Genomic DNA, 115,343 nt, shown 5'->3' on the forward strand with positions numbered 1-115,343 from the left:
GCCGATCAATGCGCGACTACGGCCGAAGGTATTAAAGTCGATGCTACTGGTTGCGAACCCGATGCTGATAAGGACGGCGTGGTGGACAGTGCCGATAAATGTGCTGCCACTGCTGAAGGTATTAAAGTTGATGCGACAGGTTGTGAACTCGATACCGATAAGGACGGCGTGGTGGACAGTGCTGATAAATGTGCTACCACTGCCGAAGGCATTAAAGTCGATGCCACAGGTTGTGAGGCTATCGCGGATGCTGATAAAGACGGCGTAGCTGATGGCAGCGATTTATGTGCGAATACGGTGGCGGGTAATACGGTCAACCAAGTAGGCTGTGCTAGAACTGAAAATGTTAACTTACAAGGTGTAAATTTTGAGAAAGGCTCTGGTCAATTGACCGCAGAATCAGCACCGATTCTAGATGCTGCCGCTGAGACCCTCAAAAAATACCCCGAGTTAAAAATTGAAGTCAGTGGTCATACCGACTCAAGTGGTGATAATACCTTAAACAAAAACTTATCACAGGCTCGGGCGGAATCCGTGAAGGCATATTTGACTGAAAAAGGTGTCACAGCCACTTTAACCGCCGTCGGCTATGGTGAAGATCAACCGATCGCTACCAATAATACAGCAGAAGGTCGTGCACAAAACCGTCGTGTTGAACTACAGATTCTGGACTAACTCCTTGAGTCAGTACGCACAACAGACTAAAAAGCGTTTCGGTCAGCATTTTTTGCATGACCGAGGCGTTATCGAACGCATGCTACGTGCTTTAAGTTTAAGCCCTACTGATCGAGTCGTGGAAATCGGCCCGGGTTCTGGGGCTTTAACTTTCCCCCTCCTTGAACGCTTAAACCATCTTGATATTGTGGAAATTGATCGAGATGTGATTAGTTGGTGGCAACAGCAAACACCCGCCCAAGGGAAACTCAGTATTCATGCACAAGATGCTTTAAAGCTGGATATCCCCCGCTTACGAGGTGCTGGCGAACCCCTGAGAGTGATCGGTAATCTGCCTTATAATATTTCTACGCCCTTGCTGTTTCATCTGTTGGAATACGGTAGCGATATTCGTGACATGCTATTTATGTTGCAAAAAGAAGTCGTTGATCGCATTACTGCTGAGCCAGATAGCAGTGACTACGGGCGCTTATCGGTAATGATGCAGTATTTTTGCGCTACCTCTTATTTAATGAAAGTCGGCCCCGGAGCTTTTAATCCCCCGCCTAAAGTAGATTCTGCTGTTGTTTATTTAAAACCGTGGGTGAGCCTACCCTATACCGCTCATCATCTAGCTACCTTTTCTCAGCTCGTTGCACAAGCCTTTTCCCAGCGGCGCAAAACCTTACGGAATACACTAAAAGGTTTAGTTAGCACCGAGCAAATGGAAAGTGTCGGTATTGATCCCAGTCGGCGCGCTGAAACGTTAGCGGTTAAAGATTTTGTGCAACTCGCTAATTTGATCTCCTGATGGCCTTCATTCCTTTAGCCCTCTATATTCACCTTCCGTGGTGTATCCGCAAATGTCCCTATTGTGATTTTAACTCCCATCAAGTTCCGAGCCAGTTGCCTGAAAAGCAGTATATACAAGCACTTTTAGAGGATCTCAGCCAAGAGCTACCTTATATTTGGGGACGGCGCTTAGAATCAATCTTTATTGGTGGCGGTACGCCGAGTTTGTTCAGTGCCGACCGTATAGATGAACTATTAGCGGGTATTCGTGCCTTGCTACCTTTTCGCCCCAATATTGAAATCACTTTAGAAGCCAATCCCGGCACTTTTGAGCAGGAAAAATTTAAAGACTTTCGGGCAGCGGGAATTAATCGGCTCTCGGTGGGGATTCAAAGTTTCCATCCAAAGCAGCTCCAAGCGCTAGGTCGCGTGCATAATCAAACCGAAGCACTCAAGGCCGCAGAACTGGCCCGCTATGCCGGTTTTGATAATTTTAATCTCGATTTAATGTTTGGCTTACCGCAGCAAACTGTAGAAGAAGCAATCGCGGACTTACAACAAGCGATAGATTTGCAGCCTACCCATTTATCCTGGTATCAACTCACCTTAGAACCAAATACTCTGTTTTATAAGCATCCACCTGCTCTACCCGATGATGATTTATTGGTCGATATGCAAATAGCTGGGCAAACCTTATTAGAGCAAGCAGCTTATACCCACTATGAAGTATCGGCTTATGCACAAGCAGATCGAACCTGCCGCCACAATCTAAATTACTGGCAATTTGGAGATTATCTAGGGATTGGCGCGGGGGCGCATGGTAAAATTACCGATGCCTTCGGGCAAGTGACTCGCCACCAAAAGCACCGACAGCCAACCCAGTATTTACAACAAGTTGCTTTAGGTCAAGCCCGTAGCGATAGCCAAATTTTAACTGCATCCGATTTGAAGTTTGAATTTATGCTCAATGCTCTGCGCTTAAAATCTGGTTTTGATTTAACCTTATTCACTGAACGCACCGGTTTAGCCCCTGAAATCTTACAAGCCCCCTTGGACTTGGCTGAGCAACGCGGCTGGTTAAGCTTCCAGCAAAATCAGGTCAAGACCACCGAATTGGGCTGGCAATTCCTTAATCAAGTGATTCAGCTATTCTTAGATGATTAAAGCGGCTTGTTGAGAGCCTCAGCTTCCTGCCAAGCTTGCTCGCGCTTAGGCATCTGCATAATCGGGTAGTAGACCAACCAAGCGACCAGCGCCATCATCCATCCCGACCCAATCACATCAGATAGATAATGCGCCCCCACTGAAATACGCGCTAAACCAACCGCATACCCCAATAATAAGCCTGCACCTAACCCCCAGAACGCCCAATGGGGACGCGCTCGCCGCCATACAAACCAGAGCGCTAAGAAGGTAAACCCAACTGAACTATGCCCACTAGGAAAAGAGCGCCCTTCATTCCCTAGTACTAATTTGCCCGGTGGAGCATAAGTATGGATGCCTCCAAAATCTTGGGTTTGTACAGGACGTGGCCGCCCCCAATTAGATTTAAATATCCCATTCACCACTAAGCCCGAACCCAAAATAAATACCAAAACAAAATAGGCGATACGGACACGAAGTCGCTGATAATGAAGGGCTTGAGGCCGCCAAAATAAAATTAGCAGGCCTAAGATGACGATACCCCAAGAAATCACCGGAATCATTGAATAAAATAAAAAGCGATATACAGGGTGGCAATCTAACAACCAACCCGCAGGACTACAGGCTGGATGATAGAAAAAATTCGAAACTTTAACATCAAACTGCCATTGTGGTATCCAAAATGGCAATAGACTCAACACCGCCAAGCCTATCCATAACCAAGCTCGTCCAACTAACTGAGTCTGTTTCATTGCGGATTTAATCCTTTAAAATTCTGCAGTCGATACACCGGATAAACCAATTGATAATCTGCATAAATCGCTGCCCTTAATTCCCCAACCTGTTCAGTGGCCTCAAAATAGTCAGCCATCTCAGCGGGTAAACGACCCGTACTGACAAATAAGAACTCCTGCCCTACCCGTCCTGTCAAACTCGTCACTAAATCGTAATGGTGGCGTAATTGATGCTCAGGATTCCAACTAACGATGTTTAAACCTGCCGGACGCGCATAATAAGTTAATTCACTCATCACGCTACGCTCTTCGGCCAGCGGTAGCGCCTGAGGGTAGTTGGCTTGTAGGGCTAAATACTGTTGACCGATTTCATCCCAACCGCGCATACGCTTATACAGATCATTTTTTGCAGTCAGCTCCACCCCTAAGCCGTGAGCCAAACTTTGATAGTGATACAGCCCCATGAACAACGCTATATTCACCATCAACCCTAGTATCAATAAACGCTGCTGTTGCCAACGCACCAACCCTGCAGCTACTAACACTGTAGCCGCCACATAACTCGGTGCTGCCCAATTTGCATTTGCCGTCCCCAACAAGGCTTGCAGTGAAATAATCAGCAAAAATGGCAGACTAAAACTCAAGAGTAGCCCAGCCTGCGGCAACTGCTGTAAGCGTTGAAACCTCAAGAATAAGCTCAGCAGGACTGGGAAAAAGACTAAACCAAACACCCCAAACTGCCCGCCGAAAAACTCAGCCAACGAGCGCCAATGTAAACCTGCTTGCTCTAAATGAGAGATCTCAGCCGTATGTTGAACCGTAGGAAAATCATGCTGCCAATTCCACCACCCATTCGGTGAAAAAATCACGGCGGCGATAAGTACTGCCACCCAAGCACGTAAGCTAATAAACACCTGCCAACGGCCACTCAATAATAAGTACACCGCAGCGGAAAGAAAAAAGATACCCATTGTATACTTGGTCAGCAGCCCTAAACCTAAAGCTACTCCTAATAAAATCCAGTCCAACCAAGCCGCTGAGTTTAAAACCCGCACAAAGGCAAACAAAGCTAAAGTCCAAAAGAAAAACAACAGCACATCGGTAGAAATCAGCAATGAAGATAAACCGACCGCAGGCAAGGTAATAAAAATTAAGCCTGCAATAAATGCGGTTTTTTCATCAAATAAGCGCCGAGTTAGGAAAAATAAAATGAAGGTCGATAAGGGATAAAAAATCAAACTGCCTGCCCGGACACAAGGCTCTGCATCACCACAAACCGCCGTAGTTGCAGCAATCACAGCAGCAATCATGGGTGGCTTTGAATAATAACCCCAAGCCAGATTCTGTGCCCAAAACCAATACTGAGCCTCATCAACATACAGCGGTAAACCATTGGTTAATACCACTCCAGCCCGATAAGCCGTCAAACCCAAGACGATACACAGCAAAACAAAAAAATAGCGCACTCTACAGCCCTAAACCCAAGCCCACAACAAAGCCGCCAGTTTAGCATTGATCATCCATAGAGGTATAAGCCGGCATTAGGTCTTGAGGAAAACTCGCTCGAACTTACCGAAGAGTTAGCATGACAAAGTGAGGAGACTGCTAGCTTAAGACTCGCTTTCGCTCTATAGTGAAACAGTTGATTTGAGTGTTATTTTCGACTTTAGGTAGAGGAGGATTCTTCTTGGGTATTCTAGATACGCTGCTAGGCAGCGACAACGGCGATGCAATCGCTCAATTAGCAAAACAAATCGGTTTAAGCGAAGAGCAAGCTCGGGCAGTCGTGAAAGAAGTGACTCCCGCTTTAACCCGTGGTATGCAGCATAACACTAAGGATGAAACGGGTGTCGAGGGGTTAATTACGGCCTTACGCACTGGAAATCATGCTCGTTATATTGAAAACCCTAGCGTTTTAGGCACAGCAGAAAATATCGACGACGGTAACTCCATTCTAGGCCACATTTTTGGTAGCAAAGAAGTGAGCCGGAGTGTGGCTGAACATGCTAGCCAAGAAACTGGGGTTGCCAGTTCACTCATTAAAAAAGCCCTACCCATTATCGCCACAATGGTGATGGCCTCCTTAGGGAAATCGCTATTTGGTGGCACGGCCTCCGCCAGTACAAATACTGAGCAGACTCAGCCTTCTAGTGGTATTTTAAGCTCTTTGCTTGATTCTGATCGTGATGGTTCAATTATTGATGATGTGCTAGGCATGGCCTTTAAAATGGCTTTCCGCTAAGCTAATCCAGCCCTTATTCCTCGCTGAATAGGGGCTAGCTCTGTTTCTCGCTGCGCTATCCTATCGTCAAGGAGGTTGCCTACTATGGCTTACACTACTCTCCAACTTGAGTTTAACAATCATATCGCCCACTTAATCCTCAATCGACCGACAGCCTTGAATAGTATGAATCGGGCATTCTGGCAGGAGTTACCCGCTGCGATTCAGGAGGTCGAGCAGGCAGATGATCTGCGAGTTTTGGTCATTTCATCAACTGGCAAACATTTCAGTGCAGGGATGGATTTAGAGGTTTTCAGCCAGCCTGACCCACGAATGTTTGGCGGTGAACCGAGTCGCCGCGCTGAGTTTATGCGTCGCTTGGTTTTAGAGTTACAAGCCTGCTTTACGGCTTTAGAAGACTTACGGATTCCAGTGTTAGCTGCCATCCAAGGTGGCTGTATTGGTGGTGCTTTAGATTTAGTCGCAGCTTGTGATAGCCGCTACTGTACCGAAGACGCTTTTTTTACCATCAAAGAAACCGAGTTGGGTATCACCGCTGATTTAGGTAGTTTGCAACGCCTACCAAAATGGATTAGCCCCGGTTTAGTCCGTGAACTGGCCTATACGGCTCGTCATCTATCAGCGACCGAAGCCGCAGCCTGTGGCCTAGTCAATCGGGTATTTACTGATCAAACCGCCTTAGTGGCAGGTGTTATGGAACTTGCTGCCCAGATTGCGAAGCATTCACCCTTGGCCGTAGCAGGTAGCAAAGCTATGCTCAATTATGCGCGTGACCATAGTGTGGCAGAAAGCCTGCACTATATGGCGACTTGGCAAGCAGGTATGTTCCAAGCGGCCGATTTAATGGAAAGCATCCAAGCCAAACAAGCTAAACGGGCTACTCAATACGCAGCCTTGCATCAACAAACCCCGATTATGACCAAAAGCACTGACTAGCGATGGATGTTGCAACATTTTTAACTGCGTTCACCGGATTATTTGTGATCATTGACCCGATTGGAACCGCTTTAATCTTTAATTCGATGGTGCCAGCCAATGATACCCGCTATATCAATACAATGGCGATCAAAGCAACCTTGATTAGTGCCATCTTATTGGTTGGCTTTGGTTTATACGGTGAGCCATTCCTACAGCATTTAGGGATTAATATTAACTCAGTCCGCATTGCAGGGGGCTTGCTGTTGTTTTACACAGCCTTTGGCATGATTACCCATGAGGTGGCAACCCCGACCGAATCCAAGAAGACCGATATTTCAGTTTATCCCTTGTCGATCCCCCTGATTGCAGGCCCCGGCGCACTGACTTTAGTCATTCTATTATTTGCCCAAGCCTCTAGTGTGACGAGTGATCTTGCCGTGTTTGCAGCAATTATCAGCGTATTATTGCTCAATATGCTGTTCATGATGCTGTCTAAGCATTTACAAAGAATCATTGGTCACACGGGGGATGAGATTTTGCGCCGCTTTTTAGGGGTAATTTTAGCTGCCTTAGCCGTACAGTTTGTCTATGATGGGATTAAAAATCTAAGCAGTAGTTTCTAAAATTTAAACACACACCAACGGAGTTTCCTATGACCCAGCCCACTCATCCTCATTATCCGCATCTATTCACTCCGTTAGATTTAGGCTTTACTCAGTTAAAAAATCGCGTATTGATGGGCTCTATGCATTTAGGCTTAGAAGAATTACCTGATGGTTTTGAACGCATGGCAACCTTTTATGCAGAGCGCGCCCGTGCCAATGTAGCCTTAATCGTCACCGGAGGGATCGGCCCGAATCCTGAAGGTGCGGTGCAAGCCCATGCTGCGGTCTTAAATAAGCCCGAGCAAGTGCCACAGCATCAGATTGTGACCCAAGCAGTCCATGCTGCAGGTGGTAAAATCTGCATGCAAATCCTGCATACCGGACGCTATGCTTATAATCCCAAACTCGTCGCGCCTTCTGCTTTGCAAGCACCGATTAATCGCTTTGTACCGCATGAACTCACGGTGGCTGAAATCGAAGCACAACTAGACGATTTCGTGAATTGTGCGGCGCTTGCACAACAAGCGAATTATGATGGGGTAGAAATCATGGGTTCAGAAGGTTATTTGCTGAATGAATTCATTGCTCAGCGTACCAACCATCGAACTGATGCATGGGGCGGGGCTTATGAAAATCGGATACGTTTTCCCGTTGAGGTGGTACATCGAGTCCGTGAAAAAGTCGGCACTCATTTTATTATTATCTTCCGCCTATCCATGCTTGATTTAGTCGAACAAGGCAGTACCTTAGATGAAATTATTCAACTAGGGCAAGCGGTTGAACAAGCAGGCGCAACCCTGATTAATACAGGCATTGGCTGGCATGAGGCACGTATTCCGACGATTGCCACCAAAGTCCCACGTGCTGCTTTTACCTGGGCCACGCATAAAGTGCGGCAAGCGCTCAAACTACCGGTTATTACGTCTAATCGGATTAATATGCCCGAAGTGGCTGAAGCTGTGTTGGCTCGAGGTGATGCCGACATGGTATCAATGGCACGCCCCTTTTTGGCTGACCCTGAATTCATCCTCAAAGCTGAGCAAAACCGGACGGCTGAGATTAATACCTGTATCGCCTGTAACCAAGCCTGCCTAGATCATATTTTTGTGGGTAAACCGGCCACTTGCTTAGTCAATCCACGAGCTGGCCACGAACAAGATTTGGTGATTGAACCGACCCAACAACCAAAAAAACTAGCGGTAGTCGGGGCGGGTCCTGCAGGTTTAGCCTTTGCTGTCACGGCGGCGCAACGCGGTCATCAGGTAACTTTATACGAGGCACAAGCCGAAATCGGTGGCCAATTTAATCTAGCCAAGCAAATTCCGGGCAAGCAGGAGTTTTATGAAACACTACGCTATTTTAAGCACCAACTAGCCAAACAGGCGGTTCAAGTACGGCTAGGTGAATTCGTTACCCCGGCTGAATTAGAGGCCAGTGATGCGGATGAAATCATCTTAGCCACGGGTATTACCCCCAGAATTCCGGTGATACCGGGTATTGAGCACCCTAAAGTCCAGCTTTATACCGAGGTGATTAAAGGTGCTCAAGTCGGTCAGCGCGTCGCTTTAATTGGAGCTGGAGGGATTGGTTTCGATGTTGCAGAGTTTTTAACTCATGAACAGGATGATAGCAGTGCCGATATTGCAAGCTTTATGCAGAAATGGGGGGTAGATATGAGTATGCAACGCCCAGGTTGTGTACATGCCGAAGCGCCAAGCTCGCCTAGTGAACGTACCATTTATTTACTGCAACGTAAAACGACCAAAGTCGGCGATGGTTTAGGTAAAACCACTGGCTGGATTCATCGAGCTGATTTAAAGCGTAAAGGTGTGCACATGCTAGCGGGCTGTGAGTATCAGAAGATTGATGACGAGGGTTTACATCTGAGGATTAACGGGCAGCCGCAAGTTTTAGCAGTTGACAGCATCATCCTCTGTGCAGGCCAAGAGCCGCGTCGTGACTTGCAAGCGGGGCTAACTAAACCGACCCATTTAATTGGTGGCGCTGATGTTGCAACTGAGTTAGATGCCAAACGTGCTATTGATCAAGGCACTCGGTTAGCCGCAAAAATCTAATGCAGAAAACGATTTAAAATCCGTATAACATCTAAGACTAGATAGAATCATCCCGATTTTAGATACGTTTCTCGGCTGAGTTTATTTAGATACTCCTCAATTTAGCGGGGAGTATCGTGCATAAATATCAGCTCGGATGAAAGCCTAAGAATCAACAGTTGTGGGTTTTGAACTATATGCCTATTCGTACTCTGATAGTTGGAAATTCGGGTTCGGGAAAGTGATCTGGTTCAGCAACCCCGGACACCCCAAGAAGTGAGTACACTAGACTCGACACTTGAGGTGAAAGATGAAACCCAGCAAACCAACCACCAAGCCCTACACCCGCCGTTCCGAGAGCTACAAAGCGGAAGCCCTGAAACAAACCGTTTTCGAGTACATCGAAACCGACTACAATCGGGTTCGATTACACTCTGCCAACGACTACCAAAGTCCGGTAGCTTTTGAAGCAGCTATTTACCAGAAACTCGCTTCTTGAGGTGTCCATTTTTGATGGGGTAGATCAGTGCGCTTTCCATGCTGCTAAATCCCGAATGGTGTTCGTATTGCGAGGCTTGTGATATTACCAAAAAAATCTATGGTTTTTTTCGATCTTGCATCGCGTTAAACTCGCTTTCTTTTTCATTGGTGGATGCTATGACTGCTCCAGTACCTGCTCAGCCGTTAACCACGCCACAGGATAAACTGCCTGTGCGTGAAATTCCTTATAACTATACGTCTTTTTCTGATCGGGAAATTGTGCTTCGTCTGCTAGGGCAGCGTGCTTTGGATATTCTCAAGCAGCTAAGAAATGAGCGGGCAACCGGTATTTCTTCACACATGTTGCTGGAAATGTTAGGGGATTTGTGGGTAGTGAATCGCAACCCCTATATCCAAGACGATTTGCTGGATAATGCTAAGCGTTTCGCTTCCTTATTAGACACTTTGCGGGAGCGCTTGGAGCGTATTCAAAGCCGAGCGAATAATAACGCACTGACTTTAGAGCTGATGCAGATTACCAGCAAAGTCATTGATAATTTTGAAAAAGATTTTGCTAAACAGGCGGCTTTACGTGAACAAGCCCGCAAGAAGTTTGCCGCCTTCACCCGTAAGGATAATATCCAGTTTGATGGCTTAGCCCGCGTCTCTCATGTCACCGATGCAACCGACTGGCGGGTAGAGCTGCCTTTTGTGGTACTCACTCCAGATACTGAGGCAGAAATGGCAGCCTTAGTTCAGGCGAGTATTGAACTCGGTTTGACAGTGATTCCACGGGGTGGTGGTACCGGCTATACCGGTGGTGCAGTGCCGCTAGATGCCTTAAGTGCTGTGATTAACACTGAAAAACTAGAGTTCTTAGGCGAAGTTGAATGGCGGACTAATCTTCCGGGGGTGAGTGCCACTGTTCCGGTGGTGCGCACGGGGGCAGGTGTGGTCACACGCCGTGTCTCGGATTTAGCGGGTAAACATAAATTAGTGTTTGCAGTTGACCCCACTTCGCAAGATGCTTCCACCATCGGTGGCAATATTGCGATGAATGCTGGCGGCAAAAAGGCCGTATTATGGGGTACAACTCTCGATAATCTGTTGTCTTGGCGGATGGTCACCCCAGAGGCTGAATGGCTTGAAGTCACACGCCTGAATCATAATCTGGGGAAGATTCATGATCAGCCGGAGGTCAGTTTTTCTGTTCAATATTTCGCAGCGGATGGCAAAACCAAAAAAGGCGAACCGAAAGTTTTAAGTTTCCCCGGGCGTTATTTCCGCAAAGAAGGCTTAGGCAAGGACGTTACTAATAAGTTTTTGGGGGGCTTGCCGGGGGTACAGAAAGAAGGCTGTGATGGTTTAATCACGTCGTCAGAGTTTATTCTGCATCGGATGCCCGACCAGATTCGCACCGTTTGTTTGGAATTTTATGGCACAGATTTGCATGAAGCGGTGCCTGCGATTGTTGAGATCAAAGATTATGTTGATAGCCTGAATAATGTACTGCTGTCTGGGCTTGAGCATCTCGATGAGCGCTATGTAAAAGCGGTTAAATATACGCCCAAAGGTGCACGCGGTAGCTTACCGAAAATGGTACTCCTAGCTGATATTGTCAGTGACAATGAAGAGGCTGTTGCGCGCACAGCAGCAGAAATGGTGCGCCTAGCCAATGCTCGTAATGCCGAGGGGTTTATTGCCATTAGCCCAGAAGCCCGCCGCCAATTTTGGGCCGATCGCTCACGCACGGCGGCGATTGCTGCTCATACCAATGCGTTCAAAATCAATGAAGATGTAGTGATTCCACTGCATAATCTTGCCGAATATACCGAAGGTATTGAGCGCATCAATGTGCGGCAGTCTATGCAAAATAAGCTGAAAATGATTGATGCGGTCATTGCTTATTTGCAGGGTGATTTGCTGGAGCTGCGTCATGTACCTGATTATGAAGCGAGTGCTGAACGCTCGGCGATGGTGGATGCCAAGCGTATCCATGCTCAAGATTATTTGCTGAAAGTCAAAGCACGCTGGGAAACTTTATTAGCTCATTTTGACCAACCCGCTGCCAATTGGCCGGACTTATTAGACGATACGGCACATGCCGCGTTGCGCCCGACTGATCGAATTATTGATCTATTATTGCGGCGTGATTTGCGCATTTCTTATCGGGCTGAAGTGGAGCGTTCTTTAAAAGAAATGTTCGTCGGGCGTGAGCTTAATCCCTTGCGTGAGTCGCTGGATAAAATTCATGCCCGCTATCGTTCGGGGCGTTTATTTGTGGCTCTGCACATGCATGCGGGTGATGGCAATGTGCATACCAATATTCCAGTCATGTCCAATGATTATGAAATGCTGCATGAAGCAGAAAAAGTTGTCGATGAAATCATGATCTTGGCACGGCGCTTAGAGGGGGTTATTTCTGGCGAACATGGGATTGGGATTACCAAATACCAATACCTTGATCAGCGTGAAGTGGATGAGTTTGTCAGTTATAAGCAGCAAGTTGACCCGAAGGGGCATTTTAATAAGGGCAAGTTAATGCCCGGCTCAGGTTTGCAGAATGCCTACACGCCCTCTTTACGCTTAGTGGAGCGTGAAGCTTTATTACTTGAGCATAATGAATTAGGGGCGCTGAATAAGGATATTAAGGATTGCTTGCGTTGTGGTAAATGTAAACCAGTTTGTAATACCCATATTCCACGTGCCAATTTACTTTATTCACCGCGTAATAAAATTCTTGCAACGGGCTTAATGATTGAAGCTTTTTTGTATGAAGAGCAAACGCGGCGAGGTATTTCGATTCGGCATTTCGATGAAATGAATGATGTGGCGGATCATTGCACGATTTGCCATAAATGCTTTAATCCTTGCCCGGTGAATATTGATTTCGGTGAGGTGAGCATTCGGATGCGCAGCATTTTGCGTGATCAGGGTAAGAAGAAAACGAGCCCGGTGACTTGGGCTTCGATGCAGTTTTTGAATCTCAAAGATCCGATGAAAATTAATCTCCTGCGGATTGGGATGATTGAGCTTGGGTTTAAAACTCAGCGGCTAGCTTATAAACTTGCCAAGAATACGGGGCTGCTTAAAACCAATCAGCGCCCAGCGGGAACAACAGGCAAGCCTGCGATTAAAGAGCAGGTCATTCAGTTTGTGAAAAAACCCCTGCCCGCTGGCTTACCTCACAAAACTACTCGTGCTTTGTTGGGTTTGGAAGATAGTAAAATTGTGCCTATCTTGCGCGACCCACAAAAAGAGGGAGGGGATGCGGTATTCTATTTCCCCGGTTGCGGTTCTGAGCGCTTATTTAGCCAAGTCGGTTTGGCTACTTTAGCTATGTTGTATGAAGTGGGGTCGACGACGGTTTTGCCACCCGGTTATTTGTGTTGTGGCTATCCACAAAATGCGAGCGGTGATTTACATAAAGGTACTGAGATTTCGACAGAAAATCGCGTGCTTTTCCATCGGGTAGCGGGTGCACTCAAATATCTCAATATCCAGACGGTGATTGTCTCGTGTGGCACCTGTATGGATCAGCTCCTCAAATATCAATTTGAGCGCATTTTCCCCGGCTGTCGCTTGTTGGATATTCATGAGTATTTGTTAGAAAAGGGTCTCAAGTTGGATGGTGTGCAGGGGGTGCAGTATTTGTATCATGATCCCTGCCATACACCGATGAAAACCTATGCTCCCCTTAAAGTCGCCAGTGAGTTAGTCGGCAAGCCCGTCGTGCTGACAGAGCGCTGCTGTGGTGAGGCGGGTACATTTGCAGTGAGCCGCCCGGATATTGCAAGCCAACTGCGTTTCCGTAAAGAGGAAAGTTTGCGGGCGGGTATCAAAGAACTCACCGGCGAAACCAGTGCTAAACAAGGTAATGTAAAATTACTGACCTCGTGTCCAGCTTGCCAACAAGGTTTATCCCGTTATGCGGATGATACGGGTTTGGAGACAGATTATATTGTCGTGGAAATGGCGAATCATTTACTCGGCGAAAAATGGCAGCAAACCTTCATTGAACAGGCTACGCATGGCGGAATTGAGAAGGTTCTGTTGTAAAACTTAACAACTTAGAGGCTGATGCTCGGCCTCTAAGTTGGGGTAGGGATTGGTTATCGAGTTTTGAGGTGTCCATTTTTATTGGGGTAGATCAAATTGCTTAGACTAAACCTCTGTTATCATCACCGCGAATCTTTCCGCCGTCACCACCTTCGGTACGAGCCGCCCGCTTTTCCCCGGTAACATCAGCACAATGGCGCGCTTGTGTTCATCGCCGTAGCTGACGTGCAGCGGTTTGTCATTGCCGTAGAAATACAGACGGTCAAACGGGGTGTGTTGCACGATCCATTGCGCGACTTCCAGCATATTTTCGTCGGGGACGATGAAATCACAGGCTGCGCCCTTACGCTCACAAATCAGATTGCCACGGGTATTCACTTCATGGGAGGCGTGTTGATCACGTTTCGGATCAATTCTACCGGGAATATGTTTAGCAAGTTCGGGGGAACAGAAGCCGTAGGTCAGAGTAATACCTCCAAAATAGTCCATAACCGGATCAATGATTTGCGTCGCTAGTGTAGCAAGGGCGTTATAAGTATCAGGCTGTTTGGGCAGGTTGGGCAAACCGGTTTTGGCTTGGGTTTCACCACATTCGATGAAGTCGCGGAAGGTGTGGTATTGACCGCAGGGGTCATTCAACGCAGGGGTGTGTTGCGAGGGTTGCAGTTCAAAGCCCACGACTGCCAAACGTAAACGCTGCAAGGTGGCATCGAATTGTTCGGGGGGCATTCCGTAACCGTCTAAGGCAAACTCAGGGTGGGTTGCCAACACCTGGTCAAAGGCGAGTTGTTCGGTGTAGTGCGGGAAATCGGGGGTGAGGAAACGCGCCTTCCGGTACAGGTAAGGCGGGGTGTAGGTATCGCCGTATTTGTAATACTCGAAACGCTGGTTGACTAGGCTGATTTTGATACGCTCCAGCAAGCGTGGCAGGGGCGATTCTTCAAAGTCATCGTATTTCATTAACGATAATTTGCCGGATTCGGCATGGATTTTCAGCAAATCGGCAGAAGTCACGTCACCGAAAACGAAGGTGGCGCAACCGATGTAGACCCGTAAAATCGGCGGCAATGCCACGACTTGCGCGGTGTGGAAGGTGAACGCGCCTTCTTCATCGAGATAGCCATAGCCTTGCGCGGCGGCTTGTTGGCACATTTGGCGCAGCAACGCGGGGTTGCCCGCTGAGAATAACAGGCGTTCGCCGTCGGTTTGGGCGTGTTGGTAGTTTTGGAAGAAAGCTTTGACATCACGTTTGAGGCTTTCCGGCAAATGGCGGTAGATACGTTGCTGGTCGAAACGGCGCATCGCAAAGTACACCGTGAGGTCATCGCGGCGGCTGTCGAAGGCGAGTTTCAGCAGTTCATCACCGTGGAAGCGTTGCAGGAATTTCAGGGCGCGTTGTGCTGTGCCGAACAGGTCTTTGCTGGCGGCAAGGTCGGGGAATTCGTCGTCTTGGGGCGGTCTGCCCAGTTCTAGCCAGCGTAGCCAGAGTTCATCCAATAAGGCGGCGTGTTGTTCGTAGAAGGCGCGTTCTTGGTCGGCTTTGGTGAGGCGGGCGGCGCGTTTGGCTTTGGGGGCTTTCGGCACTTTGGGTAATTGGCTGATCAGACGGTTAGCGGTAGCGCGGTTGCGGTAGCGGCGTTCCAAAAAGGCTTGTTCTGCGTCTTTGTCTTTGAACACGAAAAACACGCCGGGGCCGACGGCAACGGGTTCTTCATCCAATACACGGCGCAGGTATTCGCGGAATTCTTCCTGTGAATAATAGCGTTGGAAGGTGTTGCGGCTGGTAAGTACGCCATCACGGAACAAACGCCCGCGTTCGGGGGATTGTTCGCCGAGCATGACCGCCGCGCACAGGAATTGGGTGCAAAGTTGGTATGCGCCTAACACGGCTTCCATGCGTTCGGTTTTGTCTTCGATCACGTTGATGACGAAACCGAGGTTGACTATATCGGCGGTTTGTTTGGCGTTGTCGGGGCAGAAATGCGGATCCCAGCCGTTGGCGGTGAGCTTGTTTTGGCGCAGGATGTCTACGTCGCTGCCTTTGCCACAACCGTAGTCGAAAATCGTGTGTTTGCCTTCCAGAAAGTCATGCTTGGCGAGGAGTTGCATGGGTTTGGAGAGGGCGTAGCGGGTTAACGCGGTGCGGTGGCGTTCGACGTTGGAAGTCTTTTCGGTGGTTTCGAGTGGTGCTATTTCACTTCCATCGAGTTTAACCAGTTTGTGATCGACGACTTTGTAGCCTGCATTGCGGAGGCGTTCTTCCCATTGTTTTTTATAGCCGATTTTGCGGGAGTCTTTGAACAGTCCAGCATCTTCGAGCTGCTTGGTCAGCGCGGCGAATTTGGGAATGTCGGGGTGGTCGTTGGGGAGAAGGAGTTCTTTGCGGTGGAGGATGGGGGGGTTGTTCTGATAACAAAAAACAGGTCTTTTGAAACCCTTCATATTTATTTTTGTTGATTTTTTAAGTTCTGGAAAATGGTTTTTTTCAAAATCTCCATATTCTAACAAAGAAAAGTAATCTTCATTTAAGCTGACTTTAACGAAGTTGGGAGAGATGTCAATTATATCATTAATAAAGCAATAAATATTAACTGCATCTTCTGAGTGTAAAGAGTCAATGAGGCTTATGTGGAAATAAACCTTATTATTAACTCGCTTCCCTTGAATTGATCTTAGTATTTGCAGATCAATGCTATTCATTGGAACTAAACTTCAATGTTCAGCCAAGGAGCAATATGCTGCCATGCTAAATCAGCAATTCTAACAGTTCTTTCTTCAATAATTTCTTTTGTCCATGCTCCTTCAACTCTGGCAATAGACTTTACCATTGGTAAATAACTAGATTGATCAAGTATTTTTGTTGTTGATTCTGAAATTATCATCCCCTCATTTTTAGCCTCAAGCATTAGTTGATTCAGATTATCTAGCGTTTCAGTAGATAATATTTTATACATTAATTTCTTTTTCTGCCAAGAACCATTGCCTATAGATGAATTTTCTAAAGATGGCAGTAATGTTAGATTTCCTAATTTATTTATAGTATCAGGAGACTCATAAATAGTGGCTAACCAATCTGTGCTTTTTGATTGAGGTGCAATATGTTCAACAGTTTGAGACGAATCATCATTCCACGTTCTGAAGTTGAATAAAGGAAGGACTCCTTTTTTTCCTATTTTTGTCAAGCCGGGATTGCTCTCATCAATAACATTATCATGTGCTGATGCTAGTAATAAAAATCTTGCAACAATGCTTTTTGTAGAGTAAATGGGATTGTATGAAACTTGTTTAACCCAGTCCTCTTTGCAAGAAATACCACCTTTTTCTTTTAGTTTGTCAATCAATGCTTTTTTCAAAGTATCGGCTTTAGGCAGAGCGAGAGAATTTCTATGTCGTGCAATAGGTTCTAATTTTATAGAACCATCAGAGTTGCTATGCCCAGAATACATTAAATCTCGATAAATAGAGTCAATTCCATCTGTAGTCTTTCGTGAGGAACGCCACAAAACAGAAAAAGCAGTAACTGCTTTTACAACTGAAATAAATTCGCTTATAGCTTCATTGCGCGATTCTGCATCCGACTTCATCACCTGAGAATAATATCTTACTAACAAACCAATAGTGATTGTGTGACTTAGCTTTTTAAGAAAATCTATGCAAAGCAATGCAACATCACTTTCAATTGGAGAAAGATCGGGTTTTTCTTTTTTATCAATCGTCCAAACTTTCTTCATAAAAATAGCATTATGTGATAAATGCTGGAGAAAGTCTCTTCTTTCCTCAATATTGCTTACATCAGCTTCTTCATAGGAGTCTTTTAAAAATCGACGTTGCTCACTCAGTCTTTTAGATAAACTTTTTCCTCGTTCGGCTAGTCCAAAAGAAATAATTAAACGGCTTGTAGCATCTTGTTTATCTTTTGTTTTTGCAAAACTTTCAAGATAGTTTTCAACTTGGTTTATGTAGCTGTAAGATGGCGTTGATTTATATTCGGCCAGTTTTTCGGAGTATACAACTCTCGGTTTGAATGTCTCAAATGCTGTTAAAGGCTCACCTGTCGTATTTAGAGATTCAAACATATCAAATGCATAATCTTCATTTTTTGCTGTTACTATCGTAATTGCTATTCTATCTAAAACAAAATTGGCAAAAAAAACAATTCTCAATAAATTTTCATATCGCTTATTATCTGATTTTAATAATTCATGAACATTATCAGGAACTTCAGTTCTAATAAGGATGTTTTGAAAAACAGTAGACTCCATAATCAAGTCAAACTTTGGGACTTCTAGTCTTTCATCGCTTTTGTTGTTCTTTGTTATGTTCTCAATGATTTTTTGAATGGCTATTCTGGCATCTTTTAAACCATCATATCTATCTTTGTCGAAATTTATATTTGGTGTTTCATACTTAAATTTATCTTTGCTATTCGTACTCCGAGAGTGATTCCCATACTCGTGTAGATAATGACCTATAGGCGAAATATAAGAAGCGGTTTTTTGTTTTCTTGACCAAGAATCATCATATGATCTAATCATTCTAGGGTAATATCTAAACAAATCATCTCCAAGGTTCGTATCTTCTTCAAATGTTTTTCCTAATCTATTAACAACTTTCATAGACTCATCATGAATCCAGTCTTGCGCATCATCATTTCGGTCTAGTTTGCTAGCTGCAATTTTTATCTCTTCATGCAATACAGTATTGATAAGTAAAATAGTAGTTAAACGTTGTTGACCATCAATTATAGTCATGACTTTAGCAGGAACTTCACCTTTAACAGCAGGTTCAACTGTAGTCATATTCATATCATGGATTGCGATTATTGTTCCAATAAAGGTTATCGCATCTTCACGCTCAACTAACGTAGAAAATCCATGGCACGTATCTTCAATCAGACGAGAAATTTTATTCTTATCCCATGAATAATGTCGTTGATACGCAGGAATATATAATCCTTGTCCATTTTCACATAAATATTCCCATACGCTCTTAGGTTGAGCACTGAATACATCTTTTATATCCACTATTACTATTCCCGTGAAACTATAAACTACAAATCATACAAGCCTGATCTTCAGGATCATCATCCTCTTGATCTCTTAAAGCATCTTGCCACTTTATTGTATGAATACTCTTAGCATTACGATTAGCTGTTCGTGTTCCCTCTGTTCGTTCAGCGTGTGCAACTACTTCTTCAAGCGTCTTACCTTGTACCCATGTATAACCTTGCCCTGACTCTTTTTCAATACGAACAGCTTCTGCAAATAGATCAGGATGTTCACGCTTTAACCCCAACCATTCATCTTGTCGTTGAAAGAAGCAAAAGTAACAACCTGAACGACTACGCCACCGATAATATTCTGGAATGCCTACAGTGTTTTCTAAAATGCGGAAAATGTCTGCTCGAATCAATCCATCTTCTATAAAAGGAAAGACTGCTTTAATATTTTCTTTCTGGCTAACATAACCTTCTCGATTCTCGTCTGCTCGAATACCAATGTAAGTTACAACCGGATCAGTACCAACGAATCTTTCAAATGGCTTAATTTTCATCATTGAGGTACACCAACGCTGTCGAGGCGATGGTAGATAGTTGTTGTGTATTTTTAACCAATGTTCAAAATCTCGCTCAGGACTCAGTTTTTTAATTTCTTTGCCTAAGTAAGCTTCTAATTTATCCAGAAAATCATAAACTTCCTGAAGTTCAGCACCCGTGTCAGTAAAGAAATACTCAACACGGTTATGAATATCTGGATAGTGGTCTCGGAGATATATGGCGAGAGCAGCACTATCTTTACCGCCGGATAGTCCAAGGACATGGCGTGAACCTTCGAGTTCTGAAGCTTCTTGTAACGTCAAATGCTTAGTCATGTTTAACTTTACTCAATTGCTTGGGGGAAACGACTTTGGGGCGTTGAGTTGTCTGATAATCACGCAAGAAATCGTCCACTAATTCAGCTAGCACTGCAAGTTGCAATTCTTTATCCGCCCCAGATAATTGATCATTTAATCGACTTTTTAGCTCATCTGCGGCTTCTCGCTGCATTTTGCTTATCGCAACAGGTTGTTGACGCTCTTTTTCACCTTTTTTTATTGATTTCAATAAGATAACATCAAATTCATCTTGGGTATTTTGCCTTTTTTGATCGTGAATGCGTAAAGCCTCAAGATCAAGCATACGTCGAGAATATTCACTCAATCGCATATCTGCTTGTGCTTTATCGCCATCCAGCCATTTTTCTGGCGATTTCTTGCCAAGAAACATAAGGATGCTGATAAACCAATCGTGATCAACTTTATCCGAATTGGTCAGTCGGTTGATGAATGCTTTCAATCCATCGGTATCTACCGTATATGTATCAAGTCCTACATAACGCCCCGTGATACGTCGCATCTCAGGAATCGTAGCATTAGCTTTCAGGCGTAAAGCTTGTGCTAAGAGTTTTTGTTGATCATCTAACATCTTAGAGTAAGCATGTTTCAATGCACTTAGTGTGTCCTTGAGCCTTTCAACATAACCATCGAATTTGGCTTGTTCGGTTGCTCTTATCTCGAAACCTAGTGCTTGGGGTATTCCCTCAAACAGTAATTGTTCGGGTGATTTAGATAAGTGGAATGCATTACGGAATGCCTTAGCGTGTTCAGGCAAGTCACTAGTCTTTTGTGTGTATTCATTCAAACCACCCACAAATGTAGCTAGTGGTTTGATAGCCTGAACTACACTTCGTGTCTTGCCATCGGTGAATAAGGCAGTCATGTATTCTTTGAAAATAGTGGCGCGGATACCTTCAATTCTAAACAGTTGCACCTTGAACAGTTCCGGTGTTTTCACAAAACGTTCTAAGACATCTTTACTGAGTGTCGGGAGGTACTGTCCCTCTTCGTATAAAGCTAATTCATCTTGATGTACAAAGTAAGCTGCCAAATACAATACAGGCAACACACCATTTTTTAGACCAAATGGTATTGAAGTTAAGATGCCATCCAAATCACTGAAAGGTCGAGCTTTCTGCTCAGTTGAATTCAGAAACTCCTCAATTTCCGCCCACGTTGCCTGTAAAGAACTGCCACTATTGGGTGAGAAAAATCCCCATTTACCTGTTTCATCCAGCCGATGAATGCCGGATTCACGCAATAACGCCAGATACATAGCTTTCTCAGGCGGGAATTTTTCAATACCTAAAGCTTCTTCAGCTGGATGCAACAGCATCATTTCAAGCAGTTTGTTACGCCCTGCTGCGGCTTGGCTAGATGGTTTGTCGCGGTTGATTAGTTCATTTTTGATCGTTGGCATTCGGCAATACAGGCTGCCTAATATGTCAGATAGTTTGTTTTGAAACGCCCGTTTACCATCAATCTGAACAGCTTTGCCTTGCCAATACCATTGGCTACGTTGAGGCTGCTCTAACAGTAGGTGAACTTGAGTTTCTTCCGCCTGTAACGCCACTTGATAGTAGTCTCTGAACTCTCGTTGTGCGACTGGATCAGAATGTAGCTCTTGGGATTTGTTTTGCACGGCTTCTAATGCTAATACATCGGCAACTGCATCGCGTAGTGCTGCTGCATGAGGGTATTTCACCAATACATCGAGCGGCGAGGTATGAGCAACGACTTGCTTAACAAAGCTTTCATCGTCCTGCTGATCTTCAGCGAGATAGAAAACAATACGCGGAACGCCAGCACTTTCGCCAATTTGATTCACTGAACTAGCATCAGTAAACGCCGTCGTGAAATAGTGCATTGCTCCTTTTTGAATGGAGAATTTGCGTGCAACAATCGGCATTCCACCATGTTGCCTACTAAGGCGTTCTGCAAGGCTGAATACACCCAATTTACCGCGCTCTTCCTGCAAACGAAGTTCTAAATCAAAGTCGCTACCTTGCCATACACGGTACTCGTTGTTGTACTTGCGTAATTGTAGAACTGCACGTTTCTGCAACACTTCCAACGCATTCGTGACAGCATCAGAGTCATGCAAACAATAACTGAGGATTTCCTTAGAGGCTTTTAAGCCCGCTTGTGCCCCGATCAGATTCAACAAACCCACGGTTTTCAGAACTCTCACAGCATCAGGGTTGTCATCACCTAAACGCTCTAATGCAGTCACAACCTCTGCCCAACGACGATGCGTCAGGTGGTCAACAACAGCTGCAGGTTGGTTACTGATAAAGTAGTCGTAAATTTCCCAAGGATAAATCCAATCACCAAGATGCTCTAAACGCTTGACACTATCCTGAAACCCAAACACCTCTGCGCTTCCCAAATAGTTAAATAAGGTACGTTCATTTTGAGCCACTTTTTGGCAAAGCACAGGCAACAATAATGCACTGATAGGATGCAATGGATAGCATTGCTGGAATAAATGACTCGCAGAGTGTTTATCTAATGTGCTTGGTAGCGCATTCAACGTAGCTAAGAGCTGGGATACTTGTTTAGTTTGTACTACAACAGTATTGGGCAATTTTTTAGGTTGGTTGATAGCTTTTCCTACAATTCGCAATGTTTGCTCAGTGGATTCTAAAAATGGAATTACTTCAAAGCGCCCTTGAATCTTTGCCCATTCATTTCTCTGAGCTTTACCCAGTCCGCGTGCATATTGCTCAAATGACTGATGCAATAAAACAAACACAGAAAGGATTGCACCATTCTCATGCCCTTTATAAGCTTGCTCAGCTAAAGCTTGTAGAAGAAAAATATCATTAGTTTCAGGATGACGAGCTTCATATTCCAGAAACTTGCCTAACTCATCAATAACAATCAATAGGCCATCACCATTTGCTTTAGCAACTTCATCCTGTAGTTCATCAATAACATGAATAAGCTGGCTAGTTGAAATCGTAACTTGTGATATAAACTCTTCAAATTTTGTGATTACTTTAGGGAGCTGCCTCCCTTCATAAGAGAAAAATACCCTTGCTCCATCAAGAAGGGCTAATGCTAAACGTCGACTTAAAGGCTCGGGAGTACCTGTCAGAAAAATCCTGCAATACTCTTGAGCAGTATCACTACTATCATCAGCAGGTTTTAGAAATTTCCCAAAAACATCTTCATCAATAGACTCTAGTTTTTCTTGTGCTGCACATGTTGCGGCATCATTCCTATTCCCTAACAAGTGAGATAAAAATAATGCAAATGAAGACTTTCCTGAACCATACGGCCCCATCAGTGTCCACGCACGAGGCATATCTCCAACATCAGCAAATGTATCACCGATACGCGCCAACGTATCCAATGCACGAGTGGTTGGAATATAGGCATTAACAACAGCTAGTGAGTCGGCATCACGCTCAAGATTAATTGAACGGGTGTAGTTTGTATTGACTTGTATTTGTCTGGCTAAGCTCATGCTACTGCCTCAAGAAAATTCGATTGTTCGTAGTAATGCTGTAAGTAACTCATAGGCTCAAGTTGAGACTTACTTATTTTATAAAGCACTCTGACTCCTGCTGTTTCCTGAAACTTGAACGGAATATCTTGCCTTTGTTCCAGCTTTTCTAATGTGTAGAGAAAATCACTTTCAGTCAGACAGAAAACAGCACCCGGCGCAGGATAATCATTATTCCCATACATTAAATCTTCGATAGCCAACTCTTGCTTTCCTGTTGCATTGAACAGTGACGCGATTGCATAAGCAACTACCTCGATAGGCAAGTGTCCATGATCGCCTACTTGTACTTTGAATGTTTTATGGTCAGGCAACAGCGATAAAAGCTTGATGGATGCAAACGGTGTATCTAAAAATTCGTCTGAAAACTGTTTAGCTTTGGGACGAGCATCTGAATACATACGCAAAGCGACAGCAACATCATTTCTAAGTGTGTTCTTAGATGGTTTTGTATTACTGTTCTGTTTTACAAAATCCATCAATGAATCAAGAGCTTGTTCTGATGTGAATTCTGGTTTGTGATAACGATTGAACATCCAATAGGCGCAAGTTGCCTGTTCAGGATTGCTTGCCATGTGCCAATGCAATAACCAAATCGTAGCTTCATCCTCAAGATAAGGATCAACGCCATCATTTTCATCAAAGATGAAATCACCTAGTTTTGTCGGTTGGTAGCCTGTTTCTGTTTTTTCGATAATTTGGGTAGCTTGCGCCCAGTAACGAATAGCATTGACCATATTTTTACCAACGCCAAGTCTAACCGTCGCATCATCTGCATCAAACACTGCTGAATCTGTTACTACTTCTTGATAGGCTTTGGTTAGCCAACTGTAGCGCAAGGGGAAAGTCTCGTGCCTACCAAAAGACATCTTTTTAGGGTTAAATTTCATGTTTTTTAACTTTTAAGGTGACGATGGAAGCACTAGGGCGAGTAAATCCTAATGTGAATTGCTCTTTTCCTTTTAGAAAATTCTCCACATGGGTAAGAAACCATGCTTTAAGGTTTGAGTTCTCTTTTTCAAGCTGATTATATAATTCTTGCTTAGTTTCTGGATCAATTTCAATGACAATCCGCCCACTAGTTCCTCTAGCCATGCTACCACCCTCTCTCTATATAACATTACATGATCTATGTAACATTACATATGAAGGCACTGCAAATAAAGTTATTAAATCGCAACTTTACCAACCTTACCTGAAACCAAGGATCAGAAATGTGATGCATCTCTGTAAATAAGTCTTACTTGAAACATTAGCACTCGAGGCTTTTTAGCGATAAAGTTCCCCTACCACTCCTTCAACACAAGGCTTGCTCTTAACGCATTCACTAGAGCCTATTCTTGTTTAATTTTATAGGTAGATATTTCATGGGCTTTGCTAAATCGCCATTACTACTAGTTCCACTGATGCTAGCCACTTACTTAGGTGCGTTACCCTTATACGCTGCCGAACAGCAGCTCAATTTTAAAGAGGCGCAGCTCACATCAGCACTGTATCAAGCCAAACAGGTACAACTTGCAGCGGTACCTTTAGAGGCGAATCGCTCAGCTGAGCTTGAGTTGGAATCCTTCCAAGTGTTTGCACCCGATGCCCACATTGTTGTTAAAAGTTCGACAGGTACGCATACCCTACCGCTGCCTCAAACCAACTATTTTAAAGGTCGGATCAAAGATCAAGAAAACTCCGCTGCTTTTATGGCAGCCGATGCTGCTGGAAACATCCGCTCTATTATCCAAGCAGATGGGCAAATTTATGTCAATAACAACTCAACTCAATCCTCACAGCCCACTGCACGTGCACTCAATCCCACTGAAGATTTTAAACAGCAAATCTTTGAATGTGGCATTGAAGGCAATACGCGCTTCAAACCGCCACTCCCGGCCGGAATTAAAGCTCAACTTAGCTCAGCTATCGGCGCTGAAGCGAGCACTGATACCTATATCGCTGATTTAATTATTGAAACTGACTATGAGTTTTACAGCTTATTTAATAATACCAGCGCTGCTGCTCAATACGTGGCCGATTTAATTGCTTATGTATCCAGCCTGTATGCCGCTGAAATCAATACTAAACTGCGTCTTAAACAAGTGGTACTCTATACCAGCCCAAATGACCCTTGGACGGCTGAAACCACCTCCAGTGCCTTGTATGAAGTACAAAGCTATTATTTAGAGCATCACGCCGAGACTAAACGCACGACTGTACATTTCCTCAGTGGCAAAGATATGAATGGCGGCGTTGCTTATATTGCCAGTATCTGTACAGCTCCTGCTTATGCGGGTCGCCAAAGTTCTTATGATTTTGGAGTCAGTGGGGGTATTAGTGGGAGCTTTACGCCCAATAGCCCATTGATTGTTTGGGATGCTTATGTAGTGGCACATGAATTAGGGCATAATTTTGGTAGCTCGCATACCCATAGCTATGATCTCGATCATGACTACAATCTACCGATTGATTGCTGCTATTCAGACGGCCAAGGCGCTTGCCAAACCTATCAGCCGCGCACCCATTTACCCGGCCTTGGCAGTTTAACTGGAGGTAGCAGCGCGACACATCCCGGTACGATTATGAGCTATTGCCATTTAGTCAGTGGTGGCTCTCAGAATGTCTCCATGACCTTTGGCCTGAATCATCCGTATGGGGTTGAGGCCAGTCGCGTCCCCAAAGAAATGCGCTCTACGGTTGAAGCTTATGCAGACGCTTACCCAGAATGCCTGCCAGTGGATCAACCCACGCCAACCACGCTGAGCTTCAAAACAGTCAGCAAATGGCATGAATCCTTTGCGGCGCAAACCGCGACCCCGTTAATTGGTGATTTTAATGGCGATCAGCTGGATGATGTCGCTAGCTTTGCTCAACAGAGTAGCCATAAAGTATTTGTTGCCTTATCCAATGGCAGCGCCTTAGACAGTAAAACCGTGTGGAAAACCGACTTTGCTTTAAACGGCGAACAAGTAGCCGTTGGTGATTTTAATGGCGATGGCAAAGATGATTTAGCTAGCCTAACCCATAATTCGGCGCGACAAATGTATGTATCTTTATCCAATGGCTCTAGTTTTGAAAACCCTAAGCTTTGGTACGGCCTAAAAACCGCTGAAGATGGCACGCAAGTGATCGGTGATTTTAATGGGGATGGCAAAGCCGATGTGGCTACCCTACAACCTGCCACTGGAGCGGTTTTTGTGAATCTTTCAGCGGGGCAACGTTTTAGAGTCCAACGACTCTGGACTAGCAATGCCGCTTTAGCGGCTAAGCAAATCGTGGTCGGTGATTATAATGGGGATGGCAAAGACGATTTAGGCTTTACCACGACGGCGGGTGAATTCAAAGTAAGCCTCGCCGAACATCGGCAATTTGCAGCAGCAACCGTTTGGCATAGCACGCTAGCCAGCAATAGCACACAACTCGTCGCGGGTGATTTTAATGCTGATGGTAAAGAAGAACTTGCAAGCTATGTGCAGAATGCCGAAGGGGGAATTTATATCGCACTTTCAGAAGCCACTCATTTGGGTACGAATCAGCGCGTCCATGCTTGGTTTGAGCCTTATGATCAAGTCTTAAAAGCAGGGCGCTTCACAGCGGATCAAGCCAGCGATGTAATGACCTTTACCCAAGGTAGCACGGCGGATGTTTGGGTTGCGACCGACTTAGAGTAAATACGCAAACATCCGATTCAAATGACTCAAACGGCTACTCTTCACGATTGCTCAAGAGTAGCCGCTAGGTTGCATTATTTCGGCTGATAATCCAACGTCACTAAGCCATTCACACCCGCCTGATTATAACCTTTACGCAGCTCATAATCTTTATCGAGTAGATTCGCTAACTTAGCACTCACCGCCAGATCACGACTGACTTGATACTTAGCACGTAAATCCAAAGTACCGAAACCCGCTAAAGGTTGTAGATTATCAGTGTCATTATAGCGGCGGCCTTCTGCATGCACAGCTGCACCGACTGAGAAGCGTCCAAATTGCCGCGCTAAGTCGAGGTTCAAAATCTGCTGAGGACGATTAATCAATAAATCACCGGCTTGTTCGCCGCTAGTGACTTCTGGCTGTTGAATCGTCAGATTACCGGCTAATTGCCAATCACCCCAAGCTTGACTAGCACTGGCTTCTAAACCACTAATCTTTGCAGCGGCAACATTCATCGGCTTCCAAACACCACCACCGGTATCCCGCCATTGGATCAAGTCGTCGATCTGATTCTGGAAAGCCGAAATAGCCCACTCCCCATGCGCCAAACGCCCTGCAACCCCTAGCTCGATATTTTTGCTATTCTCAGGCTTAAGCTCAGCATTGCCACTATAGGGATAATATAAATCATTGAAAGTCGGCGCTTTGAAGGCCGTACCGTAAGAGGCAGTTGCTCGCAAGCTATCAGAGAATTCATGAGCAAACGCTACACCACCCGTGGCCTTTTTACCAAACTGCTGATTATCATCTTGGCGAGCGGATAGGTCGAATTTGTTAGCTCCTGCCGTGATTTGATAACTAGCAAATACCCCGGTATTTTTACGCGAGTTCACTGCATAGTCGGTTGTCCCGCTGACCTTATCTTTCAGGTGATCGAGTCCTAGGGTCAGATTGCCAGCGCCGCCCATTTGTACATCCGCCTGCACACTAGCATTCATGCGTTGGGTCTGGAAGCGATCTTGGAAGACACCATCTTTGTAGCTATCCTGCTTATCCAAGGAGTTGCCGATTTGAGCTGTGATTTGCGTGCTTGACCCTAGAGGAGCCGTCAATTTGCCCTGTGCGATTTGCTGCTTAAACTGGTTTTCGTTTTGATACTGACCATCAAACTCACTCTCACCCCGCGCCTGCATCACACCCGCCTCTAGGCTCATACCCTGTTCAAAGCGATGCCCCGCCCGTAAAGAAAAGCTATTATTTTTGTAGCCATCTTTATCGGGTTCAGACACCTCAGCTATTGAAAAATCAGGTAAATAGACTGTATAGGCATCTTGAGTACTAATTCCATCGGTGCGCTCAGTGGCAGCATTCAGATTGAACCAAGTTCCTTCGCCAGAACCACCCGCTAAACCTGCACTGGCTTTGGCGGTATTAAAGCTACCATACGAGGCCGAAGCCCGTGGTTGAATGCTTTTGCTCCCACTGCCTTTGCGGGTAAAGATTTGAATCACCCCACCAATCGCTTCTGAGCCATATAGACTTGAGCGCGGGCCACGCACAATTTCAATCCGCTCCACTTGATCTAAAGGGAATAGCTCAAGCGCTGTCGTTCCCAAAGTCGCCGAACCGACTTTAACGCCATTCACCAATACCAAAACATGGCTATCATTGGTACCACGCAAATGCACTGATGATTGCTTACCCATATAGCCACTGCTAGTCAGGGTAAGACCGGGAGTTTGCTGCAAGACTTCAGTCACCGTACTCGCTTGGGTGGCTTCAATGTCTTGACGGGTAATGACGGTAACCGGAGCTAGGGTTTCATCGGCGGTTTGTGCCTTGCGCCCTGCGGTAATAATAATTTCGATTTCGTTATTCGCAGGCTCAGCCCAGACTAAAGAGGGAGCAACAAGGGTCACTAGGCTTAGACCGGCTAAGCTTGCATAAAGAGAGGTTTTCATGGTTAGCATTCCTGCTTGCCGCGCCCACCGCGCAGCTGATTGGAAAACATGACATATCACATGTCACAACATAAGCTAGGCCGGTATCCGGGCTTGTAAGTGACCAAAGTCGGAAGCTGCAACCTTCCCATGCTTGCAAAACACAGTGGTTTAGAGCAGCCTGAACTTACTGACCGTTGCGGGGGCAGCGCTGGCTTATTCACCAGCTTCCCGTTTAACACTTCGAAAAATGCACCTAAGCGCGCTGGACGTTACGTGATTGCTGGCAAGCTGTCAAACCTACTGCAAACTCAAACGACAACTTGTTTTTGAGAGTGGCGGATGGATGAGGAAGAGTGCGATTAAAATTTAGGCTATGCCCTTAAATAAGAGGTTCATTTGAACCGGGCGAGTGATCTATGGTCAAATTTATAAGTAAAGTGGTTAATAAATTTGTTAATAGATTAGTTAATTAAAACGATTAAAAATGCAGGATATCTAGCATGTTCAAACAACGACCTGTTTTAGTGATAGCGGGCGCTTTGAGCTTTACGAGTTTGCCAGCACTCGCAGCGCCCTTAGCCTTTCAAGCCACCTATAGTGTCGCTAACTCCGGCTTGACGGTCGGCGAAACTCAGACCAGCTTGAGTTACCAAGCTGCAGGCTACACTTTTCAAAAAATCACCAAAGCGAATGGCGTCGCTGCCTTAATTAGCGGTGACTCTTTGACTGAACGCAGTGTAGGTTTAAAACAAGGGGATAAACTGCAAACTCAGCAATATCTGTATCAACACAAAAGTCGCCGCAAGGCAAAACAAGATCAATACCAGTTTACTAGTGCGACAGAAATCAAAGGCAAACTCGACCAGACAGCTTATACGCTTAAAGTCCCCAAGAACACGATTGATCCCGCGCTCATTGAGCTGCGCCTAATGGAGGATGTGGCGGCGAATCGTCCCTTGAATTATTCGATCACGGAACGCGGCAAACTAAAAACCTATCAATTTCAGCGCTTAGGCAAGGAAACTATTACGACCCCACTGGGGCAATATGCTTGCGAAAAGGTGAAAATGACTCGTGATAATGGTGAGCGGCAAACAACTTTATGGCTAGCTCCTGAACTTGATTATGTAGCTGCCCAAATTCAGCATAATGAAAAGGGCAATATCACTGAAGCGCAACTCACTCATTATCAAGCTAAACACTAGCATTCAAAAACGAATCGAATCGTCACTCAAATGACGATTCTCGAGCTAGATACCCTGAATTCTAACGGGTGATCAGGCGGCAAGCTTAGTGATCATCCCCGCGCCCACCGTGTTATTCGTACTTTCGTCAATGATAATAAAAGCACCCGTGCCACGATTATCTACATACGGGTCTGTCAATAAAGGTTGGGCTAATTTAAAACTGACTTGGGCAATATCATTCATCTGTAAGCGCTCAGCGGATTGACGATCTAGAGTATTAATATCGACCCGCCATTCAATCGCCGCGACTTTTGCTTTGGTTTCGCGGGTCGTGTGGCGAATTAGATAAGTCCGCGCACGATCTAAGGGGGCTTCTGCTAACCAACACACCGTCGCATTCACTTGCTTGGTTTGGGTCGGTACAGCCTCAGTTTTCACAATCATATCCCCACGGGAAATATCAATTTCATCCGTGAGCAATAAAGTCACTGACTGCTCTGTGATCGCTTCACGCAAAGCCTTGCCACCTAATTCAATCGCTTTCACTAGGCTAGTACGACCGGAAGGTAATACCGTGACTGCATCACCGACTTGAATACTGCCAGACTCCACTCGCCCCATAAACCCTCGATAATCGTGGAGTTCTGGATTGGTCGAGTCTTGTGGGCGGCACACATACTGCACAGGAAAACGGAAAGGCTCATCATGCTCAGTGTGAGCAGCCGGAGCAGCCTCCAAAATCTCCATTAAAGTATCGCCCTCGTACCAAGCTAACTTCTCACCACGATCCACCACCATATCGCCCTTCAAGGCAGATAATGGGATAAAACGGACATCTTCAATCCCTAATTGCTGAGCAAAGGCTAAATAATCGGCTTTAATGGCTTCAAAGCGGGCTTGGCTATAATCCACCAAGTCCATCTTATTCACCGCAACTACCAAATGCGGAATGCCTACTAAGTGCGCTAAATAAGAATGCCGCCGAGTTTGTGGTTGTACGCCTTTACGTGCATCAATCAAGATAATCGCAAGATTCGCGGTTGAGGCTGCCGTCACCATATTACGGGTGTACTGCTCATGCCCTGGGGCATCAGCAATAATAAATTTGCGTGTCCCCGTTGAGAAATAGCGGTAAGCGACATCAATCGTAATACCCTGCTCGCGCTCAGCTTGTAAGCCGTCGGTGAGCAGCGATAAATCCACTTCTTGCATCCCACGCTTGAGTGAGGTCTTTTCAATCGCACTTAAGGTATCAGCCAGAATCGCTTTAGAATCAAATAATAAGCGCCCAATCAAGGTACTTTTACCATCATCCACGCTGCCACAGGTTAAGAAACGCAGCAAGCCGTGATCTTCAATCAATTGCATTTAGAAGTACCCCTCTTTCTTGCGTTGTTCCATCGCCGCTTCACTGGCTTGATCATCTAAACGGGTAGCACCGCGCTCAGTAATGGTCGTGGTTGCAGTTTCAGCAATAATCTTTTCAACACTATCGGCAGCCGATTCCACCGGAGCCGTACAGGTAATATCACCAACAGTACGGAAGCGAACTTGCAGATTCACAATTGCTTCACCTGCTTTCGCGGGAGTTAACTCAGTCACAGGTACAATCGAACCTTGACGACGTACAATCGGCCGTTGATGCGCGAAATAAATACTCGGTAACTCTAAACCTTCGCGTTGGATGTATTGCCATACATCTAACTCCGTCCAATTAGAGATCGGGAAGGCACGAATATTTTCACCTTTGTGAGCGCGGGCATTGTATAAATCCCATAACTCAGGGCGTTGGTTTTTAGGATCCCACTGCCCAAACTCATCCCGAAAGCTCATAATCCGTTCTTTAGCCCGCGCTTTTTCTTCATCACGCCGTGCGCCACCGATGCAAGCATCAAAACCAAATTCTTCAATCGCTTCTAATAAAGTCACCGATTGATGCTTATTGCGTGATTCGTTTTCGTGCTTCAACACCACTGTGCCACGCTGCATAGAATCTTCGACCGAACGCACAATCAAGCGCTCGCCTAATTCAGCAGCACGCTGATCACGGAAATCAGTGACTTCCTTATAATTATGCCCCGTATCAATATGCATCAATGGAAAGGGAAAACGCCCCGGGCGAAATGCCTTCTCAGCAATCCGCAACAGGCAGATAGAGTCTTTACCACCGGAGAATAACAGCACTGGGTTAGCGCATTGTCCGGCAACCTCACGCATAATATGGATTGCCTCTGCTTCCAGCCAATCGAGATGCGGTAAAGTTTTTAATTGTGTCTGTTGTCGATTGAACAGCATCATGCTAATCCTTCAAAACTTCTTAATGCGGTGTAGTATCCGCGATCTTTTAAAGCGAAAAAAGTGATATATTCCGATATGAAAATCTCTAAAAAAGATATTCATTCGGTTGGCTATAGCCTACTACTTTTCCTGAATTGTTGCTATGCACAATAGATCGACTGTTGCGGTGTAGCCACAAAAGGAAACCATACTCATGCTGAATAGGTAGTGGACTCCCTACGGAGTTCTAGCTTTGCACATCAAGCTGTTAAGTATTGAGAATAATTAGCAATTTTTTGGCTTAGGCGCTGAGCGAGTAAAGCATGCGCGCTGTGCAAATGGTCATAGATCACTTGTGCCTCTGCTTGATAAGCCAGCTTACGCTCATAAGTCCAATGTGCAGGGGGAGCTGATAAATTATTAATCCGATCTGCCAATTTGACGACCCACACTTCTTTGGGTTGCTGCTGAATGCGTTGTAGTGAATCCAGCATTTGCTCGGTACGTGGCAAATCTGGATTTTTACTTAGAGCGGCTACTCCATCAGCAATTTTCTGCCCAAACTCAGCCACCAGTTCAGGATAAGTACGTGGGGTATCCTCCAAAACGTCATGAAGCAAAGCGCATTGCAGAGCATAATCAAACTCCAAACCTTGCTGCTCAGTGACTAAGCCATGCATGAGTTCCATTGCCACTGCACCGACATGCGCCAGATAATCCATCCGCAAACCTTCAACAGGGGTTGAATAAGTTTGCCCGTGATGAGCCACGGCAGCATATTCCCATGCTTTAGTAAAAAGATCTTGTGACCATAAGTTAGGCATGATGTTTTTCCTTGTATCTATTCCTACCTAGGAAAATAGTATATCAAGAACAGCAGCGGCAGATTCAATTGAGGACTCATAACTGTTGAGCCTCAGATGAGCTAGTTCAAGCCTTAGTCTAGAACCGACTTTCTTGACACACTCTAAACAACTGTTGATGCAAACGGATGGAGGCACACAAGCCTTGTTTCACGGCTTAGGGTGAGTGCAGCACGGCAGAAAGACAAGGGTGTGTTTCGCACTTGTGTGGCCTGAAATAGAGTGGGACAATGGGCGCCGATTCTATCCACGATTCATCACTTAATTGAGGCGGTCATGATGTCAGCCTATACGTTTGAAGTTCGCCCTACCCCGACCCGAGTTGAATTATGGGTCAGGATGCCAAACCAAACGCCTACCTATATCCCTGCTTTATGGCTACGTACCCGCAGCGAAGCCCCTGAAGAACGTGATCTAAGCACACGCCAGCGCTTAATCAACCCCCATCTGCTAGCCACAGATCTTGAATTAACACAGGCGCTGATCAGCGGAGATGCTTTGCGACTTCAGTTTAGTGATGGCTTGTCCACCACTTTGTCTCTCCAACGCCTGACCCGCGATCTTACTCTAGATGACGAATGCCCCCAGAGCATCGCTTGGCGCACAGCCGACTGGCAAACAACAGAGCAGGCTACTCAGGTTCAACGCCCTTTGCCACGTTATGACTGGCGTACCCTAACCCAAGACGAACCTTTCTTCAGGGCTTTAACCGACTTTATTCAATACGGTTTTTTACTATTACACGATACCCCCACCGAACCTAGCAGTATCCTAACTATCGCCCGACGCTTTGGTTACTTACGTGAGACCAATTTCGGCCTACTGTTTGACGTGCACTCCATTCCACCTAGTGAGCAGGCTGACTTTAGTGATGACCTAGCCTATCGTGCTATCGCTTTAGCCCCGCATACCGATAATCCCTATCGCACGCCCGTACCCGGTATTCAGCTCTTGCACTGCCTTGAAAACCAAACTGATGGCGGTTATTCGACCTTAGTAGACAGTCTTGCGGTGTGCGCCCATTTAAAAACCGAAGACCCCGCTGGCTATGCGCTACTCACCACCATCCCGCTGCGTTTTGAATACCGTGGTAGCCAAGCTCAGCTGGTGAATGTCTGCCCCGTGATTGAGCAGGATGGACGTGGACAGATGATCGGCGTGCATTTTAGCCCCCGCCTGTGCGACCTGCCACTGCTGGACGAAGCTAGCACGCGCCGACTCCAAGCGGCTTTGGGGCGGTTGAGCAGCCTATTTTCCGACCCCAGTTACGAATTACATTTTAAACTGATGCCGGGTGAGCTAATGATGTTTGACAATAATCGTGTCTTACACGGGCGCACGGCTTTTGACCCTACTCAAGGCAACCGCCATTTACAAGGCTGTTATATTGATCGTGATACACCACGCAGCCACTATCGGCGTTTAAGCCAACAGTTAAACCGCTCTCTATAGGTTCGCACAAGGAGCACATTATGCAAACCGTTGCCTTTACCCAAATGAAAGACGGTACTACTGAAGAGTACCAATTTCTACGCAGTTTAGAGCACCGCTACATCCGTAGCTTACCGGAACGCCTCGAAGGTGCTTTACAAAGCTTAGGCAGTGGCTTACAAGGCTATCAAATCAGCCGCCTAGAGCACAGTTTACAAGCTGCGACCCGTGCAGAAGCAGACGGTGCAGACATCGACTATATCGTAGCTGCCTTATTACATGATTTAGGCGACGAACTCGCCCCCGCCAATCACTCTCAGTTTGCTGCCAGCATTTTACGTCCCTATGTACGTGCTGAAGTGACTTGGGTCGTGGAAATGCATGGCTTGTTTCAAATGCGTTACTACGCCCACCATTATGGCGATAATCCAGACGGTTACTTGGCCTATCAAGATCACCCTTGGTTTGTGGCATGCTGCCACTTTTGTGAGCGCTGGGATCAAGCCGCTTTTGACCCGAGTTATCCAACTAAGCCCTTGGCTTATTTCATGCCCATGCTGCGTGAGGTATTTAGCCGTACTGCTTTCGATCCGGCCATCTTACAAGCCCCCTAAACCCATCGGGTAAGGAACCCTCAACATGCAAACCTTGCCTTCCTATCTCAACGGCCAATGGTTCATGCCTAGTGGCTCGACCCTACCCGTTTACAATCCTGCTAATGCGAGCATCATCGCTGAACTTACTTTAGGTAACGCCTCCGATGCTCATCAAGCGATACAAGCGGCTAAGCAGGCTTTTCCTGCTTACGCCCAAACCACGCTGGCTGAACGTATCGGCTATCTAGAAGCCTTGCGTGCTGCTTATGCACGCCGCCGCCAAGACTTAGCTGATGCCATCCGCCTCGAAATGGGTGCACCGGCTCAGTTCGCGCTGAATGCACAAGCTGAATCAGGCCTTGCCCATTTCGACGTGCATTTAAAAGCCTTGCGTGAATTCGCCTTTGAATACCGAGTTAATCAATCACAGATTGTGCATGAACCGATCGGCGTAGTGGCCTTGATCACTCCGTGGAATTGGCCGATGAATCAATTAGTGGTCAAAGTGCTTCCCGCCCTCGCCGCCGGTTGCACGATGATCGTCAAACCTAGTGAAATTGCGCCTTTGAGTGCGCAGATTTTTGCAGAAATCGTCGACGAAATAGGCCTACCACCCGGCGTATTTAATCTATTACACGGTGATGGCGAAGGTGTAGGACAAGCCTTGTCTAGGCACCCTGAAGTGGCGATGGTCTCATTCACTGGCTCAATGCGGGCAGGTGTTGCTATCAGCAAAGCAGCCGCTGATACTGTAAAGCGAGTAAGTTTAGAACTAGGCGGTAAATCACCCAACCTGATTTTACGCGATGCCGACCTCCCCAAAGCAATTACCCAAGCCGTGAACTACTGCATGAGTAACAGCGGCCAATCCTGTGATGCACCTTCACGTCTTTACGTCCCACTAGAGCACTATGCCGAAGCTCTACAACAAGCTAAGCTGGCGGCACTCGCACTCAAAGTAGGTGATCCACAAGCCGCTGATACGGACCTAGGCCCTGTGGTCAGCGCCTTGCAATACGAACGCATTCAACAATGGATTCAAATCGGTATCGACGAGGGTGCTAGTCTTGTCTGTGGGGGGCTTGGCAAACCAGCGGGATTGGAACAAGGCTATTATGTAAAAACCACGGTGTTTGGCGATGTGCGCCAAGATATGCGGATTGCCCGTGAAGAAATTTTTGGCCCTGTCTTGGTCATCCTGCCTTATCAGGATGAAGAAGAGCTGATTCAACTGGCTAATGATAGCGATTACGGTTTGTCAGCCTATATCTCTAGTGCAGATCCTCAGCACGCTGCCCGTATTGCCCGCCGTTTACGGGCGGGTCAAGTACAATTGAACTACCCTGAATGGGATTTATACGCCCCCTTCGGTGGTTACAAGCAATCAGGCAACGGCCGTGAATATGCCCAATGGGGCTTACAGGATTTTCTCGAAACTAAAGCTATCATTGGCTATCCACACTAACTCGGTGCAGCACAAGGAACCGGCATGAAATACGGATACATTGGTTTAGGCCATCTCGGCGGTCATTTGGCGGCAAGTTTGTTACGCGCTGGCTTTGAAGTCGTGGTACACGATAAAAACCCCGCCTTAGCACACAGGCATCAGGAAGCTGGTGCGCAGTGGGCCGCTACCGTCGCAGAATTGGTGGCAGAGGTGGATGCAGTCATTACCTGCCTGCCTTCCCCAGCCGTGAGTGAAATGGTATTAGATGCCATGATCGCGGTGGGTAAACCCAACTTGCATTGGATCGAAATGTCCACCTTAGGGCGTGATATTATACTCGCTTTAGCAGCCAAAGCGGCAGCCAGTGGTATGCAGGTACTTGAATGCCCTGTTACAGGCGGCGTGCATTTAGCTGCGCAAGGAAAAATCACCGTGCTAGTAGGAGGCGAGGCTGATTTATTGGCTCAACATCGCCCAGCTTTGCAAGCGATGGGCGATAAAATTTTCCACATGGGTCCTTTAGGGAGTGCAGCGGTGATTAAAGTGATTACCAATATGCTCGCCTTTATTCATCTAGTCGCCGATGGTGAAGCCTTGATGCTGGCGCAACGAGGCGGTTTAGATCTAGCCCAAGCTTGGGCGGCTATTAGTGCCAGTAGTGGGAGCAGTTTTGTACACGAAACCGAGGGGCAACTCATCCTTAACGGCAGTTATGACATTGCTTTCACGATGGATCTAGCCTTGAAAGATCTCGGCTTTGCTGCCGACTACAGCCGTGATTTTGGTGTACCCCTACAACTAGCCAAACTCACTCACGACATCTTTCTGCAAGGCAAAGCGACCTATGGCGGGGATGCACAATCTACCCAGATCGTCAAATTACTCGAAGACGCTCTACAAACCGATCTGCGCGCACCGGGTTTTCCAGCGCGACTTGAATAAGCGTTGGTTTTATGACTTCACTTTGATGATCACCTTCCCCTTCGCCCGTCCTGTCTCGACATAAGCCAAAGCTTCCGCTATCGAGTCGAAGGGGAAGCTTCGATCTACGGATGGTTTAATAGCACCAGACTCGATCAGTGCGCTGATTTCACCTAGCTGATTCCCGCTTGCTCGCATGAAAACAAAGCTGTAGTGGATACCACGCCGCTTTGCCTTGCTCCTGATGCGATGGCTCAACACGCTCAGCACCAGTTTCAAAGGCCAAGCTAGCTTTTTTTCTGCCGCAAATTCTGGTGTAGGCGGGCCGGAGATGGAAACGAGGTAGCCACCTGGTTTGAGTACCTGTAGTGATTTCTCCAGCTCGTCGCTGCCAAGACTGTGCAGCACTACGTCGTAGTCGCGCAACTCGGTGGCGAAGTCCTGCTGCTTGTAGTCGATGACGACATCCGCACCCAGCGCTTTAACCCATTCGACATTGCGGGTGCTCGTCGTTGTCGCAACGAAGGCACCCAGATGCTTGGCCAACTGGATAGCAATACTACCCACACCACCGGAGCCAGCCTGAATGAATACTTTCTGCCCTTGCTTGAGCTTGGCGGTTTCGACCAGCACCTGCCAAGCGGTCAAGCCAACCAGAGGGATAGAGGCTGCTTCCTCCATAGTCAGCTTGGTAGGCTTATGCGCAAGCGACCCTTCTTTGACGGCAATGTACTCGGCGAAGGTGCCGATTCGGAAATCATCCGGTCGTGCATAGACTTCATCACCCGATTTGAATTTCCGCACACCTGAGCCGACCCTGATAACCGTACCGGCGACATCGTGTCCCAGCACTAGCGGCAGGCGATAGGGTAAGATAAGTTTGAACTCCCCGTTCCTGATCTTGATATCGAGAAGATTGACACTGGCTGCATGGATCTGGATTAGGACATCCTCCTCCTGTAGTTCTGGCTCGCCTACTTCGGTCAGGTGACCGATTTCTTTCTTGCCGTAGCGATCAATGGTGAAGGCTTTCATATAGGTTTTCTCTTTTTTGAGTGTGTTTGAGTGTGTGAGTCGGCTGCAAGCAGCTTGCGTGGCATCATTCTGCAAGAAAGGCCAAAGCTTGCCTCACGAAGTCTTCATGATACTGGAAGATTCCGCCATGTCCGGCGTCTTCGTAGATAACGAGCCGCGAGTTCGGAATCCGCCGTGCCATATCGTGGCTCAGCGCGGTGGGTACCATAATATCATGGTCTCCATTGACAATCAGGACAGGCAAACGCAGATGGGATAGATCTTGCGACGTTTGCCGTCCCCAGTCCTTGATCGCCTTGAGTTGGCGAAAGAATGCGCTAGGTGTTGCCGCCTTGTCACGATCGGTTTTGCGCTCCTGCAAGCGCTTCAGAAAGGCGCTTGCCGCCTGCCGACCATTGGCCGTAGAGGTGAAAAACAAGTAGGTTTTGGGATCACGCAGCGTCAACAGCCCCTTGAGCATCAGCGGCCAAGACACAGCGCCAACACGATCAATGCCTTGGCCGCCCGCTGGACCCGTGCCAGTGAGGATAAGCTTGCGCACGAGGTTTGGTGCTGTCAGCACCACCTCCTGCGCCACGAAGCCACCGAGCGAAAAGCCTAGTAGCTCGACTTGTTCAAAACCCATCGCACGGATGAGTAAGAGGGTATCACGTGCCATCTCGCCCACGGTCACTGGCGCAGTGCCACCGGACAAACCGATTCCTCGGTAGTCGATAGCAATGACGCGATGCTGGCGGGCCAAGCCTTCCACGATGCGTGGGTCGAAGTTATCCAGTACCGCACCCCAATGATTGAGTAGCACCAGAGGAATACCGTTCTGCTGACCTAATTCACGGTAAGCGAAGGTAGTATCTCCTGCTTTGATCAGGTGAGTTGGGGCTTTTACATAGGATGGTGCCGACTGAGTATCAGGGTTGAAACTGTTCATTTTTGATTCATTCCGCTAAGAATTGGATCGCATGTTTGAGGAAGCGCTCGGGATACTGAAATTGTGCACCGTGACCGGCATCTGGATAGATCAGCAACTGGGCATTGGGGATGTTCTGTGCCAAATGCCAAGAATTGATCGTGGGGATCATCACATCTTTGCGCCCGTTGAGCACCAAGGTGGGCTGCTGGATGGCATTTAGATAGGCGTAGGGGTTCTCGCCTGCCAGCGGCGGTAGATAGGCAGCATGGGCTTCAGCCTGTGCCTGAGCAACTGCGGCGGAACTGGGCGGGTCCTGATCGACACGCTGGTGACGACGTTCCCAAAAAGCCAGCCCAGCCTGCTGAGCAGCTTCGGAGCGCCCAAAAAACAGGTAGAGAAAGTCCTCCGCCGTCGGCACCGGACGGGGTGCGACTTCGAGCACCTTGGGCTCCATGTTCGGGTCACCGCCGCGCAAGCCAGTACCTAGCAGTAGTAACTTGCGTACCAGTTGCGGATGGCGCAGTGCTACTTCCTGTACTTGGAAACCACCGAGCGAAAAACCTAGCAGATCTACCTGTGACAGACCTAGTGCACGGATCACCTGTGCAATGTCATCGGCCATGTCTTCAATACGGTTGCGTGGAGTACCGCTCGACGAGGCGATGCCGCGCCCGTTGAAAAGGATCACTTCGCGGTCTGCAGCCAGTCCATCGGTCAACAGCGGATCCCAATGATCCATACCACCTCGGAAGTGTTGCACGAAGAATAGCGGTGGCTGCGAACCAGAAGCATTGCCCCAGCGGCGGTAGGCGAATTTGTCGCCATCTACTTCGATCAATTGTGTGGGTGCGGTCAGGTGAGTGATGCTCATGATTAGGGTCCTTTCAATTAATGTTTATTAATGATGACGATCATAATCTAAACTGTCAAGTATTTTGATGATGGGTGACATCAATGTATACTGGAAGCTCCTAACAGAGATGAAAAAGTCAGTTCGATATGAAGATTACCAAAGCACAAGCACAAGCGAACCGGGCGCATATTGTCGAAACAGCCTCTAAACTCTTTCGTGAGCATGGCTACGACGGTGTTGGTGTTGCCGACCTAATGGCTGCTGCGGGTTTTACTCATGGCGGCTTCTACAAGCATTTCGACTCCAAGGCCGATTTAATGGCGGAAGCCACCGTTTGTGGCTTCTCGCAAACCGTGGCAATGATCGAAGATTCAGATCTTGCTGGATTTGTGCAGCAGTACTTGTCTAGGCAGCACCGTGATGCTCCTGGTGAAGGTTGCACGATGGCAGCATTGAGTGCAGACGCGGCGCGTCAGCCAAAGCCCGTCAGAGAAGTCTTTGCTGCTGGACTAGAGCGTTTGCTTGCAGTGCTGAATCCCGATGCTACTGAGGATATGGCTCTATCGCGTGAGACACGCGCTAAGAACATTAATGCGATTGCGCTGGCTGTCGGTGCGCTCATGCTGTCACGGGCTTGTCCCGATGATTCTCCGCTTGCTGATGAAATCCTAGAAACCTGCCGCGAAAAAATCAGCTCGCTTTAGAGAGCGCTATCAAAACCGATCTCGCAGTGAATAATACATCATAGCCGTCACTAACAACGGCCAGCGCAGCCAAGTTCCACCGGGAAACGACCAATTTGGTAATTTAGCCATGACCTCAAAACGCTCAGCCGTACCGGCAAGCGCTTCCGCTAATAATTTACCCGCTAAAGTTGCTAAAGCCACCCCATGCCCAGAATAACCACTCGCCGAAAAGACATTAGGTTGTAAGCGGGTAAAATAAGGTAAGCGATTCACCGTGACTGCTAGCGTCCCCCCCCATGAATACTCAATATTAGCCTTGGCCAATTGTGGAAAGACTGCCAGCATTCTAGGACGCACTAACGCAGGAATATCCTTTGGAAATTTAAAACTATAACTTTCACCACCACCAAACAATAAACGCTGATCCGCACTCATTCGGAAATAATTCACTACAAACGCTGAATCCGCCACCGCGTAACGATTGGGTATTAAATCTTGAATTTGCGCCATGCTTAAAGGCTCAGTCGCAACTATGTAGTTATTAATCGGCATTACTCGAGAAGCAATTTTCGGTTCTAAATCATCTAAGTAACCATTACATGCCAAAACTAAATAATCCGCAGTAACCTGCCCCTGAGCCGTATTCACCGCTAGTTTAGCGCCCTTAGTATAGTTTATGGCGGGCGAACGCTCATAAATGATCACACCGGCACGTTTTGCCGCTGCTGCTAAACCCAAGGCATAATTGAGTGGATGTAGATGCGCTGCCCCTAAATTGAGCATGCCACCGTAATATAAAGGCGAATGCAATTCTTGCTGGAGAGCCGCCTGATCTAAAAATTGAATATCAGTGTAGGCATAATCGCGCTGCAATTTTTCAGCAAACTCACGGCTCGCTTGCACAAAACGCCGCCGATGATCCGCATGAATAATCCCTGCTTGCAGATCACAACTTATTTGGTATTTGTGAATTAAATCTTTGCACAGCTGCACGGCTTCTAAAGATAAATCCCAGAGTGCTTGGGCTTGGGTACGGCCAACCAGCACCTCAAGCTCAGCCTGATCTTTATTCCAACCGGTACCGACTTGCCCACCATTGCGCCCCGACGCCCCCCAACCGACTCGATGCGCCTCCAGTAAAACGACTTGATAACCCGCTTCAGCTAAATGCAGAGCTGCCGATAAGCCGGTATATCCGCCCCCAATGATGCATACATCGGCAGTGATAGTGCCTTGCAGCTGGGGAGCATCAGACAAGGTATTCGCCGTGGCCGCATACCAAGAAGCCGGGTATTGCCCCGGCCGATCATTGCTATATAAAAAACCAGTCGCCATTAACTGAAGAAGCCTTGATCCTTAGCCTGAGCATAGGTTTGATCTAGGGTGAGGGTGGCTTTTTCAATGAGTTCATCTACTTCGCTGTGGCTAATCACCAAGGGTGGCGAAATAATCATGGTGTCACCTACATGACGCATCACTAAGCCATTATTAAAGCTATGCTCACGGCAGATTAAACCCACCGTACCCTTTTCCACTTTGAACGGTGCACGCTTAGTTTTATTGGGGGTTAATTCAATCCCCCCCACTAAACCAAGCATGCGTGCCTCGCCAACCAGTGGATGTTCTGCCAGTTTTAACCAGCGCTCTTGCAGATACGGGCCAATATCCGATTTGACCCGCTGCGGTAAGTTTTCACTCTCCAAAATATTCAAGGTCGCTAAAGCCGCTGCACAAGCCACCGGATGCCCTGAATAGGTATAGCCGTGATAAAACTCACCGTGATTCGCAATCACATCAAACACCCGATCACTAACCAAGACTCCACCCATCGGGATGTAACCCGCCGTGAGGCCTTTAGCAATCGTCATTAAATCTGGCTTGATCCCAAAATAATCTGCACCAAACCACTCACCCGTCCGCCCGAATCCCGTGATCACTTCATCCGTAATTAGCAGAATGTCATACTTGCGACAAATCCGTTCAATCTCTGGCCAGTAAGTCAGGGGTGGAATCACCACACCACCAGCCCCTTGAATGGGTTCGCCAATAAATGCAGCGACCTTATCCGCACCAAGCTCCAGAATTTTGGACTCTAGCTCCCGCGCCCTTTGTAAGCCGAATTCATTCGGGTCAAGATCACCGCCATCGCCATACCAATAGGGTTGATTGATATGCACAATGCCAGGAATCGGTAAGCCACCCTGCTCGTGTACCACACTAAAACCACCTAAGCTCGCCCCTGCCACTGTTGAGCCGTGGTAAGCGTTCTTGCGTGAGATAATCACCTGACGCTCGGGTTGGCCTTGGGCAGCCCAGAAATGCCGCACCATCCGCAAAATAGTGTCATTAGCATCCGAACCTGAGCCAGTGAAAAATACATGATTCATCTGCTCAGGGGCTAAACTCGTCAAGCGGGCGGCTAATTCGATGACGGGGGGGTGGCTAGTCTGGAAAAAGGTGTTGTAGTAGGGGAGTTCACGCATTTGCGCACTAACGGCTTGGACGATTGCTTCCCGCCCGTAGCCGACCCCGACACACCATAAACCTGCCATGCCATCAAGAATGCGATTGCCTTTGCTGTCATAAATATAAACGCCTTCCGCGTGTGTAATGACCCGCGCTCCTTTTTGATTCAAATGCGCAGTATCAGTGAATGGATGAATATGATGAGCTGCATCTTGTGCTTGATAATGGGTCATCGTCATTCCTTAATTAAACAGTGAGTAACAAGTGTTCACGCTCCCAAGGGCTGACAACTTGCATATATTCTTCAAACTCACAGGTTTTCAGGGCTTTATAGATGTCTGAGAACTGGTGGCCTAATAGCTCTTGTAGTTCTTCACAATCATCAAAAGCGACCATCGCCTCTTGTAAACCACGGGGTAAGCCGTATTTGGTATCTTGTTGGGCATTACCGAGAAACTCTGTACTTGGCTCTAAACGATGTGCCATACCGAGATAGCCCGTTGCAAGACTGGCTGCAATTGCGAGATATGGGTTGGTATCCATCCCTGCAATGCGATTTTCCACCCGTCGTGCTTCTGGCGGGCTGCGTGGAACACGCAAGCCAGCAGAACGATTATCCACTGACCACTCCAAATTAATCGGCGCAGAATAACCAGGCATCAAACGGCGGAATGAATTGACATAGGGAGCCATAATGCAGGTGGCCGCTTCTAAATAGGTTTGTTGCCCAGCGATAAAGTTATAAAACAGTGGAGTTGGTTCACCCTTAGCATCCGAGAAGATATTCTTGCCAGTCTTAGCATCCACCACACTTTGATGAATATGCATCGCACTGCCGGGTTCTAACTCCATCGGCTTAGCCATAAAAGTGGCATAGCAATTATGCCGCATCGCAGCTTCACGAATGAGACGCTTGAAAATGAATACATGATCAGCCAAGAGCAGTGGATCACCGTGCATGAGATTGATTTCAAGCTGGGCGGGGCCACCTTCTTGGATAATCGTATTGATTTCCAAACCTTGAGCATCCGCAAACTTATAAATATCCTCAATAATCGGCTCATACTCATCCAAAGCCATCATCGAAAAGGCTTGACGTCCGACACTTTGCCGCCCAGAGCGCCCCACTGGAGGTTTGAGTGGAATATCAGGATCAATATTGCGTTCAGTGAGATAAAACTCTAACTCAGGGGCAACAATCGCCTTCCAACCTTTATCGGCATATTTGTTAATCACCCGCTTTAATACATTCCGTGGAGCACAAGGCACTGGCATCCCATTTTGATAATAGAGATCATGAATCACCATTAAGCTCGGATGGCGCGCCCAAGGTAAGGCTCGCACGCTCGATAAGTCTGGCACTAAGCGCAGGTCGATTTCAGTAGTGTATTCTTCAGAATCAAACTCGAAATACTTACCAGTAATCGTTTGAAAAAAGATACTAAAGGGCAAAAACGCAGGTTGTAGCTCACCAAATCGAGAGGCAGGCATGACTTTGCCACGGGCGACACCATGAATATCGGCGACGACGCATTCTACTTCATCAATTTGGTAACGGCGGATTAGGTCTTTTAAATCATCTTGAGAGTCAGATTTGAGGGAGATATGAGTGTTTTGATCGCTCATGATTGCACGCTTCGGACTAGTTCCTAGTCGGTTATTGAGATTATGTGATCACATTTTCCGGGGTCGCTGCTTAAAAGTCAACTATCGGCTGCTCGATAAGTGCAACAAAGCATGCTGCATAGCAACAAGCATCGTCAGAAACTAACCTCCTGCTAAGCGGTTGGTGACTATAGGAATTTTTTTAGCGCTAAACGGTCATAATGAGGTCAAAATACTTGACCCGCCTCAGGATCAAAGCCATATTGTGATCACATTTACCTAAGTGAAAAAATTGTTAATCAAACCGAGGCTTAATCCCTATAATGAAGCGGTAGATTTGAGGAATTAGTTTAAATCGTAAGGGGAACATTTCAGATGAAAGAAACATTTGCTCATTTTAAAAAGTTAGCAGTGTCCACGATGGTGGCTACCACCCTAGCCTTCAGTGTAGCTACCCCCAGTACCGCTGAAGAGCGTAGCTTAAATATCTATAACTGGTCAGATTACATTGATAATGATGTACTCAAAGAGTTCACGGAAAAAACCGGCATCAAAGTCAATTATGATGTGTTTGACTCCAATGAACTGCTCGAAACCAAGCTGTCTGCGGGTTCTTCCGGTTATGATTTAGTAGTCCCCACGGCTAACTTCTTAGCACGGCAAATCGAAGCCAAGATTTTCCAAAAGCTCGACAAAACCAAACTACCGAATTTGGCCAACTCTTGGGATATGGTTAATGAGCGGGTTGCGGTCTACGACCCTGGCCAAGAATACTCCGTCAATTATCTGTGGGGAACGATTGGGGTTGGCTATTCTGAAGAGAAAGTGAAAAAGCTATTGCCCGATGCCCCTGTAGACTCTTGGGATATGGTTTTCAAGCCAGAAGTAGCCAGTAAATTAGCCGAGTGTGGTATCTATTTGTTGGATTCGTCCACGGATATTATCCCGCCTGCGTTGAAATACTTAGGCTTAGACCCTAATGATTTTAGTAAAGACAATCTAAAAAAAGCCGAGGAATTACTCTTAAAAGTTCGCCCATATATTAAGAAATTCCACTCATCCGAGTTCATTACTGCCCTAGCCAATGGTGATATTTGTGTGGCGGTGGGTTTCTCTGGGGATATTTTCCAAGCCGAATCGCGGGCTGCTGAAGCCAAAAACGGTATTACTGTTAAATATGTTATCCCTAAAGAAGGTAGTACCATGTGGTTTGACCAGATGGCTATTCCAGCTGATGCTAAAAATGTCGCCGAAGCCCATGAGTTTATTAACTTTGTGATGGAGCCTAAGAATATCGCTCGCATTTCTAATGCAGTCTCTTATGCGAATGGCAATAAGCCCTCACAAGAGTTTATTAATAAAGAAATCTTGGAAAATCCCGCTATTTATCCTACGGAAGAAGTAATGAAAAATCTCTTCACGGTTAAAACCTTGGATAATAGCACTCAACGCTTATTCAATCGTTCTTGGACGACGATTAAAAGTGGTCAATAAGCACTAGTACTTAGCTATTCAACATCGGCTTCAAACGCTTGAAGCCGATATGTCAAACTGCTATTAAGCAAATCTCATTACTATTGGGTGTCGGAAGGAGTAGCACAGATGGCGGATGCACCAGAACAGCGCAAAGTCTTTGCGCCGTGGTTAGATCCAACTCAAAAACCACTAATTCGCTTTGAAAATGTGACTAAGCGTTTTGGCGACTTCGTGGCTTTAGATAATTTAACCTTGGATATTTATGAGCGCGAATTCTACGCCCTATTAGGCCCTTCTGGTTGTGGTAAAACCACGATGTTGCGTCTACTTGCGGGTTTTGAAACACCGACTAGTGGGCGGATTCTGATTGGAGGGGAAGATATTAGCCATATTCCGCCGAATAAACGCCCCATCAATATGATGTTCCAGTCATATGCCCTCTTCCCGCATATGACGGTCGCTAAGAATATTGGCTTTGGCTTAAAACAAGAAGGCCAAAGTGCTGAAGCGATTGAGCAAAGAGTCAAAGAAATGTTGGCTTTAGTCCAGCTCGAACCTTTTGCCCAACGTAAACCTCATCAATTGTCAGGCGGGCAACGGCAGCGGGTAGCCTTGGCGCGCTCCTTAGCCAAACGGCCTAAATTGCTGCTACTGGATGAGCCTTTAGGTGCTTTGGACAAGAAGCTCCGTGAGCAAACCCAATTCGAGCTTATGAACCTCCAAGAAAAGCTCGGCATGACCTTTATGATTGTGACGCATGATCAAGAAGAGGCGATGACGATGGCCAGTCGAATCGCCGTCATGGATAAAGGCCAAGTGATGCAAGTCGATACACCGGCGGATATTTATGAAGCTCCTAATTCACGTTATGTCGCTGATTTTATTGGTAATGTGAACTTTATTGAATGCACGGTTGCAGGTCATAATGGTCAAGAATATCAACTCAATGACCAACAAGGTAATCGCTTTCGGTTAGTCAGTGATGTGGTACTAGAACCCCATTCAACCGTATGGCTAGCAGTCCGTCCTGAAAAAGTGATGGTGAGTAAAGAGCCACCCCAAGGTGAGTTGAATGCGGTTAAAGGCATTGTTTGGGATATTGCCTATTCGGGTGATACCTCGACCTACCATGTCCGCTTGCCCAATGGGAGTACACTGAAATCAGAAATGGCGAATCTGCGGCGGGTCCGTAATCGAGCGATTACCTGGGAGGATCAAGTATGGTTATCTTGGTCACTGACTGCAGCTGTGCCTCTCAAACGTTAAGGAGGATGCTATGCAACGCCAATTTGATTGGGGACGTTTTCTACTCATAGCAATCCCATTTTTGTGGTTGCTGATCTTCTTTTTATTGCCCTTTGCTATCGTCGTTAAAATCTCGCTGTCGGATACCGCCAATGCATTGCCGCCTTATGTACCGACCCTCAATCTATCTGAAGGCCTCTCAGGGATCACGAGCTTTTTTAGCCAACTGGATTTTGAAAGCTTTGCTTGGCTGTTGGATGACAAAATCTATTTTCTGTCTTACTTAAATAGCTTAAAGATTGCATTTATTTCAACCTTACTGACCTTGCTAATTGGCTATCCGATGGCTTATGGTTTGGCCAAATCACCACAACGCTGGCGTACTATTCTATTAATGCTGGTGATTCTGCCGTTTTGGACGAGCTTCTTAATTCGAGTCTATGCATGGATTGGGATTTTAAAGCCCGAAGGTTTGCTCAATATGGGCTTGATGGGTCTAGGTTTAATTGATAACCCCCTCGCTATTATTAATACCCCGACAGCGGTTTATATTGGCATTGTCTATTCTTACCTGCCCTTCTTAGTGCTCCCTCTCTATGCAACCCTAGAAAAGCTAGATCAGACTTTGATTGAAGCCGCGCTCGATTTAGGCTGCTCGCCGATTAAAGCTTTCTGGCAAGTGACCTTTCCTTTATCTTTACCCGGTGTAGTGGCAGGCTGTTTCTTAGTCTTTATTCCTGCGATGGGTGAATTTGTGATCCCCGACTTACTCGGTGGCTCCGACACGATCATGATTGGTAAAACCCTCTGGAGTGAATTCTTTGGGAATCGTGATTGGCCGATTGCCTCAGCGGTCGCTGTGGTGTTATTGCTGTCGCTCGTCATTCCTATTGTGATTTTCCAACGGATTCAAGAACGCCAACGGGAGGATAATGCATGAATGTAACCCGTTTTAGCTGGTTTAATTTAACCAGCCTGATGCTCGCCTTTTCCTTTCTCTACTTGCCTATTTTATTGCTAATTTTGTTTAGCTTTAATGCTTCGAAATTAGTGACCGTTTGGGGAGGCTTTTCGACTAAATGGTATGTGAGCTTGTTTCAGAATGAGATGTTTATGCAGGCCGCTTGGGTCACGCTAAAAGTCGCGGTAGTGAGTGCCACCCTAGCCACTATTCTTGGTACGATGGCAGCGATTGTTTTGACTCGGGTGGGGCGTTTCCGTGGGCGTTTAATCTTCTCGGGAATGATCTATTCACCGTTAGTAATGCCTGAAGTTATTACTGGCTTAGCGCTACTTCTACTGTTTGTTGCGATTGGTTTAGATCGAGGCTATTGGACCATTACCTTAGCGCATACCACTTTAACCATGTGCTTTGTAACTGTCGTAGTGTCTTCGCGCTTAGTGAGTTTTGATAAATCGTTAGAAGAAGCTGCTTTAGATTTAGGTTGCACTAAACTCTCTGCCTTTTTCCAAGTGACCCTGCCGATTATTATGCCTGCAATTATTGCAGGTTGGTTATTGGCTTTTACTTTGTCATTGGATGATTTAGTCATCGCCTCCTTTACTTCAGGCCCTGGCTCAACCACCCTACCGATGAAAATTTATAGCCAAGTCCGCTTAGGTTTGAACCCTGAGATCAATGCCCTATCGACCCTATTGATTTTATTAGTGAGTGTGGGTGTCGTGATTGCTTCGTTGGTGAGTCGGCGAGCTGAGGAACAAACTAACTGATAACTAACCTATCAACAGGCAATTACTTAATTAGTGCTTGCCTGTTTCTATGGAATTACTAATGAGTACTAATAAACGGCACTCGTCTATACAACTATCTCCCATCAAAGTGCGAAGCTATCTAGCAAGCCGAGGGATATTCTCTTTAAGAGAATTCGAGATTGCCTATGCTCAAGCACAAGGTAGAAACCATGATGGCACTGAAAATACAACACCTCGCAATGTATGGAAAGGTATACCAATTGCGAATAACAGAGCACAAGACATTGCCAGTTTTTTAGGCTTAACAAGCCCATTAGCACTACTCGCTGATACCGAGTCTCCTTGGGAGTCAATAATTTACAATTCAAATTTGTGTGGCAACTGGATGCGCTTTCATACGAAGGAAGCAGGACAGCTTAATCTAATTATTTTTGACCAAGCTACTTTAGCTACAAATGAGTACTTAGATCACCATACTATAACAGCGCAGTTTCACTTAGAGTTAAAAGCTGAACGAGGTGATCACTTCCTATTTCTAATGCGCTCGACTTCCGACTTTATGGTTTTTGCCCCAGTTGAACACGCCAATCATCTCAACTACTGCACAGATAGAGATTTAATATATCCACAAAATGGTAGGAGCTTGTCATTTGACCCAGATAAAGGCGGTGGCTTTCGTGAGTTGATTGGCATCAAAGTTGCGGGTAATCTGCCATTTCACTCCCGTTCTGCACGCACAGGCTATATGACTAACCTGGATGAACTAAATCGCTTTGCCTTGCAATTGCAGATGGATAAAGGACTACAGGGCAAAATATCTGTAGTGGTTTATCCATTTCTGTTAGTAACAACCAGTGAGAAAGATAACTTTTGGCAAAACAGAACTCCATAAATTTTGGACTGAGCAGGTAAATGCAGTGCGTTCCGCTATTCAAATACATACAGAAGCACCTGTTCCCGCTGTTAATGCTTTTATCTTGCTCGATTCACCAAAAATTGGTGCAAGTGTTTCTGCAATAGAACCTTTACAACCAGTAATCACAGTTAATAGTGGAACTATAAAAAATATTGCAACCTTATTTACTGAATTATGCAAAAATGATTATTTTTTTATTTTTCCATCAGGAGTAGGTAAAAAAAAATATCTGCTAACCGCATTAGCTACGCGATGGATTTTATTGCATGAACTTGCTCATTGGTTACTAGGACATTGTGGAGCGGTCGCGCAACACTTCTTAGATGAAGGTACTCAACATTTGGTTGTGTTCGCTGCAGACGAAGATGAACCGATGGATCTAAAGCATAATGATAAGCTTAAATACTTAGAATTACAGGCTGATGGTCTGGCTTTTGAATTACTGCTACATCATGCAACTTTTGCTGATGAGTCCACTGACACAACTTGGAAATGGATTGATGCTGCTCAAAATCCCAACTTAACCGATGTGGATGTAATTACACAAAAAATCAGATCAATTATGGTTGCAGGGTCAAGTGTTGTATTGGCGATGGAGCAGCTACGTCGAGCAGCCTTTGGGATGAATCTAGCCTACCCTCTGCCATTAACACGTTTAACCAATTTGATGGCTACTGCTATTGGAGTGATGAGCGACTACATCGGTGTAACCGAAGAAACACCTGATGGGCGTTTAGTGATAAATCCAAAAGCTTATCAAGCACATGAAGAGATTTTTAATACCTTAGTCACTGGCTTGGCTGCAAGCATGCTGGATGCAGGATTAATGGCTGAGACATTAGGGGTAAGTGATGTTTTGGTTGGTGATACAGAAATCAGCGTTGAAATTAACCTTAAACTTATGGAATCCTTCAATCAGAAGCTAATATTTTTACAAAATCTTCAAAAATATATGAATAACCAATCTTTTCGACCTAAACCATCTGAATGGAATTCTTTATCGTTTAATGAGTATATTGATTTACATAATATGAGAAAGATCGTCGATCCTTTGTTATTTGATTATGCAATTATTGATTTTTAAGAAGTCATATTTCTTTATAAATTAGCTAATACACATAAATACTCTACTATTATAACTAGCATCTACACAAACCTAATTTGATGCAGATGCTAGATAAAATCAAATATGTTAATAAATTATAAACTTTGATGAATCCGTGTTCATGAAGTTTGCAGAGCGTCCTTTGGCATAAACCGCACCCACGAAAGAATAATAATCTTTATAGTTATAAATTTTATCACTATTAAAATAATAGCATTTACCAGCCTCAACTGTTGTATTCCATGTATGATTCCAAGACTCAGCTCCTTGTACATTCCATCTGGCAAAGACAGAAATCGTTTTAGGTGAAACATTGCAGGAAAAAATAGAATGCCTGACTGTACTACCATATCGAAAATACCAATCAACCTGATCCCCTGAGAAGGTATATGCATTAAATGTAAATATAGGTCCGTTGAGAGAGAGTCGCGCAGTATTTTCAGCATTACTCATATCACTTAAACTACTTATCTTGCCTACTTCATAAACAGAAAACTGCCCCTCTTTCTTTATTAAAACAGGCTTAGACCACTTTATTTGAGGACTACTCTCAGCTAATACATTTGCTGAGACTAAAAAAGATAATGCGATAAGCACATTCAGTTGTTTTTTTGTTGAGTCAAAATATTTCATAACAACTCTCCTCACAGCTAGGGATTTCAACACATGAACAAAACCTTAATAAGCTTAAAAAAAGCATATAATTTCGTCAATGTGAAAAAAATCACATTGACTCTGGAGGTTTTTTTGGAGGAAGATTATTCAAAGAATTTAGCAAACCAAACAAATACATTAGCTGGTCAGAATTGGTATTTCCAAGTTTTTTCAATAGAGTGCTGACTACATTAGTTGCATAACTATACTTAACATCTAAATAGTCGTTGATGTTCTTGAGAGGTTTGCCAGTTGCCTTGTAATTAAGTATGCTCATTTCTGTTGCTGACAACGATTTGAACACAGACAAAGTAAAATGTAACGACCAATCAGAATCCAAAGAATTAGATGCATGAAATAAGCGAGTTATACCGACTAATCGAGTCATTTTTTCCTGTTTCAATTGTTGAAAATCACCATCTGCTTTCGAACTAATGATACTGACTCCTGCTGCACCTCGCGCATCTAACATAGTTGGGATAGATATAGCATTACGAATACCGTAATTTTCTCGTGCAAGCTGAATAAGGCTCACCTCTGCCGCACTGAGTTCTCCACTTAGCTCATGTTCGCGCCAGTCCATTGACGCAGTTTCACCATTTAAAACTTTGCGAATAGTAAAGTCTTGCCGATCGAGTCGATCACGGCGGTAATGGTCTAAAAAATCAAGTGGATAAGACTCGGTATACAAAAAGATACCTGGCAAATGTGGCATAATTTCATATTGAATGCGCGGTGCAAAAATATAGGTTGCACCATCAAATCCTAATTGCTTTATGTATTCCCCATACAATTGAAAGCGAGCCTCTAATGAAGCCGCCGCACCCAGTTCTGAGAGATAATGATCGACCCAATCAAAACTATCCATACCCCCCCCCTCTTGATCACAGTACTTGACTGGATGACAGCTTAGGAAAGCTGCCACCCGGCATAATATACCTAATTAAATACCTTTAGTTAGTACTAAGAAATTTAATCCACCCCGAAAATGCCTTTGATGTGCCTCTTGTACTTGAAAGCCTACCTGACGAACCTGTCCAATTAAATCATCTATATCAATAAAATGTGCGTTTGGGCTAGTAGCCAACTGTAAGTTATATGCCCTATAAGCACCAAAATTAGGATGTGCCAGTAACTCCTGCTCAGCTTCTCTAGCTAAAGTATCCACAGGTAATTGCTTATTTGGGGTTGCCAATACAAATACAGCTTGGGGTACAAGCATGCTATGGATAGCTTGCAGGACCCTTTCGGGTTTCGTCCAACTATAATAACTCTGAATAGATACACCAGAAGTAAAGCCCTCCACATGCACTGATTCAATACTGCTCTGTTGTACAGTAAATCGAGGATGATTGACTTTCTGTAAGATACCTTGCGCTATCTTTACCATTGCCTCCGAAAGATCTATGCCTGTGTATGAAAAAACACTCTTATTAGCAGCCAAGAATGGAGCTATTTTTGCGCTACCACACCCACAGTCTACAATAGCACCTGATAAATGCAAACAAGCCTCTTTATAAACAGCAACTTGCATAGAGGTGGTTACTGATGCAAATAGCTCGGCATAATTATCCCACTCGCTAACTGGGTAAGAAGAAGTAGTATGAACCGATTGAGTCATAATGCATGCTCCCCCCAATATCGTAAAAAGGTAGGGGTTACTTCTTTTACACGACACTCCAAAAGAGCAAAACAAAAATGCGTACCATAATGGTAACCAATGTCATTCAAAAGAACTCTAGCCCGCGCTGTTTTCTGATAGAGCTGCACGTTCTTATCACGAATGATAAAAATCATTGAGTCAATCCCGTAACTAGCTGCAATCTCGTAATAGGTATAAAAATAAAAAGGTAAGATACCTCGAGCCTCTTTAGTGATTGCAAACTTGCTGATTTCCGCTACCCGCAGCCCCTGCTCACGCAATTTGTCAATTTCTGGCTTAATAAGCTCATCCGCAGGTAACCCTAAAGAGCCATCAAATACGATCCGCCCCGTACTCGTGAGAATTCCACTCTCACTTTCACTATACAATACACAGGCCTCACCGTCGTAAATGTCGTCACGAAAATGTGCCATCGCTGGGTACAAGCGACTGTACTCCTGCTCTCTTAACTCCCAAATTTTTCTGAACTCGTGCTCTTCAGTTGCACACTGTAAATGACTGGGTACAAATGACAGTTGCACAGTCGGTTTTCTGATCACCATATAATGGATCTCCCTATCAAGGTTCATTAGGATGATCCAAGCGCTTGGATAAATATTGCATGCAGGAGGAATGATGCCTGATTAGCCAATTTCCTAGGCACGAGCTAAGCAATAGTTAAGAGATTTTAAGCGTATGAGCTGCTAAGGAGGTATCAATGCTCGAACAGAGTACTTAATAGAAAAAGCAAGATTAAAAAGAATAGGTGAACAAAAACGAACTACAAAAGGTAATATCGACTACGGCTTAACTTTCCTCTTACGCACCGGCGCACGACTCAAAGCATTATTCCCTTCCGCTAACTTCTCTAATAAATTTAACAGCTGTGCGCCTTCTTCAGGTGTTAAGGGGGCCATAATGCGGTCTTGAGCTTGCTGCACGGCTGGCAACACTTGATTCAGTAGTGCTTGCCCAGCAGCGGTGATACTGACGATTTTTGAACGTTGATCACGCCCAGATTTATCGCGCAGAATCAGGCCGCGCTCTTCTAGATTACGCACCACCACGGTAATCGTCGTGCGGTCTAAAGCCGTCTCACCACCCAAACTGACTTGATCTTGTGGACCTTGCTCAGTCAGCACAATCAACACTGCAAATTGCAAGGGGGTTAGATCATAAACACTGCACTCATCCAAAAAGATGGCCACTGCAATTTGATGGCAGCGGCGCAGTAAATGACCTGGTAATGCAGCAAAACCACTCAGCATCTTAAGTAATGGCATCCGGTTGATTAGCAGGTGCAGCTTGTTTGAAAGCCTCAAGCTGGTTTAGAGCAGCAAATATCCGCTCAATGGTCGGATACGCAGCAGTATCCACTTTAAAACGCTGATTGTTAAACATTTGCGCGAATAAACAAGCATCCGCCATACTTGGTGCATCACCGTGGCAATAGCGACCTGTGGCTGGGCTAGTTGCGAGCAGCTGTTCGAGGGGTATAAACGTAGTATGCACCCATTTCTGAAACCAAGCAGTTACACCCTCATCGTCTTGTCCATACGCACGGACTTGATCCAACACCCGCAGATTATTCAGCGGATGAATCTCACAAGCAATCATATACGCCAAGGAACGTACTCGTGCGCGGCCAAGGGGATCAGCGGGTAACAAGGGTGGAGTCGGATGTGTTTCTTCTAACCATTCCATAATTGCCAAGGATTGCGTCAACACTGTGCCATCCGCCAGCTCTAAAGCTGGCACTAAACCCGCTGGATTTTTGGCTAAATAGTCTGGCCTAGTATTTTCATGAGTACGTAAATTATGCGCGACATACTCATACGCCACACCTTTGTAATTCAATGCCGCCCGTAACCGAATCGAGGTTGAACTACGGAAATAGTTATGCAATAAGGGTTTACTCAGCTCACTCATGCACTGCTCGCTCACCTATCGTTGTAGTTACAGAACCTAGCCCCGCGATTTCAACCACACAAACATCACCGGGAACTAGTGGGCCCACGCCCGCTGGCGTACCAGTATACACTAAATCGCCTGCTTTAATTTCCATCGTGCGGGAAAGAATGGCGACAATTTCTGGCACAGACCAAATCAATTCTGTTAGATCAGCATCTTGCTTCACACTGCCATTGACAGTTAAGCGAATCGAACCTTGCTTTAGATGCCCAACTTCGCTCACCGGATGAATCGGCCCACAGACGGCTGAACGATCAAACGCCTTACCCCAATCCCAAGGGCGACCTTGCTCACGAGCGGCTAATTGCAAATCACGCCGGGTTAAATCATTCCCCACTGCATAGCCCCAAATATAATCCAAGGCTTGCTCCTCAGAAATGTTTACCCCTGCTTTACCAAGGGCGATGACTAATTCCGCTTCATAGTGAAAATTATTGGTTTCCGGTGGATAAGCAACCCTCTGATTATCATCCACCACAGCATCAGCGGGCTTCGTGAAAAAAAAGGGTGGCTCACGATCAGGATCACGCCCCATCTCGCGTGCATGCGCTGCATAATTGCGGCCGACGCAAAAAATCCGGCGCACTGGAAAACGTTCTTCTGAACCCGCTACTGCGACTGAAGCGACGGCTGGAGGGGTAATTACATATTGAGTCATCTTAAGTTCTCCATGAGTTTTAATTTAAGCTAAGCCGCGCTGTTCACGCCACAAACCTAATTTCTGCTGCGCTACTCGATCTGAATAGCTAAACAGAACGGCTTCACCATTCGCCTCGTGAGTTATCCATTTCCAGCTAGGGGCTACAAAAATATCTTTTGGCCCCCACTCGAAGACTTGCCCATCAATCATGCTGCGCCCTGTGCCTTCTGTCACCACAAATACCGTGGCATCCGTACTGCGATAAGGTGCTGTTTTAAAGCCTTCAGGCAATAACTGCAAAAAAGGCGCAATGGTCGGCATCGCAAAGCCACCATCCACCGGATTGATATAACGCATTTTCAAGCCGTGGCACGGATCCCATTCTTGTTGGCGCTGCATTTGATACAGAGCCTCACGCGAGCGTGCATAGGGATAATTGAAAATTGGCGAAGCTAAGCGTGTTTGCTCAAAATCCACGGGCAGCATATTCGTGCCATAGCGAGCTAAGCTATCCCCTGTCGCGCGAGTAATGGCTTGCTCATCCGCTCCCAAACCTTCCGCAAACGAGGCATCAAAGAAGGAGACCATCGGAATATCTAAACCATCCAGCCAGATCATCGGTTCAGTGGTTTGATTACCATGATCATGCCAAGCTTGTGGTGGAGTAATCACAAAATCCCCAAACTGCATGAGAGTACGCTCACCATTCACACTGGTATGCGCCCCTGCTCCGTCCATAATAAAACGTAAAGCTGATTGGCTATGCCGATGCGCAGGGGCCACTTCACCCGGCATCACCAATTGCAAACCTGCATACAGCGAAGTAGTGATTTTTGACTGCCCACGCAAACCCGGATTTTCCAGAATCAACACGCGACGCTCAGCTTCTTTTGCGGTAATTAAACCTCCCGCTTCTAACAACCATTGTTTAGCGAGGTTGAACTTCCACAAATTCGGCACGCAGGCACTTTTTGGCTCAGGGGTAATAATGTCAGACAACACCGCCCACAGTGGAGTAAAGCCTTGAGTATCAATTTTCTGATAGAACGCTAAGCGCTCTGGGGTTTCTACTGGTTTTTCAGTTAATGACATGATTTGCTTCCTCTCTATGCATCTAAGCCCGTGCCGCCATACAACCATGCTAAACCGTTGTACCACTCTTCGGGGGTACGCCGCGACATCACCTGATTACGCACGGCAGCTTTAGCACCATCAGGGTGATAGATATACTCACCGATCAAACGCGAGCTGAGTTGAACACGGGCAGTCCGTGCCATACGTTGATCTAAATACTGTTGTAAAGCGGTTTCTACCTGCTCGCCATGTAATTCAAACATATGGCTCATGCAAACCGCATCTTCCATCGCCATGCAAGCACCTTGGGCAAAATATTGCAGCATCGGATGCGCCGCATCGCCTAACAGCGCCACACGCCCATCCACCCAATTCATGATGGGGTCACGATCACATAGCACCCACAGTTTCCAGTTATCGCCGTGTTCAATAATCTGCCGAGCACGCGGCGCGATATGCTCAAAACCTTGGCTAACTTCTTCTTTAGTCACGGGCTTACCCGCTACTGCTTCTTTGACATCATTGTGATATGTCACCACCAGATTGAACACTTTCCAACCCTTCAGCGGATAATGCACGATATGACATTTTGGGCCAGCCCAAAGCGTGGCGGCATTCCAGCGTAAATCCTCCGGCATTTGCTCGGTTGGAATCACTGAACGATAAGTGGTATGCCCTGAAACCCGAGGCTCACCATCGCCCACCAATTGCTGGCGAATATTCGAGCGCAAGCCATCCGCACCAATCAGTGCTTGACCTTCAAGCGGGGCTTTATCTTTACAATAGACAGTGACTGTTTTGCCATCTTGCTCGTAGCGCTCCACCGCATGCGAAGTGCGTAATTCAATTAAATCATTAGCGCGGCAAGCATCCAGCAATACACCATGTAAATCAGCACGATGGACGACTGCATAAGGATTTTTGAAGCGCTCACGGAAAGGTGCATCGAGGGGAATGGAGGTGATTTCTTCGCCTTTGACCGCATCCATCAGGCGCAAGCTGTCGATATACACCGCTTTTGCACGTGCCTCATCGCCCACACCGAGATAATCAAAACAATGAAAAGCATTCGGGCCGATTTGGATACCCGCACCGATTTCGCCAAGTTCAGCGGCACGCTCCAACACGATTGAGCGCACCCCTTTGCGAGCTAAACCTAAGGCAGTGGCCAAGCCACCAATCCCACCGCCAGCAATGAGAACGGGTTGTGAATTCATACATCTCCTCCTGATGTCTGCCCACGACTAGAAAAATCAATCTTAATACTGAGTATAATACTGAGCATTATAATGCATGTCAACGCCGGGCTAGGTTTTTTAGTCAGCTCGTTTACAATAAACCTCCTCTTCAGCAGTAAGGTAAAACTAATCCAATGGACATCGTTTACATCCGCGACTTACGCATCAAAGCCCGTATTGGTATTTATCCTTGGGAAAAAGCGATTCAGCAGCAGATTCGGGTGGATATAGAAATGGCTTGGGATAATCGTATTCCAGCGGCGAGTGATAAGATTGAAGATACGTTGAATTATAAAACAGCGGCGCAGCGGGTGGTGCAATTGGTGGAAGCAGATCACTATGATCTGGTCGAGCGCTTAGCGGAAGAAATCGCTAAAACCTTAATGACTGAAATGCAAGTACCGTGGCTTCGTGTCACGCTAGGCAAGCCCTTTGCGGTGAAAGGCTCAGCAGAGGTCGGTGTACAAATTGAACGTGGGCAGCGCTAATGCTAGAGGTCTATGTCAGCATTGGCAGTAATATTGAGCCGGAATTGCATTTCTGTGCTTGTCTGGCTGCTTTGCATGCCCGTTTCGGCCAATTGCAGTGCTCAACCATTTATCGTACACCCGCCGTTGGCTTTGACGGTGAGTGTTTTTTGAATGCTGTGGTAAGCTTTCACACCGAGTTATCCAGCTTAGCGCTACAGGCTTGGCTTAAGCAATTAGAAACCCAACAAGGTCGGGAGCGTAGTCACCAGAAATTTAGCGCTCGCAGCTTAGACCTGGATTTATTGCTGTATGCGGACTCGATTGAACCCGCACAGAAACTACCTCACCCAGATATTTTGCATTACAACTTTGTACTTCAACCGTTGGCTGAATTAGCGCCTGAGCAAAAACATCCTATTTTAGGCGAGAGTTTTGCTGATTTAGCGATTAAACAACTGCACACTCGCAAGCAAGTACCTTTAAGCCCGATTGAATTGAGCTGCGCCCAAGGCTGGCAAACTAACGGGCAAAGCGAGCTTTAAACTGCTCAATATAGGACTGCAAATGCTTATCCACTTTGGAACCCATGTGCATATTTAAACGCTGCCAAGGGTTTTTGGTGACTGCGGTTTCAGTAAAAGTAATCCGTGTACCTCCGGGAACTGCGCTTAACACGGCTTCCCGCGTACCAATCACTTGCGCCCCTTTAGAGAGCTGAACCACCAGCTCTTTATTCAAGACTTCTTTTTGCTTGCGGGCTGTGACTTTGCCACCTTGAGCGAGGCTTTCGATCCAACGCATGCCCTCATCATCGTCTTTAAGCTGCACACTTTTTAAATCAGAGCGCCATTCTGTCTGACGTGATAAATCACTTAAAGTACCCCAAGTATCATTAATCGGTGCTTTCACTAATTCAACCCGCGTAGCACGTTGATAAGGCGATAGCAGCAGACCAATCAAAAACGGAACTAAAATGAGTAAGACTAAGATACTCACCAAAATCCATAGCAACATAGGTTCCATCATTCATCCCGGAATTTATTTGAAATGGTCATAGCTTTTTATTATTAATGATCTATTTTTACTAATGACCCAATAAACGTTAAAAGGTCGTATCTCTCAGATATGAGTGCTTTAGTATAAAGCAAAAAAGCCCGCACAGGCGGGCTTTCTTAAGCAAAGATCATCACAACACGCCCAAATAACAGCTTGCTTACTTGATTTTTGCTTCTTTAAAAATTACATGCTTACGGACAACAGGATCGTACTTTTTAAACTCCAATTTATCAGGAGTAGTACGCTTATTCTTTGTTGTCGTATAAAAGAAACCAGTTTCTGCAGTAGAAACTAGCTTAATTTTCTCACGTCCGCCTTTCTTAGCCATGTTGTTCTACTCCAGAATTATACTTTTTCGCCGCGTGCACGCAGCTCTGCTAACACCACATCGATGCCTTTCTTGTCGATGGTACGTAAACCTTTAGTAGTAACACGCAGCGTCACAAAACGCTCTTCAGCTTCTACCCAGAAACGATGTGTGTGTAAATTGGGTAGAAAACGACGTTTAGTCTTATTATTGGCGTGCGAAACGTTGTGACCGGACATCGGCCGCTTACCTGTTACTTGGCATACACGAGCCATATGATTTCTCCAAAACTGCGATTCAAACACTATAAGGCGCGCAAGGATAGCAAAACAGCTTTTGTCAAGCAATGAAATTTTCTAGAATTTAGCGGTTACTCTGCAGCTTATTCACGGTGTTGCGTTCAATCATGGCTAATCACCACCTCAATTCCTGATTAGCCATGCCTAATAGTAGTTAGACCTCATACTCAAATGGATTCAACAACTTAACATTAAAAGACTCAAAATCAGTGATATTTCTAGTGACGACAATTAGCCTATGTACCTTGGCGATAGCGGCGATCATGCCATCTTCATATAGAGTGTCAGATTTTTTGTGCATCAGCTTTGCCCAAGTCCGAAAAGCCTTACCATCCAAATCTAAGATATTGTATGTCGCTGCCACGTCATCAAGCCATCCTTCCAGTTCGGCTGCACGCTCACTGTCCTGATCCCGTGTTATCTCTATACCCGCTTGAATTTCAGCTAATGTGACCGAAGAGAGATATAAATCCTTTTCATCGACCGACTGAACCCATGCGACAACCGCTCCATGAGGCTTCTTTCGTCTCAATTCAGAAACAACATTGGTATCCAATAAATACATGATTTATATAACTTCTTTTACCAGTCTTCTCCGGGCTTGCCCACGCTCTGGCAAGACGAGATCACCGCGCCCAGAATCAGACAACAATAAATCTTTCAGTGATGGTTTTGCCGCCGCTTGCAGCCTCTTCCATACTTCAATAGGGACAAGTACCGCTGCTTCAGCACCACGACGGGTGACTACCTGTGGCCCTGTTGCGATACAAGCATCCAAAAACTCACTAAACCGAGACTTTGCGTCTTGAACTGCCCAAGTTTGCATAAGCATACCTCCTAAATGACTAGTTATATGACCAGTCTATTGCTTCTGTTTTTAAAGAACAAGAAGAATAAAATAGCAGTACATCAAGACAGCCTAACATAGTCGTCGGACACCAACATTTTTCCAACCCTATCAAGTTATGCTTGTGAACCTGAGTATTTTCAACGCCATCACACAACTCAAACACTAGCTCAAGCTTTACCTGCAAAACCCCTCGGACTAGCCCTAAAAAACCCGCCGATAAATATCCGCAACTTTCAGCTCACAATCCAAAGTACGCAAGGTGACCACATCCTCAAGGCTATGAAACTCCGAATAAGCCCACTGCTGATCGGCTTGGCGATGATACTGCTCAACTCGGCAATAATCCTGCGCCACTAAAATATATTCTCGCAAAGCAGGAATAAGTTGGTAGTTAAAGAACTTCAAACCGCGATCATAGGCTTCGGTTGAATCAGACAGTACTTCGATAATTAACAAGGGGTTGAGTAAAACGGTGGTGCTCTCATCTTCAAACTGTTCTTCACCACAAGTTGCTACCACATCAGGATAACTATACTTGCTAATGCCGTCGCTTAAGGTATGAACCTTCATATCGCTTGAGTATACGCTGCAAGGCTTGTCTAAAAGCTTCGAGCCTATGGCAACGACTAGATTGGAAGTAATTTGATTGTGTGCACGACTAGCCCCTGCCATTGCGAAGATTTCGCCATTGAGAAACTCGCTCTTCTCGGTCGCAATACTTTCTTGGGCTAGATAAGCGGCTTCATTTAATTGGAGCTTAGACTGAGCTGACATAAAACTAAACCTGTGATTCATGGGTATACAGCCTAGCATAGCAATAAGTCGATACTGCTCATACTTTTCCCCAGCGAACATTACCCGTACACCCACAATCAGCAAGTCATGTGCCTATCTATCACTTTTTCCATTCGGTTCATGGTCGTTTTACACGGAAAGATAGGCTACAATTTCTTGAAACTGTTGGCATCTAGTTGGAGTTAGGCATCACAAGTTGGAGCATAGAAGATGGGTATTAAAACTTGGATTAGTCGCCTCTTCGGAGGCAAAGAGAAAGCCACTTTAAAAGAAGATCCCAAATCTGATAATCCTGCTTCCAGTATTGATAAGATGGATCAAGAGGTGATGGGCTTAAATTTCAAGGAAGCCATTGAAGCCCATCAAAATTGGAAAAAACGACTCAGAGCGGTAGTCGATGGAAACTCTGCCGAGCAACTTGTCGTTGAAATAGTCAGTCGTGATGACCAGTGTATTCTCGGCAAGTGGATTTACAGTGAGGGTGATAGAAAGTTTTCATCACTGGCAAAGTTTGATCAGTTAAAACAAAATCATGCAAAATTTCATGTTTGTGCTGGTGATGTTCTGCGTCTCGCACAGGCAAAAAACCACCAAGATGCCCTTAAAGAGCTGGATGATGGCGAGTATGCCCGCTCTTCGCTGCAAGTGATTAGGGATTTAGTATCAATACACATTCATGCGAAAAATTCAGCCTAACTTTAGATTGGCGCTATCGAGACAAGGAAATGCTGGCAAGTCGGGGAGTCCCACTATCCTCTGCTGCAACATCGTATGAAACTGCCGCGCCAATAACGGCACTTGCAGATTGCTGGGGGTATGTAGATAAATATACGGCTTCATCCCTGCTTCTAGCCAACGTGCAGTTTGTGCCGCCCAAGGCTCAAGAAACTTTTGATTCTCCTCCAGCACTGGATGACCAATATACCGCAGCATCGGGGCTTGAGCCGTAGTATCCAATTGCACAGGCAAGCGCGGTTTTTTGCGTTGCGCTTCTTGGGTGGCTTCATCGAGTGCGGGCGCAGAATGCACCGGACGACTATCAAAGATCACCCGATCTACCTGCAGGCTACGCAATAGCTCATTATAATATTGGCGTGTGGCCACCTCCGTAAAAAAGGCAGGATGACGTACTTCGACAGCGTATTTGTAAATAGGCGGCAAGCTTTGAATAAATTCATCTAAAGCGCTCAGCATCGAAGGTGTAAAGGAAGCTGGCAGTTGAATCAAAAAACCATTTAAGCGCTGGCCTAATGGCTGCATACGTTCTAAAAAAGCGTTGGTTTCAGCCGTTACACCCTGCAGTTTGTATTCATGCGTAATGACACGTGGAAATTTAAAGCTAAAGCGGAAAGTTTCCGGTGTAGACGCCAACCAACGTGCCACCATTGCCTCTGAAGGAGTCGCATAAAAGGTGGTATTGCCCTCAACTGCATTAAAAAACTGGGCATATTGCTGGATAAACTCGGCGGGTTTGGCTTTTTTGGTATAAAACTCGCCCTTCCACTCATTCACAGCCCACAAGGGCGCACCTAAATAATAAGGGATTGAAGTCATGCAAGGCTCGCTTTAAAAAAACAGGTCTGACCGCAGCCAGACCTTAACTATAAGACTAAATTAACCGATCTGCACTTCGATCTTGCGTGGCTGAGCATGCTCGGCCTTGGGGATATGCAGGGTTAAAACGCCATCACGTTGGCTGGCTTCAATCTTGGTCGAGTCCAGTTCGCGACTCAGCGTAAAGGCACGCTTGTATTTAGCGCTGCCAATTTCTGCATGAGTCGACTTCATCTGCTCAGGGGTTTGCAGGCGAATCTCACCTTCTAAAGTCAGTACATTATTTTCAACCTGCACACGTACATTTTCTTTCGGTACACCGGGCAATTCTGCGGTTAAAGTAAAGCCACTTTCTTCTTCAACAATGGTTACTAACGGACGTAAAGTCGCCAATTCAGGGGTGTTAGGGGCGACAGCCTGATGAGTTGCTTCAGTCATAATGTTCTATATCCTCGATTCCTTTATTTCTTCATTCAATTCGGTAAATCTTCTGTCAACTTATTGAATCTCGATCCGCTTCGGTTGAGCCTCTTCGCGACGTTGAATACTGATATGCAAGACGCCATCTTTGTAGCTAGCGTTTACTTTGCTGACATCCACGTCATCAGGCAGGGTAATCACTCGCTTAAACTTGCCGGAAAAACGCTCTTGCGCATACACCGTCAACTTGTTGTCCTCTTTCGGTAACGCTAAAGTACGTTCGCCTTGCAGAGTGAGTAGATTTTTGTCGATTTGAATATCTAAACTTTTTGCCTCCACACCCGGTACAAAAGCATATACTTCGACCGAGCTTGGAGTTGAGCCTAAATTAATTGCTGGAAAACTGCCGCGTGCAACCGGACGAATATTCGATACGATATTCCGCCCGACTAACTGACGCTGCCACTGTTCGAGTTCGCTAAACAGATCATCTGAAAAGTTAAATAAGGTATTATACATGGTCTATCTCCACTTCATTTGCTTGGGCGGTATCGCCTATGCCCCGATGAATAGGGTCGACCCTTTCAGAGTTCAAGAGCCGAAAAACAAAAAACTTGACATCGAGCAAATTTTTTTAATTAAAGATTAATGACCTCTTGTAAAACAATTTTTTGCCCTTATTTAGCCGTTCAGAGAACCTGAGTATTGCAGGCAAGGAGATATTGGTGGAATACAAAGATTACTATAAAACCCTAGGTGTGGAACGCTCCGCGACCGCCGATGAGATTCGAGCGGCCTACCGTAAATTAGCGCGCAAATACCATCCTGATGTCAGCAAAGAACATAATGCCGAAGCCCGCTTTAAAGAAGTGGGTGAAGCGTATGAAGTTCTAAAAGATGCCGAGAAACGTGAGGCTTATGATCAATTAGGTTCAAACTGGAAACAAGGCCAAGACTTTCGCCCGCCACCGGGCTGGAATCCGGGCGGTGGCGGTGGTTTTGAATTTCGCACAGGTCCCGGAGGACAAGGCGATTTTAGCGATTTTTTTTCATCCATCTTTGGCAATATGGGTGGCGGTTTTGGCGGCGGTGGCTTTAATCAAACAGGTTTTGGTCAAGGTACAAACACACGCCAACAAAGTCGTGGCCAAGATCAACACACCAAAATCCAGATTGACTTAGAAGACTCCATGCACGGCGCAAAGCGGAGTATTTCCTTACGCAGTGCTAGTGGTGAGCGAACTTTGACGGTGAACATTCCAAAAGGCATCAAAGCCGGGCAAAAGATTCGCCTGAATGGTCAAGGTCAAACCGGCTTAGGCGGTGCGGGCGATTTATTGCTAGAAGTCGAGTTTAATCCACATCGCTTATATAAAGTGGACGGTAACGATTTAACCATGAACCTGCCCGTTGCACCGTGGGAGGCCGCTTTAGGTGCAACAGTGAAAGTTTCTTTACCGGATGGGACACAAGCGGATGTAAAAATTCCCGCGAATTCACGCTCAGGGCGGAAAATGCGTTTAAAAGAAAAGGGTTTACCGAGTAAGCCAGCAGGCGACTTGTATTTGATTTTGGAAATTGTGCTACCTGCTGCAGATACACCACGGGCAAAAGAGCTGTATGAGCAGATGTCTAAGGAGCTAGCTTTTAACCCACGTGCAAATGGGTAAGTGGCGCTATAATCACAAAGCAGGCGGACTTAAGAATATCCGAACTTTCCCCTTAACCGATACCGCCGGATACTATATACTAGCGCACCGTTTAAAATGCACAAAAGGTATTCCAAATCAAGGGGCAGTCGCTTAAAATTGCCAACCTTTGTGAGCCTGCATGAAGCGAGGCTTTGCAGATAAGATCGGCAGAACACTCCTGTTGGCAAATGAACTCCCAGTTTTAAAGCTAGGATGGTCGGCCAGCAGGTTATTGTATTTATATGAGACACTAAACAAATGACGGACTTAAGCAAATACCGGAACATAGGTATCTTCGCTCACGTTGACGCGGGCAAAACGACTACCACAGAACGTATTCTGAAATTAACCGGTAAAATTCATAAAATCGGTGAAGTGCACGAAGGTGAGTCCACAATGGACTTCATGGTGCAAGAAGCAGAACGCGGTATTACGATTCAGTCTGCAGCAACGACTTGCTTCTGGAAAGACCATCGCTTCAATGTTATTGATACCCCCGGGCACGTTGACTTCACGATTGAAGTTTATCGTTCTTTAAAAGTTCTGGATGGTGGTATCGGCGTATTCTGCGGCTCCGGCGGCGTTGAGCCACAATCTGAAACTAACTGGCGTTATGCGAACGACTCTAAGGTTTCACGTCTGATCTATGTTAATAAGCTTGACCGGATCGGCGCTGATTTTTACCGTGTCGTCAAGCAAGTGGAAGAAGTGCTCGGTGCTAAGCCCCTAGTCATGGCGCTGCCGATTGGCTACGAAGATACCTTCGTGGGCGTAATCGACTTATTGACACGCAAAGCCTGGATTTGGGACGACTCGGGTGATCCATTAAAGTACACCATCGAAGATGTTCCAGCCGATATGACTGAGAAAGTTGAAGAGTGGCGCGAAAAGCTGATCGAAACTGCAGTGGAGCAAGACGATGAAGCGATGGAAATGTACTTAGGCGGTGAAGAACCTTCCTTAGAAACGCTGAAAGCATGTATCCGTAAAGGTACGATTGCGATGGACTTCTTCCCAACCTACCCTGGTTCTTCCTTCAAGAACAAAGGTGTGCAGTTAATACTGGATGGTGTAGTTGATTATCTGCCTAATCCGACCGAAGTTCGCCCACAACCGGAGACTGACATCGAAGGTAATGAATTAGGTACAGTCGCTAAAGTTGACCCTAACTATCCATTGCGTGCTCTGGTCTTCAAGATCATGGACGACCGTTTTGGTGCTTTGAACTTCGTGCGGATCTACTCCGGTAAACTGAAAAAAGGCGATACCCTGCTTAATACCTTCACGGGTAAAACTGAGCGTGTAGGCCGGATGGTAGAAATGCATGCGAATGATCGGACTGAAATCGAAACCGCGCAAGCAGGCGACATCGTTGCTTTAATCGGTCTGAAAAACGTACAAACCGGTCATACCTTAGCAGATCCTGATAAGCCTGCGACTTTGGAACCGATGGTTTTCCCTGATCCGGTTATCTCGATTGCTATTGCACCCAAGAACAAAGGCGCGGCTGAGAAGTTAGGGGTTGCACTGAACAAAATGGTGCAGGAAGATCCTTCCTTCCGTGTTGAGACAGATCAAGAAACCAATGAAACTATCCTGAAAGGGATGGGTGAATTGCACTTAGATATTAAAGTCGACATTTTGCGTCGTACTCATGGTATCGAAGTCGATGTGGGCAAGCCTCAAGTGGCTTATCGTGAGTCGATCACTAAAGTCATTGAAGACAGCTACACCCACAAGAAGCAATCGGGTGGTTCAGGTCAATACGGTAAAATTGACTACACAATGGAGCCGAACGAGCCGGGTGTGGGCTTTACCTTCCAATCTGTGGTGGTTGGCGGTAACGTACCACGTGAATTCTGGCCTGCGATTGAAAAAGGCTTCCGTGATAGCATGGGTAAAGGTGTACTGGCGGGCTACCCTGTTGAAGACGTGAAAGTGACTTTACGTGATGGTGGTTTCCACGCAGTTGACTCTTCTGCGATTGCTTTCGAAATTGCGGCTAAAGGCGGTTATCGTCAAACGATGGCAAAAGCGGGTCCACAAATTCTCGAGCCGATCATGAAAGTGGACGTATTTGTTCCTGATGCTCATGTGGGTGATACCATCGGTGACTTGAACCGTCGCCGTGCGATGATCAAATCACAAGATACTGCGCCGATTGGTGCACGCATCAAAGCTGAAGCGCCATTGTCGGAAATGTTCGGTTATATCGGCGATTTACGGACAATGACTTCCGGTCGTGGTCAGTTCTCGATGGAGTTCTCACACTATGCTCCATGTCCGAAGAATGTGGCTGATCAAGTGATTAAGGAAGCAGCTGAGCGCAAAAAAGCGCTGGATGATGCTCGTTAATAGCCCTGTCAGTTAAGAAAAGCCCTGTCCCTTGGATAGGGCTTTTTTTTGTTCAATTTAATGGTGGGAAGTGGTGAAGTTTTGATATCTCTTCGTTTCGTCTAAAAACCACAGTAACGCCCTTACACAAAAGCGTAGGGGAAGATAAGATATATATTACACCTACTGGGGCAGTGATTTTTGGATTGATTTCAAACCAGTGCTAACAGTGAACTCCGTATCATGTGCATACGGACCTAATACCGTGTCACGATCCTTACGATAAACACCACCCTTGCCATCAGTCTAGAAAATCTCTCTATTTAGCCATTTACTAATGGAGTCATCTATGAATGATTAGCCACATATATTATTGGTATTACGATGATAAACTCCGGCCTTAACATTACTCATACTATTATTAATGATATAAGCTAATGCTTGAGGCAGTACTCCACGAGCCAATGGTGCATTGATTGCATATACACGATTGTAGTTATCCGGTAATTTAATATTACTTATAAGGCTATTTGAATAGTCTGAACAATAAGACTACCCACCTTTCTCACTATTATATTCTGCTGAGCCAGCAATAGTAGAGCTTGGTCAGCTGTTAAACTTATTACCAATGACTCCAACACTATTACTACGGCTAATTACGCCATTACGAAGTTTGCTTTCAAACGTATTGTTAACAATTAATAATTGCTAGTTTCATATATTTAGGTTAATCAACCGATTCAAGATCATTGGCAAATACATTGTGAGATACTCACTCAACTAATTAAATACATAACCAAATCTTTAACTATTAAAAAATGGCCTACACCTAGCTAAAGATCTTAATTTAAGTTGGAAAATAATTAATTCTCGGATAAAATAATGAATCATTACATAGAGTTACATTGGCACATCCACATATATGCAAAACCCCTACACCTCTTTACCTGACAATGCTTTTTGGAAAACTGCCGTCGCAGGCAGAAGGCCTCGAGAAATCAATGGCTTATGGAATCCAAAGTTTGAAATAAAAAAAGAAGATGTCATTGCTACTGCAGGTTCTTGCTTTGCTCAACACATTGGGCGAGCGTTGAAAGTAAAAGGTTATAATTGGCATGACAGTGAGCCAGCACCCCTATTGATACGCTTGAATAAGGAGAAAAGTGACCTTTTCAATTATGGCATTTTTACCTTCCGCACGGGTAATATTTACACAGTGGCTCTGCTGAAACAGTGGATTGATTGGAGTTTGGGTAAAACCACAGCACCCGAAGAAATCTGGGCGAGCCCTGAAAAACGCTACTATGATTTATTCCGCCCGAATATTGAACCCAATGGCTTTAAATCTGCCAATGAAGCCTTAAAGTCTCGCCAAAGCACTTTAAAAGCGATTAAACGCTCACTACAGAAAACGGACTTATTTATTTTTACTTTGGGTCTGACCGAAGCTTGGATCAATAGCCAAGCACAGTATGTTTATCCCATGTGCCCCGGTACTTTAGCGGGTGAATTTGATGCCTCGCAGCATCAGTTCAAAAATTTCAGCTTTTTAGAGATTTACACAACGCTCACTGAAGTGTTGGATACGCTTAAAAACATTAATCCAAGAATGCGCTTTTTATTAACGGTATCCCCTGTGCCGCTGACTGCTACAGCCTCAGGCGAACATGTGGTGACTGCAACTATTCATTCAAAATCAGTGCTACGCGCCGTCGCGGGGGAATTAACAACGACACGCCCAGATACAGATTACTTCCCCTCCTACGAAATCATTTCTGCCTTCCCATTTAAAGGCGTTTTCTATGCAGAGAATATGCGCAATGTTTTGCCGCAAGGCGTGAACTTTGTCATGAATTCATTCTTCAATTGCCAAGATCGCGTATTTGGCTCACAACCTGAATTAGCATCTATCAATAAACCTGTTGCAGCGGCTACCGCTTCCGCTCAAACCCAAAAGATGGCTGATGAAATTTGTGAAGATGCCTTATTAGAAGCTTTTAAGAAATAAGTTGATGAAAAATATTTGTTTTATAGGCACCTCACATTTAGGCTCAGTCGCTAGTGCTTGGCATAACCGGATAGCACCGCTTTATCCGGAATTTAAACCTAGTTTTTTTGCTGGACCTGGCACTTCACTCTATCAAGCTGAATTGCTACCTAATCAGATTAAGGCTCCTGCTGCTAGCCAACTTGAAGAGTATTTTCGCTTATCCGCTGATGGACTAACGACAATTGAACTGGATCAATACGATTGCTTCATTTTTCAGAGTTTAGATGAACACTTTATGGGAACTTCTGAACTCTGTCAGTTAATGGCTGTAGAAAATGAAGATGAACAAGTATTTTTCTCCTCAGCTTGCTTAGAGGCTACTGTTGAAACCTCTATAGAACGCTCTCCAGTAACTCGCTATGTTAAGCATATCCGCTCTTGCGTTGATACGCCGATCATAGTTTCGATGACGCCTAAAACATCTATCTTAGCTATCGAAAAGCATCCTGAAGAATATACACCTTATTTGCAATATGCAGCGCTTTTTCAGGATATTTTTATAAAAGCCCGTACTAAAATCTTAGACTATCCTAAGTTAACCATGGTCGAGCAACCTGAAGAAACATTGGCTACTCCCTATTTCACTAAGGTTGAATATTTAAATCCTTATGGCAAACAAAATCTAGCCAACGTCACCGACTACTGGCATAAAAATGTCAAATACGGTAAAGCGGTTCTGATTAAAATTCTTGAACATATTAAAACTATACCTCTCAGTGAATAGTCCAAGGCAATGATCCATGAAACCTACGTGTTTCAATACCAAGACGGAAAGCTCTATCTAGCCAAAAAAATAACCGTTAAACATTCGTTGTTCACTTCCATTGCCGTCTGTACCCAGCGCCTTACGACTGTCCACAATGCAAGGCTCATCACCATCGTGACTAGAACACCGCACAGAATATTAAAGCTCATTAATTCAATCCGAAAAGTGCTTGCTCTAGCACAGTGTTACGCGGATTTCCACAAGCTTATCCACAGCTTATTAACAACATATTGTAGTTTCTTATAGGCCTATTACACAGCATCTAGTAGCTAGGCTGTTATTAGACTGCTATAATTAGCAGATCCCCTATGATAATTTTTTGTTAAACAAGTTGCCCCACTGAAGCTGGGGTAGAGGTTTTTTATGCACTCAATCAATGTAAAAGTACAAAAATCCGGTAGCCTTGAAGACATAAAAGTACCGCAATTCTCTACCCCTAAATGCAAGGTGATTCGTCGCAATGGTGAAGTGACTGATTTTAATGCCTCGAAAATTCATATCGCATTGACCAAAGCTTTTTTAGAAGTCGAAGGTAGCTCTGCCTCTGGTTCGGCACGAATTCACGACACGGTAAAAAATCTCACCGAGCAAGTGATTGATGCTCTCTTTCGCCGGATGCCGGATGGCGGCATGATTCACATTGAAGATGTACAAGACCAAGTTGAATTAGCTTTGATGCGCGCCGGTGAACATAAAGTAGCCCGTAGTTATGTGCTCTACCGTGAAGAGCGTGCCAAATTGCGTGCCAAGAAAGATAAGAAAACTAAGACTAAAGCAGAGCTATCCATTCATGTCAAACTGGACAATGGCGAATTGCGCCCATTAGATGAAGAGCGCTTACACAAGGTGATCGCTGAAGCGGTAGAAGGCTTAGATGGTGTTGATGCGGCACAGGTCACCCAAGGTGCTTTGCGCAATCTGTATGATGGTATTTCTGAAAAAGAAGTTGCCACTGCTCTGATTATCAGCACTCGGGTCTTGATTGATCATCATCCTAATTATTCACAAGTAGCAGCACGGATGTTGATGGATAGCTTGCGGCGTGAGGTCTTAAGTTTCCTTGAAGGCCAAAACACGGAAGCCACTCAACAAGAAATGCAGGGCTTATACACCGAAGCCTTGATCAAAGCGATTAAGCGCGGCATTGAAGTGCACTTGTTAGCCGATGAACTCAGTCGCTATGATCTGAAACTATTAGGCGCTGCCTTAAAACCTGAGCGCGATTTGCAGTTCAGTTATTTAGGTTTGCAAACCCTGTATGACCGCTACTTTTTGCATCATCAAGGTACGCGCTTTGAATTGCCGCAAGTGTTCTTTATGCGGGTGGCCATGGGTTTGGCCATTAATGAAGTCGACCGTGAAGCGCGGGCGATTGAGTTCTATAACCTGCTGTCTAGCTTCGATTTCATGAGCAGTACCCCTACTCTGTTCAACTCTGGCACATTGCGCCCACAATTATCTTCTTGCTACTTAACTACCGTCCCCGACGATCTGGATGGGATTTATGGCGCGATTAAAGACAATGCGCTGCTTTCCAAATTCGCGGGTGGCTTGGGCAATGACTGGAGCCGGGTGAGGGGCATGGGTTCGCATATCAAAGGCACGAATGGTAAATCACAAGGCGTCGTTCCCTTCTTGAAAGTGGCGAATGATACGGCAGTAGCGGTGAATCAATGTTTTGCACCTGATACCTTATTGCATACAGCGGATGGCACAAAAGCGATTCGGGAAGTACAAGTCGGTGATTTAGTACTAGGCATTAGTGGTAGTTACCGCGAAGTCAAAAAAGTCATGACGTATAACCAGCATGACCCGATGGTGGCACTCGAGGTGAAACATGCCATTGAGCCAGTCAAAGTCACAGCAGGGCATCCGTTCTGGGCAATCAAAGGCGTCCCAATGGAGCAAGCGGGTGCTCGCACGCGCAAGTGGTTGGAAAATGGTAAGGTTGCCGCAGCTTGGGTCGAAGCGGGTCAATTACAAGCAGGCGATTATGTAGCACAAGTGATTCCGACTGAAACAGTGATGGTAGAAGGTTTCAGCGCAGAAGATGCACGTTTATATGGCATTTTGCTCAGCGATGGCCACATGAGCAAAGATGGCATGGAATGGGGTGTTTCTGGCAACCCTCAAAACGACAGTCATTTGCAATTTGTACGGGAGTATTTAACAGCTCGGGGCATTTACTGCTGGGAAACGGGGCGTGGCGAAACCTATCTACAAATTCATTGGGCGAGTGGTCAAGGTGTGTTGCGTGATGGCACAACAGGACGCATTGTCAGTGCGGGTGCTGCCACTTTGCCCTTCACTTATAACGATCTTTACAATGCCAAAGGCGAAAAACGCATTGCACGCCAATTCGCGCATTTACCACGCCCACAAACTTTAGCGCTGATTCAAGGCTTGCTCGAAACCGATGGCGGCGTAAATCGTGGCAAAGAAATCTATTTCACCAATACCTCGCGTGCTTTGGCAGAAGGCTTGCGTTATCAATGCTTGCGTTTAGGCGTTCCAACAGCGGGGCAATATCGTGAGCGTGAGAATATGCACACGGGTACGCGCTCTGATGGTTCGCAAATTCAATTCACCGGAGCGACTAAAGCCTACGATATTCGTATTCCAGCCGTGGCAGAAATCGCTGCATTAGTGAACTGCAAAGCTATCACTAAGCAAAACTGGATTACGCATAATGGCTGTGTGTTTAGTCGAGTGCGGAGTGTTGAAACCATTCCGACCCTGCCTTTTGTGCTCGACTTAATCGTGGAAGGCGATGAATCTTATATGACTACGGCTGCGCTCGCTCACAATGGGGGAAAAAGAAAGGGTGCAGTCTGCGCCTATCTCGAAACTTGGCATATCGACATCGAAGACTTTTTAGAGCTGCGCAAAAACACGGGTGATGAACGTCGGCGTACCCACGATATGAATACCGCGAATTGGATTCCTGATCTCTTCATGAAGCGGGTCGCGGAAGATAAAGACTGGACACTGTTCTCGCCCGATGATGCACCCGATTTGCATGATCTGACGGGGCAAGCCTTTGAACAGCGTTATGAAGAATACGAAGCCAAAGCCGCACGCGGTGAGATTAAATTATCCCGCAAACTGCCTGCCAATCAGCTCTGGCGCAAAATGCTGGGTATGCTGTTTGAAACGGGTCATCCTTGGATTACGTTTAAAGACCCGTGCAATATTCGTTATACCAATCAGCATGTTGGTGTAGTGCATAGCTCTAATCTTTGCACCGAAATCACTCTGCATACGAACGATAGTGAGATTGCAGTCTGCAATCTTGGCTCAATCAATATGGTCGCACATACCACGGCTGATGGCTTAGATATGGAAAAGCTTGAACGCACTGTGAATACCGCGATGCGTATGCTCGACAATGTGATCGACTATAACTACTACAGCGTTCCACAAGCGCGTAAATCGAATCTGCGTCATCGTCCAGTGGGTATGGGCATCATGGGCTTCCAAGATGCGCTGTATAAGATGAACTTGGCGTATGCCTCAGAAGAAGCGGTGGAGTTTGCAGATCGTAGCATGGAAGCGGTATCGTATTTTGCGATTCGGGCTTCCAGCAATCTAGCCGCTGAGCGTGGTAAATATCCGAGCTATAACGGTTCATTGTGGAGCAAGGGCATCCTCCCGATTGACTCTTTGAGCTTATTGGGTGAAGAGCGTGGCGCTTATTTCAATGTCGATACCACCCAAACCTTAGATTGGGATGGCCTACGCAATCTGATCAAACGTCAAGGTATGCGCAATTCCAACACGATGGCGATTGCCCCAACTGCCACCATTTCTAATATTTGTGGCGTCTCCCAATCCATCGAGCCAACCTATCAAAACCTGTTCGTGAAATCGAATTTGTCCGGTGAGTTCACCGTGATCAATCCTTATCTAGTCGAGGATTTGAAAGCCTTGGAGATGTGGGATGAAGTCATGATCAATGATCTGAAATACTTCGATGGCTCGGTGCAGAAACTGGATCGTGTGCCTGAGGAATTACGCCGTAAATATGCAACTGCCTTTGAAATGGATGCACGTTGGTTAGTGGAAGCGGCCAGCCGTCGTCAAAAATGGATTGATCAAGGTCAGTCACTGAATTTATATATGGCTGAACCGAATGGCGCGAAGCTGGATAATCTCTACAAACTAGCTTGGGTACGTGGCTTAAAAACTACCTATTACCTACGCTCAATAGGCGCAACAGGGGTCGAAAAGCTGAATGACGCTTCGACTCCAGCGGCAGAAGAGAAAAAGCCTAGCGTAAAAATGGCAGCTAATTTATTGGAAGTGGGTTCGGCTGCACCAAAGGCGTGTTCGTTGCTCGACCCTGAGTGTGAAGCTTGTCAGTAGATTTTTGTTAGGGCTTTGACGCTCAAGACCTCAGCGTCAGAGCCTATTCTTCCTTAGAGGTCAGGTACTTAAATTATGACTAAGAAAAGTCACCATGTTGTGCCATCTGAAAATGGATGGTGTGTGAAAGAGAGTGGTAATTCCAATCCACTGTTTTGTTCCAAGACTAAAGTTGAGGCTACTAATGTCGGGCGTACAATTAGTCAGAGTCAACATACGGAACTCTATCTTCATAATGCAGATGGGAAAATTGCACGGAAAGATAGTCATGGACATGATCCTTATCCGCCGAAGGATAAAAAATAGGCTCTACTTGGATACTTTGAGCGGTAACAAGTAGAGCCTTTAGGCGGTTAACCTAACCCCAGTCAGAAGTTGACGCTTCTGGCTGGTTTTTGATCAAAGCAATGCGCTCATCACCTGCGTAGTTTTACATTTTTGGAGAGCTTAGAGCAAATTCATTCTTGATAGATTGCTCTCTGATCTTCGATTAGCTCGAAGCCAGTGATGAGTATTTATGCTTTTTGTTCATAAGAATTCTATCATCTACCTTCCTTCGCTGAGGGTGGTGTCTTTTTGTTTGCAGGATAACTTGGCATGAAAACCATAGGGTTACTTGCCAGTGTTGATGGTTTTGCTTGTCCAATTGATCAGGCAACTATAGCCGTGCCTGCCATTCAAGCTGAACAAATTAATAACAAAAAAAATCAACAAATTGTTACAGCTTATCAACATAATACTGCCATTAACCCTTTGTTGTTGCAGGGCAATGCTTTGTATTCCTTACGTGAATTCTCCGCAGCTAGCATTGACTGCGTGATGACATCTCCCCCCTACTGGGGCAAACGCGAATACGAAAACGGTGGGATAGGTCAAGAAGCCGATTACCGCGATTACGTGAAAAGTCTTGCTGCTATCTGTGCCGAAATCAAGCGGGTATTGAAGCCAGAAGGCTCTTTCTGGCTGAATCTCGGTGATAGCTATAGCGATAAAGGGTTGGTCGGTATCCCGTGGCGGGTTGTTTTTGAATTGGTGGATAATCAAGGCTGGATTCTGCGCAACGAAGTTATCTGGAACAAGCTGAAAGGTGGTATGGATAACAGCAAAGACCGCCTCGCCAATACGCATGAAAACGTCTTTCATTTTGTTAAACAGGCTAAAGGTTACTACTACAACGCTGACGCTATCCGTTCCAAACCGCGTGAAACTAAAGTGGTCAACGGCGCAATTGTGTCTGCGACGGGTGTATCAGGCGTGCGTTATAAGCGTCAATTGGAGCTTTCCACTGCACTTTCTGCTACTGAAAAAGCCGCAGCATTTACCGCACTCGACACTATGCTGGGAGAAGTCCGTGCCGGTCGTTTAGCAGATTTCAGAATGGTGATTCGTGGGCAGCAACGCACCACTCATTCCGACAGTGAAAAGCTGTCAGGTCGTGCCAAAGAATTGCGTGACAAGGGTTTCTATTTTCTTAAATACCACCCCAACGGCAGCAAACCCAGTGATGTGTGGGACATCCTCCCCGAAGACACCCAAAACAGGGAAGCGCACTTCGCGCCCTATCCGGTGGATTTGTGCCGAATCCCTCTATTGGCAACGTGCCCTGAAGGGGGTATCGTGCTCGACCCGTTTTGCGGGACAGGCACAACCCTCGTAGCGGCGCAAAGCCTGAATCGTAAATCCATCGGTATCGACATATCGCGGCGTTACCTTGAATTGGCTCAAGAAAGGTGTGGAAGGCTGTTATGAGTAAAGTGGTCGAATTATTTGGTCAATCAGTCACCAAGCCTGAAGTAGATTGGAACGCGGTGGTTGCTGGACAGCAATGCGTGTATGCAGGCAAAAAGTGCTACAAAATTCGCAAAAGCGATCCAAGTACAGCCATTGGTTCTTGTACGGTTTTATACGGAAAAGAGCCAGCCCCCATCATTATTTGCCCTAACCGTCTGCTGGAACGTCGCCAGATATTCACTGATTGTCTGCACCTGCTGACCTTGCACGAGCCGGGAAATGAGTTGCACATTGTTTCCGAAGTTGCCATTCCCGGTGGCAGTGTCGATTATTTTCTTGTTTCGGTGAAGAGCGGCAAAGTTAAGGATTTCGTCGGAATTGAGCTGCAAACATTGGATACGACGGGTACGGTATGGCCTGAGCGTCAGCGTTTGTTGAGAACATTGGGTGTAACTCGTACCGATGATGGCGAAACTTCTGGCAAGTCATTTGGCATGAACTGGAAAATGACTGCCAAAACGATCCTTGTGCAGATGCACCATAAGATTCAGACGTTCGAGCATGTAAACAAGAAATTGGTATTGGTCGTGCAAGATAAACTACTGGATTACATGGAGCGTGAGTTCAAGTTTGACCACCTTCATAACCCCGCAGCCATTGTTGATTCCATGCACTTGCACGCTTACCGGATGAAGGGGCAGGCTTATCAGTCGTATAAGCTGGTGATGCAGTCACGCTTAAGTACGGATACTGATGGCATTGGCCTTTGTCTTGGCTTACAGGCAGAGGCTCGGATTGAACTGGAGCAGATTATGCATACGCTGCAAGCGAAACTGTCTGCAACCACTCTTTTTGCTCCGGTATAGTGGAGTAGTAATGAAAGATTTTACCTTTGACCGCAACGAACACATCTACACCAGCACGGCTTTCGCTGAACTGGTGAAGGATGCGGTCAGGTTTTTCAACGGTACTCCCGTGCATACACTTCTGCCTCCCGGAGAATCGGTCATGAAAACGTTGGAACTATTCTCCGGTGCAGGCGGATTGGCAAAAGGATTGGAGCTTGCTGGTTTTCATCACGTCAAATTGGTGGAATTCAATAAACACGCTTGCGCCACCCTGCAAGCTAATTTCGGTGCGGAAAAAGTTTTTGCAGGGGACATTCGTGATTTCAGCTATGACGGATTGAACGGTGTGGACATCATAGCAGGTGGCCCACCATGCCAGCCGTTTTCCTTGGGTGGCAAGCATCAGGCGGATCAGGATCATCGCGATATGTTCCCCTATGCCATCAATGCCATCCGCGAATTGCAACCTAAAGCGTTCATTTTTGAAAACGTAAAAGGCTTATTGCGCTCATCCTTCGCTGATTATTTTGAATACATCGTGCTACGCCTGACTTTTCCCGACTATAAACCCAAATTCGGATTGGATTGGCAGTTACACCTGCAATTACTCAGAAAACTCAGGTATGAAACCCATCAAGGGCTGAAATACAAAGTGGCTTATCAGCTTGTCAACGCTGCGGATTATGGTGTGTCGCAAAGCCGTGAACGGGTGTTCGTGGTCGGTATTCGTGACGATCTGTATGTGGAATGGGCATTTCCTGCTCCAACACATTCCGATAGTCGCTTGCTGTGGGACAAATTCGTGACAGGCGAATACTGGGAAAAACACGGTTTGGTGCATGATCAACGTGAACAGCCGAATGCAGCAATCCAAAAGCAAGTGAATGCGCTCAAAACCCGTTATGGTTTGTTCCCGCCTGCGTTGAAACCTTGGCAAACCGTGCGTGATGCGTTGGGTCATTTGCCAGATCCGCGTTCCGATCATGCCATTCCCGATCACCTTTTCCGTGATGGCGCACGGGTGTATCCGGGGCATACGGGCAGTGATCATGACTTGCCTGCCAAAACTTTGAAAGCGGGTGGGCATGGCGTACCAGGCGGTGAAAACATGCTGCGTTACCGCGATGGTTCGGTGCGCTATTTCACCGTGCATGAAGCCAAGTTGCTGCAAACTTTCCCAACAAATTTTTATATCGAAGGCGCGTGGGGTGAGGCAATGCGGCAGATCGGGAATGCAGTACCTGTAAAACTCGCACAACCTCTAGGCCAACAGCTGAAAACTCTTTTAGCTCAGAAAAAAGTCATGAGTTCCGTATTAAGAGAACCCATAAGTTATCAAAAAGCAAGTTGAATCTTGGAGAAAATTTATGACACTCAACTGGGATGACCCTTTAGCTACACCGATTAGCCGTGTACAATCGCGCCCCGAACTGGATAGAAATAAAAGTGTCACATTGATCACGGATGAAGCCGTTGATCAACGTGAGGCTGTCGAACAAGTAGAAAAAAACAAGACCAAGCTCAGCTTGGAGTATCCCGCTAGTGATACCCATTTTGTTCAATCTTTGACTTTTGAGGACAGTGCAAATGACCCAGACTCCGGCTCGCAACGACGTGCAACGCATCCAACGCAAGAAGCAAGTTCTACGCAGACGCCGCCAGCAACGTTAAGGGCGAGCTTATCGGCTCGTCGGCGTGAAGAAGGTGAACAAAAACCCTTCACGCCGATGAAGCCGATTAACTCGGAAGACAAACGAGTCATCAACGGTTTGGGGGATATTAATCAACTCGCGCCTTTCAAATATCCTTGGGCATGGGAATTTTTTATTAATGCCAATAAAAATCACTGGACACCACTCGACATTAATATGGCGCAGGATGTCCACGATTATCATCACAAGCTCAAACCTGAAGAGCGCCATGTTTACGAAAACGTACTCGCCTACTTAACCACCTCTGATATTCTGGCGATGCGCAATATTGGTTTAGCCGTCATGGAAAAAATGACTGCACCCGAATTGCAGATTTATCAAGCCCGCCAAGTCTACGAAGAGGCTTTGCACACATGGACCTACCAACATTGCATCGAAACCATTGGCCTTGATCAAAGCGAAATCTACAACCGCTATCGAGTTGTGCCAGAAATTAATCAAAAGATTCAGATTGCTAACCGCCGTTTGAATGCGGTAATGCGCTCGGATATTGACCTACGCCAGCCGGACGATTTACAGGAATTTGTCCTGTCGTATGCCTTTTTCTCCGGTATTTTTGAAGGCTGTTGGTTCTATAATGGTTTCTCGCCTGTCTTCGCCTTACAACGGCGTGGCCTGATGAAAGGTACCGCTGAACAACTGCAATACATTATGCGCGATGAAGTCATGCACTGCTCTTTCGGCATTCGCGTCGTGCGCCAAATTATGCAAGAAGAAAACGTCCAACTCGACCCACGCGACATTCGTGATATGTGGGACGAAGCCGAAGCCGCTGAAGTCGCTTATTCTAAATTCCTACTCCCTACTCCGATCTTGGGCTATAGCCAACAAGACCACCATGAACAATTCCGCTTCATTGCTAATCGCCGTGCTCGTAGTTTAGGGATGGAAGAACCCTTCCCGGGTGCTAAAAACGCCCTACCTTGGTTAGATGAACAGTCCAATATGCGCAAGGAAAAGAACTTCTTTGAAACTCGGGTGACGGAGTACCAGACCGGTGGGGCTTTGAAGTGGGAGTGATTAAACTCTTGTATCCCTAAGCGTTGGTGTAAGAACTAAGGCTCTATGAACTAGTGGCAGATAGAGCCTTAAGTCCTGCATTGACTAGTAGGAGAGAGTATCTGTACTAGGCGTAAATACATTTATAGGGAGTATACACCTACCATGCAAACTACCCGCGTATTCATGAGCGACAACTCCCAAGCTGTGCGTATCCCTAAAGAATTCCAGTTTGATGTGGATGAGATTGAAATCTTCAAACGAGGGGATGAGGTTATATTACGTAAACGGCCACGTAATTTAGCTGAAGCGTTTGAGCATATCCCCTGTATGCCTGAGGACTTTATGGCTGATGAGCGCCAAGACACACCACACTCATGCCTTGGAGTCGAACTTAATTCTAGCGACTAATCATATGCATGAAGAAGACATCAACGGCAGATTGCGTGAGCAATTTGAGCACTCACTTTTTGACCTCATTCGTAGCCAAAAATATTTGACCCTATCGCGGCTTAGGCTCAGGAATTCTGCGTGCTTTGGCAGCTTGGCCAAAGATAGACCTAGAGGATCAACGGAACGCCAGCTGATTTAAAGTAGCTATCTGGCGTCCTTAAATAAAACTACTCCGCAGGCTTCAAATCCACCCCTTCCAAATTATTAATCAAACCCTTTTCTTGACATAAGAGGGTCGTGAGTAGTTTGCCTTTCTTTTCTACATTCACGCCTGCTTCAATCGCATGCTCCTCAGTCACTCGATCTACACTCCAAAATACATTGTAATTATAATCGCTATTTGGAATATTCACACTATATGACATATAACGCCCAATACCTTGCCATTGCCAAGTACTGGCTTTTGAACGTGGCACAGCAATGGCTAATTCAGGTTTCTGTCCTTTTTTGCCAAAAGAGTAACTAATCGTTTTGCCCGCATCACAGACTTCAAGCTGCTTATTGCCCTTTTGGGTATTGCAGAAAAATAAAGTTTCGCTGCCACTCGGGCAAGCAGCCAAGGCTAGATTAGCCATCAATAAAGACCCGACACTGATACTAAAAACTAAGACTTTCATCCTACTACCTCGCAATATTGAACCAAATTGAACCGTTTATAAGCTAAGTTTATTCTCTACTTAGACTAGCACTTAGTGGCTTAGTGCGCTTTATTCATAGGCCACATGCTAGAATCTTGCTAATCAACTCACGGAACTCACCAAGGACAGCCAATGCCCCGTTTTAAAGCAACCCTACAAGCCTTAGGTAACCTAGTCAGTGAAGGCTTTGAAACCATCCACTCCACCCTCAAAGAACGCTTGCAGACTGATGAAACCATTCAAATCATCCCCTACACCGGTTTTGGCAATCAGCAATGGATTCAAATCAGAGGGCGTGCACTAGAAGATAAAGGCTTGGCTAAGCATAATGATGAAGAAACTCTCTGGCAAAATTTAGCCTCTGCCTATCAGCGCTTTGAAAGCGACGAAATTCCCAACTTACGGTTGCAGATCCAATTCCAAGGGCAAACCACGGAAGTAATCACTGACCCAGAAGGTTATTTCGCCGCCAGCTTACCAGTGCGGGATTTAAACGCTTATGGCCTTTGGTATGATTATCAAGTGGATCTTCCCGAGCAGACTTTAGTCACCACGCCGGTTAAAACGCTCACGGGTCAGGTACAAATCCCCAGCTCCAGCTGTGATTTTGGCATTATTAGCGACATTGATGACACCATCATGGTCACGAATGCAACGAGCACTTTAAATATGATGCGGCTTACTTTCTTACGTAGCCCCGCCTCACGCTTACCCTTCGCAGGTGTGAATATCTTCTATCAAGCACTCACTCACGGTGGTTCTGTACCACGCCCCATGTTTTATGTGTCTAGCAGCCCTTGGAATTTATATGACTTCCTTGAAGAATTCATGGAGCTGAATAGCATTCCCCGTGGCACCTTGTTCTTGCGCGATTTTGGCTTGCATACCTTTAAAGCTAGTCACCACCATCATAAGACGCAATACATTCATCAGATTATGGACAGCTATCCACAACTTCCCTTTATTTTAATCGGTGATAGCGGTCAACACGACCCTGAAGTCTATAGTGAAATAGTTAGCCAACGACCACAGCAAGTCAAAGCCATTTATATTCGTGATGTGAGTACAGAGCCGACTCGAGATGAGGAAATCCTCCGCCTTGCCGAAAAAACCCGTGAGCAACAAATCGACCTTTGCTTGGTTGCCACAACCCTTGAAGCAGCTAGACATGCTGTACAACAAGGCTATATCGCGACCACCGTGCTAGAACAACTTAAAGCTGAACTTGACCGCCCTGATGCTTAAATTGGCTAACCACTTAGCAAATAACGGTATCAGTTTAAAATTAACTGTGTTAGCATCAATTCCGGCCTGTAATACAGACCTGAGTTTATGCAACAAATGAAACAAAACCTTCGTTACACCGCTTCACCTTGTCAGTAAGTCATGTTGTCCTGAAGTTGTTCATTCCCAGCTTGTCATAACTAAGAAATCTATTGCGGCTTTATAGCGCAAGAGCGCTTGGCTTTATATTATTGAAAATATCAGGAGATACCTCATGGCTCGTTTAACTGGCACTGTAAAATGGTTCAATGCAGAGAAAGGTTTTGGTTTCATTAATCAAGACAATGGTGGTGCAGACGTATTCGTACATTTCCGTGCAATCAAATCTGAAGGCTACAAAACTTTGACTGAAGGCCAAAAAGTTTCTTTCGAAACTGAAAAAGGTCAAAAAGGTCTGCAAGCTGCAAACGTAGAAGCTATCTAAGCTTTTAGTTTTTAGCTAAGAATCTCAAAAAGGACTTCACTGAAGTCCTTTTTGCTTTTTAAGCGGGCGGTTGCGCCATTGCATCCGTGGTGGCTTCTGCTGCTGCACGATCCACTGGAGTCTCAGTCGGGCTGACTCTGAGCGTATCGGCGGTTATTTCACTATAGTCTGCTAAGGGATACCGAGTCGTTAATTGATTGATTAAGCGCGCCCGTGTTGGATCTCGCCAAGCCTCTCCTAAACTTTCACATAAACTATTGGCTAATAAAAAACGCTGTGTTACCTCTAAGCGACCTTGAAACAAACTGAGCTGAGTGAGGGTTTTGCCATAGAGATAGAAATTTACCCCTGCAATAAACTCAATCAGCGCCCCACCGATCATCGTAATTGTCGCCAACTCCCCTGATTGCTGCCAAATCATAAAGACAATCGCCATTAGGAAAAAAGCTAAACCCACCATACTAGCAATCAAAGCCCAACGAAAACTACGCCCTGCTTGTGAAAGTGAGAGATCATAAAAGCGGGCAAGTAGTTCAATTTGTGAAGATGCAATCGCAGTCACATCATCTTTAGGCGCCGCCGATAAATGTTTTAAGGCTTTCTCAGTCGCACCTGCCACTGAAGACTGGCGGACATTCACCAAATTATCAAAATAGCCCCCTGCACGGTTGCTATCACGCTCATTAGACTCTGACTCCATCGACTTTTCCCCCTGTAAGCTTGATGTCTATCTATATATCTATATGCCTCAAGTATAGATCAGCCCGAGCACTAGACAGCTTTCACACCATGCGCTAAGAGCATTAGCTCACCATCAGGATAAATCTGCAAGCGTGTGAAACAAGCCGAGTCCACCGCAAACCGCAGACTCTTTTGATAGAGCAAATCGAGTGCCTTTGCAATCAGAGCACGAATCACGCCAGTATGCGTCAGAATTAAAACTCGCTTGCCTTGTTGTGCTTCGAGTACCTCTGCCCAAAATTCGGCTACTCGCCACATAAAAAAATCCATCGACTCCCCTTCAGGAGCAATAAAGCGGCGCGGTTGAAAATAATACTGATGCAATAATTCTGGATCACGAGCATAAATTTCTTCTTGGGTTAAACCGATCCACGCACCAAAATTTAGCTCACACAAGCGCGCATCGGGAATAAACTCACAGTCTAACCGCTGGGCTAACAAACGTGCAAAATCATGGCAACGCCGAGTGGTGGAGCTATAGATCACATCCCATGAGCCTTGCTGAGTCGCAAGGGTGAGCTGCTTCCAACCCTCCATACCCAGCGGTTCATCAGCAGGCGCGGCAAACAGTGAAGGTGTTGCGACTCGCCCATGCTTGAGTAAATCAATAAACGTCGATTGCGCAGGCGGTTGCTCAAGTGCGGACGAGGCTAATGCTGGCTGCTCGGCCTGTTTTGGGAGTAGTAAGGGTTCAGATCCTTGAACCTCTGGTGTTTGCTCTTCAGCCATAATGACATCCTTGTCCAATCAATATCTTACTTATACACAGACTCATTCAGACATTAACCTGAGTTTCAGTTTGGGCCTTATTTGGCAGCTATGAACAGCCGAAACTTAACTCAAGGTACTGACCAGTGGAGCTTGCTTGGCCTCACGTAAGGTTAAGAAGCTATAAATGCCTAAAGTTCCTAAAATTAATAACCCAGCTAACGTTGTTGGCAAGGAAGGATGCTCACCTAGAAACACCCAAACCAGTAAAGAACCCAACACCGACTCTAACAACATAATCAAACCCGTTTCAGCAGCTGTGATATAACGCAGTGAATACACAAATAGCACAAAAGAAATCGGACTCACAATCAAACCAATGGCTAACACCGCCCACATTTGGGAAGCGGGTAGGATGACAAAGCCAGACACCAGCATACACACTATTCCCCCGAGCAGACCACCAAACCCCATACTAGAAGAGAAATTTGCATCGGGGCAACTGCGCATAATCACAAATTGTGCGGCTAATAAAATCGCACACGCCGCCGCCGAGATTAATCCTAAGGGCTGACTCTCCCCACCTGCTTGGCTAAATAAAATCGCTAAACCCACGCCACAGACTAAGGTTGCCACCCAAGTTCTTAACAAGACTTGCTCTTGCAAAAACAACGCTGATAACAAAGCGCTTAATAAGGGTGTGAAGGCAATAATCACCAAGACATCGGTCACATTAGCCTTGCTAATCGCATAAGTGAAACAGAAGCTCGACAGTGCGAATAGCACCATATTTACATAATAACGATAACCCGATGAGCCTTTTTGTGCTTTCAAGGATCGTCCATCTAAGCCTTGGTTATAGATGAGAATCATGATACCTGTCAGGATACCGCGCCAGCCCGCAATCACCCAAGGATCATTTCCAGCCAATCGAATCAACAGAGCATCCGGTGATAAAATACAAACCCCAATGAATGCTAATAAATAACCTTTGAAAACCTGCTGCTGCATGACAAGATTCTACCATCTAACCCCAAAAACACCTCAAACTTAAGGTTCAGTACGACACCAGCAGTCGGCTAAATGATCATTCACTACCCCCACCGCTTGCAGATAAGCATAAATAATCGTTGAACCGACAAATGTCATTCCGCGCTTTTTTAAATCTTTGGAAATCGCATCACTCAAAGCGGTACTCACTGGCAAATCACCGAAGGATTTCCAATGATTCACCTGTGGTTTGCCCTCAACATACCGCCATAAATACTGATCGAAGCTGCCAAACTCTTGCTGGATGCTGCTAAACACGACGGCATTTTTACGGGCGGCAAAAATTTTTAACCGATTGCGTACAATATTCGGATTAAGCAGGAGTGCTTCTAATTCCGCATCAGTCATAGCCGCGACTTTTGCGACCTCAAACTGATGAAAAGCCGCCCGATAACCCTCTCGCTTATTCAGAATGGTTTCCCAGCTTAAGCCAGCCTGTGCACCTTCGAGAATCAACATTTCAAACAACCGACGGTCATCATGCTCAGGAATACCCCATTGCCGATCATGATAGTCGGCATAGAACTCCTTACCGGCTTGCCCACCAAAACATCGTTTTTTGCCATCTGCACTGGCTTGCAACATAAAAATTATCCTTAGACCTGAAGCAGCCTAATTAGAAGGCATAGGAGAAACGAACCTCTCGCTGCATTAGACCCTGAATGCAGCGTAGAAAGACGACTTAAACTAATTGTTTAGCTTGCTGATCAGCATGATACGAAGAACGGACTAAAGGACCGCTCGCCACATGCTCAAAACCGAGTGCTTCACCATACCGACGAATGTCTTCAAATTCATCCGGTGTGTAATAGCGCTCAATCGGCAAATGGGAAGTGGAGGGTGCAAGATACTGCCCTACGGTTAACATCCGGCAGCCATGCGCCCGCAAATCTTGCATAGTTTGCTTGAGCTCATCCATCGTTTCACCCAAGCCCACCATCAACCCCGATTTAGTCGGCACAGTTGGATGACGTTCACCAAAGCGCTTAATTAAATCCAGTGACCACTGATAATCAGCCCCAGGGCGAGCTTTTAAATACAAACGCGGCACCGTTTCCATATTATGATTAAAGACATCAGGAGGTGCGACCGACATTTCATCAAGCGCTAGCTCCATCCGTCCACGAAAATCAGGGGTTAAGGTTTCGACTTTAATCCCCGGCTGAGCTTCACGCACGGCACGCACACAATCAGCAAAATGCTTGGCACCCCCATCCCGCAGATCATCGCGGTCAACCGAGGTAATGACGACATAATTCAGATTCATCGAGCGTACCGCATCGGCTAGATGCTCTGGCTCTTGCTCATCCACGGGTAAAGGCCGCCCATGCCCGACTTCACAAAACGGGCAACGACGAGTGCAAACTTGACCAAGGATCATAAAAGTTGCTGTGCCATGCCCAAAACATTCCGGCAAATTCGGGCAAGAAGCCTCTTCACAAACGGTATGCAGCTTATTATTACGCAACATGCCGCGTACTTTTTCCGCTTGAGACGCCGTTGGCAACTTAACCTTCAGCCAAGCAGGTTTCTTCAGTGGCTCATCTTTGGGTACAACTTTAATCGGAATCCGAGAAACTTTATCTGCACGCCGCAAAGGCACACCGGGTTCGGGTTTTACATAAGACATGGTTCATCTTAGCCTGTATAAAGAGCTGATCATTTTAACGCTAGTGCGTCTTTGGTGTAGGCAGATTGTACTCTCAAATCCTGCCTTGAACCTAGTAGGATCACAGTCTATCTGCCGATTCCTGCATAATTCTAAGCACACGAGGGTCTAAACAAGAACGCATAAAAGCATTCATTGCCACCTCATCACCCGATTCATAAAAAGCCAGCATGAGTTGATTGAATTCCAGTTGGCGCTTGGCAGGTAAGTTGATAGCTGGGTAACCCTGCTGGAGTAAATGCCCATTCATCATCAAGCGTCCCATACGCTTGTTCACATCATAAAAAAATTCGCACCGTGCCATCGTCAGGAAAATATGAATAGCTTGATCATAAATATCAGACAAGTTGGTTAGATCCTGTACCATTGCATCAAAGCGAGTGGGTAACTCAGCTACAGGTGGAGGCAAATAATCAGTTCCGGCAATCAGAACCGCCCCTGAGCGAAACTCTCCCCATGCTAAGGCCTCTTCTTTAGCTGCCACTGCATGTAGCTCGCAAGCTTTTTGTGCAGACACGGCAAATTCACCCCGCTCAAGCCAGCGAAATAATAACCGCCAAGCCTTGCCTTGATTCACCGTGATTTGCTGGTCGGAGAGTTTATGCCCACCCACGGTAATACCCTCCAGCAGAGTTTGCACTTCTGGCAGGGTCATATTGATCCCTTCCAGATTGACAGCATCATAGACAAACTCACTGAGCTGACGCTTAGCCAGCATCAGCGCTTTGGCGGGATTGGGCTGCATTTGCCAGTAGTTATCTTGCATAGCTGATCTGCCTTAGAGAATTGCCAGTGTTTTTAGTTGATTTCTGAGATTCAAACAAGATTTATCGGAAGCCCGTCGTTGGATTATTAGCAGTCATGGCTGGTATACGCTTGGGGGAGAATCTAAACATATTAACCAAACCCTTAAACCAAACCAGCCAGCCGTGCTCTCCACCAAAACCACCTATACTTTTAAAAAGCCCCATAAAAATATAAAAGCGCGAGGAAGGCCACCATGCCCAGCACCCTAGCTCAAGAATACCGCTCCCCCAATGGACTGAATGAACGGAGTAGCACCCTGCCTGCAATTCCGCATGGGGTTTACAGTAAGAAAGATGCGGAGCAGGAGGCAAAGTTAGTCGGCTTTGATTTCTATGCAGAAAAACTCGCACTCTGCCCAAAAACTTGGAGCACTAGCCCTGCAACAATGCTGCGAGATTTAAGCACAACTGACTATCTACAAAGCAGTTATGAAGCTCAGTTCAAAGGCAAAGCCGTGCCGAAGGGCGTGAAAAAAGCGGCTGTGTTTAAGCAGAGCCTGAATGAGTCGAATACCAGCGGCACCTTCTCCCCCGCTGCGCTTTTGTATTATCACTTCTCGCGTTATTTCGATCTGTCGATTGCTGTGCCGGTGGCGATTTATCGGGAAATGGATAGTAAGGCACATTATCAGCGCGTGACTCAACGTGGGGTCGCGCAAACCCGTAAGGGGATGATTGCAGCAGGGTGGCGACACTTAGCAGCGGCAGAAAAAAATCCTGCCAACTTTAAAGCTGCTGCCAGTTTATTCACTCCAGATCGGAAGAAAATCTATGGATGCATGCTCAAGGCCAAAGGTGAGCGTTATGGTGCGGAGATCAATGGCGTGCGTTCGCGTTGGGGTACGGTGCAAAATGAAGAGTTTCAGCGTACTGCGCCCTATCTGGCTTTAAGCTTAGATTTGCCTTTACTCCAAGCTATCACCGAAGGCAAAAAACAGGCTTTCAAAAACGTGAAAATCCGTAAAGCCACCGTCGATGCTAACCCCTTTCAAATGATGTATTGGATGAAAGAACTCAGCGAAATTGTGTTGCTGGATTTTATCTTCAGCCAACAAGATCGCATCGGTAATATCGACTATGCATGGCGCTGGTATTGGCTGGCGAATGGCGAAGTACAATCGCAAGCCGCTGATAGCAAACTCAGCCGCACACAAATGAGCAGCATCAAGCCTCCCGCCGAAATTGCCCATCTCTCCCCACAACTCCTACAGCGTACTTGCTTGAATGACAATGATGCAGGTGGACGTGTGCCTTATGTGAACTTTACAAAAAAGACGGGTATGCTGCAAAAGCTGCGGCATTTTAGTGGTAACACCTATCAACGCCTGCTGCGCCTGAATGCTGATCTACAAGACTCCGGCGAAATCTTCCAATACCTGCAAAGTAATTTCCTACTCGATAGCGGGCAACTCAGCCAAATCGTCAAAAATACCCGCCTCGCTAAAGACATTCTGCAAGATACCTGTTCCATTCATAAATTACAGTTTGATCTGGATGCGCCAAAAGATTATTTGCTCACGGGGCGGGTGAAAGTGGCGATGGTGTCTTGTGGGTAAGGTGATTTGCAAAACCTTGGGGGAATATCTAAGATGATAAACAGGGATATACTTAAAGGATATACAAAATGAATTCTGTTCAAACCACTCTTTTTAAAAGTAATCGTAGTCAAGCGGTGCGCTTACCTAAACTCGTTGAGCTACCTGCTTCCGTGAGCCGAGTCACAATTGTCGCTATTGGTAATCAACGCATTATCACCCCAGCTCATGAGAGTTGGGATGCTTGGTTCGATAATCCCCAATGTACCGCTGACTTCATCTCAGAGCGCGACCAACCTGCCGATCAGCAGCGTGAGTTGCTCTAAATGCTGAAATATTTACTCGATACCAATATTGTTATTTACACCATTAAAAACCGTCCGCAACCAGTCCGAGTAGCATTCAAACGTCATGAAGGGCAAATGGCAATTTCAGCCGTGACTTGGGGTGAATTAGTGTTTGGGGCAGAGCGCTCAGCTAATCCTGCTAAAAACCAAGCAGATATTGAAGGGCTCGCCGCCCGTTTGGAAATTTTGGATTTTGATGATTTAGCCGCCGCCCATTTTGGGCAGGTACGCGCAGAACTGTATGCGGTGGGTCAACCGATTGGGCCTTACGATATGATGATTGCAGGGCATGCACGCTCTACAGGATTGATTTTGGTAACGAATAATCTTCGTGAATTTGAGCGAGTGCAAGGTTTACGCTTGGAAAATTGGACGGAATCAATTAGCTCTACTTAAGCCGCAAAACCGTTTTGTTTTAAGTCGCTGACTTTAATAATCAGCGAACCTTTCGGGTCAAACGGCGTATCCTCAAAGCCCCAATGCTGATAGAAAGTCCGTGCCTTTTTATCTAAAGGATGAGTGATTAAGCAAGCACAGCCGATTTGCTCACTGATCTGAACAGTGGTGCGAAACGCAAAGAATAATAAGGATTGTGCAATCCCTTGACCTTGATAGGCGCTATCCACTGCTAATTGTCCAAGCAATACAGCAGGTATACTTTCAGGGCGGTTGCGTTGTTGAGATTTGGGCAAATATTCGCGTTTAATTTCGGCAGCTGTCAGTGAGACATAAGCAACTATTTTGCCTTGTTCATTGGTAATGACATTGGTGCGCGAACTGCCCAATTGCTGATTGCGCCAAGCATGGGTTTGCAACCATGTATTCAATGAAGGACGTCCACAATCAAATTCATTGCGGTTATCAGTTTGCTCCAAAGGACGCGGTTTGCTTAGCGTTCCCATACGGAGTTCATCGTAGCTAAGCGTTTTAAAGCGTGGTTGGTTTTAGCGGGTGCATCTAACCATGCTTCAAATTGCTCCCACATCTCATTGGGGATTTCAACAACACGTTGTTCCATCAGCTCTAGTTCGGCAGCTTCAAGTGCTTTGCGCCGGATAAATTCACTCAGTGTAGTGTGAGCGTGTTGGGCCGCTATTTCGAGGAGGCTACGCTCATCGTCATTGACGCGAACGCTGAGGGTGGTGGTGGACATAATATTTAGCTCTCGTATTACTTTGTAATACAGTAGCATAGTTTTCTATTAGAAATGAATCAGTTTAGATCAATTCAGCGCAAGCTGTGTTGCTAGGGGTATATAAAAAAAGGCGAGTTACCCCGCCGTTTTTCGCCGCAGCTATTCAGCTTTAATGCCGTTTCTTAGGCGCAATTAAGTCAGTAATCGAGCCTTCAAACATCTCCGCTGCCATCGCTACCGTTTCCGAGAGCGTTGGATGCGGATGCACCGTCAAGCCAATATCCGTCGCATTCGCGCCCATCTCAATCGCCAAGGCAACCTCAGCAATCAAATCACCCGCATTCACGCCGACAATGCCCGCACCAATCACTCGATCAGTTTCCTCATCGAAGATCAATTTGGTCACGCCCTCATCGCGCCCCAGTGACAAGGCACGACCACTGGCTGCCCACGGGAAGACACCTTTGCCCACTTTCATACCTTTGGCCTTGGCTTCCTCCTCCGTCACCCCCACCCACGCAATTTCAGGATCAGTGTAGGCTACCGATGGAATCACCCGTGCATCAAAGTGGCTGGGTAAACCAGAAGCGGCTTCAGCGGCCGTTTTACCTTCATGAACTGCTTTATGTGCCAACATCGGCTGACCGATAATATCGCCAATCGCGAAAATATGCGGCTGAGTGGTACGCATTTGCGAATCAACCACTTGCACAAAACCACGCTCATCCACCGCGACCCCCGCTTTCTCTGCACCAATGCGCTTACCATTCGGAGTACGGCCAACAGCAACTAATACACGATCATAGACTTGCGGTTCAGCAGGAGCATGCTTGCCTTCAAAGCTGACTTTCATACCCTCTGGAGTTGCCTCAACTTTGGTCACGCGGGTTTCTAGCCAAATCGCTTCATAGCGCTTTTGGATACGGTTTTGATAAGGCTTCACAATGTCCTTATCCGCCCCTGCGACGATACTTGGCAGCATTTCCACCACGGTAATTTTAGTACCGAGTGAGTGATAAACCGTTGCCATTTCCAGACCAATAATCCCACCGCCAATCACCAACATCCGTTTAGGAATGCCCGCTAATTCTAAAGCGCCCGTCGAATCAATCACCCGCGAGTCTTCAGGAATAAACGGCAATTTCACCGCTTCAGAGCCAGCAGCAATCACCGCTTTTTCAAAACGTACTACCGTTTTCTTGCCATCATCACCGACCACTTCGACATGATTAAGATCGAGGAAACTACCTACACCACGCACCACTTGCACTTTGCGTTGCTTGGCAAGGCCATTTAAGCCGCCAGTTAAGCGCCCGACGATTTTCTCTTTCCAAGTACGTAGTTTGTCGATGTCGATTTTAGGTGCACTAAACTCAATGCCGAAATCGCTAGATTCATGCGACTCGTCAATCACTTTGGCTGCATGCAATAAGGCTTTAGACGGGATACAACCCACATTCAAGCACACACCACCTAGCGTTGACCAACGCTCAACCAGCACCGTTTGCATACCTAAATCAGCAGCACGGAAAGCAGCCGTATAACCACCAGGGCCAGCCCCTAAGACCAGCATCTGGCAGCTCACATCCGCAGAACCGCTGTGTTTAGCGGCAGCCGGAGTCGCTACCACGGCTGTAGGCGCGGGCGTACTAACAGCCGGAGCTGGCGCAGATTGGCTAGGAGCAGCCGCAACGCCTTCTACTTCCATTTTGCAAATCAGCGAACCTTCAGAGGCTTTATCGCCGACCTTAATCAGCATTTCTTTAATCGTGCCTGCATGGGAAGATGGAATATCCATCGAGGCTTTATCTGATTCCAGTGTGATCAGTGCATCTTCTTTTTGCACTTTATCACCCACTTTTACCAGCACCTCAATGACATCGACACTTTTGAAATCCCCAATGTCCGGTACTTTGACTTCAACAATTTGACTCATAACAGTGCTCCTTACAGAATGAGATTACGGACATCAGATAAGACGAAGGATAAGTGGCTAACAAAGCGCGCAGCATACGCGCCATCAATCACTCGATGGTCATAAGACACCGCTAAGGGCTGAATTAAGCGATCCACGATTTCACCATTTTTACGCACCAAGCGCTCTTGGGCGCGAGTCAGACCGAGAATACCGACCTCAGGTGCGTTCACAATCGGGGTAAAGTTAGTGCCACCAATTCCGCCAAGGCTGGAAATGGAGAAACAACCACCTTGCATATCAGCAGCTTTGAGCTTACCTTCGCGTGCTTTTTTGGAGATGTCGCCCAACTCACGCGCTAGCTCAAACAAGCCTTTACGATCGACATCTTTAATCACAGGTACGACTAAACCATCCGGTGTATCCACCGCAATGCCAATATTATAGAACTTACGCTGAATCAGGTTTTCGCCATCATCCGCGAGGGCTGAGTTGAATTTCGGGAACTCTTTCAAACCCGCCGCGACTGCTTTCATCATAAATACCAGCGGAGTGAAATTAAAGCCCATCGCTTTGGCTTTATCTTTCATGCTAGAGCGATACGCTTCTAACTCTGTAATATCCGCTTCGTCAAAATGCGTGACTTGCGGCACTGTTAACCAAGCACGATGTAAATGCTTGGCGGAGAGCTTGCCAATGCGTGACATCGGTACCGTTTCGACTGCACCGAATTTACTCCAATCTGGTTGGGTAATGAATTGCACACCCCCCATCCCTGCAGTCGTCGTAGCTGAGTTTGAGCTGGCAACTGGCATTGAAACCGCAGCACTTGGCGCAGCAGCTACCGGTGCAGCCACTGCCCCACCCGCTTTAAAGCCACGCACATCTTGCTCGGTAATCCGCCCACTCGGCCCTGTGCCTGCAACTTGTGCGAGATCTACACCGAGTTCCCGCGCAATGCGACGCACGGATGGACTCGCATAAGCCCGCTTAAATGTCTCATCATTACCCACACTCAGCACGGGGGCAGCCGCCTGCGTAGCCACCGCTGCAGTCGCTGCTGGAGTAGCGTTAGGGGCTTCTGCAGGTGTGGCACCTTCCACCTCTAATAAAAGAATCGGGCTACCTTCAGAAACCTTATCGCCGACTGCGATTTTGATTTCCTTAACCTTGCCACCTTTGGGAGAGGGAATCTCCATTGAAGCTTTATCTGACTCCAGCGTAATTAAAGAATCTTCTGCCTTAATCACATCACCCACTTGCACTAAAACTTCAATCACACTGACGCTTTTAAAATCACCAATATCAGGGACTTTAATTTCTTTCACACCCGCGACTGGAGCAGCCGCTTGTGCCGCACCACCTGCAACTTTCGGTTGAGCAGGAGCCGCAGCCACATTCACACTGGCCTCAGCGGCATCGGCTAGCAATAAAATCACACTGCCTTCAGAAACTTTATCCCCCACACTCACTTGAATGGCCTCAACCACACCACCGTGTGAGGCTGGAATATCCATCGAAGCCTTATCGGATTCTAAAGTAATGAGCGGATCGTCGATCTTAATGGTATCGCCTACTTTCACCAGCAGCTCAATGACATTAACTGCTTTGAAATCACCAATATCAGGTACTTTGATTTCTTTACTCATTTACTCTCTCCTTACGCATACAGTGGGTTGGGCTTGTCAGGATCAATGCCGTATTTGGCCATCGCGTCTAATACAGTTTTAGCCGTAATTTTGCCTTTCGCTTTCGAGGATTTTTGCTGATCTGCCAGTGCCTTTAATGCAGTCACTGTCACATAATAACGATCCACCTCAAAATGATGCCGCAGGGCTTGCCGACTATCTGAGCGCCCGAAACCATCCGTGCCAAGAACATATAAAGGCTTATCCACATAAGGACGCACCTGATCCACATAGGTACGAATATAATCGGTGGAAGCAATCACTGGGCCTGCAGTCCCATTCAAGCATTGGCCAATCCAAGACTGTCTTTCTTCTTGATCAGGATGCAAGAGATTCCAACGCGCACAATCTGCACCATCACGCGCCACTTCATTTAAACTCGGCGTGGCCCAAATATCCGCATCGACATCCCAATCATTTTTCAGCAAATCAGCCGCTGCAATCACCTCACGTAAGATCGAACCACAACCCATCAGCTGCACCTGATGCTTACCTTTACCGTCCGCTTTTTGGAAAGCGTAGAGACCTTTAATAATGCCCTCTTCCACACCTACAGGCATCGCCGGCATGCTGTAGTTTTCGTTTAAAGTGGTGATGTAATAAAACACATTCTCGCCATTTTGGTACATGCGTCGCAAACCATCATGGAAAATCACTGCCACTTCATAGGCGAAAGTCGGATCATAGGATTTACAGTTCGGGATAAAGCCCGCGAACAGTTGGCTATGTCCATCTTGATGCTGTAAGCCCTCACCATTTAGCGTGGTTCGACCTGAAGTACCCCCGACCAAGAACCCCCGCGCTAACATATCGCCCGCCGCCCATGCCAAGTCACCAATACGTTGGAAACCAAACATCGAGTAGTAGATATACAGAGGAATCATCATCTTATGGTTATTTGCATACGAAGTAGCCGCTGCAATCCATGAGGACATCGCACCCGCTTCATTAATCCCCTCTTGTAGTAATTGGCCTTTGGTGGACTCGCGGTAAGGCATAATGTCGGTCGCATCCATCGGCTCATAGAGCTGACCATCTGGTGCGTAAATTCCCACTTGGCGGAACATACCTTCCATCCCAAAGGTACGGGATTCATCAGGCACAATCGGTACAAGGCGCGGCCCCAGCTCTTTATGGCGTGCCACCGCCACCATCACCCGAACCATCGCCATCGTAGTGGACATGGTGCGTTCGCCGGTGTCTTTTAGAAGCGCATCGAATAATTCAGTGAGTTCTGGAACATTCAGGGTTTCAAAATTTTGTGGCCGATTCGGTAAATACCCCCCGAGCGCTTGACGGCGTTCATGCAGATATTGCATTTCCAAAGATTCGGCTGCAGGGCGATAGAAAGAAGCACTATCGACCTGCTCATCCGTGACAGGAATACGGAAACGATCACGCAGTTTGCGTAATTGGTCAGAGCTGAGCTTTTTCTGTTGATGACTGATATTCATCCCCTCGCCCGCCTCGCCCATGCCATAACCTTTCACCGTATGCATGAGGATAATCGTGGGGCGACCAACCGTATTCACCGCATTGTGATAAGCCGCATAGACCTTTTCTTGATCATGACCACCGCGCAATAAATCATAATAAATCTGGTCGTCAGTCATATCGGCAACCATAGCTTTCAACTCAGGGTATTTGCCGAAGAAATGCTCACGAGTATAAGCACCCCCTTTATTTTTGAAGTTCTGGTATTCACCGTCTACGCATTCCATCATACGTTTACGCAGCAAACCATCGGTATCTTTCGCTAATAAGCGATCCCAACCAGAACCCCATAAGACCTTGATAACATTCCAGCCTGCACCCCGGAAATTACCTTCCAACTCCTGAACAATTTTGCCGTTGCCACGGACTGGGCCATCTAAGCGTTGCAGATTACAGTTAACCACAAACACCAGATTATCGAGGCGCTCCCGCGAGGCTAAAGAAATCGCACCTTGAGATTCTGGCTCATCCATTTCGCCATCACCTAAAAATGCCCAAACCTTACGACCCTCTGCATGCTTATCAGCAATCTTGGCAAACCCACGATGCTCTAAATATTTTAAAAAGCGGGCTTGGTAAATCGCCATGATCGGGCCTAAACCCATCGACACGGTAGAGAACTGCCAAAAATCTGGCATTAAATAAGGGTGTGGATAAGAAGATAAGCCTTTGCCTTTGCTTTCAATACGGAAATTTTCGAGTTGTTCTTCGTTAAAGCGCCCCTCGACAAAAGCACGCGCATAAGTACCGGGCGCGGTATGCCCTTGAATAAACAACATATCGCTGCCATTAGGATGACCATGCCCTTTCCAGAAATGGTTATAACCGACTTCATACATAATGGCCGAAGACTGGAAAGAAGCAATATGACCGCCCGGTTCAGCGGGTTTGCGATTCGCACGCACAACCATCGCCGTCGCATTCCAACGCAAAGCCCGCAAAATATGTCGCTCTAACTCGAGATTGCCCGGATAAGCGGGTTGTTGATCGACCGGAATAGTATTGATATACGGCGTATGCATATCAGGCGGTTCAACGCCTGCTTCGGATGCCGTTTCGATAGTTTTATGCAGTAAATAACGGGCGCGGTCAGCGCCGGAGCGTTCCACTACCACATCAATGGCTTCTTGCCATTCTTGGGTTTCTTGTGGATCACGATCTAACTGGTCTTGGCTCATTAAAAAATCTCCTAGCATTTACAAACTTTAGGAGCGGTCGAGTCACTTTATATGATTATTCTAGGCGGGATATATCACCGCTCCCCTCTTATATCCCTATAGGGGGGGCATACTACACAGTTCAGCTTTGAAAAGCCATAAGCCAGATACTTAACTTATTTATTTTTACTAGCTAAAAAAATAAAAACTTTAAATTCAATAACTTAAAAATATCAAATTATTAAAAATACTAACCAACCTCCTGCCTTCAACTATTTAGGCATGATATAAACGGCTATAAACTCTATAAAACTAGACATCTCTTTAAGTAAAGGCTAGATCGTCTTAAGCCTACTCAAGTCAATTTAAAATAAATTTAACTATCATGTACTTACAAACAACAATAAATTTTTTACTAAAACTCTAACCCCACAAACACCGACCCGCTGATTTTTTAATCGCCTCCAAACGCTCGATATGCGCACTTAAATCCGCTTCACTCGCCCGAATCACTGGCAACCGAGTCCCCGCTTGCACACGCCGAATCAGTCCTGCCTGCTGAGCCGTACCACGTTGCTCATCACTCTCGCCCCCTAATTGCAAACTGACTTGTCCTCCGGTCATCGCCAGATAGACATCCGCGAGAATCTCCGCATCAAGTAAAGCCCCATGCAAACTACGGTGGCCATTATCAATGTTATAACGCTTACAGAGGGCATCTAAACTATTCCGCTGCCCGGGAAACAATTGACGAGCCATCACTAAAGTATCGGCAACCGTACAATATTCGGTGATCGTGTTATAAGCTTCGGTTAATAAGCTAAGCTCGTGGTTTAAAAAACCAAGATCAAACGGTGCATTATGAATAATCAATTCAGCACCTTGTAGATAACGAATCAGCTCAGGAGCAATCTGGTTAAAACGCGGCTTATCGGCTAAGAATTCATTTGTGATCCCGTGTACTTCAATCGCTTCTGCATCAATTTCTCGATCGGGTTGCAAGTAAAAATGAAAGTTATTCCCCGTTAACCGCCGACTCAGCATTTCTACACAACCAATCTCAATGATGCGATGCCCCTCTTTCGGGTCTAAGCCAGTGGTTTCTGTATCTAAAATAACTTGACGTGTCATGCTAATTTCCTTTCATCAATCGCCCGATTGGCAAGGCTGTCAACTCGCTCATTATCAGGATGCCCAGTATGTCCACGTACCCAGTTCCATTTGATATGATGCGGTTGAGCGGCTGCCTCTAGACGCTGCCATAAATCTTGATTTTTCACTGGCTGGCCACTGGCATTACGCCAACCTTTACGCTTCCAACCAACGAGCCACTCGGTCATGCCTTGCAAGACATATTTAGAATCCGTGGTCAGTACTACCTCACAAGGCTGCTTTAAGGCTTCCAAACCACGAATTGCCGCCATCAGCTCCATTTGATTATTCGTCGCTGCTGCTTGATAGCCATATAATTCACGCTCTTCCTCGGCATAGCGCAACAAAACGCCCCAACCACCAGGGCCTGGATTTCCACGGCAAGCACCATCTGTATATAACTCAACCTTCTTCACATTTTTACTCTCTTCTTGAGCGGTGTTACATAATGAGTACTGGTATGATTCACTGCGATCCCTGTTCTTAACCGTGCTTTAGTGGGGCGTAAACTCGGTTTTATTGGGATTAAACGTGAGACTTGCTTGCGTACATGAATAATTTGCACACTGCCAAAAGGTAATTGATATTTTTGCCCCAAATGATCTACCCACGCTAAGTGTTTGAAAATACTATCACTCCCTAAAGCAGGGCGAAAACCTAAGGTATAAGTCTGCAGCATTTCAAACCCCAAGACCCCAAACCAATCACGAATCCGTCTTTTTGTGTACATCGCTGGGCGATCAGGAACACGCCGCAAGTAATTCCAAGTTTGCCCTAGCCCACGCAAGCTCCACGGATTAAAACCAATTAAAATACAATGACCTTCAGGTACGAGAACACGCTCAAGCTCGCGCAAGACATGATGCGGTGAATGTGCATAATCTAAGACATGGCACCCAATTACCAAATCAATCTCATTAAAACCAATCGGTAGCGCTTCTGCCTTGGTCAACGCATCAGCCATTGAGGCGGAGGGATTAGTTGATAATTTGATGTGAGAACCAATCCGCGAATCAGACAACAAATTACAGTGCTCCACCATTAATCCGAGTTCGAGTGCATAATAACCAAAGACATCCTCAGTCATCGCGGTGACTAAATGACGCAACTCAGCGAGCACATAAGTACCTTCGGCCGTGCTATACCAACTCTGTAATTTGGCTATCTGTTGCTCAACTGAAGCGACAGGGTGGGTTAAAACAACAGGTGTTGCTTTTTTCTTGTTCATTCAATCAATACATATTATAGTCAGATGCAATTTACTTAATAACGATCAGCAAGCAGGGCCAGCAAACGAGGCAAAATCTTAATCTGACATTCCGGGCAGAGAAACACAACTATAAACACCAAACTGGGGTGAATTAGATCGTCCAGACCTGAACTTGCAATACCGATTTTATAATAAGGTCTATTGGGACTACATCATGGGGACATCCTTTTACCTCGCACCCGTCGCGGCGGTATGCGTTGTATTGTTTTTAAATGGCTGCAGCAATACCCAGCCAGAACTAGCCGTCGAATCCACACTAGAGCAGACAGCGACTATTCCAGCCGCTTTGCCGCTCGTTGAACAGCGTCGATTCAGTCGCTACCCTGCCACTAAACGCTCAACACCTGTGCGCCGTACTTGGATCACACAGGTAGTACGGCCACCCAGTCGGCTAGCATCGACTGCACCCCGTATCCAACGAGCGATGTATATTCCGACTATTAGCAGTAGCTATAGCCTTGATCAGGACTTTGACACTTGGTCGCGGGTATTTCGCCATTTCCAGCTCGCTGATTACTCAGGGCACCCACGGGTACAACAATATATTCGCTCTTATGCACAAAACCCGCAGCAATTAAGTATTCTATCTGATCGAGCGAGTGTGTTTTTGCACATGATTATTGAAGAAGTGACTCGCCGTGGGATGCCCGCCGAAGTCGCTTTATTGCCCTTTGTCGAAAGTGGTTTCGATGCTGATGTCTTCTCACATGCCGGTGCAGCGGGCTTATGGCAATTTATTCCTTCAACAGGACGTAATTATGGCCTCAAACAAACGGGCAATTATGATGCACGCATGGATCCTTTTGCTGCCACGGGCGCTGCTTTAAATTATCTGCAAAAGCTGAATCGACAATTTAATGGCGATTGGTTGCTTGCATTTGCCGCTTATAATTGTGGGGAAACCTGCGTGAGCCGAGCCGTGGCACAAGCTCAACAATCAGGTCTACAGCCGAGCTTCTGGAATTTATCCCTCCCTAAAGAAACCATGAACTATGTGCCGCGCCTGCTGGCCTTTAAAGAGCTGATTGGACGCTCAAGCACTTATGGCATCCGATTGCCCAGCACACCCAACTCAGCGCGCTTAGCACAAATGCGGATCAATAAGCCTGTAGATCTACGGTTAGCTGCGATGCAAGCAGGTTTACCTGCCAATCGCTTGACTGAATTAAACCCTTGTTTCCGCACGGGAGTAACGACGCCTGAACACTCGAATCGGATTATTCTCCCCCGCGAATATGCTGAGCGCCTAGCCCAAGTCATTCGCGTTATGCCAGCCTCGTATATATAGCGGATCCACGGTGGCAGATCGTCGTATGAGGGTTGAACTGTTGGCCAACTCCTTATAAGTTTGAGGTAGCATAGAATTCCCTTTGCTACCTTTAAGAGTCCAAGGCTATGGCACAATTGATCATCAGTCTTAATAAACAAATCATTAAAAAACTCACTTTGTCTGAAGCTAGCTATCTGATTGGACGCTCTAACCACTGTGATATTGTTCTCAATGAACGTACCGTGAGCGCTGAGCATGCTCATCTCGTGAGTGTGGGTGATGAGTGTTTTTTAGAAGATTTACACAGCACCAATGGTGTTTATGTGAATCATATTGCTAGGCAAAAACATTTATTAGTCGATAAAGACTCGGTGCGCATCGGTAAATACGAACTCTTGTTTCAAAATTCTAGCCCGCAGTGACTGACCAAGCTCAGCGTGAACTCTAGCAAAGCCAGCTACGTGCCAATACGAGTTAATCTGGTTTGATCGGTAGTTTCCTTAAATACCGAAACTAGCTAAGCTAAGATTTTTGCTCAGCACTCGCCATGTCCAAAGTTTTAACTGCGCACGAATTGCGCAAGCAGATCAAAAAACAGCGTGCTGCTCTACCAAAGCTAGAGCAGCAACGACTTTCTCGGCAAGCGGTTCAACATTTAAGTCGACATCGCCTGTTTAGATCAGCGCGTAATCTTGCTTTGTATTTGCCAGTACGCGGCGAAGCTGATCCTTGCTCCTTATTGCAAGCAGCCAAACCGGGGCAACGGTTTTTCTTGCCCGTTTTGAGCCTAGGCCATCATGCACAGTTAGTGTTTGTCGAATGGAATCGAGCAACACGCTTTCGCAACAATCGTTTTAACATTCCAGAGCCGCTCCTTGGGCGCTGCAAAATGCTCAATCCTCAACAACTTGATCTGGTTATTACGCCCTTGGTCGCTTTTGATGCACGGGGTACTCGTTTAGGGATGGGCGGTGGGTTTTATGATCGAAGTTTTGCCACTAAGTACTATTTAAAACAAGCTAAACCGTTTTTAGTCGGCTTAGCTTATCCCTTTCAAAAAGTCGACCATCTAGAGCGACAAGCTTGGGACATACCTCTAGATGCCAGTTGCACGGCTGATGGTTTTACATCCTACTAATACTTGAATATATTAGAATATTATTATATATTACATTCAATATAATCTTGCTTGGAGAGAACCATGAAAAAATTCCTAATTGCTCTTAGCCTATTCGGCTTAGCTAGCACCGCAAGTGCTAATTTCTTTGGCGGTGGTAATAATGGTGAGTGGAAAACTGGTCCTTATGGGCCTTACTGGGAAGAAAATGACTGGCCAGAATGGACGCCCATGTACTGGATGCAGGAAATGAGCGATAGCTTTAGCGGCGATGATGATAATAATGGCTTTAACTTCGGTAATCGCTTTGGCAATGGCAATATGCCCTTCTTTGGCAACAACTCCAATTATGGCTACGGTAATATGCCCTTCTTTGGCAACAACTCCAATTATGGCTATGGTAATAGCATGCCAATGATGCCTTATGGCTACATGCCAACGATGCCTTATGGAGTAGCGCCAACGCCGTATTACGGCGGTTATGGTATGCGGCCTATGCCAGCACCTATTGCACCGGCCTTACCTGTAGCACCTGCAGCGCCAGTCAACACTATACCAGGCCCGAATGTTTCCTCTGGAACAACGAATTAAAGCTAATTACTGGTCTCTGGCTTACAGACGCCAGCGCTATCTAAAGTACAAAAACCTGCTGGTAATTTAAGATCAGCAGGGGGCTGAGCAATATATTTATTGCTCGGCTGCCCCGCAACGACTGGCTGAGAAGCAGCATTATCTGCATTGAGGCTGACCACTTTAGCCGATTTTTCTGGCAGATCCGCTGTTTGCTCTTGACTCTTAAAGCGCTCTAAGCGCAATTCAGAAAAGTGGATACGTGCCTGCCATTGATCTTGTAGATAAGCCTGCTCTGCTTCCAACTGCTTTTTATCACTCGCATTTAAACCTAACTGAGCAACCGACTCAGACATAATCAATAAATGTTGCCAAGCTATTTCTGCTTGATTCAATAAAGCTAAGGCATGCTCCTCTGAACTGACTTCTTTTGCCAATTGTTCATAAGTGGCTTGCATCTCATTCAACTGTTCCCAATCACTGAGATACTGCGACTTAAGCTGCGGTTCAACGGCTGAGTCGATAGATGGCAAGGCCTGCATAACTGTAGAATGTGGCTTAAACGCAAATACCATACCGAATGAAATAATCAGCAATAAGCCAATAAACCCTGCATACGCCAGTTGCGATCCATAATGACTAAGCCAAGAACCTTTAGGAGGTTTTGGTTGTTTTAAGATTAATTTAGCCATAACGATTTAAACCTGTGAGGATTTATTAAGTGTAGTAAGGTTTCTGACACAAAACCTTAGAGTTCTAGAAAATAGCAAGCAGGACTAAAAACTCCAGCACGGACTAGATAGATGGTAATTAAATCTAGCTACTACGTCATTGCTTGAGAACACAAACGCTAGGGATAGTTCCTAAAAACAAAGATTTGTAGACACTCAAAGCCTCTAAATAGGTTGAGCTGAGCTGTCTGGTGGGGGAGCAGGTGTGGGGTTTACAGGCGGTTTAGCTAAGTCTTTTTGCAGCTGATTCATGCTCTCCTCTAAACTTTTACCCAGTTTATCAATATTTTCACTCAAGCTGCTATCCAAGCCTTTTAAGCTCTCTTGCATAAAACTATTGAGCTGATCGACAACCGCCCCCATCGCACCGCTCACCATCGAGCCTAAAGTTTTTTGTACATCCACTAGCCAACGATTATCATGCAAACTCAACACCGTGCGCAGTGGAATCTGCAGCTCGCCCTTATCGCCACCATAGAGTACGGTCGCAACTTCTGCTAAGCCATTTTCGATTTTAAGCTCGCCTGTTTCAAAGCGGCGTGCCGACATTTTTTTATTCTGCAATAGGCTAAGATATTGTGTGCTATCCCAAGTCGTTAAGGCTTTGGCCTTTTCCATATCCTCCTGCAAGATAGCTTCCCAAAACTCATTCGCCACTTGACGTGCATTCTGCTCGGTTGACTGACTACACGCCGTTAAGCTCAATAAACCCAATAAGCACACTAACACGAATAAGAATTGTAGAGGATAGTGGCGCGCTTGCATGTTTACACTCCTAATAATAGATCGGCCTCATCACTCACTAAGGATAGGCTCACTGTGGTGATTTGATTCTCTAGATCCACTGAAGTTGGGGGCTTAGTCATCACTTTACAATAATTAGGTGTATAACCGGTATAAATCAGCTCCCCTGCTTGCTCACGCCGCCGCTCCCATAACACCGGCACCCGCTGACCCAGTTGCTGGGCTAACCAAGCCTGTTGCGAGCACTCTGCTAATTGATGCAATGCTTGACTGCGTTGTTTTTTCACTGCTTCAGCAACTGGATTCGCCAAGCCAGCAGCTTTAGTCCCTTCTCGAGGTGAATAGCTAAAAATATGCACATGCCCAAAGCCAATTCGCTCAACAAAGCTCAGGGTAGCTTGCCACTCAGCCTCGGTCTCGCCGGGAAAGCCGACGATAATATCGGTCGTCACATTAAAATTAGGAATAGCTGCCCGCGCCTGACTGACTAATTGGGCAAACTCAGTGGTTTTACAACGACGTGCCATCCGCCTGAGTACAGAGTCTGCCCCACTTTGAATTGGCAAATGCATATGTGGCATTAACCGTGGATTGCTAAACAGGGTAAAGAAATCTTCAGGTAAATCCCAAGGCTCGACTGAAGCAAAACGAATGCGCGGAATATCGGTTTCAGCCAATAGGCGTTGAACTAAAGTGTAGAGCGAACTCGCTGCTAAATCACTGCCATACCCACCAACATGGACGCCAGTGAGAACAATTTCCTGAACACCTTGGCTAACTAATTGATTGATTTCTTCAATAATGGCAGCTTCACTACGACTATGTTCTTCACCACGAGCAACGGTAACGATACAGAAGGTACAACGATAACGACAGCCATCTTGAATTTTAATAAAGGCGCGATGGCGACCTCGCATAAATAAGCTATTCTCGCCCGGCTCGGTTGCAATCGCAGGCATCACCGGCAGAGCGAAAGTTTCCATGACCTTAGCTGGCAGTTGGTCTTTTTCCGCATTCGGCACGACCAAATCCACGCCTAAAGTTTCAGCCACCTCTGCCGCTTGTAAGGTCGCATAGCAGCCACTGACCACTAATTTAGCCGCCGGATTTTCACGATAAAGGCGATTTAATAAACGTCTTGATTTAGCTGAAGCCTCTTGAGTCACCGCACAGGTATTCAAAATCACGACATCCGCATCCGGTGCAGCAGTAACCATCGAATGCCCTGCTGCTCGGAAACCTTGTGACCATTGCTCTAACTCAGCTTCATTGAGTCGGCAACCTAAAGCTTTTAAATGTACTTTCATGGCAATAGCATCAAAAAAGTTAGAGTCCGTGCACTTGCCACGCGCCGTTAGATATTCTCTGGATGCAATTCAATCTCTGAACGCGCCCGTAAATCTTCCATAGCCGCGTCTAATTCACGTGCACCATTCACACTGCCATACATTTGCGCACTATTCTCTTCCAGAGTATTCGCGCCGTCTTCGACAGCTTTTAAAGCAATGACCGTATAATCACCATTGGCGAGCACACCTTTATCCCAGTCCAGTTGATCTTTGGCAGGCCGTGGCATAGTAAACGCCTTCGCAACCACTTCTGGTGCTAGAGTGCTCCCCGTGCGTTGAATAAAACCGGGTTTCTCAATCGCCTCTGCTTTCCCCAAACCAGAAGCGTCTAAAGCTGCCCAACCATTAACCTTAGTTTGTGCTAATAACTCATCACCTTTTTGGCTCGCTAATTGACGCGCACCTTGAGTTTTCAAAATTGCTATAATCTCAGGTTTTACTTCCTCCAAAGGCTTTTGGACAGCAGCCTCTTGAGCAGCTGAACGCAGGACAATCGCTTGAGTCTCGGAGACTTGAATCAGCTCAGAGTTTTTACCCTCTTTGAATACTTCATCTGAAAAAGCTGCTGCTAACAACTTGGGATCTGCTAACACACCTTCACCCTTCGTGCGTGTCAACCAACCCGACTCCTGAATAGTCGCATTCACAGCTTTAGCCGCAGGGCCTAAATCACCGCTTTGCTCATAAGCGACTGTTTGTAATTTCTCCGCCCCATCCATAAACAGCTTATCCGCTTCAGCACGGCGATAATCCTGTTCAACCTGAGCTTTCACTGCCTCATAGGTCTGTTGAACAGCAGCCTTGACACTATTCACACGAATCAACTCATAGCCTGCACCCGTTTTAACCGGTTCAGAGAGTTTGTTCACTTCAGCCGCAAACACTGCTTTCTCGAAATCAGGATCCCAACTACCTACTGCTACATCGCCGACGATACCGGCTGTTTCAGCGGTGGCCTTGTCATCAGAATCCGTTTTAGCTGCTTCTTCAAAGGTTTTTTTACCGGCTTGAATATCTGCATAAATAGCCTCAATTTTTTTCTTGGCTTCAGCATCTTGTGCAGGATCAGCGACAGCAATCAGAATATGACTGGTATTACGGGTTTCTGGGGTTAAATACCGATCTTTATGCTCTTCATAAAAAGCTTGGATACCAGCCTCATCCACCGGCACCGCTTTGGCCAAAGCCTCTAAATTCAAGTCAATATAAGCCACCTTCACTTTTTCTTCCGTCATGAACTGGCTTTTATTTTCATCATAGTACTTAGTAATTTGCTCATCCGTGATTGATACTTGTGGCTCGAAACTAGCCGCTTTAACCGTAAACAGCTCAAGCTCACGCTTTTGATTGCGTAAAGTTTGATACTGCTCCATCTGCGCTTTAGTAGCAAAAGCCGTGGTTTGTAAACCTTCACGAAATTGACCATTTGTTAGGTCATCACGCATTTGTTGCTCAAAAGCTGCTTGATTCCGCCGCTGAGAAGCAAGAAAACTTTCGTAGGTGGCTTTATCAAATTGACCGTCTTTTTGGAAGACACTAATCTCAGCAATCGCGGTGGCTACATCTTCGGTACTGGCTCGATAGCCTTCTTCTTTAGCTTTTTGCCGCAAGAGGACTTGATTGACGACATTGTTTAAAGCCATCGTTTTTAAACTATCATCCCCTAACTGAGTAGCCATCTGCCCAAACTGCTGACGGATACGCGCTAATTCCTGCTGAACCTCTTGTGCAGGTACATCCTCACCATTAACAATGGCAGCTGCTTTAGTCGAGCCACCCTCCATATAGGAATTAATCCCAAAGAGTGCGAATGGAATACTGATGAACCCGACGATGGCATAAGCAATCCAGCCTTTGGCTTTATCATGAATCGTTTGTAACATGTTTTTTCTGCGTATTATTTAAGTTGAACTGATCAGAACTGCCCGCCCTTAGGGCATAAGGCCGCATCATACAAAATGCCTAGCGCGAGGGGAAGAAAAAAGCAATGACTAAAAGGTTGGCGGAGTGGACGGGGCTCGAACCCGCGACCCCCGGCGTGACAGGCCGGTATTCTAACCAACTGAACTACCACTCCGCGAGAGAACTGTAGACATAAAAAAAGATGCTTCATGAGCATCCTTTAGCAATAAGTGGCGGAGTGGACGGGGCTCGAACCCGCGACCCCCGGCGTGACAGGCCGGTATTCTAACCAACTGAACTACCACTCCGCGAAAACAACATCCAACAATGGTGGGTGATGAGGGACTTGAACCCCCGACATTCGCCTTGTAAGGGCGACGCTCTACCAACTGAGCTAATCACCCGTTGTTGGAAGGCCGCTATTGTACTGCATCCTTTAGTGCTTTGCCAGCTTTAAATGCAGGAATTTTTGCAGCCGCAATTTCGATGGCTTCATTAGTGCGTGGATTACGCCCAGTGCGCGCCTGACGCTCACGAACGAGGAAAGTCCCAAAGCCGATTAAAGAAACTTGGTCACCTTTAGCCAAAGCTTCCGTCACGGTTTCTACCATGGCCTTGAACGCACGGTCGGTATCCGCTTTGGTCAGGCCTGACTTCGCAGAAACTGCATCGATCAATTCTGTTTTGTTCATGAAAAGAGTCCTTTGAATTCGTTATTTCAGGGAAACCGGAACACTCCTACTGCCGTTTTGTAGTAAAAAAACGACTAGCGTGAATATGCCTGACTGTTATACCAGCGACCTTGAAAAGGTGTCAACTAAATGACAGCGTAACAAGGCGTTTTCCTTAGGTTTCTTAGTGAGTTCGACTATTTTCCAGCTCTTCCTCACCCACCGAAGTCACGGGCGCTGTCGTATTTTCGCCTTCATCTTCATCAGCAGTCTCTGCGATCGGCTCAGGCATACGTTCCAAAGCTAAATTCAGAACTTCATCAATCCATTTAACAGGCCGAATTTCTAAGCCTTTTTTCACCGTATCGGGAACTTCCGCTAAATCCTTCTCATTGTCTTTCGGAATTAGGACTAAACGAATGCCACCTCGATGTGCCGCTAAGAGTTTTTCCTTCAGACCACCAATCGGCAGCACTTCACCCCGCAAGGTAATCTCACCCGTCATTGCGACATCAGCGCGCACGGGAATACCACTCATCGCCGAGACAATCGCCGTCACCATGCCAATCCCAGCACTTGGGCCATCCTTAGGCGTAGCACCTTCGGGTACATGAATATGCACATTATGCTTACGCAAGAAATTGCGGGAAATACCCAGCATTTGCGCACGACTTTTTACAACCGTTTCTGCTGCATAAATCGACTCTTTCATCACCTCGCCTAAGCGACCCGTGCTCTTAATCGCCCCCGACCCCGGCAACAGTGCACTTTCAATCGTGAGTAAATCCCCGCCCACAGAAGTCCACGCTAAACCAGTGACTTGGCCGATCTGATTTTCTTTGCCACCACGACCATAATCAAATTGCTGTACGCCCAAATATTTTTCAAGATTTTTGGGGGTGACGGTTGATTTGGTCTTTTTGCTTAGCAAATGCTGCTTGACTGCTTTACGGCATAATTTAGAAATCTCACGATCTAAATTACGCACTCCAGCCTCACGGGTGTAATGGCGGATAATATCTAATACCGTTGCATCACTAATCACCAGCTCGCCCTCTTTTAAGCCATTCGCTTTGAGCTGCTTGGGGATTAAATAATTACGCGCAATATTGAGCTTTTCATCCTCGGTATAACCGGGAATACGAATCACCTCCATCCGATCCAATAACGGCCCTGGAATGCGCATACTATTTGAGGTAGCCACAAACATCACATCCGACAAGTCAAAATCAACTTCTAAATAATGATCCGCAAAAGTATGATTCTGCTCAGGGTCTAACACCTCTAACAAAGCCGAAGCAGGGTCACCACGGAAATCCGTCGCCATCTTGTCGATTTCATCCAACAAAAATAATGGATTACGTGTGCCTACTCGAGATAAGTTTTGGATAATTTTGCCGGGCAACGAGCCAATATAAGTACGACGATGCCCACGAATTTCCGCTTCGTCTCTAACCCCACCTAAAGCCATGCGCGTAAACTTGCGGCCAGTAGCACGAGCAATTGACTGCCCTAACGAGGTTTTACCAACGCCTGGAGGTCCCACTAAACAAAGAATAGGGCCTTTGATTTTCTTCACACGCTGCTGAACTGCTAAGAACTCTAAAATCCGTTCTTTCACTTCATCCAAGCCATAGTGGTCTTCGTTAAGAATTTTTTCTGCTACCGATAAATCGGACAATACCTTGGATTTTTTCCGCCAAGGCAACCCGACCATCCAGTCAATATAATTACGCACCACCGTCGCCTCAGCTGACATCGGTGACATCATTTTGAGCTTATTAAGTTCAGCCGTGGCTTTATCACGCGCTTCTTTGCTCATGCCTGCTTTATGGATACGGCGAGACAGCTCTTCGACTTCGCTGGGGCTTTCGTCCATATCGCCGAGTTCTTTTTGAATCGCTTTAATTTGCTCATTCAAATAGTACTCACGTTGACTACGCTCCATTTGTTGTTTAACGCGCCCGCGAATTTTCTTTTCCACTTGGAGTAAATCAAGCTCATTTTCGATCAGTTCAATTAAGCTCTGAATCCGCGCTTCCACGCCTAAAGTTTCTAGCAATACCTGTTTTTGCGCGATTTTCAAACCTAGATGGGCGGCGACGGTATCAGCCAACCGCACAGGGTCTTCAATGCTGGTGAGGGAAGATAAAATCTCGGGGGGAACTTTTTTATTGAGCTTCACGTATTGCTCAAACAAATTGATCAGTGAACGCCCCATGACCTCCACTTTACGCTCTTCTGTATCCAAGATCGAAGGACGTAATTCGATTTCTGCAGAAAAATACGGGCTTTCATCATCAATCGCGACCATTTCTGCACGCTCTAACCCCTCGACCAACACTTTAAGCGTGCCATCAGGTAATTTGAGTAATTGTAAAATGGTGGCAAGGGTGCCTAAGGTATGGACATCGGTCAGCTCGGGATCATCCACTTCGGCACTTTTTTGCGCCACTAACAGGACTTGCTTATCGGTGGACATTGCCGCATCAAGCGCTTGGATAGAGCGTTGGCGACCTACAAATAATGGAATAACCATATACGGGTAAACAACGACATCCCGTAACGGTAGAACGGGGACAATTAATCTGTCCGTATCAATATTTTTATCAGACATTTAATAACCTCATATGCCCTGATGTGGCGCTAAGCTCATGCCATGATTCGACTGAGCAAGCATCAGTAAGGTAGATGTAGATGCTACGCTTTGGCTAGCCAAGCGTAGCTAAGAAAGATTTTATTCACCGGCCGCCGCTGCGACTTTTGGCTCAGCATTTTCATAAACACGATAAGGCTCAGACTCGCCACGCACAACCGCTTCATCCACAATGACTTTACTAACTGATTGCTCAGAAGGTAGCTCATACATGGTATCTAGAAGAATTTTTTCAAGGATAGTCCGTAAACCCCGCGCACCTGTTTTACGTTCCATCGCTTTGCGTGCAATTAAATGCAGGGCTTCTTCTCTAAATACCAGCTCTGCGCCTTCCATTTCAAACAAACGCCCGTATTGTTTAGTTAATGCATTACGTGGCTCGGTCAAAATTTGTACTAAGGCAGCTTCGTCCAGCTCTTCTAGAGTCGCCACCACCGGCAAACGCCCGACAAACTCAGGAATCAAGCCGTAACGGACTAAATCATCCGCTTCAATATCCTTAATCACATCACCAAAACTTTTATTCGTTTCCGGTGTTTTTACCGCAGCAGAAAAACCAATACTGCCTTTCTCGGTACGATCACGAATCACCTTATCCATACCCGCAAACGCACCACCGCAAATAAACAGAATATTTTTGGTATCCACTTGCAGGAATTCTTGCTGCGGATGCTTACGTCCACCTTGCGGCGGTACAGAAGCAATAGTCCCTTCAATCAGCTTTAATAAAGCTTGTTGTACCCCCTCACCCGAGACATCACGGGTAATCGAAGGGTTATCTGACTTGCGAGAAATCTTGTCGATCTCATCAATGTAAACAATCCCAGTTTGGGCCTTTTCTACATCGTAATCGCATTTCTGTAACAGCTTTTGAATAATATTTTCGACATCTTCACCGACATAACCAGCCTCAGTTAAGGTGGTTGCATCCGCAATCGTGAAGGGGACATTCAATAAACGGGCTAGGGTTTCCGCCAATAAAGTCTTACCACTACCCGTTGGGCCAATCAGCAAAATATTACTTTTTGCTAGCTCCACATCATCTTTACCCGTCTTTTTGAATAAGCGCTTATAGTGATTATAAACCGCCACCGATAAGACTTTTTTAGCGAGCTCTTGGCCAATTACATATTCATCTAAATTTTGGCTTAGCTCACGCGGCGTGGGCAAATTACTTTTGTCATCAACTTCGCCTTGGGTAGAGTGCATTTCCTCTTGGATGATGTCATTACACAGATCGACACATTCATCACAGATAAAAACTGAAGGCCCTGCGATCAGTTTGCGGACTTCATGCTGACTTTTTCCGCAAAATGAACAATACAGCAGTTTCCCAGTATCTTGGCTACCCTTTTTGTCTTTACTCATTCAGAACCTCTACCTGCGCCAGAGTTGACTGGCAAATGTGCTTAAATAGCGAATTAATTTGCTATGTAATGCCAAAAACAAGAACTTCAAGCCTTATTATCTACGAGTATGGGATTGAATAACAAGAAGCCTATGCTTTATACGCCCATTAAAACAAAAACAGCCTGATAAACAGGCTGTTTCTAACAAAAATTTAATGAAATGAAGGTCTATGAACTACGTTTGTCTAATACTAAATCAATCAAACCATAGTCTTTAGCCTGAGCCGCCGTCATAAAATTATCACGATCGGTATCATGGCTAATTTTTTCAAGCGGCTGACCGGTGTGCTTAGAGAGTACCAAATTCAGTTCCTCACGAATTTTTAGAATTTCGCGGGCATGAATTTCAATATCTGAAGCTTGACCTTGGAAGCCCCCTAGGGGTTGGTGAATCATCACTCGAGAATGTGGCAAACAAGCCCGCTTACCCGGAGCACCCGCTGCTAACAGCACGGCCCCCATACTCGCAGCTTGGCCAATACATAGCGTACTGACCTGCGGACGAATGAACTGCATAGTATCGTAAATCGCCATCCCGGCAGTCACCACCCCACCGGGTGAATTAATATAGAGGTGAATGTCCTTTTCAGGATTCTCAGATTCCAGAAACAAGAGCTGACCCACAATCGAGTTCGCCATATAGTCTTCAATTCCACCGACACAGAAGATAATCCGCTCTTTCAGTAGCCGAGAATAAAGATCATAAGCTTGTTCCCCACGTGAGGTTTTTTCAATCACGTAAGGGATACCCAAAGCTTGAGTTCCTAATGCACCATGTAGCTTAGACATTATTATTTCACCTGTACATTGAGCCTATTAAGCGGCTGCCGGTGCCTGCTTGCGATTCATCACTGATTCAAAATCGCGTGCTTCATCTGTGACCTGCGCCTGAGCTAATACCCACTCTACAATCATATCTTCCATGACCGCTGCTTCCACAGTTTGCATAGCTTGACGATTCGTCCGGTAGTAATTAATCAAAGCAGCTGGGTCCTCATAAGAGGCAGCCAAAGTCTCCAGCATCGCATCGACACGGGCAGGATCACGTTGCAGACCTTTTTGACGAATAATCTCGCCAACGATCAAACCCAACTTTACCCGACGTGCTGCTTGTGGCTGGAATAAATCATCGGGGATATTATCCGCTGAATTGCCTGTACTTTGCGAAAACTCCTCACGAACGTGTTGGATTTCGTCTTTCACTAAAGCACTCGGTAAGTCGATTTCATGCAAATTGGATAAGCCTTCCATGACTTGCTGCTTCACTTGAGCTTTTAAAGCATTGCCCAATTCACGTGTCATGTTTTTCTTAACTTCTGCACGGAACGATTCAAGGCTGCCATCGTCAACGCCGAATTGCTTAATAAACTCTTCGTTCAGTTCAGGCAAAGACTCTTCCTGTACTTTATGTACCGTCAGTTTGAACTGTGCTGTCTTGCCTTTTAAATTTTCAGCTTGATAGTCTTCAGGGAAAGCGACCTCTGCGGTTTTAGTTTCACCCGCACTCATCCCCATTAAAGCGGCCTCAAAATCGGGTAACATCCGACCTGCACCTAGCTCAACAGGATAATCTTGTGCCGTACCGCCTGCAAAAGTCTCACCGTCCACACTACCTTCAAAGTCGATACGCACTAAATCGCCCGATTGTGCAGCACGCTCCACGTCTTTCCATTCGCGTTGTTGCTTGAGAATCGTATTCAGCATGTTATCAATATCAGCATCTTGTACTTCAGCAACAGGACGCTTGAGTTCTAAACCCGTCACATCAGCCACTACAAATTCAGGATAGACATCGAAATTCGCTACATACACCAACGGCTGACCCACTGCGAGTGCTTGCAACTCGATTTGTGGCAGACCTGCGACCCGCAGATTTTGTTGAACAGAGGCATCTCGGAAAGTATTTTCTAATACTTCACCGATCACTTCTTGGCGTACAGAATCACTGTAGCGTGACTTAACAACATTGAAAGGAACTTTGCCGGGGCGGAAACCATCCAGACGCACACGCTTGACCATGGACTTAAGACGTGACTCGACGCTCTGCTCAATCCGCTCGGCAGGCACTTCGACTGTCATTTTACGCCCGATACTTCCTGTTGACTCTACTGAAACTTGCATGCCATACCTCATCTCCCCATCCATCAACCAAAGGCTGGAGGGGTTATCATCAAAATATTTGGATTGTTTGAATCATGGTGCGAAAGGAGAGACTCGAACTCTCACGCCTTGCGGCGCTGGAACCTAAATCCAGTGCGTCTACCAATTCCGCCACTTTCGCATATTTCGTCGGAAAAACGGGGTAGCTGCCCATAATCCCGGAAAGGAGGCGATTATACACAGCAAATTGCCAGATGTATAACCAAAATGTAGAGTAAAGTTGGGGTGGATGATGGGGCTCGAACCCACGACAACCGGAATCACAATCCGGGGCTCTACCAACTGAGCTACAACCACCATCTGGAAACTTTATGATCGAGGCTAACGGGACAACAATGGCGCGCCCGGCAGGACTCGAACCTGCGACCCACGGCTTAGAAGGCCGTTGCTCTATCCAGCTGAGCCACGGGCGCAGAAGGCAGACTATAGTAAGCTTAAACTTGATTATAGACC

Annotated in this window: 104 protein-coding genes, 6 tRNA genes, 1 pseudogene and 1 riboswitch; of the genes and pseudogenes, 45 read left to right on the forward strand and 66 right to left on the reverse strand. The window is 46.1% G+C overall.

Features of this window, described 5'->3' with window-relative positions:
- The 3 genes from B5D50_RS00130 to hemW form a co-directional block, all read left to right on the forward strand.
- On the forward strand, positions 1-675 hold a 675-nt coding region (locus B5D50_RS00130), incomplete at its 5' end, for an OmpA family protein (protein ID WP_159448534.1).
- Positions 635-1,465 carry a 16S rRNA (adenine(1518)-N(6)/adenine(1519)-N(6))-dimethyltransferase RsmA gene (gene rsmA, locus B5D50_RS00135; protein WP_327192619.1) on the forward strand — a complete coding sequence of 277 codons (831 nt, stop codon included), beginning with the start codon at positions 635-637 and terminating at the stop codon, positions 1,463-1,465. The genes B5D50_RS00130 and rsmA, both read left to right, overlap by 41 nt.
- Positions 1,465-2,610, forward strand: a complete 1,146-nt coding sequence (gene hemW / locus B5D50_RS00140; protein WP_078920551.1) for a radical SAM family heme chaperone HemW — start codon at positions 1,465-1,467, stop codon at positions 2,608-2,610. The genes rsmA and hemW overlap by 1 nt, the downstream gene beginning before the upstream one ends.
- On the opposite strand, the gene B5D50_RS00145 is transcribed toward hemW, so the two are convergent.
- Both B5D50_RS00145 and B5D50_RS00150 read right to left on the reverse strand, forming a co-directional pair.
- Complete coding sequence (locus B5D50_RS00145; protein WP_078920552.1) at positions 2,607-3,341, reverse strand: phosphatase PAP2 family protein; 735 nt, start codon at positions 3,339-3,341, stop codon at positions 2,607-2,609. The genes hemW and B5D50_RS00145 overlap by 4 nt on opposite strands.
- Entirely contained in the window at positions 3,338-4,789 is a 1,452-nt protein-coding gene (locus tag B5D50_RS00150) for an ArnT family glycosyltransferase (protein ID WP_078920553.1), read from the reverse strand. The genes B5D50_RS00145 and B5D50_RS00150 overlap by 4 nt, the downstream gene beginning before the upstream one ends.
- A 221-nt stretch (positions 4,790-5,010) precedes the next feature.
- On the opposite strand from B5D50_RS00150, the gene B5D50_RS00155 reads away from it, so the two are divergent.
- From B5D50_RS00155 to B5D50_RS00180, 6 genes and pseudogenes are all read left to right on the forward strand, one after another.
- Positions 5,011-5,565 (forward strand): DUF937 domain-containing protein, encoded by a 555-nt coding sequence (locus tag B5D50_RS00155; protein ID WP_159448535.1) that lies wholly within the window; start codon positions 5,011-5,013, stop codon positions 5,563-5,565.
- 84 nt (positions 5,566-5,649) lie between these two features.
- Positions 5,650-6,501 (forward strand): crotonase/enoyl-CoA hydratase family protein, encoded by an 852-nt coding sequence (locus B5D50_RS00160; RefSeq protein WP_078920555.1) that lies wholly within the window; start codon positions 5,650-5,652, stop codon positions 6,499-6,501.
- Positions 6,502-6,503: 2 nt separating this feature from the next.
- Positions 6,504-7,106 carry a MarC family protein gene (locus B5D50_RS00165; RefSeq protein ID WP_078920556.1) on the forward strand — a complete coding sequence of 201 codons (603 nt, stop codon included), beginning with the start codon at positions 6,504-6,506 and terminating at the stop codon, positions 7,104-7,106.
- Between the two features lie 29 nt (positions 7,107-7,135).
- Positions 7,136-9,163 (forward strand): oxidoreductase, encoded by a 2,028-nt coding sequence (locus B5D50_RS00170; RefSeq protein ID WP_078920557.1) that lies wholly within the window; start codon positions 7,136-7,138, stop codon positions 9,161-9,163.
- Between the two features lie 355 nt (positions 9,164-9,518).
- A pseudogene (locus B5D50_RS00175) lies at positions 9,519-9,641 on the forward strand (IS3 family transposase); the annotation flags it as partial.
- A gap of 158 nt (positions 9,642-9,799) precedes the next feature.
- A complete protein-coding gene (locus B5D50_RS00180) occupies positions 9,800-13,681 on the forward strand; it encodes a DUF3683 domain-containing protein (RefSeq protein ID WP_078920559.1) in 3,882 nt (1,293 codons plus the stop codon).
- A gap of 105 nt (positions 13,682-13,786) precedes the next feature.
- Here the strand turns inward: B5D50_RS00180 and B5D50_RS00185 are convergent, their stop codons facing one another.
- Genes B5D50_RS00185 through B5D50_RS00210 form a run of 6 tightly spaced genes read right to left on the reverse strand, consistent with a single transcriptional unit; the run spans position 13,787 to position 24,161 of the window.
- Positions 13,787-16,381 carry a DNA phosphorothioation-associated putative methyltransferase gene (locus tag B5D50_RS00185; RefSeq protein WP_078920560.1) on the reverse strand — a complete coding sequence of 865 codons (2,595 nt, stop codon included), beginning with the start codon at positions 16,379-16,381 and terminating at the stop codon, positions 13,787-13,789.
- Between the two features lie 5 nt (positions 16,382-16,386).
- Entirely contained in the window at positions 16,387-18,705 is a 2,319-nt protein-coding gene (locus B5D50_RS00190) for a DUF262 domain-containing protein (RefSeq protein WP_078920561.1), read from the reverse strand.
- Positions 18,706-18,724: 19 nt separating this feature from the next.
- Positions 18,725-19,552 (reverse strand): phosphoadenosine phosphosulfate reductase family protein, encoded by an 828-nt coding sequence (locus B5D50_RS00195; protein ID WP_078920562.1) that lies wholly within the window; start codon positions 19,550-19,552, stop codon positions 18,725-18,727.
- Positions 19,545-23,027, reverse strand: a complete 3,483-nt coding sequence (locus tag B5D50_RS00200) for a hypothetical protein (protein WP_078920563.1) — start codon at positions 23,025-23,027, stop codon at positions 19,545-19,547. Before B5D50_RS00200 ends, B5D50_RS00195 begins: the two co-directional genes overlap by 8 nt.
- Complete coding sequence (locus B5D50_RS00205) at positions 23,024-23,956, reverse strand: DUF4007 family protein (RefSeq protein ID WP_078920564.1); 933 nt, start codon at positions 23,954-23,956, stop codon at positions 23,024-23,026. Before B5D50_RS00205 ends, B5D50_RS00200 begins: the two co-directional genes overlap by 4 nt.
- Positions 23,946-24,161 carry a hypothetical protein gene (locus tag B5D50_RS00210; protein WP_078920565.1) on the reverse strand — a complete coding sequence of 72 codons (216 nt, stop codon included), beginning with the start codon at positions 24,159-24,161 and terminating at the stop codon, positions 23,946-23,948. The genes B5D50_RS00205 and B5D50_RS00210 overlap by 11 nt, the downstream gene beginning before the upstream one ends.
- Positions 24,162-24,433: 272 nt before the next feature.
- Here B5D50_RS00210 and B5D50_RS00215 point away from each other — a divergent pair, with 272 nt between their 5' ends.
- Positions 24,434-26,722: an FG-GAP-like repeat-containing protein gene (locus tag B5D50_RS00215; RefSeq protein WP_078920566.1), complete on the forward strand. Its 2,289-nt coding sequence runs from the start codon at positions 24,434-24,436 to the stop codon at positions 26,720-26,722.
- A gap of 74 nt (positions 26,723-26,796) precedes the next feature.
- On the opposite strand, the gene B5D50_RS00220 is transcribed toward B5D50_RS00215, so the two are convergent.
- Entirely contained in the window at positions 26,797-28,665 is a 1,869-nt protein-coding gene (locus tag B5D50_RS00220; RefSeq protein WP_159448536.1) for a TonB-dependent receptor domain-containing protein, read from the reverse strand.
- A gap of 61 nt (positions 28,666-28,726) precedes the next feature.
- A riboswitch (cobalamin riboswitch) is annotated at positions 28,727-28,919 on the reverse strand.
- A 228-nt stretch (positions 28,920-29,147) separates the two neighbouring features.
- On the opposite strand from B5D50_RS00220, the gene B5D50_RS00225 reads away from it, so the two are divergent.
- Positions 29,148-29,852, forward strand: coding sequence for a DUF3108 domain-containing protein (locus tag B5D50_RS00225; RefSeq protein ID WP_078920568.1), 705 nt, complete (start codon positions 29,148-29,150; stop codon positions 29,850-29,852).
- A gap of 72 nt (positions 29,853-29,924) precedes the next feature.
- On the opposite strand, the gene cysN is transcribed toward B5D50_RS00225, so the two are convergent.
- The 3 genes from cysN to B5D50_RS00240 form a co-directional block, all read right to left on the reverse strand.
- A complete protein-coding gene (gene cysN, locus B5D50_RS00230) occupies positions 29,925-31,202 on the reverse strand; it encodes a sulfate adenylyltransferase subunit CysN (RefSeq protein WP_078920569.1) in 1,278 nt (425 codons plus the stop codon).
- Positions 31,203-32,132, reverse strand: a complete 930-nt coding sequence (gene cysD / locus B5D50_RS00235) for a sulfate adenylyltransferase subunit CysD (protein WP_234975750.1) — start codon at positions 32,130-32,132, stop codon at positions 31,203-31,205. It abuts the gene before it with no gap.
- A gap of 239 nt (positions 32,133-32,371) precedes the next feature.
- Positions 32,372-32,935 (reverse strand): HD domain-containing protein, encoded by a 564-nt coding sequence (locus B5D50_RS00240; RefSeq protein WP_078920571.1) that lies wholly within the window; start codon positions 32,933-32,935, stop codon positions 32,372-32,374.
- Between the two features lie 261 nt (positions 32,936-33,196).
- Here B5D50_RS00240 and B5D50_RS00245 point away from each other — a divergent pair, with 261 nt between their 5' ends.
- From B5D50_RS00245 to B5D50_RS00260, 4 genes are read left to right on the forward strand one after another with little or no spacing between them, the layout of a single operon-like run.
- Positions 33,197-34,426, forward strand: coding sequence for a TauD/TfdA family dioxygenase (locus tag B5D50_RS00245; RefSeq protein ID WP_078920572.1), 1,230 nt, complete (start codon positions 33,197-33,199; stop codon positions 34,424-34,426).
- Between the two features lie 20 nt (positions 34,427-34,446).
- Complete coding sequence (locus B5D50_RS00250) at positions 34,447-35,019, forward strand: HD domain-containing protein (protein WP_200806998.1); 573 nt, start codon at positions 34,447-34,449, stop codon at positions 35,017-35,019.
- 25 nt (positions 35,020-35,044) lie between these two features.
- Positions 35,045-36,466 (forward strand): aldehyde dehydrogenase family protein, encoded by a 1,422-nt coding sequence (locus B5D50_RS00255; RefSeq protein ID WP_078920574.1) that lies wholly within the window; start codon positions 35,045-35,047, stop codon positions 36,464-36,466.
- A 24-nt stretch (positions 36,467-36,490) separates the two neighbouring features.
- Positions 36,491-37,390, forward strand: a complete 900-nt coding sequence (locus tag B5D50_RS00260; protein ID WP_078920575.1) for an NAD(P)-dependent oxidoreductase — start codon at positions 36,491-36,493, stop codon at positions 37,388-37,390.
- Between the two features lie 9 nt (positions 37,391-37,399).
- Here the strand turns inward: B5D50_RS00260 and B5D50_RS00265 are convergent, their stop codons facing one another.
- From B5D50_RS00265 to B5D50_RS00275, 3 genes are all read right to left on the reverse strand, one after another.
- On the reverse strand, positions 37,400-38,404 hold the full coding sequence (locus tag B5D50_RS00265; RefSeq protein ID WP_078920576.1) for an NADP-dependent oxidoreductase: 1,005 nt from the start codon (positions 38,402-38,404) through the stop codon (positions 37,400-37,402).
- Between the two features lie 64 nt (positions 38,405-38,468).
- Positions 38,469-39,332: an alpha/beta fold hydrolase gene (locus B5D50_RS00270; RefSeq protein WP_078920577.1), complete on the reverse strand. Its 864-nt coding sequence runs from the start codon at positions 39,330-39,332 to the stop codon at positions 38,469-38,471.
- A gap of 7 nt (positions 39,333-39,339) precedes the next feature.
- Positions 39,340-40,185: an alpha/beta fold hydrolase gene (locus B5D50_RS00275; protein ID WP_078920578.1), complete on the reverse strand. Its 846-nt coding sequence runs from the start codon at positions 40,183-40,185 to the stop codon at positions 39,340-39,342.
- A 128-nt stretch (positions 40,186-40,313) separates the two neighbouring features.
- Here B5D50_RS00275 and B5D50_RS00280 point away from each other — a divergent pair, with 128 nt between their 5' ends.
- Positions 40,314-40,871 (forward strand): TetR/AcrR family transcriptional regulator, encoded by a 558-nt coding sequence (locus tag B5D50_RS00280; RefSeq protein ID WP_078920579.1) that lies wholly within the window; start codon positions 40,314-40,316, stop codon positions 40,869-40,871.
- 9 nt (positions 40,872-40,880) lie between these two features.
- Here the strand turns inward: B5D50_RS00280 and B5D50_RS00285 are convergent, their stop codons facing one another.
- Genes B5D50_RS00285 through B5D50_RS00295 form a run of 3 tightly spaced genes read right to left on the reverse strand, consistent with a single transcriptional unit; the run spans position 40,881 to position 44,945 of the window.
- A complete protein-coding gene (locus B5D50_RS00285; protein WP_078920580.1) occupies positions 40,881-42,188 on the reverse strand; it encodes an NAD(P)/FAD-dependent oxidoreductase in 1,308 nt (435 codons plus the stop codon).
- A complete protein-coding gene (locus B5D50_RS00290; protein WP_327192630.1) occupies positions 42,188-43,552 on the reverse strand; it encodes an aspartate aminotransferase family protein in 1,365 nt (454 codons plus the stop codon). Before B5D50_RS00290 ends, B5D50_RS00285 begins: the two co-directional genes overlap by 1 nt.
- A 13-nt stretch (positions 43,553-43,565) precedes the next feature.
- Positions 43,566-44,945, reverse strand: a complete 1,380-nt coding sequence (locus B5D50_RS00295; protein WP_078920582.1) for a glutamine synthetase family protein — start codon at positions 44,943-44,945, stop codon at positions 43,566-43,568.
- 354 nt (positions 44,946-45,299) lie between these two features.
- Between B5D50_RS00295 and B5D50_RS00300 the strand changes: the two genes are divergently transcribed.
- The 6 genes from B5D50_RS00300 to B5D50_RS00325 all read left to right on the forward strand — a co-directional run bounded on the left by B5D50_RS00300 (position 45,300) and on the right by B5D50_RS00325 (position 51,358).
- Positions 45,300-46,418 carry a polyamine ABC transporter substrate-binding protein gene (locus tag B5D50_RS00300; RefSeq protein WP_200806999.1) on the forward strand — a complete coding sequence of 373 codons (1,119 nt, stop codon included), beginning with the start codon at positions 45,300-45,302 and terminating at the stop codon, positions 46,416-46,418.
- 108 nt (positions 46,419-46,526) lie between these two features.
- Positions 46,527-47,666, forward strand: a complete 1,140-nt coding sequence (locus tag B5D50_RS00305; protein WP_078920583.1) for an ABC transporter ATP-binding protein — start codon at positions 46,527-46,529, stop codon at positions 47,664-47,666.
- Positions 47,667-47,676: 10 nt separating this feature from the next.
- Entirely contained in the window at positions 47,677-48,585 is a 909-nt protein-coding gene (locus B5D50_RS00310) for an ABC transporter permease subunit (RefSeq protein WP_078920584.1), read from the forward strand.
- Complete coding sequence (locus tag B5D50_RS00315; protein WP_078920585.1) at positions 48,582-49,376, forward strand: ABC transporter permease; 795 nt, start codon at positions 48,582-48,584, stop codon at positions 49,374-49,376. The genes B5D50_RS00310 and B5D50_RS00315 overlap by 4 nt, the downstream gene beginning before the upstream one ends.
- 61 nt (positions 49,377-49,437) lie before the next feature.
- On the forward strand, positions 49,438-50,250 hold the full coding sequence (locus B5D50_RS00320) for a hypothetical protein (RefSeq protein ID WP_143594200.1): 813 nt from the start codon (positions 49,438-49,440) through the stop codon (positions 50,248-50,250).
- Positions 50,213-51,358 carry a hypothetical protein gene (locus B5D50_RS00325; RefSeq protein ID WP_143594201.1) on the forward strand — a complete coding sequence of 382 codons (1,146 nt, stop codon included), beginning with the start codon at positions 50,213-50,215 and terminating at the stop codon, positions 51,356-51,358. The genes B5D50_RS00320 and B5D50_RS00325 overlap by 38 nt, the downstream gene beginning before the upstream one ends.
- 108 nt (positions 51,359-51,466) lie before the next feature.
- On the opposite strand, the gene B5D50_RS00330 is transcribed toward B5D50_RS00325, so the two are convergent.
- From B5D50_RS00330 to B5D50_RS00370, 9 genes are all read right to left on the reverse strand, one after another.
- Positions 51,467-52,012 (reverse strand): hypothetical protein, encoded by a 546-nt coding sequence (locus B5D50_RS00330; protein ID WP_078920588.1) that lies wholly within the window; start codon positions 52,010-52,012, stop codon positions 51,467-51,469.
- 91 nt (positions 52,013-52,103) lie between these two features.
- Positions 52,104-52,901 (reverse strand): autoinducer binding domain-containing protein, encoded by a 798-nt coding sequence (locus B5D50_RS00335; protein ID WP_078920589.1) that lies wholly within the window; start codon positions 52,899-52,901, stop codon positions 52,104-52,106.
- Positions 52,902-52,976: 75 nt separating this feature from the next.
- The gene (locus B5D50_RS00340; RefSeq protein ID WP_078920590.1) at positions 52,977-53,654 is read right to left on the reverse strand and encodes a class I SAM-dependent methyltransferase; all 678 of its coding nucleotides are present in this window, start codon (positions 53,652-53,654) and stop codon (positions 52,977-52,979) included.
- On the reverse strand, positions 53,651-54,238 hold the full coding sequence (locus B5D50_RS00345) for an N-acyl amino acid synthase FeeM domain-containing protein (protein WP_143594202.1): 588 nt from the start codon (positions 54,236-54,238) through the stop codon (positions 53,651-53,653). The genes B5D50_RS00340 and B5D50_RS00345 overlap by 4 nt, the downstream gene beginning before the upstream one ends.
- A 237-nt stretch (positions 54,239-54,475) precedes the next feature.
- Positions 54,476-54,958 (reverse strand): MarR family winged helix-turn-helix transcriptional regulator, encoded by a 483-nt coding sequence (locus B5D50_RS00350; protein WP_143594203.1) that lies wholly within the window; start codon positions 54,956-54,958, stop codon positions 54,476-54,478.
- Entirely contained in the window at positions 54,945-55,604 is a 660-nt protein-coding gene (maiA, locus tag B5D50_RS00355) for a maleylacetoacetate isomerase (RefSeq protein ID WP_200807000.1), read from the reverse strand. The genes B5D50_RS00350 and maiA overlap by 14 nt, the downstream gene beginning before the upstream one ends.
- Positions 55,597-56,304, reverse strand: coding sequence for a fumarylacetoacetate hydrolase family protein (locus tag B5D50_RS00360; RefSeq protein WP_078920593.1), 708 nt, complete (start codon positions 56,302-56,304; stop codon positions 55,597-55,599). Before B5D50_RS00360 ends, maiA begins: the two co-directional genes overlap by 8 nt.
- A 24-nt stretch (positions 56,305-56,328) precedes the next feature.
- A complete protein-coding gene (gene gtdA, locus B5D50_RS00365; protein ID WP_078920594.1) occupies positions 56,329-57,378 on the reverse strand; it encodes a gentisate 1,2-dioxygenase in 1,050 nt (349 codons plus the stop codon).
- 14 nt (positions 57,379-57,392) lie between these two features.
- The gene (locus B5D50_RS00370; RefSeq protein ID WP_078920595.1) at positions 57,393-58,577 is read right to left on the reverse strand and encodes a 3-hydroxybenzoate 6-monooxygenase; all 1,185 of its coding nucleotides are present in this window, start codon (positions 58,575-58,577) and stop codon (positions 57,393-57,395) included.
- Positions 58,578-58,732: 155 nt separating this feature from the next.
- On the opposite strand from B5D50_RS00370, the gene folB reads away from it, so the two are divergent.
- Complete coding sequence (folB, locus tag B5D50_RS00375) at positions 58,733-59,086, forward strand: dihydroneopterin aldolase (protein ID WP_078920596.1); 354 nt, start codon at positions 58,733-58,735, stop codon at positions 59,084-59,086.
- Complete coding sequence (folK, locus tag B5D50_RS00380; RefSeq protein WP_078920597.1) at positions 59,086-59,610, forward strand: 2-amino-4-hydroxy-6-hydroxymethyldihydropteridine diphosphokinase; 525 nt, start codon at positions 59,086-59,088, stop codon at positions 59,608-59,610. Before folB ends, folK begins: the two co-directional genes overlap by 1 nt.
- Here folK and B5D50_RS00385 read toward each other — a convergent pair.
- The 6 genes from B5D50_RS00385 to B5D50_RS00410 form a co-directional block, all read right to left on the reverse strand.
- The gene (locus B5D50_RS00385) at positions 59,588-60,082 is read right to left on the reverse strand and encodes an SRPBCC family protein (protein ID WP_078920899.1); all 495 of its coding nucleotides are present in this window, start codon (positions 60,080-60,082) and stop codon (positions 59,588-59,590) included. The two genes, folK and B5D50_RS00385, sit on opposite strands and share 23 nt — an antisense overlap.
- 199 nt (positions 60,083-60,281) lie before the next feature.
- The gene (gene rpmG, locus B5D50_RS00390; protein WP_078920598.1) at positions 60,282-60,452 is read right to left on the reverse strand and encodes a 50S ribosomal protein L33; all 171 of its coding nucleotides are present in this window, start codon (positions 60,450-60,452) and stop codon (positions 60,282-60,284) included.
- A gap of 17 nt (positions 60,453-60,469) precedes the next feature.
- Positions 60,470-60,706, reverse strand: a complete 237-nt coding sequence (gene rpmB, locus B5D50_RS00395; RefSeq protein WP_078920599.1) for a 50S ribosomal protein L28 — start codon at positions 60,704-60,706, stop codon at positions 60,470-60,472.
- Between the two features lie 178 nt (positions 60,707-60,884).
- Entirely contained in the window at positions 60,885-61,295 is a 411-nt protein-coding gene (locus tag B5D50_RS00400; RefSeq protein WP_078920600.1) for a type II toxin-antitoxin system VapC family toxin, read from the reverse strand.
- A 3-nt stretch (positions 61,296-61,298) separates the two neighbouring features.
- Positions 61,299-61,556, reverse strand: a complete 258-nt coding sequence (locus B5D50_RS00405) for a type II toxin-antitoxin system Phd/YefM family antitoxin (protein ID WP_078920601.1) — start codon at positions 61,554-61,556, stop codon at positions 61,299-61,301.
- A gap of 225 nt (positions 61,557-61,781) precedes the next feature.
- A complete protein-coding gene (locus tag B5D50_RS00410; RefSeq protein WP_078920602.1) occupies positions 61,782-62,354 on the reverse strand; it encodes a Uma2 family endonuclease in 573 nt (190 codons plus the stop codon).
- A 231-nt stretch (positions 62,355-62,585) separates the two neighbouring features.
- Between B5D50_RS00410 and B5D50_RS00415 the strand changes: the two genes are divergently transcribed.
- Positions 62,586-63,071 carry a CZB domain-containing protein gene (locus tag B5D50_RS00415; RefSeq protein WP_078920603.1) on the forward strand — a complete coding sequence of 162 codons (486 nt, stop codon included), beginning with the start codon at positions 62,586-62,588 and terminating at the stop codon, positions 63,069-63,071.
- On the opposite strand, the gene B5D50_RS00420 is transcribed toward B5D50_RS00415, so the two are convergent.
- From B5D50_RS00420 to B5D50_RS00430, 3 genes are read right to left on the reverse strand one after another with little or no spacing between them, the layout of a single operon-like run.
- Positions 63,063-63,929 (reverse strand): DUF72 domain-containing protein, encoded by an 867-nt coding sequence (locus B5D50_RS00420; RefSeq protein ID WP_078920604.1) that lies wholly within the window; start codon positions 63,927-63,929, stop codon positions 63,063-63,065. The two genes, B5D50_RS00415 and B5D50_RS00420, sit on opposite strands and share 9 nt — an antisense overlap.
- Before the next feature lie 60 nt (positions 63,930-63,989).
- Positions 63,990-64,367 (reverse strand): Hsp20/alpha crystallin family protein, encoded by a 378-nt coding sequence (locus tag B5D50_RS00425; protein ID WP_078920605.1) that lies wholly within the window; start codon positions 64,365-64,367, stop codon positions 63,990-63,992.
- Positions 64,368-64,427: 60 nt separating this feature from the next.
- Complete coding sequence (locus B5D50_RS00430; protein ID WP_078920606.1) at positions 64,428-64,868, reverse strand: Hsp20/alpha crystallin family protein; 441 nt, start codon at positions 64,866-64,868, stop codon at positions 64,428-64,430.
- Positions 64,869-65,074: 206 nt separating this feature from the next.
- On the opposite strand from B5D50_RS00430, the gene B5D50_RS00435 reads away from it, so the two are divergent.
- From B5D50_RS00435 to B5D50_RS00485, 11 genes are all read left to right on the forward strand, one after another.
- The gene (locus B5D50_RS00435; protein WP_078920607.1) at positions 65,075-66,019 is read left to right on the forward strand and encodes a DnaJ C-terminal domain-containing protein; all 945 of its coding nucleotides are present in this window, start codon (positions 65,075-65,077) and stop codon (positions 66,017-66,019) included.
- A 279-nt stretch (positions 66,020-66,298) separates the two neighbouring features.
- Positions 66,299-68,395 carry an elongation factor G gene (fusA, locus tag B5D50_RS00440; RefSeq protein WP_078920608.1) on the forward strand — a complete coding sequence of 699 codons (2,097 nt, stop codon included), beginning with the start codon at positions 66,299-66,301 and terminating at the stop codon, positions 68,393-68,395.
- A 901-nt stretch (positions 68,396-69,296) separates the two neighbouring features.
- A complete protein-coding gene (locus B5D50_RS00445) occupies positions 69,297-70,382 on the forward strand; it encodes a GSCFA domain-containing protein (RefSeq protein WP_078920609.1) in 1,086 nt (361 codons plus the stop codon).
- 4 nt (positions 70,383-70,386) lie between these two features.
- A complete protein-coding gene (locus tag B5D50_RS00450) occupies positions 70,387-71,148 on the forward strand; it encodes a hypothetical protein (RefSeq protein WP_078920610.1) in 762 nt (253 codons plus the stop codon).
- A gap of 405 nt (positions 71,149-71,553) precedes the next feature.
- Entirely contained in the window at positions 71,554-75,555 is a 4,002-nt protein-coding gene (locus B5D50_RS20285; RefSeq protein ID WP_078920611.1) for a ribonucleoside-diphosphate reductase subunit alpha, read from the forward strand.
- Positions 75,556-75,630: 75 nt separating this feature from the next.
- Positions 75,631-75,861, forward strand: a complete 231-nt coding sequence (locus B5D50_RS00460) for a DUF2188 domain-containing protein (RefSeq protein ID WP_078920612.1) — start codon at positions 75,631-75,633, stop codon at positions 75,859-75,861.
- A gap of 291 nt (positions 75,862-76,152) precedes the next feature.
- Positions 76,153-77,304 carry a DNA-methyltransferase gene (locus B5D50_RS00465; RefSeq protein ID WP_078920613.1) on the forward strand — a complete coding sequence of 384 codons (1,152 nt, stop codon included), beginning with the start codon at positions 76,153-76,155 and terminating at the stop codon, positions 77,302-77,304.
- Positions 77,301-78,152 (forward strand): NotI family restriction endonuclease, encoded by an 852-nt coding sequence (locus tag B5D50_RS00470; RefSeq protein WP_078920614.1) that lies wholly within the window; start codon positions 77,301-77,303, stop codon positions 78,150-78,152. Before B5D50_RS00465 ends, B5D50_RS00470 begins: the two co-directional genes overlap by 4 nt.
- Positions 78,153-78,162: 10 nt before the next feature.
- Entirely contained in the window at positions 78,163-79,485 is a 1,323-nt protein-coding gene (gene dcm, locus B5D50_RS00475) for a DNA (cytosine-5-)-methyltransferase (RefSeq protein WP_234975751.1), read from the forward strand.
- A gap of 16 nt (positions 79,486-79,501) precedes the next feature.
- Positions 79,502-80,866 carry a ribonucleotide-diphosphate reductase subunit beta gene (locus B5D50_RS00480; protein WP_234975752.1) on the forward strand — a complete coding sequence of 455 codons (1,365 nt, stop codon included), beginning with the start codon at positions 79,502-79,504 and terminating at the stop codon, positions 80,864-80,866.
- Between the two features lie 144 nt (positions 80,867-81,010).
- The gene (locus B5D50_RS00485) at positions 81,011-81,256 is read left to right on the forward strand and encodes an antitoxin (RefSeq protein ID WP_078920615.1); all 246 of its coding nucleotides are present in this window, start codon (positions 81,011-81,013) and stop codon (positions 81,254-81,256) included.
- A 209-nt stretch (positions 81,257-81,465) separates the two neighbouring features.
- Here the strand turns inward: B5D50_RS00485 and B5D50_RS00490 are convergent, their stop codons facing one another.
- A complete protein-coding gene (locus B5D50_RS00490; RefSeq protein ID WP_078920616.1) occupies positions 81,466-81,915 on the reverse strand; it encodes a hypothetical protein in 450 nt (149 codons plus the stop codon).
- Positions 81,916-82,068: 153 nt separating this feature from the next.
- Between B5D50_RS00490 and B5D50_RS00495 the strand changes: the two genes are divergently transcribed.
- Together B5D50_RS00495 and cspE are read left to right on the forward strand one after the other, a co-directional pair.
- Positions 82,069-83,181 (forward strand): App1 family protein, encoded by a 1,113-nt coding sequence (locus tag B5D50_RS00495; RefSeq protein ID WP_078920617.1) that lies wholly within the window; start codon positions 82,069-82,071, stop codon positions 83,179-83,181.
- A gap of 253 nt (positions 83,182-83,434) precedes the next feature.
- Entirely contained in the window at positions 83,435-83,644 is a 210-nt protein-coding gene (gene cspE / locus B5D50_RS00500) for a transcription antiterminator/RNA stability regulator CspE (RefSeq protein WP_078920618.1), read from the forward strand.
- A 58-nt stretch (positions 83,645-83,702) separates the two neighbouring features.
- On the opposite strand, the gene B5D50_RS00505 is transcribed toward cspE, so the two are convergent.
- From B5D50_RS00505 to B5D50_RS00530, 6 genes are all read right to left on the reverse strand, one after another.
- A complete protein-coding gene (locus tag B5D50_RS00505; protein ID WP_078920619.1) occupies positions 83,703-84,344 on the reverse strand; it encodes a TRADD-N-associated membrane domain-containing protein in 642 nt (213 codons plus the stop codon).
- A 71-nt stretch (positions 84,345-84,415) separates the two neighbouring features.
- Complete coding sequence (locus B5D50_RS00510; protein WP_078920620.1) at positions 84,416-85,114, reverse strand: histidine phosphatase family protein; 699 nt, start codon at positions 85,112-85,114, stop codon at positions 84,416-84,418.
- A 105-nt stretch (positions 85,115-85,219) separates the two neighbouring features.
- Positions 85,220-86,104 (reverse strand): DMT family transporter, encoded by an 885-nt coding sequence (locus B5D50_RS00515; protein WP_078920621.1) that lies wholly within the window; start codon positions 86,102-86,104, stop codon positions 85,220-85,222.
- A 39-nt stretch (positions 86,105-86,143) separates the two neighbouring features.
- Entirely contained in the window at positions 86,144-86,728 is a 585-nt protein-coding gene (locus B5D50_RS00520) for a DNA-3-methyladenine glycosylase I (RefSeq protein ID WP_078920622.1), read from the reverse strand.
- A 97-nt stretch (positions 86,729-86,825) separates the two neighbouring features.
- Entirely contained in the window at positions 86,826-87,773 is a 948-nt protein-coding gene (lipA, locus tag B5D50_RS00525) for a lipoyl synthase (RefSeq protein ID WP_078920623.1), read from the reverse strand.
- A 100-nt stretch (positions 87,774-87,873) separates the two neighbouring features.
- The gene (locus B5D50_RS00530) at positions 87,874-88,578 is read right to left on the reverse strand and encodes a Fic family protein (protein WP_078920624.1); all 705 of its coding nucleotides are present in this window, start codon (positions 88,576-88,578) and stop codon (positions 87,874-87,876) included.
- A 234-nt stretch (positions 88,579-88,812) separates the two neighbouring features.
- Between B5D50_RS00530 and B5D50_RS00535 the strand changes: the two genes are divergently transcribed.
- From B5D50_RS00535 to vapC, 3 genes are all read left to right on the forward strand, one after another.
- Positions 88,813-90,174 carry a hypothetical protein gene (locus tag B5D50_RS00535; RefSeq protein WP_078920625.1) on the forward strand — a complete coding sequence of 454 codons (1,362 nt, stop codon included), beginning with the start codon at positions 88,813-88,815 and terminating at the stop codon, positions 90,172-90,174.
- Positions 90,175-90,242: 68 nt separating this feature from the next.
- Positions 90,243-90,479, forward strand: coding sequence for a type II toxin-antitoxin system VapB family antitoxin (gene vapB / locus B5D50_RS00540; RefSeq protein WP_078920626.1), 237 nt, complete (start codon positions 90,243-90,245; stop codon positions 90,477-90,479).
- Complete coding sequence (gene vapC, locus B5D50_RS00545; RefSeq protein ID WP_078920627.1) at positions 90,480-90,896, forward strand: type II toxin-antitoxin system tRNA(fMet)-specific endonuclease VapC; 417 nt, start codon at positions 90,480-90,482, stop codon at positions 90,894-90,896.
- Here vapC and B5D50_RS00550 read toward each other — a convergent pair.
- From B5D50_RS00550 to B5D50_RS00585, 8 genes are all read right to left on the reverse strand, one after another.
- A complete protein-coding gene (locus B5D50_RS00550; RefSeq protein ID WP_078920628.1) occupies positions 90,893-91,402 on the reverse strand; it encodes a GNAT family N-acetyltransferase in 510 nt (169 codons plus the stop codon). The genes vapC and B5D50_RS00550 overlap by 4 nt on opposite strands.
- A complete protein-coding gene (locus B5D50_RS00555; RefSeq protein ID WP_078920629.1) occupies positions 91,390-91,653 on the reverse strand; it encodes a type II toxin-antitoxin system TacA family antitoxin in 264 nt (87 codons plus the stop codon). Before B5D50_RS00555 ends, B5D50_RS00550 begins: the two co-directional genes overlap by 13 nt.
- Before the next feature lie 151 nt (positions 91,654-91,804).
- The gene (gene lpdA / locus B5D50_RS00560) at positions 91,805-93,571 is read right to left on the reverse strand and encodes a dihydrolipoyl dehydrogenase (protein ID WP_078920630.1); all 1,767 of its coding nucleotides are present in this window, start codon (positions 93,569-93,571) and stop codon (positions 91,805-91,807) included.
- Between the two features lie 11 nt (positions 93,572-93,582).
- Entirely contained in the window at positions 93,583-95,199 is a 1,617-nt protein-coding gene (locus B5D50_RS00565) for a dihydrolipoyllysine-residue acetyltransferase (RefSeq protein ID WP_078920631.1), read from the reverse strand.
- An 11-nt stretch (positions 95,200-95,210) separates the two neighbouring features.
- Entirely contained in the window at positions 95,211-97,910 is a 2,700-nt protein-coding gene (aceE, locus tag B5D50_RS00570; protein ID WP_078920632.1) for a pyruvate dehydrogenase (acetyl-transferring), homodimeric type, read from the reverse strand.
- A 402-nt stretch (positions 97,911-98,312) separates the two neighbouring features.
- A complete protein-coding gene (dnaQ, locus tag B5D50_RS00575) occupies positions 98,313-99,020 on the reverse strand; it encodes a DNA polymerase III subunit epsilon (protein WP_078920633.1) in 708 nt (235 codons plus the stop codon).
- Positions 99,017-99,457 carry a ribonuclease HI gene (gene rnhA, locus B5D50_RS00580; RefSeq protein WP_078920634.1) on the reverse strand — a complete coding sequence of 147 codons (441 nt, stop codon included), beginning with the start codon at positions 99,455-99,457 and terminating at the stop codon, positions 99,017-99,019. The genes dnaQ and rnhA overlap by 4 nt, the downstream gene beginning before the upstream one ends.
- Positions 99,454-100,269: a class I SAM-dependent methyltransferase gene (locus tag B5D50_RS00585; RefSeq protein ID WP_078920635.1), complete on the reverse strand. Its 816-nt coding sequence runs from the start codon at positions 100,267-100,269 to the stop codon at positions 99,454-99,456. The genes rnhA and B5D50_RS00585 overlap by 4 nt, the downstream gene beginning before the upstream one ends.
- Positions 100,270-100,465: 196 nt before the next feature.
- On the opposite strand from B5D50_RS00585, the gene B5D50_RS00590 reads away from it, so the two are divergent.
- The 4 genes from B5D50_RS00590 to B5D50_RS00605 all read left to right on the forward strand — a co-directional run bounded on the left by B5D50_RS00590 (position 100,466) and on the right by B5D50_RS00605 (position 103,289).
- Positions 100,466-101,599, forward strand: coding sequence for a transglycosylase SLT domain-containing protein (locus B5D50_RS00590; RefSeq protein WP_078920636.1), 1,134 nt, complete (start codon positions 100,466-100,468; stop codon positions 101,597-101,599).
- 107 nt (positions 101,600-101,706) lie between these two features.
- Positions 101,707-102,003, forward strand: coding sequence for an FHA domain-containing protein (locus tag B5D50_RS00595; RefSeq protein ID WP_078920637.1), 297 nt, complete (start codon positions 101,707-101,709; stop codon positions 102,001-102,003).
- Between the two features lie 125 nt (positions 102,004-102,128).
- Positions 102,129-102,719 carry a 5-formyltetrahydrofolate cyclo-ligase gene (locus B5D50_RS00600; RefSeq protein ID WP_078920638.1) on the forward strand — a complete coding sequence of 197 codons (591 nt, stop codon included), beginning with the start codon at positions 102,129-102,131 and terminating at the stop codon, positions 102,717-102,719.
- A gap of 63 nt (positions 102,720-102,782) precedes the next feature.
- A complete protein-coding gene (locus tag B5D50_RS00605) occupies positions 102,783-103,289 on the forward strand; it encodes a hypothetical protein (protein WP_078920639.1) in 507 nt (168 codons plus the stop codon).
- A 2-nt stretch (positions 103,290-103,291) separates the two neighbouring features.
- Here B5D50_RS00605 and B5D50_RS00610 read toward each other — a convergent pair whose 3' ends face one another.
- The 15 genes from B5D50_RS00610 to B5D50_RS00680 all read right to left on the reverse strand — a co-directional run bounded on the left by B5D50_RS00610 (position 103,292) and on the right by B5D50_RS00680 (position 115,303).
- Positions 103,292-103,960, reverse strand: coding sequence for a hypothetical protein (locus B5D50_RS00610; RefSeq protein WP_078920640.1), 669 nt, complete (start codon positions 103,958-103,960; stop codon positions 103,292-103,294).
- Between the two features lie 204 nt (positions 103,961-104,164).
- Complete coding sequence (locus B5D50_RS00615; protein ID WP_078920641.1) at positions 104,165-104,764, reverse strand: hypothetical protein; 600 nt, start codon at positions 104,762-104,764, stop codon at positions 104,165-104,167.
- A 2-nt stretch (positions 104,765-104,766) separates the two neighbouring features.
- Entirely contained in the window at positions 104,767-106,050 is a 1,284-nt protein-coding gene (mtaB, locus tag B5D50_RS00620) for a tRNA (N(6)-L-threonylcarbamoyladenosine(37)-C(2))-methylthiotransferase MtaB (RefSeq protein ID WP_078920642.1), read from the reverse strand.
- Between the two features lie 47 nt (positions 106,051-106,097).
- The gene (locus B5D50_RS00625) at positions 106,098-107,975 is read right to left on the reverse strand and encodes a SurA N-terminal domain-containing protein (protein WP_078920643.1); all 1,878 of its coding nucleotides are present in this window, start codon (positions 107,973-107,975) and stop codon (positions 106,098-106,100) included.
- Between the two features lie 117 nt (positions 107,976-108,092).
- Positions 108,093-108,169: transfer RNA gene (locus tag B5D50_RS00630), tRNA-Asp, on the reverse strand.
- Positions 108,170-108,225: 56 nt separating this feature from the next.
- A tRNA-Asp gene (locus B5D50_RS00635) sits at positions 108,226-108,302 on the reverse strand.
- 20 nt (positions 108,303-108,322) lie between these two features.
- Positions 108,323-108,398: transfer RNA gene (locus B5D50_RS00640), tRNA-Val, on the reverse strand.
- A 15-nt stretch (positions 108,399-108,413) separates the two neighbouring features.
- A complete protein-coding gene (locus B5D50_RS00645) occupies positions 108,414-108,686 on the reverse strand; it encodes an HU family DNA-binding protein (RefSeq protein WP_078920644.1) in 273 nt (90 codons plus the stop codon).
- Between the two features lie 163 nt (positions 108,687-108,849).
- Entirely contained in the window at positions 108,850-111,282 is a 2,433-nt protein-coding gene (gene lon, locus B5D50_RS00650) for an endopeptidase La (protein ID WP_078920645.1), read from the reverse strand.
- Between the two features lie 120 nt (positions 111,283-111,402).
- The gene (clpX, locus tag B5D50_RS00655; RefSeq protein WP_078920646.1) at positions 111,403-112,689 is read right to left on the reverse strand and encodes an ATP-dependent Clp protease ATP-binding subunit ClpX; all 1,287 of its coding nucleotides are present in this window, start codon (positions 112,687-112,689) and stop codon (positions 111,403-111,405) included.
- A 209-nt stretch (positions 112,690-112,898) separates the two neighbouring features.
- Positions 112,899-113,519, reverse strand: coding sequence for an ATP-dependent Clp endopeptidase proteolytic subunit ClpP (gene clpP / locus B5D50_RS00660; RefSeq protein WP_078920647.1), 621 nt, complete (start codon positions 113,517-113,519; stop codon positions 112,899-112,901).
- Between the two features lie 27 nt (positions 113,520-113,546).
- Positions 113,547-114,851, reverse strand: coding sequence for a trigger factor (gene tig, locus B5D50_RS00665; RefSeq protein ID WP_078920648.1), 1,305 nt, complete (start codon positions 114,849-114,851; stop codon positions 113,547-113,549).
- Between the two features lie 75 nt (positions 114,852-114,926).
- Positions 114,927-115,011, reverse strand: a tRNA-Leu gene (locus B5D50_RS00670).
- Between the two features lie 100 nt (positions 115,012-115,111).
- A tRNA-His gene (locus B5D50_RS00675) sits at positions 115,112-115,187 on the reverse strand.
- Between the two features lie 39 nt (positions 115,188-115,226).
- A tRNA-Arg gene (locus tag B5D50_RS00680) sits at positions 115,227-115,303 on the reverse strand.
- Positions 115,304-115,343: the final 40 nt, after the last annotated feature.

Origin of the sequence: Thiothrix eikelboomii, from assembly GCF_900167255.1 — a bacterium.
In the GTDB taxonomy this organism is placed as follows: Bacteria; Pseudomonadota; Gammaproteobacteria; order Thiotrichales; family Thiotrichaceae; genus Thiolinea; species Thiolinea eikelboomii.

Excerpts from the sequence above, each read along its gene's own strand:
- B5D50_RS00485 (WP_078920615.1), top strand. The coding sequence starts at position 81,011 with ATGCAAACTACCCGCGTATTCATGAGCGACAACTCCCAAGCTGTGCGT.
- mtaB (WP_078920642.1), bottom strand. The coding sequence starts at position 106,050 with ATGAAAGTACATTTAAAAGCTTTAGGTTGCCGACTCAATGAAGCTGAG.
- B5D50_RS00205 (WP_078920564.1), bottom strand. The coding sequence starts at position 23,956 with ATGAAATTTAACCCTAAAAAGATGTCTTTTGGTAGGCACGAGACTTTC.
- B5D50_RS00480 (WP_234975752.1), top strand. The coding sequence starts at position 79,502 with ATGACACTCAACTGGGATGACCCTTTAGCTACACCGATTAGCCGTGTA.
- B5D50_RS00490 (WP_078920616.1), bottom strand. The coding sequence starts at position 81,915 with ATGAAAGTCTTAGTTTTTAGTATCAGTGTCGGGTCTTTATTGATGGCT.
- B5D50_RS00200 (WP_078920563.1), bottom strand. The coding sequence starts at position 23,027 with ATGAGCTTAGCCAGACAAATACAAGTCAATACAAACTACACCCGTTCA.
- clpP (WP_078920647.1), bottom strand. The coding sequence starts at position 113,519 with ATGTCTAAGCTACATGGTGCATTAGGAACTCAAGCTTTGGGTATCCCT.
- B5D50_RS00450 (WP_078920610.1), top strand. The coding sequence starts at position 70,387 with ATGAAAAATATTTGTTTTATAGGCACCTCACATTTAGGCTCAGTCGCT.
- tig (WP_078920648.1), bottom strand. The coding sequence starts at position 114,851 with ATGCAAGTTTCAGTAGAGTCAACAGGAAGTATCGGGCGTAAAATGACA.
- B5D50_RS00280 (WP_078920579.1), top strand. The coding sequence starts at position 40,314 with ATGAAGATTACCAAAGCACAAGCACAAGCGAACCGGGCGCATATTGTC.
- rpmG (WP_078920598.1), bottom strand. The coding sequence starts at position 60,452 with ATGGCTAAGAAAGGCGGACGTGAGAAAATTAAGCTAGTTTCTACTGCA.
- B5D50_RS00535 (WP_078920625.1), top strand. The coding sequence starts at position 88,813 with ATGCCCAGCACCCTAGCTCAAGAATACCGCTCCCCCAATGGACTGAAT.
- B5D50_RS00350 (WP_143594203.1), bottom strand. The coding sequence starts at position 54,958 with ATGCCATTACTTAAGATGCTGAGTGGTTTTGCTGCATTACCAGGTCAT.
- B5D50_RS00400 (WP_078920600.1), bottom strand. The coding sequence starts at position 61,295 with ATGTATTTATTGGATACCAATGTTGTTTCTGAATTGAGACGAAAGAAG.
- dnaQ (WP_078920633.1), bottom strand. The coding sequence starts at position 99,020 with ATGACACGTCAAGTTATTTTAGATACAGAAACCACTGGCTTAGACCCG.
- B5D50_RS00220 (WP_159448536.1), bottom strand. The coding sequence starts at position 28,665 with ATGAAAACCTCTCTTTATGCAAGCTTAGCCGGTCTAAGCCTAGTGACC.
- B5D50_RS00260 (WP_078920575.1), top strand. The coding sequence starts at position 36,491 with ATGAAATACGGATACATTGGTTTAGGCCATCTCGGCGGTCATTTGGCG.
- B5D50_RS00370 (WP_078920595.1), bottom strand. The coding sequence starts at position 58,577 with ATGAATTCACAACCCGTTCTCATTGCTGGCGGTGGGATTGGTGGCTTG.
- B5D50_RS00160 (WP_078920555.1), top strand. The coding sequence starts at position 5,650 with ATGGCTTACACTACTCTCCAACTTGAGTTTAACAATCATATCGCCCAC.
- dcm (WP_234975751.1), top strand. The coding sequence starts at position 78,163 with ATGAAAGATTTTACCTTTGACCGCAACGAACACATCTACACCAGCACG.
- B5D50_RS00550 (WP_078920628.1), bottom strand. The coding sequence starts at position 91,402 with ATGGGAACGCTAAGCAAACCGCGTCCTTTGGAGCAAACTGATAACCGC.
- vapB (WP_078920626.1), top strand. The coding sequence starts at position 90,243 with ATGAATTCTGTTCAAACCACTCTTTTTAAAAGTAATCGTAGTCAAGCG.
- B5D50_RS00510 (WP_078920620.1), bottom strand. The coding sequence starts at position 85,114 with ATGGCTGAAGAGCAAACACCAGAGGTTCAAGGATCTGAACCCTTACTA.
- B5D50_RS00225 (WP_078920568.1), top strand. The coding sequence starts at position 29,148 with ATGTTCAAACAACGACCTGTTTTAGTGATAGCGGGCGCTTTGAGCTTT.
- B5D50_RS00330 (WP_078920588.1), bottom strand. The coding sequence starts at position 52,012 with ATGAAATATTTTGACTCAACAAAAAAACAACTGAATGTGCTTATCGCA.
- B5D50_RS00300 (WP_200806999.1), top strand. The coding sequence starts at position 45,300 with ATGAAAGAAACATTTGCTCATTTTAAAAAGTTAGCAGTGTCCACGATG.
- maiA (WP_200807000.1), bottom strand. The coding sequence starts at position 55,604 with ATGAGTGAGCTGAGTAAACCCTTATTGCATAACTATTTCCGTAGTTCA.
- B5D50_RS00385 (WP_078920899.1), bottom strand. The coding sequence starts at position 60,082 with ATGTTGCTATGGATTTTGGTGAGTATCTTAGTCTTACTCATTTTAGTT.
- gtdA (WP_078920594.1), bottom strand. The coding sequence starts at position 57,378 with ATGTCATTAACTGAAAAACCAGTAGAAACCCCAGAGCGCTTAGCGTTC.
- B5D50_RS00515 (WP_078920621.1), bottom strand. The coding sequence starts at position 86,104 with ATGCAGCAGCAGGTTTTCAAAGGTTATTTATTAGCATTCATTGGGGTT.
- B5D50_RS00305 (WP_078920583.1), top strand. The coding sequence starts at position 46,527 with ATGGCGGATGCACCAGAACAGCGCAAAGTCTTTGCGCCGTGGTTAGAT.
- B5D50_RS00645 (WP_078920644.1), bottom strand. The coding sequence starts at position 108,686 with ATGAACAAAACAGAATTGATCGATGCAGTTTCTGCGAAGTCAGGCCTG.
- B5D50_RS00595 (WP_078920637.1), top strand. The coding sequence starts at position 101,707 with ATGGCACAATTGATCATCAGTCTTAATAAACAAATCATTAAAAAACTC.
- B5D50_RS00605 (WP_078920639.1), top strand. The coding sequence starts at position 102,783 with ATGAAAAAATTCCTAATTGCTCTTAGCCTATTCGGCTTAGCTAGCACC.
- folB (WP_078920596.1), top strand. The coding sequence starts at position 58,733 with ATGGACATCGTTTACATCCGCGACTTACGCATCAAAGCCCGTATTGGT.
- B5D50_RS00555 (WP_078920629.1), bottom strand. The coding sequence starts at position 91,653 with ATGTCCACCACCACCCTCAGCGTTCGCGTCAATGACGATGAGCGTAGC.
- folK (WP_078920597.1), top strand. The coding sequence starts at position 59,086 with ATGCTAGAGGTCTATGTCAGCATTGGCAGTAATATTGAGCCGGAATTG.
- B5D50_RS00255 (WP_078920574.1), top strand. The coding sequence starts at position 35,045 with ATGCAAACCTTGCCTTCCTATCTCAACGGCCAATGGTTCATGCCTAGT.
- B5D50_RS20285 (WP_078920611.1), top strand. The coding sequence starts at position 71,554 with ATGCACTCAATCAATGTAAAAGTACAAAAATCCGGTAGCCTTGAAGAC.
- B5D50_RS00320 (WP_143594200.1), top strand. The coding sequence starts at position 49,438 with ATGAGTACTAATAAACGGCACTCGTCTATACAACTATCTCCCATCAAA.
- lon (WP_078920645.1), bottom strand. The coding sequence starts at position 111,282 with ATGTCTGATAAAAATATTGATACGGACAGATTAATTGTCCCCGTTCTA.
- B5D50_RS00195 (WP_078920562.1), bottom strand. The coding sequence starts at position 19,552 with ATGACTAAGCATTTGACGTTACAAGAAGCTTCAGAACTCGAAGGTTCA.
- B5D50_RS00265 (WP_078920576.1), bottom strand. The coding sequence starts at position 38,404 with ATGAAAGCCTTCACCATTGATCGCTACGGCAAGAAAGAAATCGGTCAC.
- B5D50_RS00615 (WP_078920641.1), bottom strand. The coding sequence starts at position 104,764 with ATGCAAGCGCGCCACTATCCTCTACAATTCTTATTCGTGTTAGTGTGC.
- B5D50_RS00415 (WP_078920603.1), top strand. The coding sequence starts at position 62,586 with ATGGGTATTAAAACTTGGATTAGTCGCCTCTTCGGAGGCAAAGAGAAA.
- cysN (WP_078920569.1), bottom strand. The coding sequence starts at position 31,202 with ATGCAATTGATTGAAGATCACGGCTTGCTGCGTTTCTTAACCTGTGGC.
- lpdA (WP_078920630.1), bottom strand. The coding sequence starts at position 93,571 with ATGAGTCAAATTGTTGAAGTCAAAGTACCGGACATTGGGGATTTCAAA.
- B5D50_RS00170 (WP_078920557.1), top strand. The coding sequence starts at position 7,136 with ATGACCCAGCCCACTCATCCTCATTATCCGCATCTATTCACTCCGTTA.
- B5D50_RS00270 (WP_078920577.1), bottom strand. The coding sequence starts at position 39,332 with ATGAACAGTTTCAACCCTGATACTCAGTCGGCACCATCCTATGTAAAA.
- B5D50_RS00215 (WP_078920566.1), top strand. The coding sequence starts at position 24,434 with ATGGGCTTTGCTAAATCGCCATTACTACTAGTTCCACTGATGCTAGCC.
- B5D50_RS00505 (WP_078920619.1), bottom strand. The coding sequence starts at position 84,344 with ATGGAGTCAGAGTCTAATGAGCGTGATAGCAACCGTGCAGGGGGCTAT.
- B5D50_RS00420 (WP_078920604.1), bottom strand. The coding sequence starts at position 63,929 with ATGACTTCAATCCCTTATTATTTAGGTGCGCCCTTGTGGGCTGTGAAT.
- B5D50_RS00465 (WP_078920613.1), top strand. The coding sequence starts at position 76,153 with ATGAAAACCATAGGGTTACTTGCCAGTGTTGATGGTTTTGCTTGTCCA.
- B5D50_RS00340 (WP_078920590.1), bottom strand. The coding sequence starts at position 53,654 with ATGACTCAATCGGTTCATACTACTTCTTCTTACCCAGTTAGCGAGTGG.
- B5D50_RS00610 (WP_078920640.1), bottom strand. The coding sequence starts at position 103,960 with ATGGCTAAATTAATCTTAAAACAACCAAAACCTCCTAAAGGTTCTTGG.
- clpX (WP_078920646.1), bottom strand. The coding sequence starts at position 112,689 with ATGAGTAAAGACAAAAAGGGTAGCCAAGATACTGGGAAACTGCTGTAT.
- B5D50_RS00470 (WP_078920614.1), top strand. The coding sequence starts at position 77,301 with ATGAGTAAAGTGGTCGAATTATTTGGTCAATCAGTCACCAAGCCTGAA.
- B5D50_RS00410 (WP_078920602.1), bottom strand. The coding sequence starts at position 62,354 with ATGTCAGCTCAGTCTAAGCTCCAATTAAATGAAGCCGCTTATCTAGCC.
- fusA (WP_078920608.1), top strand. The coding sequence starts at position 66,299 with ATGACGGACTTAAGCAAATACCGGAACATAGGTATCTTCGCTCACGTT.
- B5D50_RS00430 (WP_078920606.1), bottom strand. The coding sequence starts at position 64,868 with ATGTATAATACCTTATTTAACTTTTCAGATGATCTGTTTAGCGAACTC.
- B5D50_RS00185 (WP_078920560.1), bottom strand. The coding sequence starts at position 16,381 with ATGAATAGCATTGATCTGCAAATACTAAGATCAATTCAAGGGAAGCGA.
- B5D50_RS00240 (WP_078920571.1), bottom strand. The coding sequence starts at position 32,935 with ATGCCTAACTTATGGTCACAAGATCTTTTTACTAAAGCATGGGAATAT.
- B5D50_RS00285 (WP_078920580.1), bottom strand. The coding sequence starts at position 42,188 with ATGGCGACTGGTTTTTTATATAGCAATGATCGGCCGGGGCAATACCCG.
- B5D50_RS00625 (WP_078920643.1), bottom strand. The coding sequence starts at position 107,975 with ATGTTACAAACGATTCATGATAAAGCCAAAGGCTGGATTGCTTATGCC.
- B5D50_RS00425 (WP_078920605.1), bottom strand. The coding sequence starts at position 64,367 with ATGACTGAAGCAACTCATCAGGCTGTCGCCCCTAACACCCCTGAATTG.
- B5D50_RS00145 (WP_078920552.1), bottom strand. The coding sequence starts at position 3,341 with ATGAAACAGACTCAGTTAGTTGGACGAGCTTGGTTATGGATAGGCTTG.
- B5D50_RS00445 (WP_078920609.1), top strand. The coding sequence starts at position 69,297 with ATGCAAAACCCCTACACCTCTTTACCTGACAATGCTTTTTGGAAAACT.
- B5D50_RS00360 (WP_078920593.1), bottom strand. The coding sequence starts at position 56,304 with ATGACTCAATATGTAATTACCCCTCCAGCCGTCGCTTCAGTCGCAGTA.
- B5D50_RS00600 (WP_078920638.1), top strand. The coding sequence starts at position 102,129 with ATGTCCAAAGTTTTAACTGCGCACGAATTGCGCAAGCAGATCAAAAAA.
- aceE (WP_078920632.1), bottom strand. The coding sequence starts at position 97,910 with ATGAGCCAAGACCAGTTAGATCGTGATCCACAAGAAACCCAAGAATGG.
- cysD (WP_234975750.1), bottom strand. The coding sequence starts at position 32,132 with ATGATGCTGTTCAATCGACAACAGACACAATTAAAAACTTTACCGCAT.
- B5D50_RS00290 (WP_327192630.1), bottom strand. The coding sequence starts at position 43,552 with ATGACCCATTATCAAGCACAAGATGCAGCTCATCATATTCATCCATTC.
- B5D50_RS00565 (WP_078920631.1), bottom strand. The coding sequence starts at position 95,199 with ATGAGTAAAGAAATCAAAGTACCTGATATTGGTGATTTCAAAGCAGTT.
- B5D50_RS00585 (WP_078920635.1), bottom strand. The coding sequence starts at position 100,269 with ATGAACAAGAAAAAAGCAACACCTGTTGTTTTAACCCACCCTGTCGCT.
- B5D50_RS00250 (WP_200806998.1), top strand. The coding sequence starts at position 34,447 with ATGCAAACCGTTGCCTTTACCCAAATGAAAGACGGTACTACTGAAGAG.
- B5D50_RS00165 (WP_078920556.1), top strand. The coding sequence starts at position 6,504 with ATGGATGTTGCAACATTTTTAACTGCGTTCACCGGATTATTTGTGATC.
- B5D50_RS00520 (WP_078920622.1), bottom strand. The coding sequence starts at position 86,728 with ATGTTGCAAGCCAGTGCAGATGGCAAAAAACGATGTTTTGGTGGGCAA.
- B5D50_RS00310 (WP_078920584.1), top strand. The coding sequence starts at position 47,677 with ATGCAACGCCAATTTGATTGGGGACGTTTTCTACTCATAGCAATCCCA.
- B5D50_RS00345 (WP_143594202.1), bottom strand. The coding sequence starts at position 54,238 with ATGGTGATCAGAAAACCGACTGTGCAACTGTCATTTGTACCCAGTCAT.
- B5D50_RS00275 (WP_078920578.1), bottom strand. The coding sequence starts at position 40,185 with ATGAGCATCACTCACCTGACCGCACCCACACAATTGATCGAAGTAGAT.
- B5D50_RS00335 (WP_078920589.1), bottom strand. The coding sequence starts at position 52,901 with ATGGATAGTTTTGATTGGGTCGATCATTATCTCTCAGAACTGGGTGCG.
- hemW (WP_078920551.1), top strand. The coding sequence starts at position 1,465 with ATGGCCTTCATTCCTTTAGCCCTCTATATTCACCTTCCGTGGTGTATC.
- B5D50_RS00530 (WP_078920624.1), bottom strand. The coding sequence starts at position 88,578 with ATGCAAGATAACTACTGGCAAATGCAGCCCAATCCCGCCAAAGCGCTG.
- B5D50_RS00210 (WP_078920565.1), bottom strand. The coding sequence starts at position 24,161 with ATGGCTAGAGGAACTAGTGGGCGGATTGTCATTGAAATTGATCCAGAA.
- B5D50_RS00460 (WP_078920612.1), top strand. The coding sequence starts at position 75,631 with ATGACTAAGAAAAGTCACCATGTTGTGCCATCTGAAAATGGATGGTGT.
- B5D50_RS00315 (WP_078920585.1), top strand. The coding sequence starts at position 48,582 with ATGAATGTAACCCGTTTTAGCTGGTTTAATTTAACCAGCCTGATGCTC.
- B5D50_RS00405 (WP_078920601.1), bottom strand. The coding sequence starts at position 61,556 with ATGCAAACTTGGGCAGTTCAAGACGCAAAGTCTCGGTTTAGTGAGTTT.
- vapC (WP_078920627.1), top strand. The coding sequence starts at position 90,480 with ATGCTGAAATATTTACTCGATACCAATATTGTTATTTACACCATTAAA.
- cspE (WP_078920618.1), top strand. The coding sequence starts at position 83,435 with ATGGCTCGTTTAACTGGCACTGTAAAATGGTTCAATGCAGAGAAAGGT.
- B5D50_RS00590 (WP_078920636.1), top strand. The coding sequence starts at position 100,466 with ATGGGGACATCCTTTTACCTCGCACCCGTCGCGGCGGTATGCGTTGTA.
- rpmB (WP_078920599.1), bottom strand. The coding sequence starts at position 60,706 with ATGGCTCGTGTATGCCAAGTAACAGGTAAGCGGCCGATGTCCGGTCAC.
- B5D50_RS00495 (WP_078920617.1), top strand. The coding sequence starts at position 82,069 with ATGCCCCGTTTTAAAGCAACCCTACAAGCCTTAGGTAACCTAGTCAGT.
- B5D50_RS00295 (WP_078920582.1), bottom strand. The coding sequence starts at position 44,945 with ATGAGCGATCAAAACACTCATATCTCCCTCAAATCTGACTCTCAAGAT.
- B5D50_RS00180 (WP_078920559.1), top strand. The coding sequence starts at position 9,800 with ATGACTGCTCCAGTACCTGCTCAGCCGTTAACCACGCCACAGGATAAA.
- lipA (WP_078920623.1), bottom strand. The coding sequence starts at position 87,773 with ATGTCTTATGTAAAACCCGAACCCGGTGTGCCTTTGCGGCGTGCAGAT.